Raw genomic sequence first — 114,652 nt, forward strand, 5'->3', positions numbered from 1 at the left:
TCACCGCCGGCATCTCCGGTGTCACCACGTTCATCACGAGCGGCGTGCTCTTCGTCGTCATCCTGTTCTTCTTCATGAAAGACGGCCCCCTCATCTGGGGCTTCCTGACGAAGCCGCTCAAGGGTGCGAACAAGCGCCGCGCGCGACTCATGGGGTCCCGCGCTGTGGAGGTCATGGGCGGGTACGTGCGAGGCACGGTCATCGTGGCCCTCGTGGATGCGGTGTTCATCGGCATCGGGCTCGCCATCGTCGGCGTCCCCCTCGCCTTCCCGCTGGCCGTGCTCGTGTTCATCCTCGCGTTCATCCCGATCGTGGGCGCGACGCTGGCCGGCATCCTCGCAGCGCTCGTGGCGCTCGTCACGAACGGGCTCGTTCCGGCCATCGTGGTCGTCGGCATCGTCGTGCTCGTCAATCAGCTCGAGGGCAACTTCCTCCAGCCGGTCGTGCTCGGCAAGTCGCTCAAGCTGCACGAGCTCGTCGTGCTCATCGCGCTGACGGTCGGCACGATCCTCGGTGGCATCGTCGGCACCCTGCTCGCGGTGCCCGTCGCGGCCGTCAGCTGGGCTCTCATCCGCGCCTGGTACGAGCCCCTCGAGAAGCTGCAGGAAGACGAAGCCCTGCCTGATGACATGCGAACCAGGCTGCCCTGGCGCAAGAACCTCGACGAAGACGACGCCCCGGCCGGCGCCTCCTCAGGCGCCAAGGGCTCGAGCATCGACGTCTGATGTTCGCAGGGCTGATCCGGGGGATCCGGGAGAAGGGCGTCCTCGCCGAGCTCAGTTCGGCAGGCATCGCCGTGGCCGTGCTCGTCGGCGTCTGGACTCTCTCCACGATCTCGGACGTCTCGCAGTTCCCGTACGACGCATCCACGTGGTCGTACGTGGGCATGGGGGCTCCCGCGCTCCTCGGCATCTGGCTGAGCGTCGAGCTCCTCGGTCTGCCTGACGCCGAGGACCGGCCGCTGCTCGGGCGCTTCATGGTGCGCACGATGGTGGTCGGGCCGTTGCTCTTCACGGCCGCCTGGCTGCTCGGCACCCTGCTCCTCCTGGTGCTGACGCTCACGGGCGGCATCGTGCCGGAGCTGAACGAGACGGACGGGCCCGTCACCGAGGTGCTGCTCAACGCCTTCCTGACGTGGCTGGTCGGCGTCGCAGCGGTGCTCCTCGGGGCCTTGCTCGGGCTGGTGTTCATCGTGCTTCCCGTCCTCTCCTGGCGTGACCCCGCGAGGGCGGCCGAGATCAACGCCGAGACCGTGCCGAAGGGCGACCTGGCCCGTGCGCGGCTCGAGCGGCTGACCTTCTCGGGCATGCTCGCCCTCATCTTCCTGGCGCCCGCCCTCTGGGTCTTCGGTGAGGACAACGCCAAGGCGAGGAGCGCCCCCGAGGCGTTCGTCAACGTGTGGCGTGCCGTCGTCGACTTCGAGCCGTCCTGGTGGGACCGGTACCTCTGGGACATCGTCTGGGTTCTCGGGATGCTCAGTGCGCTGCTGCTCGTCGCGCTGGTCGTCATCATCGTCCGACAGCGGTCGAAGCACGGCTCATCGTCCAAGGGCCGCGGTTCGAAGGCCGGCGGAGAGTAGCTCAGCACACATCGGGCACTGCCCGGGCCACCACGAATCGAACGCACGCGCGGAGGCACTCTCGGTGGGCGGCCATCCTCGCTGCGCCGACATCTGGCGACGGTAATACCTGTTGTGATAATGTCAGGACATATGCGGCAGGCGGGTAGCGGTCGGCACGGGCTCGAGGAAGAGCATCCGTCGTCGATGGCTCGCGAGGCTCAGCGCCCCGGACCTCGGGGAGCGTGGCTGCCGCGGCACCGGCGAACCCGGCCAACAGCCACCGATGAGGAGAACAGCATGACCCTGCTCGAAACAGCGCCTTCCAACGACAACGGCACCCCGGCGACGGAGCTCGCACCCCTCGCCTGGGCCGCGCAGAACACGCAGACCGCCCTCTGGAACGACTCGGCGGACCCGGAGGAGCTCACGAAGTCCATCGAGTTCGGGGCTGTCGGTGCGACCTGCAACCCGGTCATCGCGTTCGCGGCGATCAAGAAGCGTCCCGATGTCTGGGGTCCGCGCATCAAGGAGATCGCCGCGCAGAACCCCACCTGGGGCGAGTCGGAGATCGGCTGGCAGGCCGTGCGTGACCTCTCGATCAACGCGGCCCGACTCCTCGAATCCGAGTTCGAGCGCAGCGGGGGCCGCAACGGCCGCCTCTCCATCCAGACCGATCCGCGCCTGCACCGCGATGCTGCGGCCCTCGCCGACCAGGCCGAGGAGTTCTCGAAGCTCGCGAAGAACATCATCGTCAAGATCCCCGCGACGAAGACAGGCATCGAGGCGATGGAAGAGGCCGCATACCGTGGCGTCAGCATCAACGCGACCCTGAGCTTCACGGTGCCGCAGGCTGTTGCCGTCGGTGCCGCGCTCGAGCGCGCCCTCGAGCGTCGCGCGGCCGATGGTCTCCCCGAGCAGGAGTTCGGCCACGTGGTCACGATCATGGGCGGGCGTCTCGACGACTGGCTCAAGAAGTGGACGACCGCGAACCGCATCCTCGTCACGCCCGGCATCCTCGAGTGGGCAGGCGTCGCGGCGCTCAAGCGCGCGCACGCCGTGTTCCAGGAGCGCGGCTACCGCAGCCGCGTGCTGTCGGCGGCCTTCCGCAACCAGCTCCAGTGGTCCGAGCTCGTCGGTGGCGACATCGTCGTCTCGCCGCCGTTCGACTGGCAGGCCCGCATCAACGAGAACAACCTCCCCGTCTCCGAGCGCATCCACGTGCCCGTCGATGCCGCGATCCTCGAGGAGCTGGGCACGCTCAGCGAGTTCCGCCGCGCTTACGAGGTCGACGGCATGGCTCCCGAGGAGTTCGAGGACTTCGGGGCGGCACGCAACACGCTCCGCCAGTTCCTCGACGCGGACGCACAGCTCGACGCCCTCGTGCGCGAGATCCTGGTGCCCGCCGCCTAAGGCGCCCACGGCGGAGGCGCCCACGGCGGCTATCCGCCACCATCCGCTTCCTGAACTGAGCTCGGCCGCGCCGCGTCGCGACACCCGGAGCGCGCCGAGCTCATCCCGCCTGCTGCTCAATCAGCGTGGCGGCGCAGGGGAGGGTCCGTAGTTTTCTCGCGAGGAAAGCCGACGGGCCCTCCCCTTTTCGCATGCCCGCGCCCACGTCAGTGCGCGGGGGTCCCGCGGTTGGCGGCGGGCAGTACGACGTTGTCGATGATGCCGACGAGGAACTCCCGGTCCGGTGGCTGGCGCAGGATGAGGGTGCGGAATGCGGCCATCGCCGGTGCAATCATGCTGAGGGTGTCCAGTTCGACATCGGCGGCGATCTCGCCGCGCTCGATGGCGCGCTCGAAGAGCACGCGGTTGGCGGCGGCGCGGGGAGCGACGATCGCCGCGTGCGCTGCGGCGGCCATCTCTGGGTCGCGCGCGATCATCGAGACGACACCGGTCATGACGTTGAGCTTGCGCTCGGCGTCGCGGATGTTCGGGGGGCGCACCATGGCGATGAGGTCGCCGCGCAGGGTGCCCGTGTCGGGGAGTGCCTCGAGGTCGAGGTCCTTCGACTTCATGCAGGCCACTGCGTCGAGCACGAGGTCCGACTTCGAGGCCCAGCGCCGGTACAGCGTGGCCTTGCCGGCCTTCGCGCGGGTTGCGACCATGTCGATCGTCATGCCGTCGTATCCGGTCTCGGCGAGCACATCCAGTGCCGCCTCGAGGATGTCGGTGTCGCGCGTGTGGTCGCGCTTGCGTCCGAGCCGCGGCTTCCCGGCTGTCTCGTCTGGTGTCGCCGGTGCTGCGGGGGAGCTGTCGGCGAGGTGTGTATTCGTCATCGAAACCGCCTCTCGTCGCTGCACAGACTAGCCGTGCACATTACGGAACTCAGTGTATCCGAAACGGCTCAGTCTCGGATATGGTGATGCGCATGCCTGAAACCTCTGCACCCGCGACGGATCGTCGCCGCTGGTTGACGCTGGTCGTCGTCGGTCTCGCCCAGCTGATGGTCGTGCTCGACGCGACCGTCGTCAACATCGCCCTGCCGTCCGCGCAAGCGGACCTCGGGTTCTCCGATGGCCAGCGCCAGTGGATCATCACGGCCTACTCGCTCGCCTTCGGCAGCCTCCTGCTCCTCGGAGGCCGCCTCTCCGACCTCATGGGTCGCAAGCGCACGTTTGTCATCGGGCTCATCGGCTTCGCGGTCGCCTCCGCCCTCGGCGGCGCTGCCCCGTCCTTCGAGCTGCTCGTCGCAGCCCGCGCCCTGCAGGGCGTCTTCGGTGCGCTGCTCGCGCCGACGGCCCTTGCCGTCCTCACGACGACCTTCACGATCCCCAAGGAGCGCGCCAGGGCCTTCGGCGTCTTCGGCGCGATCGCTGGCGCGGGCGGAGCAGTCGGTCTGCTCCTCGGTGGCGTGCTCACGGAGGCGTTCGATTGGCGCTGGAACCTCTACATCAACGTCGCGATCGCTGCCGTCGCGCTGGTCGGCGCCTTCGTCTTCGTGCCGTCGATCGCCCGCACCGGTCCACGCCCGAAGCTCGACATCCCGGGAACGCTGCTGGTCTCCGCCGGCCTCTTCGCGCTTGTCTATGGCTTCTCGCACGCCGAGACCGACGGGTGGGATTCGCCGCTCACGTGGGGCATGCTCGCCGGCGCGGTCGTGTTCCTCGCCGGGTTCGTTGTCTGGCAGACTCGCGCCGGGCACCCGCTGCTTCCCCTGCACATCGTCCGCGACCGCAACCGCGGCGCCGCCTACCTGTCGGTCATGATCGCGGGCGCCGGCATGTTCGGCGTCTTCCTCTTCGTCACGTACTACCTGCAGCTCACGCTCGGCTACTCGCCCATTCAGACGGGGCTCGCGTTCCTGCCTATGATCGCGATGCTCGTGCTCGCCGCACAGCTCGGCACGAACATCTTCGTTCCACGGTTCGGCCCGAAGATGCTCGTCCCGATCGGCATGACGATCGCCGCGAGCGGCATGGTCTGGCTGACGTTCCTGGATGCGACGAGCTCGTACGCGGCGCACGTCATGCCGCCGCTCATGATGATCGGCTTCGCGATGGGGACGATCATGCCCGCGTCGATGCAGACGGCCACGCTCGGCGTCGACCGCGAGTTCGCCGGGGTCGCGTCGGCGATGGTCAACACGAGCCAGCAGGTTGGCGGTTCGGTGGGTACGGCACTGCTCAACACGCTCGCGGCGACGGCCGCCACCGACTACCTGCTCGAGCATGGCCGGGATGCGGTCGGCGACGCCATGATCGCCAGCTACGCCGCCGCCTACTGGTGGGGCGCGGGCTTCTTCGCGCTCGGTGCTGTCGTCTCCGCGTTGCTGTTCCGCCGCCGGAACCAGGGACTCTCGCTCAGTCGGGAGATCGAGGCGGAAGAGGCCGCAGAGCCGACCCTCGCCCACTAGACGTGCGGCCGCCGGTCTGGGCTTCCGTGTCCATGCCGCGCGTCCGGGTGCATGCTCAAGCGTCGCGGGTCACCGCTCCTGCAGGTCGACGAGACGCACTTTGCCGACCACCGGCGCATCCAGCTCGAGCCCCTCGGCCTCGCGCACGGCCTTCTTGATGGGCAGGATGTAGGCGTCGTCGCTCGGGAAGATCGATGTGCGCCACGTGGAACCGCCGACGGTCGCCTCGACCCGCACCGAGCCGAAGCCGTGCGTGAAGCGCTCTGTGGCGGCCGCGATCTTGTCGGACGCGTCCTCGCTGAGGCTCACGAACGTCCACAGCTCACGCCGCTTGTCCCAGCGCCACAAGGGATTCGAGAACGAGAACTCCATGTGACCATGATCGCGCACGAGAGCGGTCGCGGCGAGCTCCGCGATGTGGGGGGCTAGTGCCCGCCGCCCGGCAGCACGTCGCGCATCCGCTGCAGGCGGGTCTCGCTCTCGGCGTTCAAGCCGACGACCTCCACGGTGGCGCCGTGTCTCTCATGCTTCTCGATGACGGCATCAAGAGCTGCGACGGTCGACGCATCCCAGACGTGCGCCGCACTCAGGTCGATGACCACCCGTGCCGGGTCGGACGCGTAGTCGAACTGCGCGTACAGATCGTTCGACGACGCGAAGAACAGCTGGCCCGTCACCGCGTACGAGGCGAGCGCACCGTCGTCCGACAGGTTCCGCCGCACCTCGACGACGTGTGCGACACGACGCGCGAAGAGCAGCACGGCGCACAGCACGCCCGCCCCGACGCCGATCGCGAGGTTGTGCGTCGCGACCGTCGCGACAACCGTCACGAGCATGACCGCGGTCTCGCTGAGCGGCATCCCGCGCAGCGTCGACGGGCGAATCGAGTGCCAGTCGAACGTCGCCCAGCACACGAAGATCATGACGGCGACAAGCGCGGCCATGGGGATGAGCGCCACAACGTCGCCCAGCAGCACGACCAGGAGCAGCAGGAAGACCCCGGCGAGGAACGTCGAGATGCGCGTGCGCGCGCCGGACGCCTTCACATTGATCATCGTCTGCCCGATCATCGCGCAGCCGCCCATGCCGCCGAAGAACGCGGTGATGACGTTCGCGGCACCCTGCCCCCACGCCTCGCGGGTCTTGCTGGAACGCGTATCCGTGATGTCGTCGACGAGCTTCGCCGTCATGAGCGATTCGAGCAGCCCGACGAATGCCATGGCCAACGCAAACGGGAAGACGATCTGCAGCGTCTCCAACGTGAGCGGCACATCCGGCACGAAGAACCCCGGCAGGGTGCTCGGCAGCTCGCCCTTGTCGCCCACCGTGGGAACGCTGAGCGACGCGAGCACCGTGATGAGCGTGAGCACCACGATCGCGACCAGCGGAGCAGGCACGACGGTCGTCAGTCGGGGAAGCCCGAACACGATGATGAGGGCCAGCAGGGTGAGCGGATACACGAGCCACGGCACCCCGAGCAGCTCGGGCACCTGCGCTAGGAACACGAGAATCGCGAGCGCGTTCACGAACCCGACCATCACCTGGCGCGGGATGAACCGCATGAGCTTCGCAACCCCGATCACGGCGAGCAGCACCTGCAGCACACCGGCGAGGAGCACCGCGGCGATGAGGTAGTCGAGCCCGTGTGAGGCCATGAGCGGCGCGATCACGAGCGCGACGGCGCCCGTCGCCGCCGAGATCATGGCGGGCCGGCCGCCCAGGACGGCGATCGAGACGGCCATCGTGAACGAGGCGAAGAGACCCACCCGGGGGTCCACGCCCGCGATGACCGAGAACGCGATCGCCTCGGGAATCAGCGCGAGCGCCACGACCAGGCCGCCGAGCACCTCCACCTTGAGCAGGCGAGGTGATCGCAGCGTTCGAAGCACCGACTGCCGCTGCTCGGGAGTGATGGCCGTGACGGCGGACACCGGTGCGGATGGGGCAGAGGGAGGCACAGCGGATCCAGTCTCGAGGGTGAGGAAGCAGGAGGACCCGCGAGTCCATGAGCGGCAGCGGACTTCCAGGGCGGTGTCGAGGTCGTTCAGACCGCGGAATGACGACCATAGGTCCGCTACGCGCGCCGAGCAAGGGGCGCGCTCGTCCACACGGCACTGGCCTCGGCGTCCGAGACGTGGCTAGGCGCCGACTCCGAGGCGGTCGAAGAGCTCCGCGTAGCGAGCCTGGGTGCGCTCGATGACCTCGGCCGGAAGCGCGGGCGGTTCACCCTGCTTGTCCCAGTTCGAGGACAGCCAGTCGCGGACGATCTGCTTGTCGAACGACGACAGCCGCTGCTTCAGCGGCAGCGTGGTGTCGGCGTACAGCTTCGCGTCCCAATAGCGTGACGAGTCGCTCGTGAGCACCTCGTCACCGATCGTGATCTCGCCGTTGGCGGGGTTGCGTCCGAACTCGAACTTCGTGTCGGCCAAGATGACGCCGCGCGCCTCGGCGACCGCGGACGCCTCGCGGAACACCCGCAGCGACAGGTCACGCAGCGCGACTGCATCGTCGAGCCCCACGAGCTCGATCATCTTCTCGAAGCTGATGTTCTCGTCATGCTCACCCTGGGGCGCCTTGTAGGCGGGCGTGAAGATCGGGGCCGGAAGCCGGTCGCCGTCCTCGAGCCCCGTCGGCAGGGCGATCCCGCATACCGTGCCGTGTTCGCGGTACTCGATGAGCCCCGAACCGGTCAGGTAGCCGCGCACGACGCACTCGACGGGGAACATCTCCAACCGCACGACGCGCATCGATCGGGCAGCGGTGTCGGCGGGCAGCGATGCATCCCATCCCGACGGCTCGCGCAGGTGGTTCGGCACCGCGATGCGGTCGAACCACCAGCGGCTCAACGCCGTGAGTCGAGCGCCCTTCCCGGGAATGCCGGGGGAGAGGATGTGGTCAAATGCGCTCACGCGGTCGCTCGCCACCACGAGCAGCACGCGGTCGTCGGTCGGTGACTCGTACACTTCGCGCACCTTGCCGGACGAGACGTGCGACCACCCTTCGAGCGTGGGAGTCAGCGCGGCGTCGGTCACGACTGCTGCTCGCGGGCCGCGAGCTCGGCGATGTCTGTGCGGTACTGCGCGCCGTCGACGTGGATGCGCGAGAGCCCCTCGTACGCGAACGCGCGAGCCTCCGCGATGGTCGCGCCGGTTCCGACGACGTTGAGGATGCGGCCTCCGCTTGTCACGAGCGTGTCGTCGTCGCGTTGGGTCGTGGCCGCCTGCAGCACCTTCACGTTCGGCTCAGCCAGCGCATCCTGAACACCCGTGATGGTGCGGCCGGACTGCACGTCCTCCGGGTAGCCCTCGCTCGCGAGCACGATCGTGACCGCTGCGTTGTCGGCGATCGCGAGCTCCTCTGGCAGATGTCCGAGGGTGCCGGTCGCCGACGCGTACAGCAGCTCGGAGAGCGGCTGGGCGAGCCGCTCGAGCACGGCCTGCGTCTCGGGGTCACCGAAGCGCGCGTTGAACTCGATGACGCGGATGCCGGCGCTCGTCACGATGAGTCCGCAGTACAGGAGTCCCGCGAACGGCGTTCCGGAGGCCCGCATCTCGTCGACGACGGGCTTCGCGACCTGGTCGACGATGAGCTTCGAGAAGGCGCGCTCGCCGCCGAAGCGGTCGCCCAGGAACGGGACGGGCGTGTACGCGCCCATGCCGCCCGTGTTCGGGCCACCGTCGCCGGCAAGGAGGCGCTTGAAGTCCTGCGCGGGCGGGAGCGCCCGGACGTTGACCCCATCGGAGAAGACGAACTGCGAGACCTCCTGGCCGTCGAGGAACTCCTCGACCAGCACGGGGCCAGCGGCAAGCCAGTGCTCGGCGTGGATGAGCGCGTCCTCGCGGCTCTCCGTCACCATGACACCCTTACCGGACGCGAGACCGTCGGCCTTCACGACGTACGGAGCGCCGAACTCGTCGATCGCCGCGGCCGCCTCGTCGAGCGTCGTCGCGAGGCGCGCGCCGCCCGTCGGGACGCCGGCGCGGGACATGACGTCCTTCGCGAAGGTCTTCGAGCCCTCGATCTCGGCGGCGGCCTTCGACGGGCCGAACACGGGGATACCGGCGTCGCGCAGCGCGTCGGCGACACCCGCGACGAGTGGCGCCTCCGGGCCTATGACGACGAGGTCGAAGCCCTCGTCCTTGGCGAACTCCGTCACGAGCGACGGGTTGTTCACATCGAGCCTGATCACCTCAGACTCGTCGGCGATACCCGGATTGCCCGGGGCCGTGACGATCGAGTGTGCGCGCTCGCTGTGGAGGGCGGCAACAATTGCGTGCTCGCGGGCACCGGATCCGAGGACGAGAATTCTCACCGCACCAGCCTAACCGGGGACGACGTCTCCCGCTTCCGCGTGAACGCAGATGACCGGTCGGCGACACCGGCGGCGCGGCTGGAGCACAATAAGGACGTGCCGAAACCCCGAATCGCCGACGCCGCTGGCCTCGGAGCCATCACCGCCTGGTCTGAAGCCCGCGCGGAGGGGCGTCCGACGCCTCGTGCCGACGCCGCGACTGCCGTTCGCTACACGCTGCAGGCCCTCGAGGACCGGGCGCCCGGCGCGAGCGTCGAGGTTCGCGTGCCGCCGTTCGGGGCCGTGCAGTGCGTCGAGGGTCCCGGCCACACGAGAGGCACGCCGCCGAACGTCATCGAGCTCGACGCCGACACCTGGCTCGAGCTGGCAACGGGCCGGACCTCATGGCATGAGGCCTTCGAGGCGAACCGCGTGCGCGCCTCCGGCACCCGCGCCGACGTCTCGGCCTGGCTGCCGCTCGTACGTCGCTGAGGGCGTCGTGCCTCGGCGGGGCCGCCGCCCCGGCCACTGCGCATCCTGCGCGCGCTCACCGGGAACTGCGCGACAATGGATGCATGCTCCGCGAGAACGAACCCACTCCGCCGCGACCTGAAGGCGGCGCCGAACCGACGGCTGACCGCACGGTCCAAGCCGGCGGCGAGCTGGAGGGCTACGAGGCCGAGTTCGCCGAGCTGATCGACGAAGACGAGGATGACGGCGTCCGCGAGATGGACGCGAAGGTGCACCGGGTCCCTCGCATGAGCAGCTTCCTCGTGCTCGGCGCCATCGTCGGCGTGGTGCTCGTGACGATCCTCACGTTCGCGTTCCCGCCCAACGAGGCGTTCACGCGCATCCAGGTGTTCGCGTTCCTCCTCGCGTTCACGGTGCCCATCACGCTTGCACTCGGCGGGCTCGCCGGGTACATCGCGGGTCGGGTCTCTGCGAAGCAGTCGGTCGACGCGCGTCTCATCCGCGCCGACGAGCTCGAGAACCGCAGCTAATCCCCCCCGCACGGCCGCGGCAACCCTGGCCGTGCGCGCGCCTCCCTCCGGATCTGACTGGTGTTCACGGACCCAGTTCATCGCGTCGTGACGATTCGAGGCGGGGGGTGTTGCCACTCAAGGTGACGTAGGACTGAAAATGCGGGCGGTGCGGCGGCGACGCTCCCCACGTCACCCTGACTGTCAGCAAAGGCTGTCAGGTCCCGGTCCGAGCCAGGTGCGGAAGGGCGCGAGGACCTCTCGGTTCGCTCAGTCGTCGAGGCCGCGCGCGTGGAGTGCGTCTGACATGGCGTCGGCGCGACGCAGCGCTCGCACGACAAGCGGCACGGCGAAGGCGCGGGGGCTGCCGCGGCGTCCGCGCGCGTATTGCGCCTGTCTCGCGGTCTCGGCGAGCTCGGCGATGAGCGGCACCGCTCGCACGCCGAGTGCGAGCTGCAACGCGATTCGGTCGGGATCCACGCCGACGCGTCGGAGCGGCCGGAGCAGCCACACGATGGCGTCGATCATGTCGGTCGTGCGGGTCGTGAGGCTGACGAGGGTGGCCGCGAGGAGCAGCGCGACGATCGACCCGACGACGCCGAGAGCCCGGGCGAGGTCAGCGCTCCACCACTGGAAGGCGAAGATGCCGATCAGGAAGATCCACGTGGGTCGCACGCCGCGCCAGGCGTAGCGCAGGCTCAGTCGCGCGACCGCGAACCCGAGCAGGGCAGTCGCGACCGCGATGCCGGCGGCGAGCGGCGACGCGATCGCGAGCACCGATGCGCCGGCGGCGACGAGCGCGAGCAGCTTCGCCCCTGCCGGCAGCCGGTGGACGATGGATGCCCCGGGCACGTAGACCGCGAGCGGCGACGAGCGGTCAGCCACGGGCTGTGCCCGGCGAGAGCGGGTGTCCCGCAGCGCGCCCTTCGTCGTCGAGGCGGGCGTCCCAGACCCCTGTCTGCCGGGATGCGGGCTTCACGGCGCCCCTTCGGCCTCGATGGCGGCCCGGTACGCGGCGATGGCCTCCGACGGCGATCCGTCGAAGTGGATGCGCCCGTCGTGCACCACGAGCACGCGATCGAAGGTGCGGAGCAGGTCGAGGTCGTGGGTCACGAGGACAACCTGCTGCGGCAGGCGTGCGATACGGGCGGCCATGGCGCGTGCGTTGCGCAGGTCGAGGAGGGTCGTGGGCTCGTCGAGGACGAGGATGCTCGGCTCGGTCACGAGCACCGCCGCGAGGGCGAGCAGCTGCTTCTGTCCGCCGGAGAGGAGGTGCGCCGGGTGGTCGGCGCGGTCGGCGAGCCCGACCTGTTCGAGCGCGCTGGCCGTGCGGGCGGCGATCTCGGCCTTGCTGAGGCCCCGCCGCCCGAGCCCGAAGGCGACGTCCTCCCCGACGGTCGGCATGATGATCTGCGAGTCGGGGTCGGTGAAGCAGAACCCCACGCGCCGGCGGACCTCTCGCCCGTCCCGCTTCGTGTCGAAGCCGTCGACCGAGACGGTTCCGCTCGTCGGCAGCAGCAGGCCGTTGAGGAGCCTCGCGAGGCTCGACTTGCCCGAGCCGTTGGCGCCGATGATCCCGATGCGCTGCTCGTGCAGCGTGACCGAGATGTCGTCGAGCACCCGCCGCCGCTGGGCGCCGTCGCCGAACGCGACGCTCACGCCGTGCAGCTCGATCATGCGCAGGCCCCGTTCATCGGGCGGACGTGAGGGGACGCAGGAGCCGAGCGGTCACGCATCCACTGCCGGTGCCGCTGCTGGACTGGACGCGGCCTTCCGCCGGTGCCGACGACCGGAGATGAGCCCCGGGTAGGCCTTGTGGACGCCGCGGGCGATGAGCGCCGCGATGACCGCCTTCGCCAGGTCGCCCGGCAGGAAAGCGAGAGCCGAGACGGCAGCGGCACCGAACCCGATCTGGGCCACGAGCGCGACGCCGATGATGCCGGGGACGTAGAGCACGAGCACGCCGCCGACGACGGTTGCGAGGATGCCGGGCAGAAGGCGGAACGGGTTCCCGAAGCGCTCGACGAGCCAGCCGACGGCGAAGGCCGCGATCGGGAAGCCGATGAAGTAGCCGACCGTGGGGCTCGCCAGCACGGCCAGGCCGCCGCGGCCGCCAGCGAGGAGCGGGAGCCCCGCGAGCACGAGGACGTTGAAGAGCAGCAGCGCGGAGAACCCGCGCTTCGCGCCCAGCACGGCCCCCGCGAGCATGACGCCGAGGGTCTGCAGCGTGATCGGGACGCCCGGGCCGGGGATCGTGATGGCCGGCACCACGCCGAGGGCCGCCACGATGCCCGCGAACACGGCGATCTGCGTGAGGTCGCGGGTTCGGTTGCGGGGCGCGAGGGGAGCGTCGGTCATGCGAGGACTCTACCGGCGCCCCGCCCTGCCGCCCGCCTCGCGTCCGGCGTCTCGCATCCCGCGACACCTGTGGAAAACGCATGCTCGTTTCGCGACGAACATGCGTTTCCCAGATGTCTGGCCCCGTCGGGCGGCAAGGATGCGCCGGCTGGCTAGCTCTTCGTGTTGAGCTCGAGCCAGGCGAGGTACTCGGGGGTGACGGTGCCGGTGACGTAGTTGCCGTCGAAGCAGCTCATGTCGAGCTCCTTCACGTTCGAGCCCTCGGTGATGGCCGTGAACAGGTCGCCGACCTCCTGGTAGACGAGACGGTCGGCGCTGATGACCGACGCGATCTCCTCGATCGAGCGGCCCGATGCGACGAGCTCGCCGCGCGACGGCATGTTGATGCCGTACACGTGCGGGTAACGGACCGGGGGAGCGGCAGATGCGAAGGTCACCGAGTTGGCACCGGCCTGCCGGGCCATCTCGACGATCTCCTTCGACGTCGTGCCGCGCACGATCGAGTCGTCGACGAGGAGCACGTTCTTGCCGCGGAACTCCGTCGGGAGCGCGTTGAGCTTCTGGCGCACCGACTTCTTGCGCACCTTCTGCCCCGGCATGATGAACGTGCGGCCCACGTAGCGGTTCTTGTAGAAGCCTTCGCGGTAGTCGATGCCGAGGGTCTTCGCCATCTCCATCGCCGTGGGGCGGCCCGAGTCTGGGATGGGCATGACCACGTCGATGTCGCCGGCGCTGATGCTGCGCTCGACGTTCGCGGCGAGGGTCTTCCCCATGCGCAGGCGCGACTCGTAGATCGAGATGCCGTTCATGACGGAGTCGGGGCGAGCGAGGTACACGTACTCGAACGAGCAGGGCACGAGGCGCGGGTTGACGGCGCACTGGCGCGAGAAGAGCTCGCCGCCCATGGAGATGAAGATCGCCTCGCCCGGCTCGACGTCGCGGACGAAGTCGTAGCCGCCCGACTCGAGCACGAGCGACTCGGACGCGACAACCCACTCGTCGCGGCCGTGCTCGTCGTCGCGGCGACCGAGGACGAGGGGGCGGATGCCGAACGGGTCGCGGAAGGCGAGCAGCCCGTATCCGGAGATGAGGGCGACGGATGCGTACGAGCCCTCGACCCGGTCGTGCAAGCGGGAGATCGAGTCGAACAGGTCGTCCGGGGTGAGGTCGTCGCCGTTGATGCCGTGCTGCAGCTCGTTCGCGAGGACGTTGAGCAGCAGCTCGGTGTCGCTCGACGAGTTCAGGTGGCGGCGGTCGACGTTGAAGAGCTCCTTGCGCAGCTCTCGCGTGTTCGTGAGGTTGCCGTTGTGCACGAGGACGATGCCGTAGGGCGCGTTCACGTAGAACGGCTGCACCTCGTCGTCGCTCTTCGCGCTGCCAGCCGTCGCGTAGCGGACGTGGCCGAGGCCGACGTTGCCGAGCAGGTTGCGCATGTCGCGGGTGCGGTAGCCCTCGCGGACCTGCCCCTTGACCTTCGCGATGTGGAACGTGTCCCCGTCGGCTGTCGCGATGCCGGACGAATCCTGGCCGCGATGCTGCAGGAGCAGGAGGGAATCGTAGATCTGTTGGTTGACGGGACTGGTCGAGACGTGACCAACAATGCCGCACACGCTGGGGGAGCTCCAAGCACAGGTAAGCGCGCCCGCGAGGGCCCGATTTCAAGGAGGCCCACGAGGGGCCCTGAACGATGTTTCGATTTTGTCACAGCTGGCGAGTCCGCGCGCACCAGCGTGGGAAGGGTTCGCTTCCGGCGTCACCCTCGCGGCGGGCTAGGCTGTTGGGCGCATCCCCCGAGGAAAGGGCATCCCTGTGTCAGGCAACGACCTCTACGCCGCCGCTGGCGTCGACACCCGCGCGGGCGACACCGCCGTCGAGCTCATGAAGCGCGCCGTCCAGGCGACCCACGGACCAGAAGTGCTCGGCGGCGTCGGCGGCTTCGCCGGCCTCTTCGACGCGTCGCGTCTGACGTCGTTCACGAAGCCCATCCTCGCGACCTCGACCGACGGCGTCGGCACGAAGGTCGCGATCGCGCAGGCCATCGACAAGCACGACACCATCGGGCAGGACCTCGTGGCGATGGTCGTCGACGACATCGTCGTCGTGGGCGCCGAGCCCCTCTTCATGACCGACTACATCGCCTGCGGCCGCGTCGTCCCCGAGCGCATCGCCTCGATCGTCGAGGGCATCGCGAAGGCGTGCGCCGAGACCGGCACCGCGCTGACCGGCGGCGAGACGGCAGAGCACCCCGGCCTCCTCGGCCCGGACGACTACGACGTGGCTGGCGCCGCGGTCGGCGTCGTCGAGGCCGACCGGATGCTCGGACCAGAGCGTGTGCAGCACGGCGACGTCGTCATCTCGATCGCGTCGAGCGGACTCCACTCGAACGGCTACTCGCTGGTGCGCCGCATCGTCGCCGACCAGGGGCTCGCCTTCACGGACACCTCGGCGGAGCTGGGCGGGGTCGTCGGCGAAGTGCTCCTCGAGCCGACGCGCCTCTACACCGGCCCGCTCGTCCGTCTTCTCGCCGAGCCAGCGCTCGACGGCGCCGTGCACGCCTTCAGCCACGTCACCGGCGGCGGCATCGCAGCGAACCTCGCCCGCGTCCTCCCGCAGGGTGCCTGGATCGAGCTCGACCGCGGCGCCTGGTCCCCGAACGACATCTTCCGCGTCCTCGCGGGCTTCGCCGGCACCGACCTCGAGTCGACGGAAGGCACCTGGAACCTCGGCATCGGCATGTTCGCGGTCGTCGACGCGCAGCGCGCATCCGCGGTCGTCGGGTGGCTCGAGGCTGCTGGCCTCCCCTCCTGGGTCGCCGGCACCATCTCGACCGAGGCCCGCGACTTCGACGGCTTCGAGCAGGGCGCCAAGGGCGTCGACGGCGGCGCCGTGCGCCTCGTCGGCAGCTACGCCAGCTAGCAGGACGGGAGTCGCCGCTTCTCGCGGACGGACGAAGAAGCGCGGCCACGAGCACGCGGGTCTTCGCGCGGCCTGACCGACATCAGTGCAATAAACGTGCTTCGAGGGCGTTTCGACGCTTTCGGGCCCGATATCGCACTGATGTTGGACAGGCGTCCGCGCAACGTCGAAGCGGCGCCCGGAAAATCCGCTCCCACCTGGCCAAGTGGCGTGATGAAACGGCCGGGTTCGCGCGTTGCGGCGCATCCAGCGCTCACTGATCCCGGAAGTTGGACAAGCGTCCGTGATGGCTGGGCTCAGCCGCGGCGCAGGAGGGGCAGCCCACCTATTCGGCGGCGAACGCCGCCGCGATGTCCTCGCTCGTCGCCTCATTGGCAAGGAGGGCGGCGAGCAGGATGCGCGCCTGCCCGGCGCGCAGGACCGCCGCGTGGATGGCGCCGACGACCGCGAGGTCGTGCCCGCCCCCGCCTCCGCCGTAGCTGGCCTTGAGGACACCGAAGGGCACGCGGCTCGAGACGACGAGCGGGATGTCGGAGGCCTGGCATTCCCATGCGGCGGAGACGATGCTCTGGCTCGCGTTGCCGGACCCGAGGCCGACGAGCACGATGCCCTGCACGCCGGCTTCGAGGCTCGCGTGCAGGTGCGTGGCGTCGCCGCCAGGCATGACGGCGACGGTGTCGACGCGCATTCCGGTCACCGGGGCCGGCAGGTGCAGGCGGCGGGCGGGCCTGTCGGTGACGCTCCGGAACGCATCCGCGCGGTCTGCGGATGCCTTCGTGAGGCCCCATGCCTTGAGCAGTCGGCCGCCGAACGCGACGAGCACGCCTCGCCCGCGGTTGGCGGGATCGAGGGCGGCGGCGAGGGCCGCGGCGACGTTCGCGGGCCCGTCCGGTGCCTCAGACTCCGCAGTGAACTGCGAACCGGTGAATATGACGGGCTTCGAGCTCTTGAGCTGCAGGTCGGTGAGCAGCGACGACTCCTCCATGGAGTCGGTGCCGTGCAGCACGATGACGGCGCTGACCTCGTCGTCCTCCACCTGGCGGCGCACCTCGTCGCTGATCGACTGCATGTCGCCGAGGGTGAGGCTCGAGGAGTCGACGGCCATGAGGTTCACGGGCCGCAGGCGGGCACCTGGCGCGTCTGCGCCCTCGAGCAGCGCATCCGCGCCGAGGCTGGGCGTCGTCGCCCCTGAGGCGGTTGTCGTGCTGGCGATGGTGCCGCCCGTCGCGATGACGGCGATGAGGGGGAGAGGCGCAGTGGTCGTCACGGTCACATGTCTACCCGGTTTTGCCGGGGCGCGCGCTGAGGGTTGACTGCGCGGCGTTCGGGGACCGACGGCCAGGATGCTCGACCCGCGACGCGGGGAACACGGACGCTTTCCCGTGCGTTGGGCACGTAACACAGAGTTAATTCGCGCCTTCCGGGAAGCGCGTCCCGAATTCATGGGGCACATTCCTAAGATGGCCGCACATCACTGATGTTCTGGCTACCGCCGAAGATAGGGAAACCCCAATGCAGAAGACACGCCTGATCACTGGAGGCATCGCCGCGCTTGCAGCGATCGGCCTCCTCTCAGCCTGCTCGAACCCGACCGCCCCCGACGCCGGCGGAACCGACGAGGGCGCCGCGTCCGGCGACACCATCGTCGTCTCCTCGGCGAACTTCCCGGAGTCGGAGATCATCGGCAACCTGTACGCGGAAGCGCTCAAGGATGCCGGCTTCACGGTCGAGACGCAGTTCAACATCGGCTCGCGCGAGGCGTACATCCCGGCGCTGTCGGACGGATCGATCGACCTGATCCCCGACTACACCGGCAACCTCCTCATCTTCCTCGACCCCGAGGCGGACACGGCGGATGCGGAGACCATCAACACGGGGCTCACCGCGGCGCTCGAGGCGGAGGGCCTCACGGGGCTCACCCCGGCCGAGGCCGAGGACAAGGACGCGGTCGTCGTCACGAAGGAGACCGCTGAGAAGTGGAACCTGACGACCATCGCCGACCTCGCCGCGCACAACGCCGAGATCACCTACGGTGCCCCGGCCGAGTTCCAGGAGCGCCCGCAGGGCCTGCCCGGCCTGAAGGCGAACTACGGCGTCGAGCCCAGCGCCTTCACCCCCATCGCTGACGGCGGCGGACCGGCTACGGTCGACGCGCTCGTGAGCGGACAGGTGCAGGTGGCGAACATCTTCACCACGTCGCCCGCGATCGTCGAGAACGACCTGGTCGTGCTCGAGGACCCGAAGAACAACTTCCCGGCGCAGCAGGTCGTCCCGATCGGCAACACCGAGAAGCTCACCCCCGAGGTCGCTGAGGTCATCGACGCCATCTCGGCGCAGCTGACCACCGACGAGCTCATCGCGCTGAACACGCGCGTCTCGGGCGAGGAGAAGGTCGAGCCGACCAAGGCCGCGACCGACTGGCTCACCGAGAAGGGCCTGCTCGGCGCGTAGGCACCGGAGCACCCGCACGACCGCCCAGAGGGTGGATGCGGCCGGTCACGCGCCGTCCGCATCCACACTCTCGGCAGCACCACCAGGCACGACCGCCGAACCCACCTCCCCCGCTTTCTTCACCCCTCCAGTTTCAAGATCCACCAGAAGCGAGTTCCGGATGCAGCAGCACGCAGACGCCGAGCAGCGGCCGCAAGTGCGCCCGACGATGCGCCCCAACAGGCGTGCCGCGCAGGCGAAGCGTCCGGTCACGGACGGGTCGTCCGCTGGCGTCAACGCGCTCGCGGGGACCAGCGCGGAGGCGTCGCTGCCGCTCTCGAGCTTCGTCATCGGTCGCGACCGCATGACCCCGCGCATCCTGGAGCGACTGGCCGTCACCGTCGGCCACCTCGACATCGACCCGCACGTCAGGGTCCGCCTCGCGGAGGCCCGCGGCGTCATCGAGAGCGTCATGGCGCGCGGCGAACCGGCGTACGGCGTGAACCGTGGCCTCGGCCCGCTGCGCGACCAGGAGATCCCCGAGGAGCTGCAGCACGCCTTCCAGCTGTTCGTCCTCGCCTCCCACGACGCCGCTGTCGGCAAGAACCTCACCCCGATCGAGGCTCGTTCCGTCATGCTCGCGCGCCTCGCCGTCATGGCGCAAGGCAACTCTGGGGCGACGACGTCGCTCTTCGAGGGGCTGCGCTGCCTGCTCGAATGCGGCGTGACGCCCGCCATCCCGTCTGAGGGATCCGTCGGCGCGGCAGACCTGTCCATGCTCGCGGCGATCGGGAACGTGCTCGTCGGCCGTGGCCGGGTGCTCGACGAGACGGGCACGCAGACCGTCCCGGCTCGCGAGGCGCTTGCGACGGCAGGGCTCGTCCCGCTGGAGCTCGCCGCGAAGGACGGCCTCGCCCTCGTCGGCGCGAATGCCGCCTCGGTGGGCATCGCCGCCCTCACCTCGGTGCGACTCGACCGCTTCACCGCCTCAGCCGACCTCGTCGTCGCCCACACCTTCGACGCCCTCAACGGCAGCGTCAAGGGCTTCCAGGAGAAGGTCGTCGCGGCGCGCCCCCACCCCGGTCAGATCCGCGCCGCCGCCCGCTTCCGCTCGCTCCTCGGCTCGAGTCGCGCCTACGGCCCCGCCACGGCTGGCTCGCTGCAGGACCCGCTCTCCATGCGCACCGTCCCGCAGGTGCACGGCACGCTCATCGAGCAGGCGGATGTGCTGCGCGAGTCGGTCACGGTCGAGCTGAACGCGCGCAGCGAGAACCCCTACATCGACGTCGACAACGACGTCATCATCTCCAACGGCAACTTCTCGACGATCCAGATGGCGATCACCGCCGACTCGGTCCGCCTCCTCCTCGCGCACTTCGGCATCATGAGCGAGCGGCGCTGCTCCCTCATGATCAGGCGCCTCCGCTCCGAGCGCTCGCTCGTCGAGCAGGTGCTGTCGATCGATGACGCCGAGCATCCGTTCGTGCCCGTCATCCTCGCGAACACGGCCTCATCGCTCATGGCGCGACTCCAGCAGCTCGCGGCGCCCGTCTCGCACCTCGGCGGGGTCGTCGGCGACGGCGTCGAGGACCACAACGCGCAGGGCTACCTCGCCGTGCGCCTCCTCGAGGACAGCCTGGAGGCCGCCGAGCGGCTCCTCGCGATCGAGGCGCTCCTCGCAGTCGGCGTGGGCGTCGCAGCCCCCGCGCCCTCCATGAAGGACCGCGCCCCGCTCGTGGTGCAGCTTTCGAAGCGCATCCGTGAGACGCTCGCCCTCAACGACCCCGCCATCATGACCTCTCAGCGAATCGACCGAGTGCGCGCCGACATCGCCGAGCTGAGTGAGCACGTGCAGGACGCGTGAGCCGTCGGCTCTCGCACCAAGATCACCCCGTCCCCAGCCAAGGAGCAGCATGATCACCTTCGAGAGCGTCACCAAGACGTATCCGGACGGCACCACCGCGGTCAACGACCTCAGCCTCGACATCGAGGAGGGCTCCTTCACGGCCTTCGTCGGCCCCAGCGGATGCGGCAAGACGACGTCGATGCGCATGATCAACAAGATGATCGACGCGTCGAGCGGCCGCATCACGGTTGCAGGCAAGGACGTCGCGGATGTTCCCTCGACGCAGCTGCGCCTCGGCATCGGCTACGTGATCCAGAACGCGGGACTCTTCCCGCACCGGACCGTGCTCGACAACGTCGCCACCGTGCTCCGGCTCAAGGGCGTGCCCGCGAAGGAGGCCCGCGCGAAGGCGATGGATGCCATCGAGCGGGTTCGCCTCCGCCCCGAGCTCGTGCACCGCTATCCCGCCGACCTCTCCGGCGGCCAGCAGCAGCGTGTGGGCGTGGCGCGCGCACTCGCGGCCGACCCGCCCATCCTGCTCATGGACGAGCCGTTCAGCGCCGTCGACCCGGTGGTGCGCGACGAGCTGCAGCAGGAGATGATCCGCCTGCAGCGCGAGCTGAAGAAGACGATCGTGTTCGTGACGCACGACATCGACGAGGCGCTCATCCTCGGCGACAAGATCGCCGTCTTCGGCCCCGGCGGCGTACTGCACCAGTACGCGGCGGCCGAGGAGGTCATGACGAGGCCCGCGAACACGTTCGTCTCCAGCATGATCTCCAAGGACCGCGGCTACCGGGCCCTCACGTTCCGGGACGCATCCCTCACCGCGGAGCCCCTCGCCGAGCCGGTCGCCGGCATCATCAGCCTCGACCCCCACACATCGGAGTGGTCGCTCGCCGTCGACGACAACGGCCGCCCCGACGCCTGGCTGCACCGCGCGAGCTCGCTGCGCGTCCCCGTCGGCGCCGTCGTCACCCTCGACGACAACCTGCGCCGGTCGCTCGACGCGGTGCTCGCCTCCCCGGCGGGCCTCGCCGTCGTGGTCGACGAATCCGGCGTCGCCGCCGGTGTCGTGCGCGGCGAGACGGTGTTCGCGCGCGTCGCCGACTCGAGCGGCGACCGGTCATGAGCTGGCTCATCGCGAACTGGGACACCGTCTGGCCCATCATCATCCAGCACGCGATGCTCTCGGTCGTGCCCACGGTGCTCGGCCTCGTCATCGCGCTGCCGCTCGGGATGCTGCTTGTCGGGCGCCCCCGGGGTCGCGCGGTCGCGATCGTCGTCGCGAGCATCGTGTTCACGATCCCGTCGCTCGCGCTGTTCGTGGTCATCCCCTCGATCGTCGGCACGCCGATCATCAGCCCGCTCAACGTGGTCATCGCGCTGACGCTCTACTCGACGGCGCTCCTCATCCGCACCGTGCTCGAGTCGCTCGACGCCGTGCCCGCCGACGTGAAGGACGCGTCGAGCGCCATCGGCTACTCGTCGATCAAGCGGGTCATCGAGGTCGAGCTGCCCCTCGCCATCCCGGTGCTCGTCGCCGGCCTCCGGGTCGTCGCCGTCACCAACGTCTCGCTCGTGTCGGTCGGTGCCGTCATCGGCGTCGGCGGCCTCGGCCAGCTCTTCACGGCCGGCTTCCAGCGCGACTACCCGGACCAGATCTTCGCGGGCATCATCACGATCCTCATCCTCGCGTTCATCTTCGACCGCATCATCGCCCTCATCGGCGTCGCCACCACACCGTGGCTCCGCAGCGGGCGCGTCAAAGCGAAGCGCGCCGCGAGGCGCACACCCAACGAGCGCACGGAGACCGCCATGCTCGACACCGTCATCGGACTCGATTCTCCGGAAAAGAAGGCAAACGTCTGATGTTCAACGAGATGCTGTCCTACTTCCTCGACCCGGCCAACTGGGTCGGCTCCGCGAGCATCCCGGCGCGTGTCGGCGAGCACCTCTGGTACTCGCTGCTCGCCGTCGCACTTGCCTCCGTCATCGCGTTCCCGCTCGGCCTCGTCATCGGCCACACCGGCAAGGGCACGACTTTCATCGTCGCCACCGCCAACGTGCTCCGGGCACTCCCCAGCCTGGGCCTCATGACGCTGCTCGTGCTGCTCATGGGGCTCGGCCTGTTCCCGCCCGTGATCGCGCTGGTCATCCTCGCCGTGCCGCCGCTCCTCGCCGGCGTCTACTCGGGCGTCGCCAACGTCAGCCGAGCGACCGTGGACGCCGCGCGAGCCATGGGCATGACCGAGTGGCAGATCGTGTGGCAGGTCGAACTGCCCAATGCCATGCCCCTCATCGTCGCCGGCCTCCGCAGCGCGGTGCTGCAGGTCATCGCGACCGCGACCATCGCGGCCTACGTCAACCTCGGCGGCCTCGGGCGCTACATCTTCGACGGCCTGGCCGTCACCGACTACGGGCGCGTGCTCGTCGGCGCGATCCTCGTGACGCTCCTCGCGCTCGTCGTGGATGGCATCCTCGCGCTGCTCGGCCGCCTCGTCGTCCCCGGCCGCACGAAGCGGGGTCCGAAGGATGCTGAGGCTAGCTCGGGCTCGGGCTCGGGCGCAGGCTCGAGTGCTGGCGCTGTCTCCGGCGCGACGGTCGCATCCACGAGCGCCGCCACGACCAGCGCGTAGCTTCGCGGTCGGTGTCCGCGGGTTCCCTGGCCTGCGCAGGCACCCCGGTCGCCGGCCGGCCAGCCCGCGCACCCGCCCCACAGCGCGATCACTGCCAGCCAGGTGGCCCTTCTGGATGTTCCAGAAGGGCCATCTGGCTGGCGGCGTTCGCGGTGGCTCGGGGCTCAGGGGCCATTTGGCTGGCAGCGATTGAGGTTGGGTGCGCGGATGCGGTGCGCGGCGGCTACTCGGCGGCGAGGATCTCGTCGACGGGGCGGTAGTCGAGGCCGAGCGCCGTCGCGACGCCGCGGTTGGTGATGTGCCCGCCGTGCACGTTGAGCCCGAGCGAGAGCGCCGGGTTGTCCTGCATGGCACGCTTCCAGCCCTTGTCGGCGATGGCGGTCACGTACGGGAGCGTCGCGTTGGTGAGCGCGCGCGTCGAGGTCTCCGGCACGGCGCCAGGCATGTTCGCGACGCAGTAGTAGATCGAGTTGTGCACCGGGAACGTGGGGTCGTCGTGGGTCGTCGGGTGCGACCCCTCGAAGCATCCGCCCTGGTCGATGGCGATGTCGACGAGCACCGATCCGTGCTTCATGCCCGCAACCATCTCGTCGGTCACGAGCTTCGGTGCGGCGGCCCCCGGGATGAGGACGGAGCCGACGACGAGGTCGGCCTCGGCGAGCTGCGCCGCGATCTCGTATGCCGATGAGGCACGCGTCTGGATCTTGCCCTGGAACTGCACCTCGAGCTCCCGCAGCCGGGGGATGTTGAGGTCGATGATGGTGACGTCGGCGCCCATGCCGACGGCGTTCGCGGCCGCGTGCTCGCCGGCGACGCCGCCGCCGATGACGACGACCTTCGCCTTCGGCGTTCCGGGGACGCCGCCGAGCAGCATGCCGCGTCCGCCGGCGGCCTTCATGAGGTGGTACGCGCCGACCTGCGTCGCGAGGCGGCCAGCGACCTCGCTCATGGGGGTGAGCAGCGGCAGCGAGCGGTTCGGCAGCTGCACCGTCTCGTAGGCGATCGCGGTGGTGCCCGCGCCGGCGAGCGCCTCTGCCTGCGCCCGGTCGGCGGCGAGGTGCAGGTAGGTGAAGAGCACGAGGTCTGGCCGCATGTGCCGGTACTCGGAGGCGATGGGTTCCTTGACCTTGAGGAGCAGCTCTGCGCGCGCCCACACCTCGTCGGCGGTGGCGAGGATGCTCGCACCGGCGGCCTCGTAGGCCTCGTCGGTGATGGCGGAGCCGAGCCCTGCGCCTGCCTCGATGAGCACCTCGTGGCCGTGCCGCACGAGCTCGTGCACTCCGGCGGGCGTGATGGCGACGCGGTTCTCGTTGTTCTTGATCTCTGCAGGGATCCCGATGCGCATGATGACCTCGTTGTGTTCGTGCTGATTCGGTGCTGTTCTTCGGAAATCATGTGCAGAAAGTGTTTCGAACGGGTTGAGAGCCGCAGGAACCGCGGCCCTTGGGTCAGTATTGGTAGAAATCTGTGATCGAAGGGGATGCGCATGGCTGGAACGCCGAAGGAACTTCGGGGTGCGGATGCAGGGGCGCTCGACGACATCGACCGCAGGCTCGTCGAGCTGCTGCAGGCCGACTCCCGGCAGTCGAACACGCAGCTCGCGAACGCCGTCGGCATCGCGCAGTCGACGTGCATCGCGCGCGTGCGCTCGCTGGTCGCCCGCGGCGTGATCACGAGGTTCACGGCGGATGTGGGCCTGCCGCGGCTCGGCCTCGCGCTGCAGGCGCTCATCAGCGTCAACATCCGGTCGGGGAAGCGGCAGGAGCTCGCGCATTTCGCGGAGGAGATGCGGGCGCTGCCCGAGGTCGTGCAGATCTTCTTCCTCGGCGGCTCGGAGGACTTCATCGTGCACGTCGCAGTGCGTGATTCGAATGACGTGCGGGAGTTCGTGGTGGCGCACCTGTCGACGCACCCGGCCGTCGCATCCACTCGCACGAGCATCGTCTTCGACCACCACCGCATCCGCTGACCTGAGCTGCGTGCGCTGACTGCGCCGAGCTCAGGCACAGACGTTGGGGGGGTGTGCCTGCTCGGCGTTGCTCGTGCCTGCTGAAGCCCCAGGTTTGGGGATGCTGGAGTCGGCCCGGCGTGCAGACGTGGGGGTTGCGCTGGTTCCGTGCTGGGGTGGGCTGCTGAAGCCCCAGGTCTGCAGCAGGCTGGCCGGCATGCGGCAGCCTGCATCCGCACTTCGTCCCGTGATCTAAGAACGCAGTAGCCGAAACCACCGTTGCGTTCTTATTCTGTGTGCATGGAGCCAGGAGCGCAGCCGCAGGAAGACCTCGTCGCGACCCTCATCGTGCGCGGGAGGATCCGGGATGCCCGCGGCGTCTGGGGACCGGGCGAGGTGTGGGCTGCGGGGCCTCGGATCGTCGCGGTGCACACCGGTGCGTCCCGCGCCGCGGCTCCCGCAGGAGCCAGGCTGGTCGACGTCGGCGATTCCTACGTGCTGCCCGGAGTGGTGGATGCGCACGTGCACTCCCTCTCGCACGGCGGCGAGGGCATCGCCGCGTCGACGAGGGCGGCGGCCGCGGGTGGCGTGACGACGATCGTGGAGATGCCGTACGACGGCACCGGCCCCATCAACAGCATCGACAAGCTGCGCGCGAAGCAGGATCTCGCGAACGACGAGGCGCACATCGACGTCGCGCTGCTCGGCACCCTCGCACCCGGTGGCGGGTGGCGTGCGGCTGGAGATCTCGCCGAGGCTGGGGCCGTCGGCTTCAAGGTCTCTCTCTTCCACACGCACGAGACGCGCTTCCCGCGCATCGACGACCGCGAGCTGCTGAGCGTCATGGCCGCCGTGCGGGACGCGGGCCGCACCCTCTGCACGCACGCCGAGAACAACGAGATCATCCAGTCGCTGCTCCGGGAGGAGCGGGCGGCGGGCAGCACCGACCCGCAGTCGCACTCGCGGTCGCGGCCGCCCGTCTCGGAGACGCTCGGGGTGCTGACGGCGCTCGAGGTGGCGGCCAACACGGGCGCGCGCCTGCACGTCTGCCACCTGTCGCTGCCGCGCAGCGTCGACCTCGTCGAGTGGTACCGCTCGCAGGGCGCTGACGTCACGCTCGAGACGTGCCCGCACTACCTGACCTTCACCCAGGACGATCTCGAGACGCAGCGCGGGCACCTCAAGATCAACCCTCCGCTGCGCGATACGACTGCACGTGAGGGCCTGTGGGACCGCATCGGCCGTGGCGCCGTGAGCGTCGTCAGCTCCGACCACGCGCCGTGGTCCCGCGAGCTGAAGGAGCACGAGGTGATGCTCGACAACAGCTCGGGTGCTCCCGGCGTGCAGACGCTCGTCGCGGCGACGCTCGGCGGGGCGCTCCGCCGCGACGCGTCCGAGGCGCTGCTGTCGCAGGCGGTGGATGCGCTCACGATCGCCCCCGCACGACGCTACGGCCTCGACGCGCGCAAGGGCTCGCTCGAGGTGGGCAAGGACGCGGACATCGTCGTGTTCACGCCGGGCGACGCATCCATCGAGCTCGACCGGATGCTGTCGAACGCCGGCTGGACGCCGTACGAGGGCATGTCGCCAGGCGGCAGCGTGACGCACACGTTCTCCCGCGGTGAGCTGGTCTACTCCGACACGGCGGGGCTGCTCGCGGCCGCTGGCCGGGGAGAGGTCCTGGTCTGATCATGAGCGACCTGCGACCGAAGGCGGACCCGAACGGGCGGCCCATATCCGGGGGAGCGGCCGCATCCGGCGGTGGCAGCGGCACCGGTGGAGCGGCGTACAAGTCGCTGCACCGTGGCCTCGAGATCCTGCAGCTCATCCAGGGCCGCGGGCGCCTGAAGATCTCCGAGATCAGCAGCGAGCTCGGCATGCCCCTGTCGACCGTCTACCGCTACGTGACGGTGCTGCGGGATGCGGGCTTCGCGATCGAGATCGACGGCTACCTCATGCCGTCGAGCCGTCTCGCGGAGAGCGACGACGCCTCGCCGCACCTCGTGCGCTACGCGGCCCCCGTCCTCCGCCGCCTCCGCGAGCTCACCGGCATGACCGCGATTCTCGCCGTGCGGGTGCACATCACCGCCGTGTGCCTCGAGGTGTCCTACGCGCATCCGCAGCATCGCATCCCGTTCGGACGCGGCAAGGTGCGCAGCCTCTACGCGGGCGCCACGGCGCTGCCGCTGCTGGCGTACGCGCCGAAGAAGGTGGTGCGCGAGCTGCTCTCCGGCGGTCTGCGCGCGTACACGACCGCGACCATGAGCCCCGAGATGATCGAGCCGTATCTGCGCCAGGTGCGCGCCGAGGGGCACGCCGTCTCCTACGGGCAGATCACCCCGGGCATGGTCGGCATCGGCGTTCCTGTCTTCGCGGGCGGCCGCGTGCTGTGCTCACTGTCGCTTGTCGGTGACGAGCGGCAGACTGGGGCACTGGATGAGCGCATCGCGCTCCTCAAGCAGGGAGCTGCAGAGCTCGCCGCGAAACTGCCATCGAACGTCGACCTCGAAGTCTGGAGCGATCAGAGTGCCTGAATCAGCCGCGACCCCCGCGAACAGCCAGACCCGCGCGGGCGGCGAGACTCCCACGGACGGCGAGACGCCGCCGCCGGCATCCGCGCCCCTCGCCAGCCCCATCCTCGCCCGCGGCACCCAGCCCATCACGGCGCAGCGCGGCACGAAGCTGCGGGCCAGGAACTGGCGGGCCGAGGGCCTGCTCCGCATGTTCGAGAACGTGCTCGAGGTCGGCGAGAACGCGGCGGAGCTCATCGTCTACGCCTCGCTCGGGAAGGCCGCCCGCAACTGGGATGAGGCCTGCCGCATCGTCACCTCGCTGCTCGAGCTCGACGAGGCCGAGACGCTCATCCTGCAGACGGGCGCCGCAGTCGGCGTCATGTCGACGAAGCGCGACTCGCCCATGGTGCTGTCCGCCGTCAACAACACCGTCGGCAACTGGGCCACCAGCGACCGCTTCTACGAGCGGTACCGCGCCGGCCAGACCATCTGGGGCGGCCTGACCGCCGCCGCGTGGCAGTACATCGGCCGCCAGGGCGTGCTGCAGGGCACGTACGAGCTGCTGCGCGAGGTGCTCGTCCAGCACTACGACGCGCGGGCGGAGGGCAGGTGGATGCTCACCGCTGGCCTCGGCGGGATGGGGTCGGCCCAGCCGATCTCGGCGCGCATCCTCGGCCTCTCCTCGCTCACGGTCGAGATCGACCAGGTGAAGATCGACCGCGCGCTCGCGGTCGGCGGCATCGACGTGCAAGCGCCGACCCTCGACGACGCGCTCGCGCTGATCGAGGCGGCGCGCGCCGAGGGGATCCCGGCCGCGGTCGCGCTGCACGCCAACGCGGCGGCCGTGTTCACCGAGCTCGCATCCCGAGGCGTCACGCCGGACATCGTCACCGACCAGACCGCCGCGCACGACGCGCGCTACGGCTACGTGCCCCTGGAGTACACGCTCGACGCGTGGATCACTGCCCGCGAGACGGAGCCGGAGCGCGTCGAGGCGCTGGCCCGAGCATCCATGGCCCAGCAGGTCGAGGCCATGCTCACGCTGCAGGAACGCGGCTCGGTCGCCTTCGAGAACGGCAACAACCTGCGCGTCAAGGCGCTCGAGCACCTGGGGGAGGGGGAGGCCGACCGGGTCAACCGCATCCCCGGCTTCATGGAGGCCTACCTGCGTCCGCTCTTCGCGCGGGGTATAGGCCCGTTCCGCTGGGTGTGCCTGTCCGGCGACGTCGACGACCAGCTCACGATGGATGCGCTCGCCTCGTCGCTCTTCCCCGAGCGGCCCGAGATCGCCGAGTGGCTGGCGCTCGCGGGCGTGCACGTACCCCAGCAGGGGCTGCCGGCCCGATCATGCTGGCTCGGCCACGGCGAACGCTCGCGCCTCGCGCAGGCCGCGAACGAGCTCGTCGCCGACGGACGCCTCTCGGCTCCCGTGCTCTTCAGCCGCGACCACCTCGACTCGGCCGGCATGACGCATCCGCGCATCGGCACCGAGGGCATGCGGGACGGCTCCGACGGGGTCACCGACTGGCCGCTCCTCGACGCCATGCTGCTCTCGACGGCCGGCGCCGACCTCGTCGCCATCCACTCCGGCGGCGGCGGCTACACGGGGTGGATGCAGTCGGCCGGCGTCTCGATCGTCGCCGACGGCAAGCCGGAGACCCTCGAGCGCCTGCGCCTCGCGCTCGACCTCGACACGGGCCTCGGCGTCATCCGCCACGCGGCCGCCGGCTACGAGGAGGCGACCGTCGCCATCGCGCGCGGAGGCGAGACGGGGGATGCGCCCATCGCGGCCCTCGGGCTGGCCGCGCGCGGCGCATCCGCTGGGCCAGCTGCATCAGCCCCGGGACCACAAGCACTCCCAGCCAGCTCTGACACCGACCCCGAAGGGAACGCTCGTGCGTGAACTCACCCAGGAAGACGCCATCCACGGAGTGCTCGGGGGCGGTGTGCTCGCGTGCGGCGGCGGCGGGTGGAAGCACCACGGCGAGCTCATGGGCCGCATGGCGACCGAGCTGAACCGGCCGGTGCTCGCGAGCATCGACGAGCTGCCGGAGGACAGCTGGGTGGCGACGGTCACGGCCATCGGCGCCCCGGCGGCGAAGAACTGGGAGATCCGCCCGGTCGACTACGTGCACGCGCTGCAGGAGCTCATCAGGGCGACGGATGTGCCCATCGCGGCCGTCATGACCGCCCAGAACGGCTACTCGACGACCCTCAACGGGTGGATCCAGTCGTCGGTGCTCGGCGTGAAGGTGCTTGACGTGGCCGGCGACGTGCGCGCGCATCCGACGGGCAAGCTCGGCTCGCTCGGCCTCGCCGAACGTGAGGGGTACGTGGCGACGCAGGTCGTCTCGGGCGGCAACCGCGCCCTCCACGGGCACTTCCTCTCGGTGAACACAGGCACGATCAACACGTGCGACGACGTGCTGCGCGACATCTCGGTGCGCACGGGCGGCTTCATCGCGGCCGCGCGCAACCCCGTCGAGCTGAGCTATGTGAAGGAGCACGCGGCGCACGGGTCCATCTCGCTGGCCCTCGACCTCGGGCGCGACATGGCCGCTGCGCTCAGGAAGCGCGGCGCAGGGAAGCAGGAGGCGTTCGTGCAGGCGGTCGTCGAGCGCCTCGGCGGCACGGTCGTGTCGCGCGGCCCGCTCGGCTTCGAGGTGCCGACCGAGACGCACGGCGGCTGGGACCACGGCACGTTCCGCATCGGCGACTTCACGGTGCCGTACCTCAACGAGTACATGGCCATCGAGTCCGGCGGTGAGCGCATCGCGACCTACCCGGACACGATCATCATCCTCGACCCCAAGCTCGGCGAGGCCGTCGCAGTCAAGGACGCCTACGAGGGCGAAGAGGTTGTGCTCGTCTCGGTGCCCGCATCCGCCCTGCCCGTGTCGTCGTCGGCCATCGACGAGTCCGGGCTCGCCGAGATCGAGCAGATCATGGGCATCGACTTCCTGAAGTACCGCGACTCGGGCCTCGTCGGCGGGACGGTCGGCTATGTCAGCTGACACCGCGGATGCGCTGCTCGGCGCCGTTGACCCGTCCAGGCTCCGGCCCGACCAGCAGCGGGTCCTCGCCGATCTGACGGAGCTCGCCGGCCTCGTCGAGAGCGCCGAGCCTGGCTTCTCACGACGCGTATTCTCCGACGCGTACCGCGCGGGGCGCGAGTGGGTGCGAGACCGGATGCGCACGGCGGGCCTCGAGGCGCACATCGACCCGGCGGGCAACGTCGTCGGAGTGCTGCGCGGCGCGAACTCGGCGCTCAAGCCGCTCATGACGGGGTCGCACACCGACACCGTGCACGCGGGCGGACGCTACGACGGCATCGTCGGCGTGCTCGGCGGCATCGAGGTCGCGAGGCGGCTCCGCGAGGAGGGCATCACGCTCTCGCGCGACCTGTACGTCGTCGACTTCCTCGGCGAGGAGGCGAACTCCTTCGGCGTCTCCTGCATCGGGTCTCGGTCCATCGCCGGACTCCTGCTGCCCGAGCACCTCGAGCGCACCGACGGCGAATCCGCGCTTCGCCTCGGCGACGCCATGACGGGCTTCGGCCTCGACACGAGCGGCGCGCTCGGCCAGGCCTGGACGCCCGGCTCGCTGCACGCCTACCTCGAGCTGCACATCGAGCAGGGCCCGCAGCTCGAGCGCAGCGGCACGCAGATCGGCGTCGTCACGGCGATCGCCGGCATCGAGCGGCTCATGGCCGCCTTCTCGGGCCGCGCCGACCACGCGGGCACCATGCCCATGCAGGGCAGGCACGACGCGCTCATCGCGGCCGCCGAGGCGATCCTCACGATCGAGCGAGAGGCGTGCGGCGCCCCCATCCACGGAGTATCGACGACCGGCCGCATCGAGTCGTCGCCCGGTTCCTTCAACATCGTTCCAGACGAGGCGCGCATCTGGGCGGAGATGCGCAGCGTGGATGCGTCGTGGCTGCACGGCGCGAAGCGTCGCGTCGCCGAGGACATCGCGGCGGGCGCCGCGCTGCGCGGCGTCGAGACCGCCATCGAGTGGCTCAACGACCAGGACCCGGTCGCGGCAGACCCCGACCTGCAGCGCCTCCTCGGCGAGGCCGCCGACGCGCTCGGCTACACGTGGGAAGCCGTGCCGTCCGGCGCCGGCCACGACGCCGCGCACCTCGCGCGCCTCGGGCCGATGGGCATGATCTTCGTGCCATCCGTCGGCGGGCGCAGCCACGTGCCAGAGGAGTTCACGGAGGCCGACGACATCGCCGTGGGCATCCACGTGCTCGCGACGGCCCTCGTCGCCGCCGACCGCAGCGAGCGTCCGCTCGTCGCGAGCTGAGTCCCCTCGGCCGTCGCCGAAGTCTCGGGATGGAAACCTCGCTTCGCTACGGGAAGTTTCCCAGCACGAAGTGAGTTCGCCAGCCCGAGTCCCCGGGCGCCGAGATCGCCGGCCAGGCGCCGAGTCGGGCGAAAGTCCAGGCTCGGCCCCCAGGCTTGGCAGTCGGATGCATGTGCATCCGTTCACAGACAACCGATGCGGGAACGGGGAACACCATGGCGACGTTTGTGCTCATCCACGGTGGAGGATCGTCGAGCTGGGACTGGCACCTTGTCGTGCCGAAGCTCGAGGAGGCGGGGCACCGCGCCATCGCGGTCGACCTGCCGGTTGAGGAGCCGGGCCTGTCGCTCGTCGACTACGCCGATTCGGTGTCCGCGCAGCTCGACGAGGCGAGGGGTGACAGCTCCGACGGTGACGGGCAGGGCGAGCAGCTGGTCATCGTCGGCCATTCGCTTGGCGGCTTCACGGCGGCGCTCGTGGCGGAGCGCCTGGACGCCGACGGGCTCGTGTACGTAGCCGGCATGATCCCGAAGCCGGGGGAGACGATGCAGGAGTGGTGGGATGCCACGGGCCACAGCGCGCTCGGTGTCGATTCCGAGGACGAGCTCGTGTTCTACAACCTGGTCCCAGACGACCTGGTCGTCGACGCGAAGGCGCACGTGCGCGAGGAGACGGGGTCGTGGATGGACGCTCCGTGGCCCGGAGTGGGGCGGGAGACGTCGACGGGGTTCATCGCCGCCGAGGACGACCTGTTCTTCCCGATCGAGTTCGCGAAGCAGCATGCGCGCGACCGTGCCGGGGTCGAGGCGGTCGTCGTGCCCGGCGGCCACTATGTCGCCATCGGTGCCCCGGATCCCCTGGCGAAGGCGCTCGCGGAGTTTGCTGACGGCCTCTGACCGTTCGGCTCGGTACGCTCGTCGGATGCAGCAGCTCACCGAGGCCCAGATTCGGGATGCGTTCGTGAACGCCTCGCGCAAGGAGGTCAGCGACGTGACCCTGCCGCCCGGTTTCCACGATATCGACTGGGGGCGACGCGACTACCTTGGCTGGACGGACCCGAAGCTGGGGCGTCGCGCCTACGCGGTGGTCCCCGTCGACGGCGAGCTCGTGGGGATCGTGTTCGAGCGGGCGCGCAAGCTGCCGACGCGTCGGGCGATGTGCTCGTGGTGCGAGGACGTGACGCTGCCGAACGATGTCGTCTTCTACAGCGCGAAGCGCACGGGGGAAGCCGGCCGGCGCGGTGACACCGTCGGGACGCTCGTGTGCGCTGCGTTCGAGTGCTCGGCGAACGTGCGCCGCCTGCCTCCGTCCGCGTACATCGGCTATGACCGGGATGCGGCGCGCGAGCAGCGCACGGAGAACCTGCGGACGCGCGCGGCGAGCTTCGCGCGCAACCTCCGCGACGGGGTCTGACCGAGTCCGTCTGGCGTCCGGGTCTCGATCCGGTCACTCCCTCCTTCCGGAGGTGGCGAGTGTCGGTGGCATGGTCCATCGTGGACTCCACGACAGCCACTCGACGAGGAGCGACCTGTGAGCCACGACGCGAAGAACAGCGGAGCAGCACTCCGCGACCCTGAACTGCCACCTGTAGCGGTGGAGGATCTCGACCCAGACGCCGAGAAGCCGAGGTGGACGCCGGCGAAGGTCGCCCTGTGGGTCGGCATCGGCCTCTTGGGCGGTCTGGCCTGGACGATGCTCGCGATCGTCCGCGGCGAGACGGTCAACGCCATCTGGTTCGTGTTCGCCGCCGTCTGCACCTACCTCATCGCCTACCGCTTCTACTCGAAGCTCATCGAGCGCAAGCTCACACGCCCTGACGACCGCCGCGCGACACCTGCCGAGTACAAGGCGAACGGCAAGGACTTCGTGCCGACCGACCGTCGCGTGCTGTACGGCCACCACTTCGCGGCGATCGCCGGCGCAGGTCCTCTGGTCGGGCCGGTGCTGGCAGCCCAGATGGGGTACCTGCCCGGCACGGTGTGGATCATCGTCGGCGTCGTCCTCGCGGGTGCCGTGCAGGACTACCTCGTCCTGTTCTTCTCGACCCGACGCGGAGGTCGCTCGCTCGGGCAGATGGCCCGCGACGAGCTCGGCGTGATCGGCGGCATCGCGGCGCAGATCGCGACGCTCGTCATCATGATCATCATCGTCGCGATCCTCGCGCTCGTGGTCGTCAACGCGCTCGGCGAGAGCCCGTGGGGTGTCTTCAGCGTCTCCATGACCATCCCGATCGCCCTCTTCATGGGGCTCTACCTGCGCTACCTGCGCCCGGGCAAGATCACCGAGATCTCCATCATCGGCTTCGTGCTGCTCATGTTCGCGATCGTCGCCGGCGGCTGGATCGCCGACACCGAGTGGGGCACGCAGCTCTTCACGCTCGACCGCACCACCATCGCCTGGGGCATCATCATCTACGGCTTCGTCGCCGCCGTCCTCCCCGTCTGGCTCCTGCTCGCACCTCGCGACTACCTGTCGACGTTCATGAAGATCGGCGTCATCGTCATGCTCGCCGGCGCGATCGTCGTCGTGCGCCCCGAGATCGAGGTGCCGGCGTTCAGCGAGTTCGCGAGCCGCGTCGACGGTCCGGTCTTCTCGGGCTCGCTCTTCCCGTTCCTCTTCGTGACGATCGCGTGCGGCGCCCTCTCCGGGTTCCACGCGCTCATCGCATCCGGAACCACCCCGAAGCTCGTCGAGAAGGAGAAGCAGACCCGCTTCATCGGCTACGGCGGCATGCTCATGGAGTCGTTCGTCGCCATCATGGCGCTCGTCGCGGCGCTCTCCATCGACCGGGGCATCTACTTCGCCATGAACTCATCGGCGGCCGCCACGGGAGGCACCATCGAGGGTGCCGTCGCGTTCGTCAACTCTCTGGGTCTGACTGGCGTCAACCTGTCGCCGGATGCCCTCTCGACGATGGCGTCGAACGTCGGCGAGGAGAGCATCGTGTCCCGCACGGGCGGCGCGCCGACCCTCGCCGTGGGGCTCGCGCAGATCATGCAGCAGTTCATCGGGGGCGTCGGCATGATGAGCTTCTGGTACCACTTCGCGATCATGTTCGAGGCGCTCTTCATCCTCACCGCTGTCGACGCCGGCACCCGAGTCGCCCGATTCATGCTGCAGGATGCGATCGGCAACTTCGTGCCGAAGTTCCGCGACCCCGACTGGAGGTTGGGCGCCTGGATCGCCACCGCTGTCATGGTGGCGGGCTGGGGCGCGATCCTCATCATGGGCGTCACCGACCCCTTGGGTGGCATCAATACGCTCTTCCCGCTGTTCGGCATCGCGAATCAGCTGCTCGCCGCCATCGCGCTGGCGATCTGCCTCACGATCGTCGCCAAGAAGGGCCTCTTCAAGTGGATGTGGATCGTCGCGCTCCCGCTTGCGTTCGTCGCGGTCGTCACGATCACGGCGTCGGCGTTCAAGATCTTCTCGCCGGTCCCCGCCGTCGGGTACTGGGCGCAGAACGCGGCCTTCCGGGATGCGCTCGCGGCTGGCGAGACGAGCTTCGGCAACGCGAAGACCGTCGAGGCCATGGAAGCGGTCGTGCGCAACACCACCGTGCAGGGTTCCCTGTCGATCCTGTTCGTGACGCTGTCGATCATCGTCATCGTCGCCGCGCTCGTCCGCACCTTCCGCGCGATGCGGGGCGACCTCGGCCAGAGCACGGAGGACCCGGTGACGCCGTCGCGGCTGTACGCCCCAGCGGGGTTCCTGCCGACCAAGCCGGAGCGCGAGCTGCAGCGCGAATGGGACGCGGTCCCCGCCGACAAGCGCCCCGACATCGTGAGGCACTGACGTGACGAGCACTCCGACCTCTGGGATGCGCCTGGCTGTGGACACAGTCGGGCGCGTCCTGCGAGCCATCCGCTGGTACGTGACGTCGATGATGGGCGACAACGCCTACGAGGTGTACGTCGCGCACCAGCGCCGCGCGCATCCGGGCGTCGAGCCGATGGGCGAGCGCGCGTTCTGGAGGGAGCGCACCGACGAGCAGGACAGGAACCCGCAGGGACGCTGCTGCTGAACCCCGCCTACAGGCCCGCGACGCCCTTCGCCGCCCGGTGAGCGATCACCAGACTCGAGATGACGCCCGCCAGCGTCGCCACGACTGCGAGGGCGAGCGATGCCAGGTACGGCGCGACTGTTCCGGCGGAGAGCACGGATACGACCGCGAACACGATGCCGGCCCCAGCTCCCGTATTCGCGGGTCGAAGCGCCGCTTCGTGCCCGGCGCGCCAAGCCTCGTCTGAGGAACGGGTCGCCGCCGTCCGCAAGCCCGCATACCCCCAGCGGTCGAGTCGACCATCCGCACCCCAGCGAACCGTGAGCATGCTCACGAGGTTGCCGACGATGAGGATGACCGCCACAGCGATGGCAGCGGGAAAGCTCGGCGGCTGGAGTTCGATCACTGGGGATTTCGAGTTCGGCTCAGAGGCAGGCGGCAACTGCGCGGCTCGGGGGAGCCGTTCGCAGACGCCTACGCGCGCTTCTGCTCGTAGCCGCTCGTGTCGTCGTCTTCGTCGGCGTCATCATCGTCGAGGTACTCGGACCACTTCGAGAGGATGTCGTCGGCTGGTTCTTCAGTGACTGGCTGCGTCGCCGGATAGCTCGAGGAGCCACCGGACAGTTCACGTGCCAGCGCGTCATAGTTCGTCTCATGTACGGAGTACTTGAGCTCACGGGCGACCTTGGTGTGCTTCGCCTTTTGACGGCCACGCCCCATGCGTAACCCCCTTATAAATCGGGCCGGGCAGGAATGGCCACCCGGTCGCACGTCGTTAACGAAAATCTGACGCTCACATTACCACGGCGGCCGAGCTAATCTTCGGTGCGCCGACCCGGCCACGTCACCCCGCGTCTCTAGACTGACCCCTACCGGACGGAAGCTCGTCGACCGCCCGAGTGACCGCACAGGTGCGCCCCCAGCGCCTCGACAGGAAGCCGGACGTGCACAGCGTGAAGACCGACATCGACCTCGTCGTCATCGGCGCGGGCGTGCCAGGTGTGACCGTCGCCGCGACGCTCGCCGAGATGGGTCTGCGTCCGCTGCGGGATTTCGTGGTCTTCGATGCAGAGCCACAGCCCGGCGGGTCGTGGGGGCGCGGCTGGGATTTCCAGACGGTCGGTCACACGCCGCTCCTCACGGGGCCTCCCGGGTTGTCCGAGCTGGGTATCCGACTGAGCGACCAGGATCCGGAGGCCATCGTCCGCGACATCATGCCGCCGCTCATGCGCCGCTACGAGGATGCCTACGACCTGTTCGTGGCGCGGCCCGTGCGCGTGCTGAGGGTCGAGGCGATGCGTCGCTCCCCGCATCTGACGGTGCACATCCAGGTGCGTGATCGTCCGCCCCGGACCATCACGACGCGATACGTCATCAACGCCACGGGGGACTGGTCGTCGCCGTTCGTGCCCTGGTATCCGGGGGCATTGGAATTCGCGGGCGAGCAGCTGCCATCCGCCCACATCGAGTCGCTGGCCGGATTCGCGGGCAAGCGCGTCATGGTCGTCGGTGGCGGCCGTTCAGCTGTCACGATCCTGCGCGAGCTCGAGCCGATCGCGGCGGCGACCGCGTGGTCGACCCGACGCGAGCCCGACTTCCATGAGCTCCCGCGCCTCACGCTGCCGTCCCGCACCGACTCGCGGCAGCGCGACATGGATGCGCGCCACGAGGCGGAGTTCGTGCGCTTCGTCGAGCGCGGGGAGCGCCTCCCGAGCGAGGTGAGCGTCCGAGGTATCCCCCTCTCCAGGGGGACGCTCGCCGCGATCCGCCGCGGGCTGCTCGTGTCTCGGGGGCCGCTCGCGAGCATCCAGCCGGACGGCGTCACACTCGCGAGCGGCGACCGCTTCGAGGCGGACGCGATCATCTGGGCGACGGGCAGCCGCCCCACGATGCGGCACCTCGCGCCCCTGCAGCTGCGCGAGCAGGGAGGGATGGCCCGGCTACGCGACGGATGGAGCCGCCGCGACAACCGTGTGGCGCTCCTCGGCTACGGAACGAACCGCCGCAACCCCGTCGCAGCCCGGCTCGACGCTGAACGCCTCGCCGAGGGCGTGTTCGACCGCCTCGGCGAGACCCCAGCTGACGTCAAGTAGGGCCTGCACGGCGCCCCGCGTCCCAGCGCTAACCGCGGTGCGGCGAGGCGAGCACCGACGTGACGACGGGGCGGGTGCCGAGCAGGGCCAGCCAGACGGCGCCGAACCCGAGCGCGAAGCACAGCGCCATCGTGAGCATCGCGAGTGGCGCCACGAGCAGGGAGGCGCCGACGATCGGCAGCACCAGGGCGACCGCGGCGCCCGCCCCGCCGAGTGCGGCGAGCAGCAGGGGCGCCCAGACCTGCGCCCGTTGCGCCTTCTCGAAGACCGTGCGCGGCATGCCCGTGCGGTCCAGGGAGATGAGCAGCTTGCGCTCATCGAGGATCGCGGCGGCCTGCGAGACGCCCACGGTGCACGCCAGCATGAGGAAGGCGATGAACAGCGTCAGGAAGACCCCAGTCCGGAGGTCGGTCATGAGCGTGAGGTCCTCCGCCGAGACACCCTCGGTGCCGCCCACCATGTCCAGCAACGCGAGTCCGCTGCCGCTGATGACGGCGACGAACGCGATCATCGCGATACCGGACACGCTTCGCCAGGCCACGCCGGGCGCCTCCGCGAGGCGGCGCCCCGCGATGAGGCGAGCCGGCGTCTTCGCGCGCTTCGCCATCTGCCGACCGATCAGCCCGACGAGCGGTCCGCCTGCGAGGTTGATGGCGAGCATCCCGATCGCGAACGGCACGAACAGGGCGAGGACGATGCCGACGATGCCGAGCGCCGAGACGAATCCCTGGGCCAAGCTGACGAGGCCGAGCGCGACGAGCAGGGCGACGACGCCGCCAGCGAGTGCGAGCCACTTCACCCGCGGTGCCTTGTCGCGCTTGCGCACGCCCAGGGGCGTGACGCGCACGGCGGCGAGTCCGGCGAAGGAGCTCGCCGCGGCGAGCACGGCGATGCCCGCGGCGGTCGCGGCGAGGATCGGGAACCCGACCCACAGGGACGCGGCCCCGACAGCCCCGCCGTAGAAGTGCAGCAACCCGACGACGGGAAGCAGCGCCGCGTAGAGCGCCGTCCCGGCCAGGATGCCCACGACAGCGATGAGTGTCGCCTCGGCGACGGCGAGCATCGTCACGACGGTCGTGGACGCGCCGAGCAGTCTCAGCGTCGCGAGCCGGTCGTCGCGTCGCCTCGCGGAGAGGCGCGCGGCGGCGACGCCGAGCGTCAGCAGCGGCACGGCCAGCAGGGTCAGCGCGAAGACGGCGAAGAAGCCGTGCGACTGCATGCCGGCCGGTGGGTTGAAGAGCATGATGGTGCCGCCGACGACGATCAGCGTGAGGGCCGTCACGACGGCGAACGCCACGGCGGGGAGGGCGACCGCGGCGACGCCGACGGTGTCGGGCCGGGTGAGCATCCGCAGGAGCGTGAGCACCGGGATGCGTCCGGTTCCGCGAGGCGCGGGACCCGGGATGCGCGGGCCCTGAGCGACCGTCGAGCTGGCGGTCGGCGTGGCGCCCGCGGACGGGAGCGTGTCGCCGGTGGGCCCCGGGAAGCTCGCCCCTCGCGCGGCGCTCATGCGCGGGCCGCCGAGTCGTCGAGGACGCGGCCGTCGCGCATCCGCACGGTGCGGTCGCAGCGGGCCGCGACCTCGGGATCGTGCGTGACGACGACCAGGCTCCGACCGGCGCGGGAGGTCGCGGCCAGCAGCGCCGTCATGACGTCGGAGCTCGTTGCCGAATCGAGGGCACCCGTCGGTTCGTCGGCGAACACGATGCGGGCGCCCGTGACCTGGGCGCGGGCGATCGCGACGCGCTGCGCCTGGCCACCGGACAGCTCGCCGATGCGACGCGCCTCCATGCCGCGGAGGCCCATGGCCGCGAGCCACTCGCCGGCGGCGTGCTCGGCGCGCTTGCGCTCGACGCCGCACAGCATGGCCGCGAGGGCGACGTTCTCGAGCGCCGTGAGCTCCGGGAGGAGCATCCCCTCCTGGAACACGAAGCCGAACTCGGTGCGGCGCAGGTCGGTGCGCTGCGCCTCCGACATGTCCGTCATCTCACGGCTGCCACCCTCAGCGTGCAGCTGGATGCTGCCAGAGTCGGGGGTGATGATGCCCGCCAGGCTGTGCAGCAGCGTCGTCTTCCCGGAGCCGGAAGCGCCCATGATCGCGAGCGCCTCGCCCGCCCGGACTGCGAGGCTCACGCCGGCGAGCGCGACCGTCGCGCCGTAGGTCTTCGTGAGCGAGTGCGCCGCGAGGACGGCGCCGGGGTGATGGGCGCCGGCAGCGGTGGAGGTTTGAGCGCCAGGACGCGGCGCCGCTGGTGTCTGGAAGCCTGGGTGAGAAGTCATGGTTCCAAGGTGCCCGCACAGGCGGCCGCGTCTCGACCATCTGGGGGCTCATCCGTCCCCTCCTGGAGGAGGGCTTTCCGGGATGGGCGTCATCCGCGAGGATGACCCGCGGTGCCCTGGCGCCGACGGTGTCGCTACCAGGTGAGCAGGCCAAGTCCAAGGTTGGCGCCGAGCAGCTGACCGACCGTCACGCCGATCAGGGCCGCGAACACGCCCCAGAGCATCTGGACGACCACGATGATCGCGGTCTTGCCGAGCTTCCTCGCGCTGAGCGCGTTCGCCGCGTCGAGCATCACTGAGCTCCAGGAGCTCATCCCACCGCAGAAGCCCGAGATGACGACCATCGAGGCGACGGTCGGGAGCGGCAGCAGTCCCGCCGCCAACCCGGCGATCAACGATGCGATCACGTTCACGATCATGAGGCGCCACTCTGGTGCCACGCGGCGGGGGAGCCGAGCGTCAGCCGCCGTGGCAGAACCGGCCACCGCGGCACCCGTGTGGTGGGCCGGGACCCGCGGCCACCCCTCGACGGCGACGTAGCGGACGCAGGCGCCGACACCGCCGGCCATGGCAACCGCGAGGATGAAGAGGACGTCCATCAGCGCGCTCCCGCTCCCGCCGGCGGCGGAGAAATGCGGCGCCCGAGAGCGCGGCCGAGGACGATCGCGAGGACCCCGCCGAGTGTGCCGAGCACAAACGCGGCGATTGCCCACGCGGACGTGGAGAAGACGAGCGCCAGCGCAAGCGCGATGAGCGAGAACGTCGTGAAGCCTCCGCAGAAGCCAGGGCCGAGCGCCGCACGCCACCCGGCGCGCTGCGGAGGCCAATGGGCACCCGCCACGATGCCGAGAGCCAGCGACCCCGCGAGGTTGGCGATAAGGGCAGTCAGGATGTCCGAGTCGAGGACGTGCATGCTTCCGGCTGACAGCTCGACGAGGTCCGCCGTGCCCTGCGGCATCGTCGCGGTTGAGACGACCGAGCCGAGCAACACCCGGGCGAGCGTGCCGAGGGCTCCGCCGAGGAACACGGCGAGGAGGAGGCGGGCTGGCGTTCGCACGCGGCAACCGTACTCCCAGGCCGAGGGCGGCGCCAGCCCGCCTCCGCGGGTACCGTCCGCTGGCGAACTTCGGTGACAGACGGCGGCGTCCGGCGCCGAAACGAGCCAGAACCCGCGTTTCGTCACCGAAGTTGGACGGGGGAGGGCGCAATTCTCCGTGCGGTCGGGCGCGGGTCGCAACGGTCGCCGGGGTCGCCGCGGACACCGAAGGGCCGCCTCCCGTCATGGGAAGCGGCCCTCCGATACCGCGATTCAGGCGCCGGGCGCGTCCTTCTCGTCGCGAGCCCCGAGAGCGTGAGAGATGCGCTCGCGGACTCGTTCGAGCTCCTGGTCGAGGAACGTCACGATCCCGGGTGAGAGGTGCTGCGCGCTCTGCGCGGCGCGGAGCTCTTGCCGAAGCTCGTGCCTGAACTTGTTGAGCACGAGGTCCGCCTGGGACATGGCCTCGAGCTGCTCACGACCGGCGTCACGCCGCGGGTTGCTCGCGGAACTCGTGGTCCCGGTTTTCGGAGCCTCGCTCGTGCCGCTGTTGCTGTGGTCGTTCCAGACGTGCGAGCTGGTCGCCGATGCCCAGGTGTCGAACCTGCCGTGCGTGCGGTGCCCCGAGCTCGGTGCACCCGGGGCCTCGGGCGTCGGCGGAGCCTGTGGCGGGTCCTGCGGGCGAGGCTCGCCGGGCGCCGTCGTGCCGTCGGCGAATCCAGGCGCTGAGGATCCCGGAGCTGTCTTGCCCGGGGTGGAGAACGGGGCGTCGCGGGGCTCGTTCCAGCCTTTTGCCGCGCCGGCGAAGAACCCGCGAGCTGACGCAGCTCCAGCTGCTCCCGCGCTTGCCGCCTTCTCGAAACCCGAACGTGCGTCCGGCCCGAGTTCCTGGGCGAGGCGCGCGAACTCGGCGCGGAGCTCTTCGCGCGCGCTGGCGAGGCCATGCCGGACGTCCGCGGCGAGGCGGCGGACGGAGGAGTCGACGTCCTGCTCGATGGCGGCGAGCTCATCGCGTCTCGAGTCGAGCTCGCGTCGCCCCGCTTCCGTGATGCGATAGACGCTCTTGCGGCCGTCGTTGTGCTTCGTCACGAGGCCTTCCTCTTCGAGCTTCGCGAGGCGCGGGTAGATGGTGCCGGCGCTCGGCGAGTAGGTGCCGTCGAAGCGCTCGGAGAGTGCCTGGATGAGCTCGTAGCCGTGGCGTGGCTGGTCCTCGAGGAGGCTCAGCAGGTAGAGGCGGAGGTGTCCGTGGGCGAAGACTGGCGGGGTCATGCGGTGCCTCCTGGCTTCGTGGCGTCTGATGCGGTGTCAGCGTCGGCGCTGGCGTCGACCTCGATGTTGCCGCCCGGTTCGGCATCGGCGCCCGCGGTGTCGGGCTTCGCGGTGCCTGCTGCGGGCGTGCTGGCGTGGTCATCCTCGGTCGCGGGCGCGATGCGGGCGTCGATGCGCTCATCGAAGTCGGCCGGTGTGTCGCCTGCCCGCGGGGTGCGCGCGGAGAGCATGACGGAGACGCGGCCGGTGACGGTGCTGATGCGCACGTCGGTGACCTCGCCCTCGACGGGCTCCGAGCGGTAGGTGGTTCCCCTGAGCGGTTCGAGGTGCAGGCCGTCGAGCTGCACGGAGGAGCCGACGGTCGAGACCTGGTAGCTGGGGTGCGTTCCGCTCGGGAGTCGCACGGTCGTTGCCCCGCTGACCGACCTGTTGGCGACGAGGGTGGGGGAGCCGGATGTGACGTCGACGATCGTTGCTCCTGAGACTGTGCTGCCGTCGAAGCTCACGATGGGGCCTGTCGCGGTGACGTCGCCTGATGCCGTCTTCACCACGGCCTTGCCAGCGTGGCCGCGGACGCTGATCTCGCCGCCGATGGAGTTGAGGTGCAGCTCGCCTTGGGTGGCGTCGAGGAACTGCTCGCCGCCGACGGTGTTGACGTCGATGCGTCCGTCGATGCCTGCGACCAGCACCTCTGAGCTCACGCCGAGGATGTCGACGTCGACACCTGCTGGGACGAGCACGCTCACGACGACGGTCGGCTGGTTCCAGATCGTCTTGGCGGAGGTCTGCACGTCGGTCCACGATAGCTGGGGGTGGTCGATGAGGAGCTGGTCTCCATCGATGGCGATCTTGAGGTCACGGCCGGTGATGGCGGACACCTCGATGCGGGTGCTCGGCTCGTCGTGCGCGAGCACGCTGATGGCGCCGCCTGCGAGTCTCGCGCGAACGCTGCGGACGGTCTGCACGTCGATGACGCGGGGCCCGTCTACGATCCACTGTTCAATGGCCATGGCTGCTCCTCGGGAGGGTGTTCTGGATGCGTTCCGGCGGTGAGTCCGGCAACCGACAGTCACGTTATATCGCGATTCTGAGTATTCGCGTTATATCGCGACATGCGGGCGGGTGGTCGCGGCCCCGAGCGCGTAGGCCATACTGAGCCCGTTCCGCCGTCGCTCGGCGGTGGGGAACGGAAGGCGACGCGCATCATGGAGATTCTGGGCATCACGGGCATCGCGCTGCTATCCACGCTCATCCTCTTCGGGCTGGCCGCGCTCGTGGCCGTCATCGCCGTGCGGCGGACGCGCGAGGAGCCGCGCAGGTTGAGCAACGGCGTCTGGCTCGTTGCCGCCGTCATCGCAGTGACCTCAGCGCTCTCCGGCCTGAGCAGCGGTTTCGCCGGGCTCGTCGGCGCGGTCACGGGGCTGCCGCTCATCCTCTCCCCGCTCCTGCTGCTCGTGCTCATCGTCACCCTGCTGCTGAACGGGGCGCGCATGCTCCGGCGCGAGGGGCGCTCGCTCGGCAACCTGCTCTCGCTGGTGCTCGCCGTCGTCCTCGCGGCCCTGGCCGCGCTCCCCTTCGCCGCAGTGCTGATCGACGACCGGATCTTCTTCGCGGTGGCCCTCTTCGTCGCCCTCGGCGCCGCCTATCTCGGGGCGGCTTTCGTGCTGTTCCTCGGCTACTCGTGGCTCTACGCTCGGCTGGTGCGCGGCGCGGCCGGCACGTGGGTGATCGTGCTCGGCTCCGGGCTGTCCGGCGGACGCCGCGTGCCGCCACTGCTCGCGTCTCGCATCCGGACGGGCCTGGATGCGGCGCACCGTGTCGGGGCTGCGGTCGTCGTCATGTCCGGCGGGCAGGGCAGCGACGAGGCGCTGGCCGAGGGTCGTGCCATGCGCGAGTGGGCGCTCGACCCAGCGAACGCGGGCGGTGACCTCGGGAGCCGGGAGGTCGCAGTCGGCGTGGCCAGCCCTCGCATCCTGAGCGAGGAGGAGTCGGTCAATACCGAGGAGAATCTGCGGTTCACGAAGGCAATCCTCGAGCGCGAGGGCGTCACGGGCCCCGGCATCATCGCCACCAGCAACTATCACGCCATGCGAGCGGCGATGCTGGCGCGCGAGCTTGGTATCGATGCGCAGGCCGTGCAGGCGCCCGTCGCCCGCTACTACTGGCCGAGCGCGATCCTGCGCGAATTCGCCGCGATCCTCAGACGGTATCTGCTGCTCAACCTCACCGCTGGTCTGCTCTTCGCGCTGCCGCTGCCTGTTCTCAGCCTCGTGCTGGCGCTCGGGGTGAGCTGACTGGGCGCACGGCGGGCCTGCTCGATGGACGCGGTGCGCCGCCGTGCGCGTCCCGACGCGAAAACTCTCGTGAACTCTTTCCCGTGGAACGTGCAATACCTGTTGTGAGCACTGACATCCAGATCATCGAACGCTCGCGGGTGCAACCCGCGGCCTTCGCGGAACTGTACGACCGGCACAGCCGGCTCGTGCACCGGTACGCCGCGCGAAGAACGAACGAGCAGATCGCCGACGACGTCATGTCGGAGACGTTCCTCGTCGCCTTCGAGCAGCGCGTCCGCTTCGACACGACGAGAGGCGAGGTGCGGGCCTGGCTGCTCGGCATCGCGACGACGCTGCTCAAGAAGCACCGCCGCGTCGAGGCGCGCGAATGGCGCAGCTTCACCGCCTCTGACGCCGCCGCGCTGGCCGAGCACCGCGACTTCACTCCGGATGCTGAAGCCCGCCTCGACGCGGGAGCGCGGATGCGGAGCCTTGGTTCCGCGGTCGCCTCGCTCTCAAAGGGCGACCGAGACGCACTGCTTCTCTACGCGCTGGGGGACCTCGACTACGAGGGCGTCGCGGCGGCGCTCGGCATCCCGATCGGGACCGTCCGCTCACGCCTCAACCGCGCGCGGAGGAAGCTCCAGCGCGCCACTGAACTGCAGGAGAGCCGGCGCGCGAACGCGCAGGCCGCACACGGATTGGAGACACGCGATGGACGAGATCGAACTGCTGCGCCGAGTGCGCGCTGACCAGGCCGAGCCAAGTCGAGCGGCGGTCGAGCGCGGACGGGATGCGCTTCTCGAGCGTGCGAGCGGGGCAGCGGGCGGTCGAGCACGGGGGCGTGCCTCCCGTCTGAGGCTCGGCGCGCGGTCATCGTGGGGTCTCGGAGCGTTCATCGCGACGGGGGCCGCGGTTGTTGCTCTCGTTGTGACGATCGGCCTGAGTTCCGGTGGCCGGCCCGTGGTGAGTCCAGCGGGGCAGACGCCCGCGGTAGACGCAGGCGAGGCGGTGACAGCTTCCGAGTTCCTGGACGACGCGGCCCGCCAGGTGGAAGAGAGCGGCGACCCGGTCCTTGCGCCAGGCGAATTCCTGAAGGTTGAGAGTCGAACGTTGCACGGGCAGCAACTCGCCCCGGACGGGGCCGCAGATGGGCGACCGGATTGGTACTACTCGTCGATCCGCGAGTTCTACATTCCTGCTGACCGCAGCGCGGAGTGGGTGACAAGGCTCGTGGGCGTGAGTTACGAACACGCGGCAGACGCGGATGCTGCGCTCGTGGCTGCCGACATCGAGGCCTTTCAGGCGCGTGAGGCGGAAATGTACGAGGGGGCTGGTCTGGACCCCGCCTATGAGCGTGCTGCGGGAGGGCAATTTGTTTCGGCGCAGTTCAGTCCCCAAGAGGTTGCGCGCATCGAGTGGTCCCAGGAGCCGGCGGTTGCCCTGCAGCAGGTCTATGACCTGACGGGGGTCAACGTTGGTCGGGAGATGGGGGCGTTGAGCACGATCGGCGACTTGCTGCAGCCGGGGGTCGTGGATGCGGCGACGGGAGCTGTCCTGCTCGAGGCGGCGGCGCTCATCCCAGGTATCCGCCTGCTCGATGCTCCTGTCGACTTCTCAGGCAGACAGGGGGTGGCCATAGCCGTGGATGAGGGCACCGGCTATGAGCACCAGCTTGTCTTCGACTCGGAGACTGGCTTGCCCATGGGGAGCCGAGCCATCGGGATGCCCGTCGACGGGACTGGTGGGACCGTGCTCTGGGAGTCCAGCGGCTACAGCTCTGCCGTCGTGGGTTTCGCGCCCTGACATTCAGGCCCAGTTCCCGCTGAGCGCTTCCTGGACCACGGATTCGGGAGGCGCTCAGCGGGGTTCCGGAGACTGTCGGAGGTGCGTGCAAGACTGACCGGGTGCACAAACTCGCTGAGATGAGCTTGAGAAACCGCGCGCTGATCGCCCTTGTGACGCTCTCCGTGCTCCTCTTCGGTGGCCTGTCGATGACCTCGCTCAAGCAGGAACTGATTCCGTCGGTCTCCCTGCCCATCGTCTCGGTAGTCACGAGTTACCCGGGCGCCTCGCCCGAGATCGTCGACGAGGACGTATCCCGCCTCGTCGAGACGTCGCTCCAGGGGCTCCAGGGGCTCTCCTCGACCCAGGTCACCTCCAGCGCGAACCTCTCGTCGGTGACGGTCGAATTCGAGTACGGCACCGACACGGTCTACGCAGAGCAGCGCATCCAGCAGGCCCTCAACCGCATCGAGAGCCAACTCCCCGAGGGCACCGAGACGACCGTGCTCAGCGGATCGATCGATGACTTCCCGGTCATCCAGATCGCGGCCACCGGCGGCACAAATGCTGAAGAGCTGGCCGCGAGTCTCGAGAGCTCGACCGTGCCCGGTCTCACCGAACTCGACGGGGTGCGCGAAGCGGCGGTCAGCGGCGCACCGGTCTCTCGCATCGAGATCACCCCAGACCAGGCGGCGCTCGCGGGAGCTGGCGCCAGCATCCAGAGCATCCGCGACACGCTCGACGCCGCCGGCACGCTCATCCCCATCGGCCAGATCACCGAGGGCGACGACGCCCTCACCGTGCAGGCCGGGACGCTGCTGGACAACGTCGACGCCATCGCCGCCCTTCCGCTCAGCGGCGCGAACCCCGCCACGACCACCCTCAGCGACGTCGCCACGCTCGAGCTCGGACCGGAGCCCGCCAGCTCCATCTCCCGCGTCAACGGCGAAGACGCCCTCACGGTCTCCGTCACGAAGCTCGCGAACGCCAACACCGTCGAGGTCTCCCAGGCGGTTCGGGATGCGCTGCCCGCGCTCCAGGCGTCCATCGGCGGGGGCGCGACCCTGCAGATCGTGTTCGACCAGGCCCCGTTCATCCAGCAGTCCATCGACACGCTCGTCGTCGAAGGACTCCTGGGGCTCGTCTTCGCCGTCATCGTCATCTTCGTGTTCCTGCTGTCGTTCCGCGCGACGCTCGTGACCGCGATCTCCATCCCGACCTCGCTGCTCGTCACCTTCATCGGCCTGCAAGCCGCCGAGTACTCCCTCAACATCCTCACGCTCGGGGCGCTCACCATCGCGATCGGTCGAGTCGTCGACGACTCGATCGTGGTCATCGAGAACATCAAGCGGCACATGGCGATGCACCCCGGCGCCAGCCTGCGGGGCAGCGAACGCGTGCGAGTGATCTCCGAAGCGGTCCGCGAGGTGGCCACCGCCGTCACCAGCGCGACGATCGCCACCGTCGCCGTCTACCTCCCCATCGCGTTCGTCGGCGACATCTCCGGAGAGCTCTTCCGCCCGTTCGCGCTCACGAGCGTCATCGCCCTGCTGGCGTCGCTGCTCGTCTCCCTCACCATCGTGCCCGTGCTCGCCTACTGGATGCTCGGCGGGCGGCACCTCAAGCGTCGCGCCCGCGTCGGCACGGCGGAAACCTGGTCGGGCAACGGCAACGGCAACGGCGCCGAGACCGGTGACGCGTCGACGCCTTCGGAGCCGAGCAGAGAACGTGAGCACGTGCTCGCGAGCGAATCCGCACCCGCCACGGACGTCGTCGCCGTCCAAGGCTCGGAGACGAAGACGGAGACGGCGAGCAGCGACGGCCCCGTCGAGGCCGTTCGCGTGCGCCCGCGCCGCGAACGCGCGCAGCGCGACGCCGGGAGGTTCGCACCCCTCGGTCTGCGGAGCGACGACGAAGAGCTCCACCCGCGCCGAGCCCGCCGCCGCCAGGCAGAACAGGGAGCGGGCGTCGCAGGTCGTGCAGAGCACGGCCCCGACTCCGAGCTCGCGACCGCGCACGAAGAATCGAGCTGGCTGCAGCGCGGCTACGAGCCGGTGCTGGGATGGACCCTCCGCCGCCCCTTCATCACCCTCGGCGCGGCCGTCCTCATCCTCATCCTCACCGGCGCCCTCGCTCCGCTCATGAAGACCAACTTCCTCGGCAACACCGGCAGCAACAGCTTCACGGTGACGCAGGCCCTCGAACCCAACCTCACGCTCGCCGCCTCCGGAGAAGCCGCCTCGCAGGTGGAGGACATCCTGCGGGCAAAGCCAGGCGTCGAGACCGTGCAGCTCACGATCGGCGGAGGCGGCGCAGCCTCGCTCTTCACCGGCGGCGGCGCCTCACGCGCCAGCTTCTCCGTGACCACATCGACCGACGCAGACTCCGACGCGATCCAGGCCGAACTGCGCGAGGAACTCGACGCCCTCCCCGAAGAAGCTGGCGAGATCTCCGTCGGCGGAGGCGGAAGCGCCGGCTTCTCCAGCGCCATCAGCGTCGACCTCACCGCCCCAGACGCGGAGACGCTCCGCGAGGCGAGCGACCAGGTCGTCGCCACCCTCACCGGCGTCGAAGAACTCGGAGAAGTCACGAGCGACCTCGACGAGACCCGCCCCTTCGTGCAGATGGATATCGACCAGGCGACGGCCGCCCAGTACGGGCTCAGCCAGACCGCCATCGGCGGCATCGTCGCCCAGCAGCTCCAGCCCACCCCCGTCGGCTCCCTCACCGTCGACGGCGCCAGCGTGCAGGTCGTGCTGCTCGGGGCGGAACCGCCCGCCAACATCGATGCGCTTCGCGCCACGAGCATCCCAACCGCGCTCGGGCCCGTCCCGCTCACCACGCTCGCGACGGTCGAGATCGTCGACGGACCAGTCTCCATCTCGTCAGAGCGAGGCGTGCCCCTCGCCTCCGTCACCGTCGTCCCGACCGACGACAACCTGAGCTCCGCAAACGCACTCATCACCGAGCAGCTCGACTCGCTGACACTCCCAGAAGGCGCGACGGCTGTGCTCGGCGGCGTCAGCTCAGACCAGGCCGCCGCCTTCCAGCAGCTCGGGCTCGCACTGCTCGCCGCCATCCTCATCGTCTACATCGTCATGGTCGCGACGTTCAAGAGCCTCCTGCAGCCGCTGCTGCTCCTCGTCTCGGTACCCTTCGCCGCGACCGGAGCCATCCTGCTGCAGCTCGCGAGCGGGGTCCCCCTCGGCGTCGCCTCGCTCATCGGCGTGCTCATGCTCATCGGCGTGGTCGTCACGAACGCCATCGTGCTCATCGACCTCGTCAACCAGTTCAGGGAGCGAGGACTCGCCGTTCGCGACGCGATCCTCGCCGGCGGCGCCCGCCGAGTCCGTCCCATCGTCATGACCGCCCTCGCGACGATGCTCGCCCTCACGCCCATGGCGTTGGGCATCACCGGCCACGGCGGGTTCATCTCGCAGCCCCTCGCCCTCGTCGTCATCGGAGGACTCCTCTCCTCAACCGTCCTGACGCTCCTCGTGCTCCCCGCGCTCTACACCGTGGTCGAAGGCCCGCTTGAGCGGCGCCGCGCTCGACGTGACGCGCGCATCGAGGAAGAACTGGCCGCCAACGACGTCGACTGACCCGGTTGGGGGATCGGAGCGCGAGGACGTATCCGGACCCGCTCGGTCGCGGATTCCGGCGAGAGTTCGGGACGCCGCACGTTCCCGTCTGGTCAGAGCGAGCGACGTGAGCTAGCCTGGCAAGTTGGGCATGCGCCGAATTCTGTGTGAGCAGCGTGCCAGATCTGGAGAAGGCACACATGCCCAAGCGCAAAGCAAAGGGCGGGTTCAAGCCCGCGAGCAATTACATCCCCAAAGATTCTGCGGGCCGCGGCGAGCGACCCGCCCGCGCCGGCGGCGGTGCTGGCCCCGGCGGCAACCCCCGCTGGGCGAGCGAGAACCGCCGAGACGGGGCGGCTGGAGATGACCGTCGCGGAGGCTCCGCTGGACGCGACGACCGACGCGGCTCGGGTGCGGCGGGCAGCGGCGAGCGCGGCGCCTTCCGCGGAGACGACCGCCGGTCCGGCGGAACTCGCGCGGGCGGCGACGACCGCCGCGGTGGCTATGCCGGCCGCGGCGACGACCGCCGAGGCGGTTCTGCGGGCGGCGACGACCGACGCGGTGGCTATGCCGGACGCGGCGACGACCGCCGAGGCGGCTACGGCAGCAACACCCGGCCAGGTGACGACCGGCGGAGCGCCGGCCGAGGCTCGGACCACCGTCGTGGCGGCTACAGCGACCGCAGCGACGACCGTCGTGGCGGCTACGACGCGTCCGGCCGCAACGATTCCTTCGACCGCGGCGGCGACCGCGACCGCGGCGGCTCGCGCGGCTCCGACCAGAGCCGTCCCCGCGGCGACGACCGCTACAGCACCCGCCGAGGAGCACCCGCGCGCGGAGCAGCATCAGCGCGCGGCGGCGCTCGCGGACGCGACGGGCAGTTCTCCGATCGCAACGAGCGCATCGACCGTCACCACCACGACGCCCTCCGCCAGTCGCATGGGCGTCAGCCGGCGGCCGGCTCGCGCGGCGACCGCAGCGCCAAGCACTTCGACCCCACGGCTCGCGGCGCGAATCAGCCGCAGCGCGGGGCGATCCAGGACTACCGCAGCCACAGCCAGTCCGCCGCGGGCCGCGCTCCATCTCACGACGAGGACCGCGTGCTCGAGCGTCTCGCCCCGACCGCGGTCGGCGCGAAGAACGCCGACGGCCTGAGCTTCGGCGACCTCGGCCTCGGCGCCAACATCGTCGACGCGCTCGCCGAACTCGGCGCACCGAGCCCGTTCCCCATCCAGGCATCGACGATCCCGGATGCGATCCAGGGGCGTGACGTGCTCGGCCGTGGCCGGACCGGCAGCGGCAAGACGATCGCGTTCGGCGCGGCCCTCGTGCAGCGGCTCAGCGTCGCGCGCGGCCGCGATGCCGACGCCAGCAAGCGCAAGATCGGGCGCGCGCCCCGCGCCCTCATCGTCGCGCCGACACGCGAGCTCGCATTGCAGATCGACCGGACCATCCAGCCGATCGCCCGCAGCGTCGGCCTCTTCACGACCCAGGTGTACGGGGGCGTGCCGCAGCAGCGTCAGGTCACGGCCCTCGGGCGCGGCGTCGACATCGTCATCGGAACCCCCGGCCGCATCGAGGACCTCGAGCGTCAGGGCTTCCTGCGGCTCGACCAGGTCGAGATCACGGTGCTCGACGAAGCCGACCAGATGTGCGACCTCGGGTTCCTCGAGCCCGTGCAGCGCATCCTGCGCATGACCATGCCCGGCGGACAGCGCCTGCTGTTCTCGGCGACGCTCGACGCGGCCGTGCAGCGACTTGTGACGGAGTTCCTCAAGAAGCCGTCCGTGCACGAGGTGGCAGGCGAGGAAGAGCAGCACACCGACATCGACCACAGCGTCCTCGTGGTCGAGCGCGACGACAAGCGCGCCGTCATCGAGCAGCTCGCCGGCTCCGGCGGCCGCGTGCTGATCTTCACGAAGACGCGTATCGCCGCCGAGGGGCTCGCCACCGAGCTGTCGATGGCCGGCGTGCCCGCGGCTGCGCTCCACGGCGACCTCACGCAGGGGCGACGCACGCACAACCTGCGCCTGCTCACGAGTGGCAAGGTCAACGTGCTCGTCGCGACTGACGTCGCCGCGCGCGGTATCCACGTCGATGACATCCGTCTCGTGATCCAGTCGGACATGCCGGAGGAGTACAAGTCGTACCTCCACCGCTCCGGCCGAACGGGTCGCGCGGGACAGCGTGGCACGGTGGTCACGGTCATCCCGAAGCAGCGTCGTCGCCGAATGTCCGAGCTGCTCGAGCGGGCCGAGATCGACGCACCCATGATCCCGGCGCGCCCGGGCGGCGCCGAGCTCGACGCCTTCATGGCGTACGCAGACTAGGCGCCCCGCGCGAGCTGATCGACCGATGCCCCTCTGGACGAACACACCCTTCGTCCAGAGGGGCATCGTCGTTCGTGCCCGCACCCGAAACGTGGATGATCGCCGCGTAGCGTTGCGCGCATGAGCGAACAGCAGGCGAACGACCCGCAGGCGCGGGCAGACCAGGCAAGCGCGGGCGAGGACGTCGTGGCGAACGGCGAAGGGTCAGGTGGCGAGAGCGCCGGCCACGAGAGCGCGGCGCGCATCAGCACCGAGCAGCTCGCCAACGAGCGCGCGAACGGCGACGGCCACCTCTTCCCCGACGCGGGCTCGCTCTTCGAGCCGGAGCCCGTCGACACTCCGCAGGAGCTTGAGGCTGAGGTCGAGGAAGCGGAGAAGCACGACAAGCGCTTCGCGACCGGGCCAGATGAGTGGGGCGTGGCGGAGAGCAACTTCGGGCAGAACACGAGCGAGTAGTCGCTCGGCGCGCTGGTCGCCCCGTTTCCTGATCTCGGGATGGGTTTCGCGCCTCGGGATGGGGTGCAACCCATCCCGAGAGGAGGAACCCATCCCGAGATTTGGCGGGATCGTTCAGCCCAGGTGGCTCGACGCGAGCAATGCGGCCGCCGTCGCGGTCCACGCGACGGCCACGAGCGCCCAGTCGGCGGCGTCCGTGCGGAGGATGTGGCGCTCGGTGCGCGTCGGGGCGAAGCCGAACGCGCGCGCATCCATCGAGAGCGCGACCCGGTCAGCGTGCCGCAGCGCGCCCGCGAGCAGAGGGATCGTGACGTCGAGCTGCGAGCGAAGCCAGGCGAGCGGCCCCCGACCTCGATCGACGCCGCGCACGCGCCGGGCGGCCCGGATCACCTCGAGTTCAGACCGGAACCTCGGCACGAACCTGAAGGCGGCCATCGCGGCGTAGCCGAAGCGGTAGGGCACGTGCAGGTGCTGCACCAGGGAGCGCACGAAGTCGTCGCCCGCCGTGGCGATCCCGCCGACGAGCGACAGCAGCACGATCGCGACGAGGCGGAGCGCTGTGCCGAGTCCGGTGGCCCAGGCGGCCACCGTGAAGGGCCGGCCGGCGAGCTCGAAGATGGTCGCCGTGCCGTCGAGCGCGAGCGCGGCGAGCAGGGGAGCGGCGCTTGTCGTCTCGCCGGACACCGTCGGGTCGACCCAGACGCCGAGGGTCACCGACAGGACCGCCAGCACGACGGGCACGCCGGCGATCAGCAGCAGGGCGCTTCGGGCAGACAAGCGCGCCCCGCTCAGAATCGCGATACCGCAGAGAACGATCAGCAGCGCTGGGCTGAACGCGTCGCGCACCACGAACATCGCGATGATCGCGGGCAACGTCGCGGCGATCTTCACGAGCGGGGTGCGCCGGTGCAGCCAGGGCAGGCGCTCGGCGCGCGAGCGCGCGACACTGGGCCGCGAGGCGAGTGCGTCGCCTGCGCTCACGACGCACCGCGCAGGTTCACCGAGGACTGGCGAGCGAGCTCAGCCTCGAGCCGAGAGATCGACGTGATGCCGCGCAGCCTTGGGTGACTGCGCACGTCCGCGAGTGCCCGCGCAAGCGGCGGCAGGCCAAGGCCCGCGGCCTCGAGCGCACCGGAGGACACGACGTCGCCGACTTCGCCGTGCGCGGCGACCACGCCACCCTCGAGAACCAGGAGGTGCGTCGCGAGTTCCGTCACGAGCTGCAGGTCGTGCGTCGCGAGCACCAGCGTGGCCCCGTCTCGGTGGAGCTCACGCAGCAGCGAGACGAGCTCATCGGCGCGCGCCTTGTCCTGCCCGAAGGTCGGCTCGTCGAGCACCAGCACGTCGGCCCCGTCGAGGAGGGCGGCGGCCACCGTGAGCCTCCGCTTCTGACCGCCGGAGAGGAGGAACGGATGCCGGTCGGCGTGCTCGGCGAGCCCGAAGCGCTCGAGCATCTCGTCGACCCGGCTCCGTGCATCCGCCGCCCCTCGCCCGATCTCGAACGCGAGCTCGTCTCGCACGGTGTGCGTGAGGAACTGGTGCTCCGGGTTCTGGAACACGTAACCGATGCGGGCGCGGAGTTCACCCGCCCGCATCCGGGAGATGTCGTGCCCGTCGAGCAGCACGGTGCCTCGCGGCGCGCGACGCACACCCGCGAGGGCCTGCAGCAGGGTCGATTTGCCTGCCCCGTTGTGCCCGACGACGGCCGTGATCGTGCCGGGCTGGATGCTCAGGGCAACTGGCCCGAGCACTTGTGTGCGGCCGCGGGTGACGGTGAGCTCGCGGACGTCGAGGCGATGGGAGGCCGGTTGCGTTCCGGGCTTCTCGGGGGACGCGGCCGACTTCGGTGACAATTGCTGGGTCGCAGGGGTGTCCGTGGTCGATTCGGCGCGAGCAGTCACCGAAGTTGGCCGCAGACCGATGCGCAGGTCGGTCGCTGTCGGTGAGGCCGCGTGCTCGAGGCGCCGCGCGAGCTCGGTGCCGAGCAGGGGCAGCGGTGCCGCGCCCAGATCCCAGCCGGCCTCGGTGAAGACCGCCGCAGCCTCGTGTGCGACGGGGAACCAGACGCCGAGCTCGCGGAGCCTGTCCGAGTGCTGCCCGAAGATCTCGCGGGGCGGGCCGTCGAGCACGAGACGCCCGTCGGAGTCGAGCACGATGACGCGGGTCGCTATCGTCAGGGCCTCGTCGAGGTCGTGCTCGATGAGCAGCAGGCCGTGCGTGCCGGCGCGCACGAGCTCACCGAGCGCCAGGTAGATGGCGTGCTTCGCGGCCTGGTCGAGGTTCGCGGTGGGCTCGTCGAGCACCAGCAGCGGCGAGCCCATGGCGAGGGCGCTCGCGATCGCGAGTCGCTGTCGTCCCCCGCCGGAGAGCACGTCGGGGGAGTCGTCTCGTCGCGGCCACAGCCCGAGCTGAGCGAGCGCCGCCTCGACCCTCGTCTCGATCTCCGCGACCGGTAGGCCCAGGTTCTCTGGGCCGAAGGCGACCTCATCGAAGACCTGGCCGGTCACGATCTGCGCGTCCGCGTCCTGGAACACCATGGCGACGTACTGGCTTGCGGCGGCGACGCCGAGCTCGGCGACGTCCCGCCAGTCGGCGCCTGCCCGCGCCCCTTCCGCCCGCGCCCCGCCCGTTCCTTCTGCCTTCGACTCGTCTGCGCCGTCCGCGAGCAGCACCCTCCCGGTCACGTCTGCCCCGAGCGACTGCGGGATGAGCCCGTTCAGTGCGCGGGCGAGCGTCGATTTGCCGCACCCGGACGGGCCGAGGAGCAGCACCGCCTCGCCGCGGGAGATCGAGAACGAGACGCCGTCGGGGCGCGGAGCCGCAGCGTCGAAGTGGGTGACGGAGAGACGTTCGACCCGCAGGAGCGGGGACGTCACCTGGGTGCTCTGCGGTCTTCCGCGAGCCGCAGGTCACGGCCGATGCCTGCACGCTCGAGCTGCTTCGCGAGCCAGACCGCGAGCATCGTGCAGAGCGGAGGCGACACGAGGAAGCTGCCGATGAGGAGCGCCGTGCCGAGCGCGTCGTACCCGCCGCCGTCGAGGATGCGGAACGCGGCGGCGGTCATGACGAGGCCCGCGAACAGCGACCCGGCGAGGAACAGCCACGCCGACCAGCGTCGGTAGCGTGTGACCAGGAACGGCAGCTCCTGGAGCACCCCGATGCCGACGCCGATGAGGAACGCGCCGAACGCGATCGGCTGGAACGGGCTCGCGACGAGTCCGGCGAGGGCCGAGGTGATGAGGCCGACCCACGGGCGGCGGAACAGCGCCTGCGCGAGTGCCCCCGGAATGAAGTACAGGCCGATCGTGAGCCCGTACACGAGTGGGAGGAGATTCGAGACGGCGCCGCCGATGTAGGCGTTGACGGTGAACACGACTCCGCCCGCGACTCCGATCGCGGCACAGCTCATGAGCAGACGAGTGCTGACGTTTCTCATTGGGCTCCACGCCTTCCCTCAGCGGGACACGATCCCGCTGGGGTCACGGGCTGGTGCAAGTCTACAAACTGTAGAGCGACGCGCGCGACAGGCCGTGGAGCTTGATAGCCTGAAGGCTCGCGGAGATCTGGGTGACGTTCCCCACGGCAGATCCGCGTCAAGAATTGGAGCAGCACAATGCCAGGAACTCGCACTCGAGCACGGGGTGAGCTCGAACTCGTCGTGCTGCGGCTCCTGTGGACCGCCGACGAGCCGCTCACGGCCCGTGAGATCCAGGACCGGTTCCCGGGCCGGGTTCCCGCGTCCACGACCATCCTCACCGCCCTCGACCGCCTGCGGGCGAAGGGTGATGTGACGCGCGTCGGGCACGAGCAGCGCGGCATCCGCTTCGCTGCGACGCAGACCGAGGCCGAGCACGCCTCCAGGGCGATGCTGAATGCGCTCAAGACGATCGACGGCCGCGAGGCCGCGCTCCTGAAGTTCGCGGGCAACCTCGACGCCCGTGACGCAGACCTCCTTCGCGCGGCTCTGCAGCACTCGCCTGTCTCGGCTTCCGAGCCCGCATCGGCCAGCTAGCCGGAGCCGGACCGGGTTCCACCATGGCTCCAAGCGGGCGTCCGGGGTTCCTGCCCGGACGCGAGTGATCCGAAGTGTGGATCATCCCTGCGCTCGCGTGTCTCGCGTTCGCGGTCTTCACGATGCTCGCGGCACCGTCGCTCCTCACCCGGGGCACCTGGCAGGTGCAGCATCCGCAGCTGGCTCTCGGGCTGTGGCACGGCGCCGTCGTCGGCGGCTCGCTCGCGCTGCTGGCGGCCGTCGCGCTGTCGGTCGTCGCTGTGCTCACCTGGGAGCATGACGAGGGCAGCTGGCTCAGCGGCTTCGAGATCGCGCTCGCCTCGGTCGTCGCGAGCGTCGGCCTGATCGCCATGTTCGGCTGGGGGTTCATCGTCACGCGTCGTTCCGGGCGGGCTCTGGCTGACGGCAGGCGCGCGAACGACGAGCTGCGGGATGCTGCGCGCGTGCTGTCCTACAGGGATGAGCGCATCGGCGGGGCCCTCGTGCGCTTCGTCGAGTCCCCGGCGCCGCACGCGCTCGCGGCGGCCGGGCCCGCTCCGGTGGTCATCGTGTCGAGCGGACTCGAGCAGCTGCTGACGCGCGAGCAGCTGGAAGCGGTCGTCGCGCATGAGCGCTGTCACCTGGTCAGGTTCCACGCCCTCGCCCAGCGGCTCGCCGAGGTCAACGAGGCGTGCCTCCCGCGGTACACGGGCGCGAAGAACCTGTCGCGCGCGACGGCGCTGCTCATCGAGCTGATCGCGGATGACGCGGGTGCGAAGGCGGTGGGCGCGGATGCGCTTGCCGGCGCGCTCCAGGCGCTTGCGGGTGCGGGTGCCGGATCGGACGATGACGTGCTGCGCCAGCGGGCGAGAAGACTCCACGCTCGTCCGGGAGGCATCAGCTCGACGTGGCAGGCTTGAGGCATGCCTGATTCCCCTTCGTACGAAGAACCTCGCCCGGGCTACGACGTGCCACGTGCAGCAGAGCCTGAGCGGTCGCTCACCCCGGCGCGCGTGTCGAGGCTCCGGCGGCTCACGATCCTCCTCGCGGTCATGGTCGCGGCCGGTGCGCTCGCGAACTGGCAGCAGGAATCCGAGTTCCGGTCGGCGAGCATCCTGAGTGTCGTGGTCTCGATCGTGGTCATCGTCGTCGGCTACGGCGCGATCTGGAAGATCCTCGGCTCGCCCAAGCGGAAGCGGGCGGAGGGCGCTCGGACTGCGGGCAGCATCCTCTCCGTGCTCGCGGTCACGGGTCTTCTGCTGACGGGTGTGCTCGCGATCACGGGTGCGAGCGCGAACGGCGCGGTGCAGCTGGTCGTCGGGCTCGGCTCGGCGATCGTCGGAGCCATCTGGCTGCACGCCGCCTGGCGCCGTCTCCCCGCCGAGCCGACCGGCCTGCTCGACTGACGCGTTCGCGTGCCCCGCGACGCGCGCGCGTGGAATGTCGGGGGCTGCGCCTAGCCTTGAGCCCATGATCTCGTCACCGCGCGGCAGCGATCTCTGGCAGCGACTCCAGGGCCTCGATGCCGAGCATCCGTCCGACTGGCAGCGACCCGGCCCATCTCGGCGTGCGCTGCGCACCGACGTCATCGTGGCGCTCATCGCGGTCGGCCTCATGGTGTTCTCGAACTGGGCGGTGCTCGAGCTGCGCAAGGGGGCCGACCCGTCTGAAGTCGGCGCCCTGCTCCACGACGAAGATCCGGCTGCAGCGCTGGTCGGCATGGTCCTCGTGCCCGCGATGTACGGCGTCGCCATCGCGCTGCGCCGCCGATTCCCGTTGTGGATGCTCGTGCTCAGCACGGTCGCGTTCGTGTCGGCGTTCGCCTTCACGTACCTCGACACCGTCGTCACGCAGATCGGGTACTTCCTGCTCATCTTCACGGCGGGTGCCTGGAGCAACCAGCGGGTGATGGTGACGCTGCTGCGCATCGCCATCACGGTCGGCATGACCGTGTGGGCCGTCGTCGACGCCTTCACTCGTGCGACGCTCCTCTTCGCGTTCTCGGAGTCGAGCGACAGCGAGAACTGGATCTCGAGCGTATTCACGGCCTACACGCTGCTCATCAACGTGCTCTACTTCATCGGCGCCTTCTGGTTCGGCAACTCCGACTACCGGCGGGCGGGGCAGCGCGCCGCGCTCGAGGAGCGCACGCGTGAGCTGGAGGAGTACGCGGAGGCGCTGGCTGACGAGCGAAAGCGCGTGGGAGAGCAGGCGATCCGCCTCGATCGTGTCCGTATCGCGAGAGAACTCCACGACGTGGTCGCGCATCACGTCTCGCTCATGGGCCTGCAGGCGGCCGCGGCTCGGCGCACCGCAGAGACCTCGCCAGAGAAATCGCAGCAGGCTCTGCTCGGTGTCGAGCAGAGCGCACGCGTCGCGATCGAGGAGCTCCATTCGCTCCTCACGACGCTGCGCAGCGCGGATGCGGACGACGCCGACGGTGCGCCGGCGCCCGACGACGGCGCACCAGGAGTGCAAGCAGGAGCATCCGCGCCTTCGACGCACACCGTCGAGCAGGTGCCGGCGCTCATCGAGGAGCTGCGCGGGGCCGGCATGCGGGTTGAATTCAGCACATTCGGGGAGCCGCGGTCGGTGTCGCCGCTGACCGGCATCGCGGTGTACCGCGTGCTGCAGGAGGCGCTGACCAACACGCGGAAGCATGCAGGCCCCGAGGCTCCCGCCGACGTCCGGCTGCGCTATCTGGAACGCGGAATCGAACTCGATGTGACCGACGACGGGCCAGCATCCTTCGCCCACGCCGCTGCCGCGAAGCACACGAACGGCGCCGGCGGGCTCGGGCTCGTCGGCATGCGGGAACGAGCCCGCGCGGCGGGAGGCGAGGTCACCACCGGCAAGCGCGGTGGCGGAGGTTTCCGGGTTCTCCTCCGGGTGCCCTATGACCGGCAGGTGTGACGACGTGCCTCTGGACTCCAGCGCCACTCGGACAACTCCCGGTAACCTCGCCCGCATACGGTCACGAGAACGACACCGCTGCTGCGGGTGCCAAAGGAGGCCAAGTGTCTGAACAGATCCGCGTGGTGCTGGTCGACGATCACCAGCTCGTGCGCATGGGCTTCAAGCTGATCCTCGAGTCCGAGGCCGATATCGTCGTCGTCGGCGAGGCGACAGACGGGCGCGAAGCCGTCGCCGTCGTCGAGCGGCTCAAGCCAGACCTCGTGTGCATGGACGTGCAGATGCCCGTGCTCGACGGCATCGCAGCGACCCGCGAGATCATGCAGCTCGGCGACGCCGCCCCGCGTGTGCTCATGCTGACGACCTTCCGCGACGAGGCCGCCGTCCGCGACTCGCTGCGCGCTGGAGCGAGCGGATTCGTGCTGAAGAACTCGCCGCCGGAGACGCTCGTCGAGGCCGTGCGGGTCGTCCACTCAGGCGATGCCCTGCTCGATCCTCAGGTCACACGTGGCGTCATCGCCGGCATGCTCCACGACGCCCCGGAGTCGGCCCCGACGCAGGTCGCGGATGCGCTGCAGGCCGGCGTGCACGACGAGGGCACGTCGCTGGCGCCCACCCAGCATCCTGCGCTCGCGAGCCTCACCGAGCGCGAGAGCGAAGTGCTGGCCCTCATCGCGGAGGGTCTCAGCAACGCGGACATCGCGGCGCGTCTGTTCGTGTCCGAAGCCACCGTGAAGACGCATGTCTCGAACCTGCTCGCGAAGATCGGGGTGCGCGACCGCATCCACGCGGTCATCTTCGCCTACAACGTGGGCGTCGTCGCGCCCGTCGAATAGCGCCCCTCAGGCCGAGCGGCCACCACCTCACCCGAGCGGATGAAGCGGCGCAGCTCGAGTTCCGTCGCGCGGCCGATCCCTCGACCCGCCGTTGTCCGTAGCGTCTTCTGCATACCCAGAGACGGTGCGGCGTCGAACGTCGCGCGAGACAGGAGGGGTGATGCTCGAGATCCAGAACATCTCCAAGACCTACGGCGACCGCAAGGTGCTCGACGATGTGAGCTTCTCCGTGGAGCCGGGCAAGCTCACGGGCTTCGTCGGCGGCAACGGCGCGGGCAAGACCACGACGATGCGCACGATCCTCGGCGTCGTGAAGCCGGATGCCGGAGTCGTCACGATCGACGGCCGTCCCGTCGTCGTGACCGACCGGGCCCGCTTCGGGTACATGCCGGAAGAGCGTGGCCTCTACCCGAAGATGAAGGTCAAGGAGCAGGTCACCTACTTCGCCGAGCTGCACGGACTCAGCGCCAAGGAGGCGGCCAAGAACGCCGACCGCTTCCTCGATGACCTGGGGCTCACAGAGCGGGCAGAAGACAACGTGGAGGACCTCTCGCTCGGCAACCAGCAGCGGGCGCAGATCGCCGCGTCGCTGGCGCACGAGCCCGAAATGCTCATCCTGGACGAGCCGTTCTCCGGACTCGACCCGCTCGCCGTCGAGGTCGTCCTCGAGACGCTGCAGGGCTTCGCGGCCCGCGGCGTCCCCGTGCTCTTCTCCAGCCACCAGCTGGACGTCGTCGAGCGGCTCAGCGACAACCTCGTCATCATCTCCGGGGGAGCCATCAGAGCGAGCGGCGACCGACACGAGCTGCAGGAGCGCCACTCCGAGGGCATGCACCGCATCTCCGTCGCCGGAGACGCCGGCTGGCTCCGAGACGAGCCGGGCATCAAGGTCCTCGAATTCGACCGCGGGGATGCGATCTTCGTCGCCGACTCGGGGGAGACGGCGCAGCGCATCCTCCGCACGGCCCTCGACCGGGGTCCGGTCTTCGGCTTCGGTCGCCACATCGTGAAGCTCTCCGACATCTACCGGGAGGTCGTCGCATGACGAACACACAGGAAACCACGTCTCCCCAGCGGGCCGCAGCCGCGGCGCCGCGGCCTCGTCAATTCGGCCTCAGCTCGGCGAAGGGCATCCAGCTCATCGCCAAGCGAGAGATCCTCGTGCAGGCTCGCTCGCGCGCCCAGCAGATCTCATTCCTCATCACCCTGCTGCTCGTCGCGGGCGGCATCGTGGCGGTCGCGCTGTTCGGTGACGCCATCGGAGGCGGATCGACGAAGGTGGCGACGGTGTCCGACACGACGTCGACCGCTTCCACGGCTGGCCTCGAGGCGACCGAGGTCGCATCCGCTGAGGCCGCTGCCCAGCTCGTGCGAGACGGCGAGGTCGAGTACGCGGTGCTGACACCGGCCGATGCTCGAGGCCTTGAGCTCTTCACGGGCGACGGGCAGCCGGCGAGCGACCTCGGCGACGGTGCGTTTGTGCTCGTCGGGCTCGACGGGGTGCCGACCGAGGACTCCATGGCCCTCGCTCAGGTGCCCCCGTCGTTCTCGCTCGAGGCTCCCGAGGTGAACCCGGCCCTCGGGTACATCATGGCCGTCGCGTTCGGCGTGCTCTACTTCATGGCCGCGATGGGCTATGCGTACACGATCGCGCAGAGCGTCGTCGAGGAGAAGCAGTCGCGCATCGTCGAGATCCTGCTCTCCACGGTCACGCCCCGCGTCATCATGGCGGGCAAGGTCATCGGCAACAGCATCCTGGCGCTCATCCAGGTGGCGGCGATCCTCGCCGCCGCGGCCATAGCGCTCGCCGCGACGGGCCAAGGGGCGCTGTTCTCGCTCATCGGGCCGGGCTTCGTCTGGTTCCTGGTGCTGTTCGTGTTCGGCTTCGTGCTGATCGCCACGCTGTACGCGGGCGCATCCGCGATGGTGTCGAGGCAGGAGGAGGTGGGCAGCGTCACGACGCCCCTCATGATGCTCATGCTCATCCCGTACATGCTCGTGATCCTCTTCAACAGCAACGCGCTGCTCATGACGATCCTCAGCTACATCCCGTTCTCGGCGACCATCGCGATGCCGCTGCGCGTCGTGCTCGGGCAGGCCGAATGGTGGGAGCCGATCCTGGCGCTGGTGATCCTCATCGTGACGAGTGCGGTGTCGATCATGATCGGGGCCCGTATCTACGAGAACTCCATCCTCCGCATCGGCGGACGTGTGAAGCTTAGCGACGCCCTCAAGGGGTAGGCGCAGGCCACAACAGCCGGCATCACCGCACATCTCTAGCGGGTCAAGCTAACGCTTGGCCCGCTGAGTTGTATGAAGTGTGCAATTCGGGGGGTTCTGGTGCGCAGAATCCTCGTGCCCTCCCACCGGGAAATGGCGAGTGTCGGTGGCCCGTCCTAGCGTGGAGGCATCCCAACGTTGCAAAGGAGCATCCGTGTCTGACATCAGCATCAACGATCCGGAACTCGACGAGCCTGTTGCTCTCGAGCAGAGCCGCATCGATGTCGGCTGGCTGTCGCAGCAGCTGCTCGGCACCTGGCCGGAGGAGCGCCTGCGCGCACGAGCGAACTCGGCTCGGCCCGAACTGTGGCACGACCCGGCCCTTGCCATGCCGGAACATCGCGACCGTGTGATGGGCCAGTTGCACATCCTCGTCGAGGAAGGCGCCGTCAACCTGGCGTTCCCGAAGCGCCTCGGCGGTGAGGCGAACCACGGTGGGAACATCGCCGCCTTCGAGGAGCTCGTGGTCGCCGACCCAAGCCTCCAGATCAAGGCCGGCGTGCAGTGGGGACTCTTCGGCTCTGCCGTCATGCACCTCGGCACCGACTACCACCACGACACGTTCCTCCCAGGCATCATGAGCCTCGAGGTGCCCGGCGTCTACGCCATGACGGAGACGGGCCACGGCTCCGACGTGGCGTCGATCGGCACGACGGCGACGTACGACGAAGCCACGCAGGAGTGGGTCATCAACACCCCGTTCCGCGGGGCGTGGAAGGACTACCTCGGCAACGCGGCGCTGCACGGCAAGGCGGCGGTCGTGTTCGCGCAGCTCATCACGAAGAACGTGAAGCATGGCGTGCACGCGTTCTACGTCCCCATCCGCGACGACAGCGGCCACTTCCTGCCGGGCATCGGCGGTGAAGACGACGGCGTCAAGGGTGGCCTCAACGGCATCGACAACGGGCGCCTGCACTTCACCCAGGTGCGCGTGCCTCGACGCAACCTCCTCAATCGCTACGGCGACGTCTCGGAAGACGGCACGTATACCTCGCCCATCAAGAGCCCGGGGCGACGCTTCTTCACCATGCTCGGCACCCTGGTCCAGGGGCGAGTCTCGCTCGACGGCGCCTCGGTGGCCGCATCGAAGGTCGCGCTCAAGATCGCCATCACCTACGCCAACGAGCGGCGGCAGTTCGCGGGCGGTGACGGCGAAGAAACGGTGCTGCTCGACTACGGGATGCACCAGAAGCGGCTCATCCCGCGTCTCGCGACGACCTACGCGCTGAGCTTCGCGCACGAGAACCTGCTGAAGCAGTTCCACGGCGTCTTCTCCGGCGACCTCGACACCCCGGAGAACAGGGAAGACCTCGAGACGCTCGCGGCCGCCCTCAAGTCCCTCTCCACCTGGCACAGCCTCGACACGCTGCAGGAGGCACGAGAGGCGTGCGGCGGGGCCGGGTTCCTCGCCGAGAACCGCATCACGCAACTGCGTCACGACCTCGACATCTACACGACCTTCGAAGGCGACAACCACGTGCTGCTGCAGCTCGTCGGCAAGCGACTCCTCAGCGACTACGCCGAGCAGTTCAAGGGTGCCGACCGGGGCGAGGTCACGCGCATCGTCGCCGAGCAGACGGCCGAACGCATCTACTCGGGGTCCGGCCTTCGCGGCATCGGCCAGATCGTCCTCGACCGGGGCAGCCGAGCCCGGTCGGTGGGCTGGCTGCGACAGCCCGCCACGCAGCACGAACTCCTCACCGCGCGGGTCGAGACCCTCGTCTCCGAGATCGCCGCGAAGCTGCGCAACGCCAAGAAGCTGTCCAAGTCCGAAGCGGCCGCGCTCTTCAACCGTCACCAGCCGACCCTCATCGAGGCAGCGCGGGCGCACGGGCAGCTGCTGCAATGGGAGGCGTTCACCGACGCGATCGCGGCTATGCCTGAAGGCAAGACGCGCCAGGTGCTCACGTGGCTGCGCGACCTCTTCGGTCTCGGCCTCATCGAGGAGAACCTCGCCTGGTACCTCATGTCGGGTCGCCTCTCCGTGCCGCGCGCGCAGGCCGTCTCCGCATACCGAGAGCGGCTCATCGCACGACTGCGCCCGCACGCTGGCGACCTGGTCGACGCGTTCGGCTACGGGCCCGAGCACATTCGAGCGGCCATCGCCTCCGGTGCGGAACGCGAACGTCAGGACGAGGCACGCGCCTACGTGCGAGCGCAGCGTGAGTCGGGTACTGCTCCCGTTGAGGAGAAGGCCATGCAGGCAGAGGAGAAGCTGAAGCAGCAGAAAGCGGGCGCCAACGCCTGATGATCGCCACCTGACCGGCGGCCGGCCTCCAACCTGAAGCAGCGGCTCGGGCCGAGGTGCGATACTCGGCGGAGCGTTTCCCGCGCCCCCGCAAGTCGAGGAGAGCACCACTGCATGACCGTTGAACCCCGCCGTGCCGTCGCGATCATCGGCAGCGGCCCCTCGGCTTGCTATACGGCGCAGGCGCTGCTCAAGCTGAGGCGCGACGTCGATATCACCATGTTCGAGCGCCTGCCCGTGCCGTACGGCCTCATCCGGTACGGCGTCGCACCGGACCACGTCGGGACCAAGGCGGTCACCCGCCAGTTCGATCGACTCTTCACCCGGTCGGGTGTGCGCTTCCTCGGCAACGTCGAGGTGGGGCGCGACGTCGACCTCGAGTCGGTGCGAGGCGCGTTCGACGCAACCGTCGTCGCGACGGGGCTGCACGCCGACGCGCACCTGCCGCTCCCGGGGTTCGACGACGCGCGAGTCGTCGGCGCTGGACGATTCATGCGCATCCTGAACCAGCACCCCGGCGACGAGGTGTCCCTTCCCTCGCTCGGCGCTCGCGTCGCGGTCGTCGGGAACGGCAACGTGGCGATCGACATCGTGCGGCTGCTCGCGAAGCACGAGACGGACTTCGAGGGGTCCGACGTGCACTCGCCGCTGCTCGACCAGGCCTCGGGTGAGCTACGGACCATCGAGGTGCTCGGACGATCCCTCGTCGACCAGGCGAAGTTCACCCCCTCGCTGCTGGCCGAGCTCGGACGCATCGACGATGTCCGCTACGAGGTTGTTGGCGTCGAGGCCTCGTCGCTCGAAGATTCTGCGGAGAGATCGGGGCAGGCGGCTGCGCTCGCGGCGCTGCTCGCCCGCGACCAGCCGACCACGCCTCGCATCACGGTGCGCCTCCGGTTCGGCGTCGCGCCCGTCGCGCTGGCCGCTGAGTCCGAGGGAGGCTCGCCCCTCCGGCTCTCGGTCGCCGGCCCCGGCTCCTTCGAGCCCCAGGGTGCTTCGACGGTCGCCGAGCCCGCGTCTCTCGACGTCGACTCGGTCGTTACCGCCGTCGGCTTCCACCGCGGTGACGCGCACCTGCTGCATGCGCTGCTCGGTCACGAGCGGGATGTCTTCGCGGCAGGCTGGGCGAGGCGCGGCCCGCAGGGCACCATCGCCGAGAGCCGCGCCGAAGGGCAGACGGTCGCGCGCGAGGTCGAGGAGTGGCTTGCATCGGCGGATGTGAAGCCCGAGGGTGAGCGGGCGGCCCTGCTCGCACGCCTTGACGAGGTCTCGGTGAGCTTCGCCGAGTGGAACGTCATCGACGAGCACGAGCAGCGTCAGGCTGGCCCCGGCCGCGTGCGGGCGAAGGAGCAGGACACCGAGAGTCTCCTGCGCATTGCTCGAAGCTTATCCGGGTCCTCGGCCGCGGTTGCTCCGCTAAGCTCCCACCCGTCCGTGCCAGAAGCCCCAACCCCCGACAGTGACAACTAGGAGCAGTTCATGAGCATCGTCATCCTCTACGGAACGGAGTCCGGAAACGCGGAGATGGTCGCCGGCGACCTTGCGGACGCCATGCCCGACCGTGAGGTCACGGTCGAGGACATGTCCGTCTTCGAGCCGGAGGAGCTCGAGGAAGGCACGTTCTACCTCTTCGTGTGCTCGACCCACGGTGACGGTGAGCTGCCGAGCGGGGCTCTGCCCTTCTGGGAGGAGCTCGACGCCATCCGCCCGGCACTCGACGGCTACCGCTACGGCATGTTCGGAATGGGTGACACCACCTACTCGGACACGTACAGCCAGGGCAGCGAGCACATCGACCGGCTCATGACCGAGCTCGGGGCGCAGCGGGTCGGTGAGTACGGGCGGCACGACGCCAGCTCGCGGCAGACCGCGAGCGACGCGGCACTGGCCTGGCTCCCAGGCCTGCTCGCTGCGCTCGAGGCCTCTGGCATCGAGGCGTAGCGCAGCGCGTCACGAGCCCTGGGAAGGCGAACCGGGCGGCAGCTCGACCTGGGCGGCGCCTGATCGAGATTGCGATCACGGCAAGCCGCCGCCTGCGAACCCCGATTCGCGCGCCGGGCGAGTAGATTTCCCCCATGACTTTCAACGAGAACGCGAAGCTCGACACGAGCGGCGTGCAGAAGCGTGGCCGGGGGGCCAAGACGGCCGCGATCGGCGGCGGCTCGATCGGGCTGCTCATCGTGGCGTTCCTCGCCTCGCAGTTCCTCGGCGTCGACCTGACGGGACTCGTCAGCGGCGTCGACCAGGGGCAGCAGTCCCAGCAGGAGGTCGAAGGCGGGGGGCTCGCCGAGGAGTGCCAGACCGGTGCCGACGCGAACGCGCAGATCGACTGCCGCATGGTCGGCGTCCAGAACTCGCTCGCCGACTTCTGGGAGACGGAGAGCGCGGCCGTCGGCGTCACGTACGAGCAGCCCGGGTTCATCCTGTACGAGGGCCAGACGAGCTCGGCGTGCGGAACCGCGTCCAACGCGGTCGGCCCGTTCTACTGCCCAGGCGACTCCTCGATGTACGTCGACACGTCGTTCTTCCAGCTGCTCACCTCGCAACTCGGCGCGCAGGATGGCCCGCTTGCGGAGATGTACGTCGTCGCACACGAGTGGGGCCACCACATCCAGCATCAGATGGGCGTCTTCGACACCACGAACCGCACCGACACCGGGCCCACGTCTGACGGCGTCCGCATCGAGCTGCAGGCCGACTGCTTCGCCGGTGCCTGGCTCGGCGAGGCCGCGACGACCGAGACCGCCGAAGGTGTGACGCTCCTCGAACCGCCCACGCGCGATCAGGTGGACGTGGCGCTCTCGGCCGCGTCCGCCGTCGGCGACGACCACATCCAGGGCCAGCAGGGCCAGGTGAACCCGGAATCGTTCACGCACGGCACCAGCGAGCAGCGCGTGAACTGGTTCGTGACCGGCTACGAGCAGGGCACGGGCGCCTGCGACACGTTCGCCGTGAGCGGCAACGAGCTGTAGCGCTGAAGCGGTCCCCGCCGCCGCCGCGAGCACAAGATTGTGGCCCGGTGCTGTTCATCCGTCGATGAGCAGCACCGGGCCACAACTCTCTGCCGTCGCTGCGCTGAGGGCCGGAACGGGCAGGCCCGAGCGCGAGGCCTGGGGGCTAGAACTCCTCGTGGGTGTCCGGGTCCTGGTCCCAGATGCGTCCGCGCTCGAGGCCGGAGAGCGCATCCACCTCTGCCTGGTCGAGCTGGAAGCCGAAGATGTCGAGGTTCTTCGCCTGGCGCTCGGTGGAACGCGACTTCGGGATCGCCACCGAGCCGAGCTCGACGTGCCAGCGGAGGATGGCCTGCGCGGGCGAGACGCCGTGCGCGGCAGCAACCTCGACGACGACGGGATGCTCGAGCAGCTCGCCGCGACCAAGCGGGCTCCAGGCCTCGGTCACGATGCCGTGCTCCGCGTGGAACTCGCGCAGCGCGGCCTGCGGGAAGAACGGGTGCAGCTCGACCTGGTTGACGGCGGGTGTGACACCGGTCGCGTCAACGATCTTCGTCAGGTGCTCCGGGGTGAAGTTCGAGACGCCGATCGACCGCACCCGGCCGTCCTTCTGCAGCTGCACCAGTGCGCGCCAGGTGTCGACGTACTTCTCGAGGCGCGGCAGCGGCCAGTGGATGAGCAGCAGGTCGAGCTGCTCGAGGCCGAGGCGCGCGATCGACTCGTCGAAGCCGGTGAGCGTCTCGTCGTAGCCATGGAAGCGGCCGGGGATCTTGCTCGTGACGACGATCTCGGAGCGCGGTACGTCGGACGCACGGATGCCGCGGCCGACGGCTTCCTCGTTGTCGTAGCTGATGGCAGTGTCGAGGAGTCGGTAGCCGAGCGAGAGCGCCTCGCGTGTGGGTCCGGCGGAGTCCTCGCCGGCGTGCGGGAAGGTGCCGAAGCCGATCGCGGGGATCGTGGTGCCGTCGTTGAGTCCGAGTTCAGGAACGTTGCTGGTCACTGTTCGCCTTCCGTCATTTGTTAGAACAACACGACCCTAGGGCTTGTCACCGGGAGGTTTCCGACCGTGACGCAATCGGCTGGCAAGGCGGGAGGCGGCCGCCTCAGCGAGTCCTGAGTTCCGACAGTGCCCCCGCGATCGCGTCTCTCAGCGCGGCCGGAGGCTCCTCCCGTGTGGCGAGCACGACCTCGCGGGTGAGCGTCGCAGTATCGATGGGCAGGAACGCGACTGCGTCGTCGTGCCAGGTCGCGACTGAAGCGGGGACGACGGCGACGAGCTGCCCCGCCGCGATCATCCCGAGGATCGCGGGGTAGTCGTCGGAGTGCATGCCCGTGCTCGCTTCGAAACCGGCTCGCCGGCACAGCTCGCGCGTGGCCTCGTCGAGCGTGTCGCCGCCCGATGCGCCGAACGCCCACCGGTCCTGCCGCAGCTCGGTGAACTCTCGAATGGGCTCGCTCGGCTCCGTGGTAGCGAGGGGATGCGAGCGGTGCACCGCCAGAACGAGGGGCTCAGCGAAGAGCAGCTCGGTCGTGACCTCGGCTGAGAGGGGCGTCGGCAGCCCTGGGGCCTGGAAGAGGACGGCCGCGTCCAGCTGGCCCTGCTCCAGCTGTCTGGCGAGCCGTTCGCACTCGTCGAGTGTCAGCTCGAGGCTGAGACGCGCGAGTTCCGCTCGGCGCAGGATGCCGGGGACGACGAGCGCGCCGAGGGTGGGGAAGATGCCGAAGCGCACGAGTCGCCGCTCGTCGTCGAGCCAGGCGTCGAGTTCGGTGAACGCCCTGCGGCCGGCCTCGAGCAGCTGCCTCGCGCGGACTGCGAAGACGCGGCCCGCTGCGGTCGGGGTGCTGCCACGGGGGCCGCGCTCCAGCAGCTTGACGCCTGCCTGCTGCTCGAGTCGCCGGAGATGGTGATCGACGGTCGGATGGCTCCATCCGAGCCTGTTCGCCGCCGCGGCGACGGAGCCCTCCGCGAGTACGGCGTCGAACGCTGCCAGCCCCCTGAAGTCGGGAAGATTCGGCGCCTGGCGGTGTGACATGGCTTCAGTCTACGACTGAAGCCATACCGTCAAGTTGCCATTCTCTCTTGCAAGCGACCCTGGCACGATGGAGGCATGACGCACGCACCCGAGGTTCCGACGTTCGCCTACGACGACGCTGAAAACGACTTCAGTGGGGCGTCGGCGAACCCGACTCAGAGCGCGATGTCCCTCGAGAACTCGACCGGCGCGAGTCGAGACACCGCAGGGGCGCCATACGCCGCCGCGCTCGCCGTGCACGCCGCCCGCGACTCCACTGCCTTCCTCGTGCCGGGCCACGGCGCCGACGCCACCGGTCTCGGCCTGGGCCAGGCGGAGTACTTCGGCGAGCGGGTCCTCGAACTCGACGTGACGCCACTGCTCGACGGCATCGACCTCGGCGACGGGTCACCCCGCGAGCAGGCCGAACGTCTCGCCGCGGACGCGTGGGGTGCATCCCGAACCTGGTTCCTCACCGGCGGTTCCTCGATGGGAAACCGCATGGCTGCGCTCGCCGCGCGCGGGCTCGGCGAGGGCGTGCTCATGCAGCGCAGCGCCCACTCGAGCTTCGTCGACGGCATCATCCTGGGCGGGTCGTCGCCGAGCTTCGTGCTGCCCGAAGTCGACCTCGAGCACGGCATCGCCCACGGGGTCACCCCCGCCGCGGTCGCGGATGCGCTGGCCGAGCGACGCGCATCCGGCGGCGGCGACGTCGCGGCCGTCTACATCGTCTCGCCCAGCTACTTCGGCGCCGTCGCCGACGTCGCAGGCATCGCCGAGGTGGTGCATGAGGCCGGTGCCGCCCTCATCGTCGACGCCGCCTGGGGTGCTCACTTCGGGTTCCTACCCGAGCTTCCCGACTCTCCCGTGCGCCTCGGCGCTGATCTCGTCGTCACGAGCACCCACAAGCTCACCTCGTCGCTCTCGCAGAGTGCGCTGGTGCACCTCGGGCACGGTCCCAACGCTCGGGCGCTCGAACCGCACGTCGAGCGAGCCCACCGCATGACCGCGTCGACAAGCGAAAGCTCGCTGCTGCTCGCGTCGCTGGACCTCGACCGCCGCGACCTCGTCGAGCGCCGCGACCTGCTCGAGGCGTCCTACGACGCCGTGCTCGCCGCCCGCGACATGTTCCGCGCCGACGGTCGCTTCCCGGTCGTCTCAGACGAGTTCGACGCGTACCCGTCGACGGTCGCGATCGACCCGTTCCGCATCCCCGTCGACATCCGCGCGACGGGCCTCGACGGGCACACCGTGCGGCTGCGCCTCGCCCGCGAGTTCGGCGTCATGGTCGAGATGGCCACCGTGAGCTGCGTCGTCGCGGTCGTCGGCATCGGCAAGACGCCGGATGCGCGTGTCCTGCTGGACGCGCTCGCCGCAATCGCGGCCGATGCCACCGCGGCGCCGCCCGCCACCGAGGTGCCAGGCGACGCTGCTGTCACGATCCCGCCGATGCCTGGACCGGGGGAGATGCGCATCCGCCCCCGCGCCGCCTACCTCGCCGACGCCGAGACAGTTCCGTGGGCGGATGCGATCGGGCGCATCTCCGCCGACTCGCTCGCCGCGTACCCGCCGGGAATCCCGAACGTGCTGCCTGGCGAGGAGATCACGGTCGAAGTCGTCGAGTTCCTGCGGGCGTCGGCCGCCGCGGGCAGTCATGTGCGCGGTGCCGTCGACAGCCCGGTTTCGGCGTTCCGAGTCGTCGTCGAGTAGCAGCTCAGCTCGTTGGTGCTGTGGCGCATACTGCTTGGCGCCTTCGTGACCAACATCAGTGCAGAATCGCCGCCTGGAGTCTGCACCGAGCTCGACGGCCCGATTTTTGCACTGATGTTGGTCAGGAGTCTTGCTAGCTTCGCCCGGCGTCGCCCGGGCCGCCGGCGTCGAGGATGAGCTGCAGGAAGATCACGTCGAGCCAGCGGCCGAACTTCGTGCCGACCTGGTCGAGGCGACCCGCGTGCGTGAAGCCGAGGCGCTCGTGCAGGCTGATCGATGCCGAGTTGTCTGCGTCGATGGCGGCGACCATGACGTGTTTGCCTGCCCTCCGGGCGCGGTCGATGAGCGCGAGTGTCAGTGCCTTGCCGAGCCCTCGTCCGCGGGCTTCGCCTCGCACGTACACCGAGTGCTCGACGGTGTGCCGGTAGCCCGAGAAGGTGCGGAAGTCGGCGTATGTCGCGTAGCCGAGCACGGCGCCGAGTTCGTCGACAGCGACGAGGACCGGAAGTCCGGCGGTTGCTCGGCCGGCGAACCAGGCGCGGCGGTCGTCCTCGTCGACGGTGGCGGCGTTCCAGCTGACGGTTGTCGTCAGCACGTCCTCGTTGTAGATCTCGGTGATCGCGGGGATGTCGTCGACGGTGGCGTCGCGGATGTTCGGGGTCACCCGGTCAGTATCGCGCAGGGTTCAGGCCATCATGCCGCGGTGAGGCAGAAGCGCTGCGATCGAGCCGCCGCGAAAGTCAGGCCGGTGCGCTGCCGGTCGAGCCGCGCACGGCGAGACTCGTTGCAACGCGCTGCACGCGCTGGAGCTGCACGGGGTGCTGCATCCGCTCGAGGAGGAGCGTGCCGGCCTGCACTCCGATGGCGAAGTTGCCGGTGTCGACGGAGGTGAGCGACACCACCTGGAACTTCGCGAGCGGGGAGTTGTCGTAGCCCGCGACGGACAGGTCGGCGGGCACCCGCAGTCCGAGGGTGTTGGCGACCGAGAGCACGCCGATGGCGGACGCGTCGTTGAAGGCGAAGATCGCGGTGACCCGCTCGCCTTCCGGGGCCCCGAGGAGCCGTCCGGCGGCCGCATGCGCGCTCTCCTCGCTCATGCCGCCAGCCTCGACGACGGCGTGAGCGGCGAGTCCGGCTTCGGTCATGGCTCGCAGGAAGCCCTGCTCCCGCAGTTCGCTGATTCGACCGGGCCCACGGAGGTAGGCGATGCGAGTGTGGCCGAGCTCGAGCAGGTGGCGGGTGACCTGGCGGGCGCCGGCCTCGTCGTCGTTCGTGACGATGTCGACCGCGGGAAGGTCGGGGTCAAGGGTGCCGGCGAGCACGACGGGCACGTCGTCGGCGATGCGGGCGACGGCGTCACCCTCTGAGGTGGTGCCGATGACGACGATGCCGTCGACGCCCTGCTGGATGAGGGCATCCAGCGAGCTGCGCCCGATGCGCTGGTCGGTGCGGCTGTCGGTCAGGAGCGTCGCGTAGCCGGAGGCGTGGAGCGTCGCGGAGGCCCCTTCGAGGAGCTCCACGAACCAGGGGTTGCGAAGGTCGTTGACGACAAGCCCGACGGTTCGGGTCTTGGCGCGGGAGAGTCCGCGGGCGTGCGCGTTGGGGCGGTAGCCGAGTTCCGCGATCGCGGTGAGGACGGCCGCGCGGCGGGTGTCGCTCACGTGCGGGGCATCGCGCAGCACCAGCGAGACCAGCGACTTGGAGACACCGGCCCGCTCGGCCACGTCGCGGATGGTGACGGGGGTCGAGGCTGACTTCTGGGTCTCCTCCACGGTGTCACCTCCTGACTGCGCTTCGGTCGAGCCACCAGCGTATGGCCTTTTCCGTCGCAGTGTGGAACTATTTGCACCGATCTATATTTGTCCAAGACACGCGAGCAAGCAGCGGCAAGCACTGCCGGGCACGCATCCGATGAGCAACGAGGGTGGCATGAGCACACAGAACGCGCGCCGGCTGAGCGCAGGAATGGTCGGGGGCGGCATCGGCGCCGACATCGGCAAGACGCACCGCTTCGGGATGCGGATGGACGACCGGTACTCGCTCGACGCGGGGGTCTTCGGGCGCGACCGCGAGCAGTCGGCCGGAGTGGCCGCATCCCTCGGGGTCGCGCCTGAGCGCACCTACGACACGTACCAGCAGATGGCGGAAGCTGAGGCCGCACGCGAGGACGGCATCGACATCGCCGTCGTCGCGACGCCGAATGACAGCCACTTCGAGGTGGCCAAGGCGTTCCTCGACCTCGGTATCAACGTCGTGTGCGAGAAGCCGCTCACGCGGGACTCCGCGACAGCTCGCGAGCTCGTCGACCTCGCGGCGGCCAACGACGTGCTCCTCGCCGTGCCGCACTGCTACTCGGCGTATCCGATGGTCAGAGAGGCAGCACGCATGGTGAGCGACGGTCGCCTCGGCCGGCTCACGTTCGTGGACGTGGAACACGCCTCCGGCTGGGCCGCGACACCGCTCGAGCTGACCGGCCACAAGCAGGCGAGCTGGCGCACGGACCCCGACGTGGCGGGGTTCCCGAGCGTCGTCGGCGATCTCGGCACGCATGGCTACCACCTCGCTCGCTACATCACCGGCCTCGAGGCCGATCGCGTCTCGGCGCAGCTCCACACTCTCGTGCCTGGTCGGAAGGTCTTCGACAATGCGACGGTCGCACTCGAGTTCAGTGACGAGGTCCCGGGTCGGCTCTGGGCGAGCATGGCCGCGACGGGCCACAATCACGGGCTGCGCATCCGCGTCTTCGGCGACGAGGGAAGTCTCGAGTGGCAGCACGAGGACCCGCACCACCTGACCTTCCAGGACCTCGAGGGCACGACCACGGTCTTCACGCACGGCCTCGCCTCGCTCTCCGAGGACTCAGCCAGGCTCACGAGGGTCGGCCTCGGGCACCCGGAGGGCTTCCTCGAGGCGTTCGGCAACTTCTACCGCGACCTCGCCGACGAGCTCGAGGCGCGACGGGATGCGCGCCCGTCGACCATCCGCGAGCTGTCGTTCCCGACGGGCATCGACGGTCTCATCGGCGTGCAGTTCGTGGAGGCCGTCGCCGCCTCGCACGCCGCCGATGGGGCGTGGGTCGTGCCGGCGAGCGTTGTCGATCACGAAGCCGAGGTGGCGGCCGCCGACGCTGAACTCCGTGTGGCAGGGGGCAACTGAGATGCAGAGATTCGCGCTCATCGGCGCCGGGTTCATCGGCGCCGTCCATGCTCAGAGCCTCGCGGCCAACCCCGATGTCGACTTCCGCTACGTGTACGACGTCGACCTCGCGAGGGCAGAGAGGCTGGCCGTCTCGCACGGCGCAGCGGCCGTGCCCTCGCTCGCGCAGGTCTTCGATGCCGCGCAGGTCGACGCCGTGCTCATCGCGTCCTCCACCAACAAGCACTCCGAGCATCTTCGGCTCGCGGCCGACGCGGGCATCGCAGCGCTCTGCGAGAAGCCCATCGACCTCGATCTCGAGCGCGCCCGGGAGACGGTGGCGTACGTCGAGGCGTCCGGCATCACCGCGATGGTCGATTTCAATCGTCGTTTCGACCGCGACTACTCCGAGGTGAAGCGAATCGTGGATGCGGGCGAGGTCGGCGACGTCGAGCTGCTGCAGCTCTCGAGTCGCGGGCCATCCATGCCGCCGCTCGAGTACATCGCGGTCTCCGGCGGGCAGATGCGCGACCAGACGGTGCACTTCTTCGACCTCGCGACCTGGATCACCGGCCTCGATGCGGTCGCCGTGTCCGCGACGGGCAGTGCCTTGGCTGAACCCAGGGTCGCCGAGTACGGCGACGTCGACACGTCGATCGCCACCGTGCGCCTCGCGAACGGCGCCCTCGTGCAGATCGACAGCATCCGTCGCTCCGGCTACGGCTACGACGAGCGCATCGAGGTGTTCGGCTCGGAGGGGCTGGTCGAAGCCAAGCGGCACAGGTCGGGCCAGGTGGCCAGGTATGGGAGCGGAACGGTGACGGAGTCGGGGATGCACGCGGGCTGGTTCGAGCGTGTGCAGCCCACCTACGCCGCGGCTCTCGCGGAGTTCGTCGGTGCGCTCGAGGATGCGCGTTCGCCGTCGCCGTCACTGCGCGAGGCCCTTCGCGCGCAGGCTGTCGCCGAGGCCGCCACTCGTTCGCTCGCGAGCGGCCGGGAGGAGCCGGTGGTCTACTGAGTGCGCGCGAGACCTGCCGTCGGGCGGCGGGCGACCGGATCTCGGTCGCCCGCCGTTCTGCGTCGAGACGGATCCGTGATGCGGTCTTCACAAGAAAGTGTTTGCTTAATACACCTGTTGAGCTATTGTCATGACAAGTCAGTGACGTGCTCGTTGCTCTCGGACAAGGATGACCGAGCGAGCACACGTGAGCTTCTCAAGGCGCCGTCCCCCAGCGGCTGTCTCGTCGAGCGCACAACTGACGTCATCACGGCATTCAAAGGAGTTTTCGTGAAGAAGAAACGTCTCATGTTCGGCCTGGCCGCACTCGCCATGGTGCCGGTCTTCGCACTCACCGCCTGCTCCTCCGCAGGCGGACGCGACACCGGAACGGCGCAGGACCCCGCGGTCGCTGGCGTCGCAGACACGCCCTCGATCAAGATCGCGATGATCACTCACGCCGCCCCCGGCGACACCTTCTGGGACATCGTCCGCAAGGGCGCCGAGACGGCGGCGGCGAAGGACAACGTCGAACTGCTCTACTCGTCTGACCCGCAGGCTCCGAACCAGGCTCAGCTGATCCAGCAGGCCATCGACCAGGGCGTCGACGGCATCGCCGTCACCATCGCCAAGGGCGACGCACTCGAGGACTCCATCAAGGCCGCCGTCGACGCCGGCATCCCCGTCGTCGCCTTCAACGGCGGCAGCAAGGAAGCCTTCGAGTTCGGCGCCTTCACCTACATCGGCCAGGACGAGGTCGTCGCGGGCCAGGCCGCCGGTGACAAGATCACCGAGCTCGGCTACACCAAGCCCCTCTGCATCATCCAGGAGCAGGGCCACGTCGGCCTCGAAGCGCGGTGCGCGGGCATCAAGGAGAAGGTGCCAGCCACCGAGATCCTCTACGTGACCGGCACCGACATGACCCAGGTCAAGTCGACGATCTCCGCCAAGCTGCAGTCGACGCCCGACACCGACGTCGTCATCGGACTCGGCGCTCCCTTCACCCTCACGGCCATCGACTCGGTCTCCGAGACCGGCTCGAGCGCCAAGGTCGCGTCGTTCGACCTCAACGCGGACCTCGCGCAGGCCATCGTCGACGGTGACGTCGCCTTCACGGTCGACCAGCAGCCCTACCTCCAGGGGTACATGGCCGTCGACTCGCTCTGGCTGCAGAACAACGGCGAGTTCGCACTCGGCGGTGGCAAGCCCGTGCTCACCGGCCCGACGATCATCGACGAGAGCAACGCGGCCGTCGTCCTCGAAGAGGCCAAAAAGGGCATCCGCTAACCAGCGAACCACGGTCGGGGTGGCCGCCAGCGCGGCCATCCCGACCCCTCACAAGGAAGTGCAGTCATGGTTCAAACCTCAACACCAACCGCAGCATCCCCCCGGTCGCCCAACACCGGCTCGGCCCCCGTCACCACCGACGAGCGCGTCGGCAAGCGCTCGCCGCTCTCTGTCATCCTCGGCCGGCCCGAGATGGGCGCCGTCGTCGGCGCCATCGTCGTCTTCGTGTTCTTCGCGGTCGCCGCCCCAGTCTTCACGCAGGTCACGTCGCTCGCGACCGTGCTCTACGGCGCCTCCACGATCGGCATCATGGCCGTCGGCGTCTCGCTGCTCATGATCGGCGGCGAGTTCGACCTCTCCGCCGGCGTCGCCGTCATCTCGTCGGCACTCACCGCATCCCTCTTCAGCTGGTACTTCGCCACCAACGTGTGGGTCGGCGTGCTCATGGGGCTCGTCTTCGCCCTCGTCGTCGGCTTCATCAACGGCTGGCTGCTCATCAAGACGAAGCTGCCGTCGTTCATCGTCACGCTCGCGTCGTTCCTCATGCTCACGGGGCTGAACCTCGGCATCACCCGCCTCGTCGGCGGCGGCGTCTCCAGCCCCGCGATCGCTGACATGGACGGCTTCGCATCGGCGAAGGCCATCTTCGCGAGCGAGATCCCGGTCTTCGGCGTCAACGTCAACGTCACCGTCTTCATCTGGATCGCCCTGGTGCTCGTCGCCACGTTCATCCTCATGCGCACGAAGATCGGCAACTGGATCTTCGCGGTCGGCGGCGACGAGAACGCGGCCCGCGCCGTCGGCGTCCCCGTCACGGCGACGAAGATCGGCCTCTTCATGGGCGTCGGCTTCTGCGCCTGGATCCTCGGCATGCACAACCTGTTCGCCTTCAACGTCGTGCAGTCGGGCGAGGGAATCGGCAACGAGTTCCTCTACATCATCGCGGCCGTCATCGGCGGCTGCCTCCTCACCGGCGGCTACGGCTCGGCGATCGGCGGTGCCATCGGCGCCCTCATCTTCGGCATGGCCAACAAGGGCATCGTCTACGCCCAGTGGAACCCGGACTGGTTCAAGTTCTTCCTCGGCCTCATGCTGCTGATGGCCACGATCGTGAACCTCGTCGTCAAGAAGAGGGCGGAGCAGAAGTAATGGCAACGAATCAGGCAACAGTGACGGATGCGCAGCAGTCGGCGTCGGCAGACCAGGGCGCGCACCTGATCTCGCTCCGGGATGCGGGCAAACGGTACGGCAACATCCTCGCCCTGCAGGGCGTCGACATGGACGTCGACCCGGGGCGCGTCACGTGCGTGCTCGGCGACAACGGTGCCGGCAAATCGACGCTCATCAAGATCATCGCGGGACGCCACGAGCACACCGACGGCGAGTTCCTCATCGAGGGCGAGTCGGTGCACCTCAAGTCGCCTCGCGAGGCCCTCGAACGGGGCATCGCGGCGGTCTACCAGGACCTCGCGGTCGTGCCGCTCATGCCGATCTGGCGCAACTTCTTCCTCGGCTCCGAGCTCACGAAGGGCTTCGGCCCGTTCAAGAGCCTCGACGTCGAGCAGATGAAGGACATCACGAAGAAGGAGCTGCTCGACATGGGCATCGACCTTCGCGACGTCGACCAGCCCATCGGCCAGCTCTCCGGCGGCGAACGGCAGTGCGTCGCGATCGCCCGCGCCGTGTACTTCGGGGCGAAGGCGCTGATCCTGGACGAGCCGACCGCCGCCCTCGGCGTCAAGCAGTCGGGCGTCGTCCTGCGCTACATCCTCGCGGCCCGCGACCGCGGGCTCGGCGTGATCTTCATCACCCACAACCCGCACCACGCGTTCCCCGTCGGCGACAGCTTCCTGCTCCTCAAGCGCGGCAAGTCGATCGGCTACTACGACAAGGCCGACATCACCCTCGACGAGCTCACCGCGCAGATGGCCGGCGGCGCCGAACTCGAGGAGCTCGCCCACGAGCTCGAGCAGCTCGGCGGCTACACGCAGGACATCGCCGTCATCCGCGAAGTGGAGGACGACATCCCGGACGTGCCCGCCAAGTAGGGGCAGCGTCCGCTGCGTGGATCATGCGAGAACGGCCGGCACCCGCTGCGGGGTGCCGGCCGTTTCGCGCGCTCAGGAGGCTGGTCAGCGGCGGGCGGCCGCAAATGGACCGTTGTCGCGGTCGACGACCTCCTTGCCGAGCGGCGAGAGGGAGATCGGGATCATCTTGAAATCGGCGATGCCCATGGGGATGCCGATGATGGTGACGCACAGCGCGATACCGGAGACGATGTGCCCGATCGCAAGCCACCAGCCGGCGAGCACGAACCAGATGACGTTGCCGATGAACGAGAAGGCGCCGGCGTTCGGCCGTGAGACGACATCGCGGCCGAAGGGCCAGAGCGCGTACAGGCCGATGCGGAACGAGGCGATGGCCCACGGGATCGTGATGATCGGGATGCAGAGCAGCACGCCGGCCAGCATGTAGCCGCAGAAGAGCCAGAAGCCCGAGAGCAGGAGCCAGATGATGTTGAGGAGAGTGCGCATGCGTCAAGCCTGCCGCAACTCGCGATGTATCGCGTCATCCCGGAGGCTGAACTCAGCATGTGCATATGTCATGACAAATGAGTGCAGGAGGGCTATGCTCGCAGCAGGTACGTCGTCGTGCCGAAACCCCCCCCAGCCCATCCGCAGTCCGAGACTGCCGTGCACACCGAGGTCCACCCATGAGCTCCACCACCCCACCCCCGTACGCCGGCCTGCCCGCCGGCGAGATCCTGAGCATCCTGCACGCCGAGGAGCAGGAGCTCGACTTCCCGAGCTTCACGCTTGAGGATGCGTGGCAGGTGGGCACCTGGCTGCGCCACGAGTCGATCGTGCGCGGCCACAGCGTCGCCGTCTCGGTCGTGCTCGGCGGACAGCGTGCGTTCCACGCCGCGACGCCAGGCTCCTCCGCGTTGAATGACGCCTGGCTCGCCCGCAAGTTCCGGGTGGTCGAGCACTTCGGTCACTCGACCCTCGCGGTCCGATACACGTACGAGGCGGACGGCGAGGACTTCGCCGCAGACTCCCTCCTGGACCCGCGCGAGTACGCCGCCGCGGGCGGCGCCTTCCCGATCCGCATCGGCGGCACCCTCGCCGGCGCGGTCGGCGTCAGCGGCCTCGAGATGCACGAGGACCACGCGCTGGTCGTCGAAGCGCTGCGCGTCCACCGAGTCCTGTCGTAGCCGCGCGACGGCCAGGGCTGCGGCGCTACTGGTCGGCGACGGCGTCAAGAACGTCGTCGGCGTAGCGCTCGAGCTTCGCCGCACCGACGCCGGAGATGGCGGCGAGCTGCGCGTGCTGGCGCGGCTTGACCTCGGCGATGGCGGCGAGGGTCGCATCCGTGAACACGATGTAGGCGGGCACGCCCTGCTCCTTCGCGGTCTCGGCGCGCCAGGTGCGCAGCCGCTCGAAGACCTCGCGCTGCGACTCCGTGAGGGCTGCCGCTGCCGCGCTCCCGCCGCCGGAGCGACCCGAGTACTCCCCGCGCGAGCGGCGCCCGCTCGAGCCGGCCGGCTTCGGGGGCTCCTTGCGGAACATGAGCTGCCGCTCGCCGCGGAGCACCGGGGCGGCCTCGCTCGTCAGCGCCAGCACCCCGTACTCGCCGCGCACAGCGAGCACCCCCGCGGCCAGCAGCTGGCGGATGACGCCGCGCCACTCCGTGTCGCCGAGATCCTTGCCGATGCCGAACGTCGAGAGCTCGTCGTGCTTCCACTGCGTGATCTTGTCGGTCGTCTTGCCGGTGAGGATGTCGATGAGCTGGCCGGCGCCGAACGCCTGGCCGTTGCGCTCGCGGTCGAGTCGCAGCACGGTTGAGAGCAGCTTCTGCGCCGCGATCGTGCCATCCCACGAGTCGGGCGGCGAGATGCACGTGTCGCAGTTGCCGCACGGCTCGCTGAGCTGCCCGAAGTAGGCGAGCAGCTGCACGCGGCGGCACGTGACGGTCTCGCAGAGCGCGAGCATCGCGTCGAGGTGCTGGCTTTGCGCTCGCTTGCGCTGCGCGTCTCCTTCGCCTTCCGCGATCATGCGGCGCTGCTGCACCACGTCGTTCAGGCCGTAGGCCAGCCAGGCGGTGGACGGCAGGCCGTCTCGGCCCGCGCGACCAGTCTCCTGGTAGTAGCCTTCGATGCTCTTGGGGAGGTCGAGGTGCGCCACGAAGCGCACATCCGGCTTGTCGATGCCCATGCCGAACGCGATCGTGGCCACCATGACGACCCCGTCTTCGCGGAGGAACTTCGCCTGGTGTCGCGCACGCGTCTCGGCAGGCATCCCCGCGTGGTAGCCGAGCGCGTTCACGCCCTGTCCCCGCAGCCACTCGGAGACGTTCTCGACCGACTTGCGGCTCAGGCAGTACACGACGCCGGCGTCGCCCGAGTGCTCCTCTTGGATGAGGCGCAGCAGCTGCGCCTTCGGGGTGGCCTTCGGGGAGACGCGGTACTGGATGTTCGGGCGGTCGAAGCTGGCCACGAACACCTTCGCGTCGCCGAGCACGAGCCGGTCGACGATCTCCTGCCGGGTCTCGCTCGTCGCGGTGGCCGTCAGGGCGATGCGGGGGACGCCTGGCCAGCGCTCCGCGATCATCGACAGGTTCAGGTAGTCGGGGCGGAAGTCGTGCCCCCACTGCGCGACGCAGTGGGCCTCGTCGATCGCGAACAGCGAGATGTTGGTGCGACTCAGGAGATCGGCGGCGACAGGCAGGCGCTCGGGGGCCAGGTAGATGAGGTCGAGCTCGCCCGCGAGGAGTTGCCGCTCGACATCTCTCCGCTCGTCGATCGACTGCGTGGAGTTCAGGAACGCGGCGCGCACGCCAAGCTGCTCGAGCGCGCCGACCTGGTCGTGCATGAGCGCGATGAGGGGCGAGATGACCACTCCGGTGCCCTCTCGCACGAGCGCGGGCACCTGGTAGCAGAGGCTCTTGCCTCCACCGGTCGGCATGAGCACGACAGCGTCGTCGCCAGCGCAGAGGCGCTCGATGATCTGGGCCTGGTCGCCGCGGAAGTCGTCGTAGCCGAAGACCTCGCGCAGCACCCGCTGCGCTCGCTCGAGCAGGGTCCCTGACCTGGCGGGGGCTTCTGTCTCGTGCGTCGCGACCATGCAAGCAACCCTAGGCGCGACGACCGACATCCGCTTGGTCATCCACAGGCCCGGCCGCATGCATCCGCGCACCGACGCGACCGGAAAGCGGGGGCCTCAGCGTGCCGCTATCGGGCGGCGCCGAGGCGCGAGACCGGCGGGTAGTAGCGGAACCCGGGGATGAACAGAGGCGCAGACGCCGCCCGTATCGCGCGCCGCGGGAGGGTGCGGTCGAACGGGTCCAGCTGAGCTGCGCGGTGCTGCTGCTCGAGCTGCAGCCGCGGGTCCACGCTCGGCTGCGATGCCAGGCGGGTCGAGGCATCACGGGCGCGCGCAAGATGCCGTGGGCTGTTCACACTCAGCTCCCATCGCCGGTGACTCGTCGCGCCGCAGGGCTCGCGATCTTGGGGGCTTCAACGCTAGCGAGAATCGACGCACGGCACACCCGAGATCCAGGGGAGAACTCCCCACCCGACAGGATGGCTGGGGAGGTCTGCCTCGGGTCGATCGGCGAAGGGATGACGAGGATACGGCGGGCAGCCGACCGTAGGTCGTTCAGTCGCGTTCGACCGTGAACCCCGACCCCGCCCATTCGGACATGCCGCCGAGCACATTCACGACCGGCTTGCCCTGCTGCTCGAGGTACGCGGCGGCGCGTTCGCTGCGGACCCCTGCGGCGCAGATCAGGTACACGGGGCCGTCCTCCGGCACCTCGTCGACACGATCCGTTAGCTCGCTCAGCGGCACGTTGCTGGCCCACGGGATGCGCACCTCCGAGAACTCGTCGCGTTCGCGAACGTCGATGACGGTGGCCTGCTCGCCGAGCTCTGCGAGCTGTTTGGTGTCGATGGTCTGCACGGGTGATCCTCCTGGTTGAGTCTCTGCACCGCGGAAGCGCGGGCCGCGCACCACGGTACTTCAGCGCACTTCGAGAGCGCTGGCGCACTGGCCTCGGGAGGAGTTGGGACGCCGGACGGGCTCTGACCTGAACGGAACTTGGCAAATCCCCGAAGGCAGGTGTACCTTCACAAAAGGTAAGCCTTACCTGGCCTACCGCGTATGGACGCCTGGGCTCTGGCTGGCCCTCACGCCCGCCGGCCCGTTCTCTTCACGCCCAGGAATCCAGCATGCTCGGCTCTCTCCTCATCGGCCTCCGCGAAGGCCTCGAAGCGGCGCTCGTCGTCGGCATCCTCATCGCCTACGCTCGGCGAATCCGACGACCGGACATCGTGCGTCGCATCTGGCTCGGCGTCGCGTTCGCGGTCGTCGCCTCCCTCATCCTCGGCGCGGTGCTCACGTTCGGCGCCTACGGGCTCTCCTTCCAAGCCCAGGAGATCATCGGCGGCACGCTGTCGCTCGTCGCCGTCGCCATGGTGACGTGGATGGTGTTCTGGATGCTCCGCGTCTCGAAGACGCTCAAGCACGACCTCGAGGGGCAGGTCGATCGCCACCTCGGGGGCAGCGGCTGGGGCATCGTCGCGGTCGCCTTCGTCTCCGTCGCGCGAGAGGGCCTCGAGACCGCGCTCTTCGTCTGGTCGACGACGCGCTCCGGTGACGGCTGGGTGCTCGGCTTCCTCGGCGCCATCCTCGGCCTCCTCATCGCGGTCGGGCTCGCCTGGGGCCTCTTCCGTGGTGTCGTTCGCATCGACCTCTCCACGTTCTTCACCTGGACCGGCGCCCTCCTCATCGTCTTCGCCGCGGGCATCGTGGCCTACGCGATCCACGACCTCCAGGAGGCCGCGTTGCTGCCTGGACCCTTCATCGCCGCCCCCGAGACCGCACCGGCCGCACTGCAGGCCTGGTTCGGGGAGAACGCGTGGGCGTTCCGCATCCCCGAGGTCATCCCTCCGGACGGGCTCCTCGGCGCGCTCCTCAAGGGCACGCTCGGCTTCACTCCCGAGATGACGAAGCTCGAGATCCTTGCCTACTTCGCGTACCTCATCCCGACCGCCACGCTCTTCGCCATCCGCACCCGCTCCGGCAGGCGGCACGCGACCACAACCTCACCCCAGCCTGCGGCGACCGCCGCGCTCTAGATACGCGCCCTCGAAGAAGGACACCCATGCACCTCAAGCCACTTGCCGCCGGACTGCTGTCGGCCGCGGCCCTCGTCTCCCTCACCGGCTGCGTGCCGAACGCGCCAGCTGACTCAGCGTCGTCGCTCGCCGTCTCGAGTACGGACTCGGACTGCACGGTCTCCGGCGCAGCCGCCGCCAGCGGCCCCATCACCTTCGACGTCACCAACGAGGGCGAGCGCGTCACCGAGTTCTACCTGCTCGCCGACGACGGCCTCCGTATCGTTGGCGAGGTCGAGAACATCGCCCCTGGCACGAGCCGCCAGCTCTCCGTCGTCGCGCAACCGGGCAGCTACTTCACGGTCTGCAAGCCGGGCATGATCGGCGAGGGCATCGGGCAGACGGAGTTCGAGGTGTCCGGCGAGGCGGTGGAGGTCGCGGCAGACGACCAGGCCGCCTACGACGAGGCCGTCACGAGCTACACCGCCTACCTGCGCAACCAGGTCTCCGAGCTCGTGCCGCTCGTCGAGCAGTTCACCACCGCCTACAAGTCGGGCGACGACGCGAAGGCCCGCGAGCTGTTCGCCGCGGCGCGCGTGCCCTACGAGCGCATCGAGCCGACCGCCGAGGCGTTCGGCGACCTCGACCCGAAGATCGACTACCGCGAGGTCGACGCCGTCGCCGAGGGCCTCGACTGGACCGGCTTCCACCGCATCGAGAAGGACCTCTGGCAGCCGCAGCCGGGCGACAAGAACTCCGACGACACCGACGCGTTCCTCGACTGGGCGCCCTCCACGCCCGAGGAACGCACCGCCTACGCGGACCAGCTCGTCGCCGACATCCAGGAGCTCGCCGACCTCGTGAACGGCGAGGAATTCGTGATCTCGATCGAGGACATCACGAACGGCGCGATCGGCCTGCTCGACGAGGTCGCGACGGGCAAGATCTCCGGCGAGGAGGACTGGTGGTCCGGCACCGACCTCAGCGACTTCAAGGCGAACGTCGAGGGCGCAGAAGTCGCCTTCGGCATCGTCGAGGACGTAGCCCGGTCGAAGGGCGAGGACGGCACAGCGATCGCCGACTCCATCAGCACCGAGTTCACGGCGCTGAACGACCTCCTCGGCAGCTACGGCAGCTACGAGGAGGGCTTCACCAACTACCGCGACCTCACGCCAGACCAGGTCAAGGAGCTCTCCACGCAGGTGGATGCGCTCGCCGAGCCGCTCTCGCAGCTCACGACCACGGTGCTCGGCCTGCAGGCGTAGCTCCTTCGAAGCACACCTGGCCAACTTGCGTGGTCACCGGCCCGAAGTCACCCCGGATGCGGTGAACCGGCGCAGATCATCACGCAAGTTGGCCACTCTGATCAGGACCACCCAGGAAGGCTGCCCGTGAGAGCAGATGAGATGCCGAACGATCCCGACGTCGAAGAACCGGCCCGCGGCCTCTCTCGACGCGGGCTGCTCGGGCTGCTCGGTGCGGGCGCCGCGGGCATCGCCGCCGGCGGTGCCGGTGGCTTCGGTATCGCGGCCGCGACCGGGGACGGTGCCAGCACCCACGCGGGCAGCGGCACCCAGTATCCGTTCTCCGGCGACCACCAGGCCGGCATCGTCACGCCAGCCCAGGACCGGCTCCACTTCGCGGCCTTCGACGTGCGCGAGGGCACAACCCGTGAGGAGCTCATCGAGCTGCTGCAGGACTGGAGCTACGCGTCGTCGCGGCTCGTGCAGGGCCTCGACGTCTCAGCGTCCGGCGCCGTCGGCGGCTCCCCGCTCGCCCCGCCGGACGACACGGGCGAGGCCATGGGACTGCCTCCGTCGGCGCTCACCGTCACGTTCGGCTTCGGGCCGACGCTCTTCGTCGACGTCGACGGCGTCGACCGCTTCGGGCTCGCGAGCAGGCAGCCCGTGAAGCTCACGCAGCTCCCACGGTTCTCGGGCGACGCGCTCCAGAGCGAGCTGTCCGGCGGTGACCTGTGCATCCAGGCTTGCGCTGACGACCCCCAGGTCGCGGTGCACGCCATCCGCAACCTCACGCGCATCGGCTTCGGCCGCGTCATCCTGCGCTGGTCGCAGCTGGGCTTCGGGCGCACCTCGTCGACGTCGACGAGCCAGGCCACGCCGCGCAACCTCTTCGGCTTCAAGGACGGCACGGCGAACGTCAAGGCAGAAGAGACGAGCGCCACCGCCGAGCACGTCTGGGTCGCCCCGGGAGACGGCCCCGACTGGCTGGCCGGGGGCTCCTACCTGGTGGCGAGGCGCATCCGCATGATGATCGAGTCGTGGGACCGGGTGCGCCTCGAGGAGCAGGAGCAGATCATCGGCCGCGACAAGCGAGCCGGCGCCCCGCTCAGCGGCGGCGAGGAGTTCACCGAGCCCGACTTCGTGGTCGAGAGCGACACGACCTTCGGGCAGCCCGCCATCGACGCGAACTCGCACGTCGCCCTCGCCCACCCCGCGAAGAACGCCGGAGCCCGGCTCCTGCGCCGCGGCTACAACTTCGTCGACGGCAACGACGAGCTCGGCCGGCTCAACGCAGGGCTCTTCTTCCTGTCCTACCAGCGCGATCCGGAGCAGTTCATCCGCGTGCAGCAGTCGCTCAGCACCGACCTCCTGAACGAGTACCTCAAGCACACCGGCAGCGGCATCTGGGCGATCCCGCCCGGCGCGCGCGAAGGCGGCTACGTGGGGGAGACGCTCTTCTCCTGACCGCGCATACTCCACGCCCAGGCGGCTCATAGATGCTCCATAGATGAAAGAGGAGACTGGAGCCATGCCTGCAACCGATCAGTCGAGCTCGCGGCTCGGCCCGAAGCTCACGGCGGCCGACGGATCCGCCATCCGAGTGCTCGTCGTCGACGACGAGCCCTCGCTCACCGACCTGCTCCGGATGGCGCTGCGCTACGAGGGCTGGGAAGTCCGCACCGCCGCGGATGGCGCCTCCGCGATCAAAGTCGCTCGAGAGTTCAAACCCCACGCCGCAGTCCTCGACATCATGCTCCCCGACACCGACGGGCTCAGCCTGCTGCACCGCATCCGCGCCGACGACGAAACGCTGCCCGTGCTCTTCCTCACCGCGAAGGATGCACTCGCCGACCGTCTGGCCGGACTCACAGCGGGCGGGGACGACTACGTCACCAAGCCCTTCAGCCTCGAGGAGGTCATCGCGCGCGTCCGCGGCCTCGTGCGTCGGTCCATGCTCACGCAGGGCACCGCGAACGACCCAGTACTCCGCGTCGGCGACCTCAGCCTCGACGAGGAGAGCTACGAGGTTCGCCGAGGCGACGACCTCATCGAGCTCACGGCCACCGAGTTCGAGCTGCTCCGCTTCCTCATGCGCAACCCCCGCCGCGTGCTCTCGAAGGCACAGATCCTCGACCACGTCTGGAGCTACGACTTCGGCGGGCGAGAGACCGTCGTCGAGCTGTACATCTCCTACCTGCGCAAGAAGGTCGACGCCGGCCGGGAGCCCATGATCAGCACGGTGCGCGGTGTGGGGTACATGCTCAAGGCCACGGAATGACCTCGCCCCTCGCCGGGCAGGGAGGATATGCCGAAGCGGCCGCCCCGCAGGGCCGCGCACCGATGACGCTTCGCCGGAGGCTCGTGCTCGGCCTCGTCGCGACGCTCGTCACCGTCACCGCCGTCATCGGCGCCGTGAGCGTCTCGCTGCTGCACAACGTGCTCGTCGACCGGCTCGACCAGCAGCTGCTCTCTGCCAGCGACCGCGGACGCGAGGGCGCATCCGGTCCCGGCGACACGGGCGGGCCGCTGTCGCTCACGCCGAACGCGACCTTCGTGCTGAAGCTGCCCGGCCAGGCCGAGGGCACGGTCGGGGCGGTCATCGACGGCGGCGAGGTCATCTCCGCCGGCGCCCTCGACAGCCTCGGCGAGGTCGTCCTCATCTCGCCGAGCACGGCGGAGTCGCTCGCGAGCGTGCCCCTGGACGGGCGGGCGCACACGGTCACCGTCGACGGCATCGGCGAGGTCAGGGCGCAGGCGAGCGAAGGGCCCGCCGGGTACGGGGTCGTCATCGCCCTCCCGCTCGGCGACGTCAACGCGACGACCACCACGCTGAGTCTCATGATCGGCCTCATCGGGCTGCTCGGCATCGCGCTCGCCGCCCTGTTCACGTCTCGCTGGATCCGCGCATCCATGGCCCCGCTCGAACGGGTCGAGCACCTCGCGACCAGCATCTCGAAGCTGCCGCTCACCTCGGGCGACGCCGCGCTCGACGTGCGCGTCGACCCCCGTGACGCCGACCCTCGAACCGAGGTCGGGCGCATGGGGCAGGCGTTCAACACGATGCTCGGGCACATCTCCCGCGCCTTCACGGCGAGGGAGGCGAGCGAAGCGAAGATGCGGCAGTTCGTCGCGGACGCGAGTCACGAGCTGCGCACGCCCCTCGCGTCGATCCGCGGCTACTCCGAACTGACACGTCGCAGCCGCGCCGACCTGCCGGAGGACACGGCGCGCGCGCTCGAGCGCATCGACTCGGAGTCCGTCCGCATGACCGCTCTCGTCGAGGAGCTCCTCCTGCTCGCTCGACTCGACGAGGGCGTGGAGGCCACTCGCGGCAGGGTCGACCTGTCCCTCATCGCCCTCGAGACAGTCGGCGACGCGGATGCCGCCTGGCCCGATCACCGGTGGAACCTCGATATCCCCGGCGAGCCCATCGAGGTGGTGGGGGTCGAGGGTCAGCTGCGCCGCGTCGTCTCGAACCTGCTGGCCAACGCCGACGCGCACACGCCGGCCGGCACCAACGTCACGCTGACGCTCGGCGTCGATGGCCGGTTCGCGATGCTCAGCGTCCTCGACGACGGCCCGGGCATCGACCCCGCCGTGCTCGGCCACCTCTTCGAGCGTTTCGTGCGCGGCGACACGTCGCGCGCCCGCGGCGAGACCGAGGCCGGTGACATTCCGGTGACCAGGGGAACAGGTCTCGGCCTCTCCATCGTGAAGAGCGTCGTGGATGCGCACGGCGGCACGATCGCCGTCGACAGCCGACCCGGCGCCACGCGCTTCACGGTGCGCCTGCCGCTCGCTACCCCAGCCCAGGGCTGAGGGATGCGCGGGCGCTACACGGCGACGGGCGGCTGGCCGGCCCGCTCGGGCGCATCCTGGAAGGCCGTCCTCGGCACGAAGCAGAGCGCAGCTGCGGCGGCCACGGCCGTCAGCCCGCACACGGTCCACACCGTGAAGTAGCCCGTGAGGGAGCCTGCCGTGCCGTCGCCCGCGGCGGGGGCATTCGCCAGCGTGCCGAGCAGGGCGATGCCGAACACGCACGACGCCATGGCCCCGCCCAGCGTCTTCACCGAGTTGGTCAGCCCGGTCGCGACGCCCGTCTGGGTTGCGGGGGCTGCGGCCGCCGCGGCAGAAGGAAGCGCCGCGACGAGCGCGCCGGACCCGATGCCCGCGATGACCATGTTGGTGACCGCCTGCACATACCCGTCGTGGAAGGGCAGGAACAGCAGGTACCCGGTTGCGACGAGACCGCTCGCGCCGATCAGCGCGACGCGCGGTGCGAGCAGTTTCGTGACCTGCGCGTAGAGCAGCGCGCCGGCGACCATGGAGAGCACGTACGAGCCGATGAGGATCGACGTCTGGCCAGCGGATGCGCCCAGCCCGTACCCGTACACGCTGGGGTCGGTGCGCGCGAACGTCGAGAGGGGCGCCTGCGCGCCGAGCACGCTCACCCCGAAGAGGCCGGCCGTCAGGAACACGGGCCAGAGGGCTGGCGACCGGAAGAGGCGCACGTCGATGAGGGGATCCGGTCGGCCGAGCTCGACCCGAGCGAAGACCGCGAGCAGGGCGAGGCCGAGCAGCACGACGCTCCACGAGAACAGGTCGGCCGGGCCGTTGACGCGCAGCAGGCTGAGCCCGCCCGTGAAGGCGATCAGCGCGAAGCTCAGGAGCAGGAGGCCCGGGTAGTCGAGCCGGCCGCCGACCGGGTTCGGGGCTTCCTTCACGCCAAACAGGATCACGAAGAAGCAGAGCGCAACCGCGACGGCCGGGATCAGCAGGAGCACCGGCACGGGGAGGGTTTCGGCAAGCGCCCCAGCGCTGAGCGCGCCGGCGACGGCCCCGAGTTGCAGCGCCGCGACGAGCACACCGGCCGAGGTGCGGGTGAGGCGCGCGGAGTTCGGGCGCTCGCGCGTACGCGACCAGATGAGCGCGATCTCGATCGGCAGCCAGATGACGTAGAAGCCCTGAAGCGCCCAGGCGACGAGGAACATCCAGAACTCCTGCGCGAACACGAGGCCGAACGACGCCAGCGCGGTGACCGCTGTTGAGACGAGCAGCACCTTGCGCTGCCCCAGCATGTCGCCCAGCTTCGCGAGTACCGGCACGACCAGGGCCGACAGCATGAGCTGCGCCCCCTCCAGCCAGTTGACGTCGGCGTCGTGGATGCCGAGGTGGCGCGCGATGTCGGTGAGCAGCGGCGTGTAGTAGCCCTGCAGGATGCCGCTCGTGAACTCGACGAACGCGAGGAAGCCGACGATGCCGGCGATCGAGGCGAAGCCGGCGGGGCGGAGACGGTGCACGTTGGTGCCTTCCTCGAGGGGAGCTGGGCGGAGCATCGGGCGCCCGATGCTCCGGCCTCTGCGCTGGCGGGGGTGGAGCCCGGGGGTGGTGCGTCGTGCCGGACGGCTGCGGTGTCGTCCGTCGTTCTGGGTGGAATCACTGTACTGCCGCCGTCGCTCGCCACCTACCAGCCGGTCTGTGTCGCCTGGCCCCGCTTCGGGGAATCGCGGAGGCGGAGGCGCTCAGACGCGGTCGATGAGCGCGGGACTCAGAGCGAGCGCAGCAGGGACTCGTGGAAGAGCTTGCCCGCGCGGAGGCTGGCGATCGAGACGCGCTCGTCGACGCCGTGGATCGACGCGCGCTGCCCGGCATCCATGGCGAGCGGCGCGAAGCGGTAGGTCTCGGGCGCGAAGCGCTGGAAGTGCTTCGCGTCGGTGGCGGCGAGCGTGATGTAGGGCGCGGCGACGGCCTCCGGGTACGCGAGGCGTGCGGCATCGCGCAGCAGAGCGAACTGCGCATTGTCGGTCGGGGCGAGCGCCGTCGGCTCGTTCGGATCAGTGCAGCGGATGCGCACCTGCCGGTCGCGGACCGCCCGCCGCACGTGCCGAAGCGTGGAGGCGACACTCTCGCCCGGCGCGATGCGGCAGTTGAGGGTCGCGCTCGCGCTCGCGGGCAGCACGTTGTCGGCGGTGCCACCGCTGAGGCGCGTCGTCGCGAGAGTCGTCCGCACGAGTGCGGCCGCATCACCGCCGAGGCGGGCCAGCGTCTGCGCGGCGAGCAACGGGGCCCGCGTGAACGACTCGAGGATGACCCTGCCGCGGCCCTGGGCATGCGGGATGAACGTCGCGAACATCTCGCGGGCCGCCGGAGTCAGCCGAGCGGGGAACGGACTGCGTTCCACCCTCGTCACGGCCTTCGCGATGCGGGCCGTGGGCGTCAGTCCGGACGGCGCCGATGCGTGCCCCGCGTCGCCGCTCGCCTCGAGGATGATGTTCACCGACCCCTTCTCGCCGACCCCGATCATGGCCGCTGGCACATCGATGAACGGCAGGGGGGCATCCACGACGGCACCGCCTTCGTCGAGCACCAGCCACGGCGTGAGGCCGCGCTCGCGGAACAGGGTCGCTGCCGCCGTCGCCGCTTCCGAGCCCGTCTCCTCGTCGCCACCGAACCACAGGTACACGTCGCGCGCCGGCGCGAACCCCTCGCCGAGCAGCGCTTCGACGGCTTCCAGGATCACGCACAGCGGCCCCTTGTCGTCGAGCGTGCCGCGGCCCCACACGGAGCCGTCGGCGACGGTGCCCTCGAAGGGCGGATGCGTCCATCCCTCCGATTCGAACGCCGGGACGACGTCGAAGTGCGCCATGAGCACCACGGGTTCACTCGAGCTGCCGGGCCCGGGTCGACCGCCGGTCTCGGCCATCGGCCAGCGGTACAACACGCCCCGGTCGGTGACGGGTTCCCGTTCAAGTCGCTGGTGGGCCAGCGGGTACAGCTCCTCGATCAGGGAGAGGAAGTCCTGGAGCGGGGCAGCGTCGCGCTCCGTCATGTCCGCGGAGACGGTCTTCACCCGCACCATGCGCGACAGGCGCTCGGCGATGCCGGTCGCCTCGTCCGGGAGCTCGGAGCCGCGGCCCGACGCCTGGGGAGCAGTCATGACGTCAGTCTAGGGAAGCGCCCCTGCCGGTGCCCTCGACGGTGCCCTCGACGTCGGCGAGCCAGTGGCCGAGGATGCGGGCGAGCGCGGCCCGGTCGTCTGCGCTCACGCCGGAGAGGAGCCGCTCCTCGTTCTCGAGGTGTCGCGTGTAGGCCTTGTCGATGAGGTCGAGCCCGCGCGGCGTGAGCTGCACGACGCGGCCCCGCCCATCCGCTTCGCTGACCCGTCTGGAGACGAGGCCAGCGCCCTCGAGCCGGTCGACCCTCTTGGTCATGGCCCCGGTCGTGACCATGGTCGACGCGGCGAGCTCGCTTGGCGTGCGCTCGAACGGTGCGCCGGCCCGGCGCAGGGTGGCGAGCACATCGAAGTCGCCCTCGCCGAGGCCGAACTCGCGATAGACGCGGGTGAGCTCGTCGGTCAGGTGCAGGCCGATGCGGTGGATGCGCCCGATCACGCCCATCGGGGATGCGTCGAGGTCCGGACGCTCGCGCGCCCACTCGGCGAGGATCTGGCTGACGCGGTCATCGGGGGCGATCATGGTGCCATCATAGCTTCCGTGGAAGCTAGAATGGCTTCCATGGAAACTAAATGGCGCTGGATGCTCATCACGGCGATCGCACCGATCGCCTGGGGCAGCAACTACTACGTCATGGGGTCATTCCTCCCAGCGGATGCGCCGCTCTGGGGCGCCGTGCTTCGCGCGCTGCCGGCCGGGCTTGTCCTCCTCCTCTTCGCCCGGAAGCTGCCGAAGGGCGCGTGGTGGTGGCGCGCCCTCGTGCTCGGCACCATCAACATGAGCGCCTTCTTCGCCCTCGTCTACGTCGCGTCGCAGCTGCTCCCGTCAAGCATCGCGTCGATGATCATGGCCGCGTCGCCCATCGTCATGATGGTCTTCGCCGTCTCCATGCTCGGCGAACGGCTGCGCGTCCTGCCCGTCGTGGGAGCGGCCACCGGCCTCGCCGGGGTCGTGCTCATGCTCGCGACGGGAACGGGTGCCGTCGACTGGATGGGAGTCGCCGCATCCGTCGCAGCCATGGCGCTGGCGTCCTTCGGCTTCGTCCTGGTGAAGCGGTGGGGGAGCGGCGTCGAGCTGCTGCCGCTCACGGCCTGGCAGCTCGTGGGCGGCGGGGTCGTGCTGCTCCCCGTCGCGCTGCTCGTCGAGGGGCCGATGCCGAACTACGACGGGCCCGCGATCGCCGCGCTCGCCTACGTCGGCCTCATCTCGACGGCGCTCGCCTACCTCGCCTGGTTCGGGGGACTCAAGAACCTCACGGCGGGGACGACCGGCCTGATCGGGCTCCTCAATCCCGTCACGGGTGTCCTGCTCGGAACGCTTGTCGCCGGCGAGGTGCTCAGCTGGCAGCAGGGCGCGGGCATGGCACTGGTGCTGCTCGGCATCCTGCTTGGGCAGCCGATCATCCAGCCAGTCCTGCGGCGAATCCGCCGCAGGCGAACCCAGAGCGGTGCCGAATAGGGCCGCGGAGTCGGGGGCCCGGGGAGCCTCGGCGTCTGGGACCCGCGCGGCTCAGCGCGAGAGGCTCAGGAAGCGGTAGCGGATGCCCGTGCGCGACTCGAGCCAGCCGTCGGAGGGCTCGCGCGCATCAACGACCCAGTCGTCTCCCGACCAGTCGGGGGCGTGTGCGTCACCGTCGACGGCGAGGTCGATCTCGGTGACCTCGAGGCGGTCGGCGGTGGCGATCGCCGCCCGGTAGAGCTCGCCGCCGCCCATCACCCAGGCCTCGGCGGCGGCTCCGGCGCTCGCCAGGCTGAGCGCCTCCTCGAGCGACCCTGCGCGTTCGGCGCCCTCGGCGAACCAGTCGGGCTGTCGGGTCACGACGATGTTGAGTCGCCCTGGCAGGGGTCGGAAGCGCTCGGGCAGCGAGTCCCACGTCTTGCGGCCCATGATGACGGGGTGCTCGAGGGTGACGGCCTTGAAGTGCGCGAGGTCCTCCGGCACGTGCCACGGAATGCCACCCTCCGCGCCGATCACGCCACCGTGCGCCTGCGCCCACACGAGGCCGACCGTCAGGCCGTCGCCCGCGCTCTCTGCCGCCGCACGCACCGCATCCGCCGCCCAGGTCGCTCCCGCTGCGTCGCTCATACGGCGATCGCCGCGCGGATCGTGGGGTGGTGCTCGTAGTTCGCGACCTCGAAGTCCTCGAACTCGTAGTCGAAGATCGTGTCGGGCGTGCGGTGGATGCGCAGCTGCGGGTACGGGTACGGGTCGCGTGTGAGCTGCTCCCGCACCTGTTCCTCGTGGTTGTCGTAGATGTGCACGTCGCCGCCCGTCCACACGAACTCGCCCGGCTCGAGGCCCGTCTGCTGCGCGACCATGAGGGTCAGCATGGCGTAGGACGCGATGTTGAACGGGACGCCGAGGAAGAGGTCGGCGCTGCGCTGGTACAGCTGGCAGGAGAGCTTGCCGTCGGCCACGTAGAACTGGAAGAGGGCGTGGCACGGGGGCAGCGCCATGGTCGAGATCTCGGCGGGGTTCCACGCGGTGACGATGTGGCGGCGCGAGTCGGGGTTCGCGCGGATCTGGGCGACGACCTGCTCGATCTGGTCGATGTGTCCGCCTTCGGGTGTCGGCCAGGAGCGCCACTGCACGCCGTAGACGGGGCCGAGGTCGCCGTTCTCGTCGGCCCACTCGTCCCAGATCTTCACGCCGCGCTCCTGCAGCCAGCGCACGTTCGAGTCGCCGCGCAGGAACCACAGCAGCTCGTACGCGATGGATTTGAAGTGCACGCGCTTCGTGGTGATGAGGGGGAAGCTCTCCGACAGGTCGTACCGCAGCTGGCGGCCGAACACGCTGCGCGTCCCCGTGCCGGTGCGGTCGGACTTGCGGGCGCCGTTCTCGAGCACGTCGCGCAGCAGGTCTTCGTACGGGGTCAGGATCTCCGAAGTCACGTCCCGAGGATACGCCCGCGGAGTCGGACTGCCCAGCCGACCACGGGTCCGCGTCGCCCGGTGACGACCTCGCACGTCTGCCCACCGCGAATCACCGCGAATGGTCGCCGTCAGGGTCCGATTGCGACCCTTTGGGGTGACTCGCGGGAGTCGAGTTCTACGCTCGGAGGATGAGCACCCCCGCCTCGCCGACGTCCGCGCCCACCCGCCTCCTCATCGCTGGCTTCGGCAAGCTCGGCTCGAGGCTGGGGGAGCGGTACCTGGCCCGCGGTGCTGCGGTCGTCGGCGTGCGACGCAGCGCGGACGCCGCGGGCGGCGGGATCAGGCTCATCCGCGGGGACCTCGCGGACCCGACTTCCTTCCCGCCCTCCCTCCCGGACGCGGACGCGCTGGTCATCACGCTGCCTCCCCCCTCCGTCGACAGGGTGGTCGCCCCGGACGCCTACCGGCGATCCCTCGAGACGCTGGCCGCGCGCCTGCCGCGCATCCCCGACCGCGTCGTGTTCGTGTCGTCGACTCGCGTCTTCGAGGGGCGGGCCGACGGCGCCGAGATCACCGAGGCCGACGCGCCGTCACCGATGTCCGACCGGGCGCGCGCGCTCGTCGACGGCGAGCGTCGCGCGGTCGAGCTGCTGGGCGCATCCGTCATCAGGCCGTCCGGGATCTACGGGCCCGGCCGGGACAGCCTCCTCAGGCGCGTCCTCGAGGGCGACCCCGTCCAGTACGCGCGTCGCACCAAGCGAGTGCACGAGAGCGACCTGGTGCGGGCGATCGAGGCGATGCTGGAACGTGCCGACGCGCCCTCACTCCTTCACGCGACGGATGCGCACCCCGCGCCGCTGGGTGAGGTCGCCACGTTCGTGGCCGGCGAGCTCGGCGTGGCCCCGCCCCCGCGCATCCACCCGGAAGAGGCCAGCGGCACGCTGCTGAGCGGCGAGCGGATGCTGCAGCTGCTCGGCACACTCGACTACCCCGGCTATCGCGAGGGCTACGCCGAGATGGTCCGCCTCCGCTCGACCTGACACCGCTCGCACCTCGCGCCTCGCGCTCGCCCTCGCGCCCCCTCGCCCCACGGACCGCAGCGGAGTTGTGGTCGTTCTCAAGCGATTTTGACGACCACAAGACCGCCCTGGGCGTCCATACTGGAGACGCCCTGCTCCACCCGCGTCGCCCCGCCGCTTCCATGCGGCGCCCCGAAGGAGTCGCATGTCAGAGCCAGCCGCCACCCCCGCGCGCGCCGCCGCCCCCGACGTGCCTGCGGTGCCGGATGCGTTCATCCTCACTGCCGGCACAGTCGTGACGATGGATGCGCAGCTGCCGCGCGCGTCAGCCGTCGCGGTGTCTGACGGCAAGATCGTGGCGGTCGGCACGCTCGCCGAGTGCCTCGAGGTCGTGCCGGGCGCTCCCGTCCTCGACAGCGGCGCGCCCGTGCTGATGCCGGGCTTCATCGACCCGCACAGCCACCCGTTCCTGAGCGGCCTCGCGACGCAGCTGCCCGCCTTGTCGATCGCGCCGTGGAAGGCGCCGACCTGGAGCGAGGTGCTGAGCATCTTCTCGCAGGCGATGGCCGAGCACGACGCCGACGTCCCCCTCCTCTTCAACGGCTTCGATGCGCTCCTCCACGGCCGCCCCGCCCCGACGGCCGCCGACCTCGACGACATCTTCGGCGACCGGGTCGCGGTGGTCGTCGACAACTCCGGGCACGCCTGCTCCTTCACGTCGGCGCTCATCCGCAGCCGCGGGTGGGACTCGAACCCCCCGGCCGACCCCATCGGCGGCTCCTTCGCGCGCGACGCTGATGGCGCCCTCACCGGCATCTCGTTCGAGATTCCCGCGAACGCCGCCGTGCTCGGCCCCGTGATGCAGCAGCTCGGCGGCAACCCGCTTGGCAGCGCCGCCGAGTACTACGCCCTCATGGCGCGGGCCGGCATCACGTCGACCTCCGACATGACGTTCTCCACCGACCTCGCCCCCGCCTACGAGGCGCTCGCGGCCATGCCATCCTCGCCGCTGCGCGTGAGCCTGTGGGAGGTGTCGACGGCTGCCGCCCCGGGCGCCGCGGCAAACTTCGACGCTGGTGAGGAGCGCCTCGTGAAGCAGGGCGTGAAGCTGTGGACTGACGGCTCCCCGTGGATCGGCAACATCGCCACCTCCTTCCCCTACCTCGCGAGCGACGCGACGAAGCGGGCCGGTATCGACCCCGCGACGGCGGGAGGCGCATCCGCCATGAACTACTCGCGAGCGCAGGTGGACGCGACGCTCGACGCGTGCGCGCCGCTGGGCTGGCAGATGTCATTCCACGCGAACGGTGACCTCGCCATCGACTTCGCGCTCGACGCCTACGAGCGCGCCCTCGCCCAGCACGGACTGCTCGGCACGGACCACCGCTGGCGCATCGAGCACGCCGGGGCCGGGCGCCGCGACCAGTTCGAGCGGGCCGCGCGCCTCGGCGTGCACGTGTCGCTCGCACCGTTCCAGTACTACTACTGGGGAGACCTGCTCGACGGGCAGATGTTCGCTCCCGAGCAGGGTGCGCGCTGGCAGGCCTTCGCCGATGTGGTGGACGCCGGGGTCGTCGTCTCGCTGCACAACGACGGCTCGGTGTCTCCGCCGTCGCCCATCCTGAACGTGCAGACGGCCGTGACTCGGCGCACCAGCAGCGGGCGCATCCACGCGCCACAGCAGGCCATCTCAGTGGATGCGGCGCTCAGGGCGCACACGATCGATGCGGCGCGCACCCTGCATCGGGAGCATCTGGTCGGCTCGATCGCGGTCGGCAAGCTCGCCGACTTCGTGGAGCTGAGCGCCGACCCGTCCGAGGTGACGCCGCGCTACCTCGCTGAACGAGTGCGGGTGCTCGGGACGTGGGTGGGCGGCTCCCGGGTCGACCTGCCAGAGTTCCTGGCCGCGGCGCACGCCAGCGACCCGGCACCGCACGCGCACCACGCGGCTCGCGGTCACTCGGGTCACGGCTGCTGAGGGGAGCAGGTGTCTCGGACGCGTCGCCGTCCGTGAAGAACCCGCCGACAGGGACTTGCGGCCCGGTCGCCGCATCGCTACATTGGGTGCAATGGCAGCGCTACCAGTAGCGCTCACATGGTTCGGGCCTCCCCGGTTCGAAGCACACGCTCACGCAACGGCGCGAAGGAGTACCAGTGTCCACGAGTTCCCTTGAGACGCAGGCCGACGAGGCTCGGGCTGGCAGCAATGCCCTCCTCCCCGACAGCCCAGTGCGGGCCCGCTCCGCGAAGATCGGCGCAATCGGAGCCGGCGCCATCATGGCAGACCAGCACCTCGCCGCGTACAAGCAGGCAGGCTTCCCGGTCGTCGCCATCGCATCCCGCACGAAGGCCAACGCCCAGCGCGTCGCCGAGCAGTGGGGCATCCCAACCGTGCACGACACCCCAGAGCTGCTCATCGAGGACCCGGACGTCGAGATCGTCGACATCGCGTATCCACCCGACCTGCAGCCCGCCCTCATCCGCAAGGCGCTCGCGCAGCCGCACGTCAAAGCCGTGCTCGCCCAGAAGCCCCTCGCGCTCACCCTCGATGAGGCCATCGCCCTGCGCGACGAGGCTGCAGCGGCCGGCAAGATCCTCTCCGTCAACCAGAACATGCGCTACGACCAGTCCATCCGCGTGCTCAAGCAGCTGCTCGACGGCGGAGAGCTCGGAGACCCCGTCTTCGTCGAGATCGACATGAAAGCCGTGCCCCACTGGCAGGGCTTCCTCGAGGGCTACGACCGCCTCACCCTCGCCAACATGAGCGTCCACCACCTCGATGTCCTCCGCTTCCTCTTCGGAGACCCCGACGAGATCATGACCGTCACCCGCACCGACCCGCGCACCCAGTTCCCCCACACCGACGGCATCGTCGTCTCCACACTCCGCTTCCCCGGCGGGCTCCTCGCCCTCTCGACCGAAGACGTCTGGGGTGGCCCGCGCGAAGAGGGCTTCGACGACGACTTCTCCATCACCTGGCGGGTGGAGGGCACACGCGGCGTCGCGAAGGGCACGATCGGCTGGCCGAGCGGCACGCCCTCGACCATCACCTACGCATCGGCGGCTCGCGATGACGGCGGCCCATCGACCGACGGCAAGTGGGTGACGCCCACCTGGGACACCCACTGGTTCCCGCACGCCTTCATCGGCGTCATGGAGCAGCTCCAGTTCGCGGTCGAGACCGGCAGCGAGCCAGCCCTCACCGTCGCCGACAACGTCAAGACCGTCGCGCTCATCGAGGCCGGCTACCGCTCCATCGCCGAGCGCCGCCCAGTGCGCCTCGACGAGTTCCAGCTCTGACCGCACCACCCCGCATCCACTTCATCAACACCTCAATCGGCCAACGGCCCCTACAGAAGGAGCAAAGAAGCTCATGATCCAAGTCGGCATCTTCAGCGGATACTTCCCCTACGACCTCAAGACCACCGCCCAGAAGGCGCGCGAGCTCGGCTTCAACACCGTCCAGCTCGACCTGCACTTCAAGGACCTCGACCTCACCGCAGGGCAGATCACGAAGGAGAAGGCGAAGCTCGTCGCCGACACCTTCCGCGACAACAACCTGCCCATCTCGGCGATCTCCGGCTACACGAACATCGTGCACCCCGATCCCGAGCACCGCCGCGCCAACGTCGACTACCTGAAGGAGATCATCCGCAACGCACGCTCCTTCGGCACCCCATACGTCATCTCCGAGTCGGGGACGTTCAACCCCGACAGCGAATGGGACAGCGACCCGCACAACAAGACCGAGGACGCCTACGAGCAGGTGCGCGACGTGCTCGCCGAGCTCGCGCAGGAGGCCTACGACCACGGCTCGATCTTCCTGCTCGAGACGTACGTCAACAACGTCATCGGCTCCGTGCGCGAGACCGTTCGCGTCTTCAACGACATCCGCTCGCCCGGCATTGAGCTGCTCATGGACCCGACGAACTACTTCGACGCGTCCAACATCGACGACCAGGCCGGCGTGCTCAACGAGGTCTTCGACACGCTCGCCGACAAGGTGCGCGTCGCCCACGCTAAGGACGTCAAGCGGGCCGGCGACGACAAGAGCGAGAAGCACGCCGACATCGGTGACGACGACGCGCTCGCATCGCACACGTTCCGCGGTGTCGGCGAGATCGAGCTGCCGGCCGCTGGCCTCGGCTCGCTCGACTACGAGCTCTACCTGCAGCGCCTCGCCGAGCGCAACCCGAACGCGCCGCTCATCATCGAGCACCTCGACGAGTCGGACATCCCGCGTGCGAAGAAGTTCATCGACGACATCCTGCGCAAGTACTCGATCTAGTCGTCTCTGACAGTCAAGGTGACGTGGGCGGGCAGACGCGCCGCGAAGGGGTGACGAACGTGCGCACGTCACCTTGACTGTCTGAAGACCCTGAGGATCCCAGACCACAACAGGCTTCGGCCGGAGGAACCATGACGGAAACAGGTGAGAAGCCGGTCGCGATCGTGACCGGCGCCGGGGGATCGCTCGGGCGGGCGACCGCGCTGCGGCTCGGACGCGACGGCTTCGCGGTCGCGGTGCTCGGGCGAGGCGGCGCGACCCTCGCGGAGACGGCCGAGGAGTTGCGTGCGGCCGGCGTGCCCACGTATGTGCTCGAGGTCGACCTGCGCGACGCGGCGGCGATCAAGGCCGCGGTGCGCGAGGCCGAGGCCGAGTTCGGGCCGGTGCATGCGCTCATCAACAACGCCGCGATCTACCCGCCGACACCGTTCTTCGACATCACCGTCGAGGAGTTCGACGACGTCGTCGCGGTCAACCAGCGCGGCTACTTCGTTGCAGCGCAGGCTGCGGCCGAGCTGATGCGCGAGCGTGGCACAGGCGCGATCGTCAACATCGGCTCCATCACCTGGAGCGGCGGCTGGGACAAGCTCGCGAGCTACGTGACGACGAAGGGCGCCGCCGTCGCCATGACTCGCGCCCTGGCGCGCGAGCTCGGCGAGTTCGGCATCCGCGTGAACCTGCTCTCGCCCGGCGCGTTCCCGACGAAGGCTGAGGAGATCCACGAGAACCCCGAGGAGTACACGCAGTTCGTGCTCGACCACCAGTCGCTCAAGCGGCGCGGTGACCCCGACGAGGTGGCGAGCGTGATCTCGTTCCTCGTCGGCAAGGATTCGAGCTTCGTGACCGGGCAGACGATCAACGTCGACGGCGGATGGGTGATGATGTGAGCGAGCAGACAGCAGGACCAGGCGTCGATGTCTTCGGCTCGAACCTCTCGGTGGCCGAGCTCCGCAGGCGCACGGGCGACCTCTCGGCCGTCGCGGGCATCCGCCAGGTGGTGCTCGACAACGGCGTGGAGCGTGGCGTGCGGGCGATCGACCTGCGCACCTCCGCTGGCCTCGAGCTGGAAGTGCTGGTCGACAGGGCGTTCGATCTCGGTTCGATGCGCTTCCGCGGAGCCCCCATCGGGTGGCGCAGCGGCAATGGGTTCCGCCACCCGGGCTTGCACGAGCACAACGACGAGGGCGGGCTCTCGTGGCTGCGCGCGCTCGACGGCCTTCTCGTCTCGGGCGGCCTCGACCACACGCTCTTCGGCGGGGAGGTGGATGCGACGCGCTACAACTACCCGCCGAAGCAGACCGTCACGCACGGGCTGCACGGGCGGCTGACCGCGATTCCGGCGCGGCTACTCGAAGCCCGTGAGGTCGAACGCGACGGCCGCGTCGTGCTGCGGGTGGTCGGCGAGGTGATCCAGGCCACCGCGTTCGGCGAGCATCTGCGCCTGACGCGCACGATCGAGCTCGACTTCGACGGTCGCGAGGTGCGCTTCGATGATGTCGTCGACAACCTCGGATTCGACCCGACGCCGCACATGTTCCTGTACCACATCAACGTCGGCTGGCCGTTCCTGGATGAGGGGGCGAGGTTCGTGGCGCCGATCGCCAGGCACCTGTGGCAGTCGGACTCCGTGGCCGAGCAGGGCGCCAGCTACCGCGTCATGCCGGCCCCGATCGACGGCTTCGTCGAGCAGGTCAGCGAGCACGAGCTCGTCGTCGGCGACGACGGCAGGCACCGCGTCGCGCTCATCACGGCGGGTGGCGAGCGGGGTATCGAGCTGAGCTGGGAGGCGGCGGGCATGCCGCACTTCTTCGAGTGGCAGAACCTGCGCAGCGGCCAGTACGGCATCGGCCTCGAGCCGAGCACCCATCACGTGTCGGGGGATGCGGCTTCGCGTCAGGATGGCACGGCGCTGTTCCTCGAGCACGGGGAGTCGCGCAGCTACTCGACGACCATCCGCGTGCTCGACGGGGTCGCGGAGACGAGCGCGGTCGAGGCCGCGATTCGTGCCATCGGCGATCAGCCGGAATAGGACTCCACGCCCGGGGCTGACGACGATGTTGGCCCCGGGCGCTCTACACTTGACATGTTAGCGCTGCCAGCAGCGCATCCACCGAAACGAGGAACACCATGAGCGGCGCAGAAGACACCAGCGAGACGCACCAGCCAGAGGCCGGTGCCGGCGGCGGAATCCTCTCCGGCATCCGCGTGCTCGACTGCTCGATCGCCATGGCGGGCCCCTTCGCGGCACAGCGCCTCGGCGACCTCGGCGCCGACGTCATCAAGGTCGAGCCGCCGGCCGGCGAGTGGCAGCGCCACGCCCCCGCGGGCGGCGCCAACGGCAACGAGATCAACGTTTCGTTCCTCTCGCTCAACCGCAACAAGCGCTCCATCGCCCTCGACCTCAAGTCCGACGACGGCCGCCAGGTGCTGCGCGAGCTCGTCGCGACCAGCGACGTGTTCCTTCAGAACTACCGGCCAGGCGTCGCCGCTCGCCTCGGCGTCGACTACGAGACGCTGCGCGCCATCAACCCGAGCATCGTCTACGTGTCGGTCTCCGGCTACGGCGAGGACGGTCCGTACCGGATGCGACCGGGCCAGGACCTGCTCCTCCAGGCCATGAGCGGCGCCATGCTCTCCACTGGTCGCGACGGCGAGCCCCCGCAGGCCGCCGGACAGTACCTCGTCGACGCCGTCACCGCATCCACCGCCTTCGAAGGCGTGCTCGCGGCGCTCTTCCACCGTGAGCGCACGGGGGAGGGGCAGCTCGTGACCGTCAACATGCTCGACGCCATCACGACCCTGCAGATGCAGGAGCTTTCCGTCTTCACCGCGGGGGGAGTGCCGCAGCAGCGCAGCGCCGAGCCGCACGCGCACGTCTACATCCGCTCGCCGTACGGCTCGTTCGCGACCTCCGACGGCTTCATCGTGCTCGCCATGCCAGACCTCGAGGAGCTCGGCCGCACGATCGGCGAGGACAGCTTCATCGGCCTCGACACCCTCGACGACTCGTGGCGCCTGCGCGACGAGGTCTTCGCCAAGACCGCTGCCCGGCTCGCGACGAACACCAGCGCGCACTGGCTCGACGCGTTCTCGAAGACCTCGATCTGGGCCGGCCCCGTCTACGGCTACGCCGACCTCGTCGCCGATCCGCAGATCGCGCACAACGGCACGTTCGTCGAATACGAGCACCCCACCGAGGGGCTCGTGAAGACACCCGGCTTCCCCTACAAGTTCTCGAAGACGCCCGCTCGAATCGACCGCGGCGCCCCGCTCACGGGCGAGCACACGCGAGAGATCCTCAGTGAGCTCGGGCACGCGGCCGCCCACATCGAGGAGCTCGCCGAGCGCGGCGCGATCGCCGTGCACGCCACCCTCGACAACGTGCGGGAGCAGCTCGGCGGCGCGGTGTCGGCCGACGGCACGGCCCTGCCTGGCGGGTCGGATGCGGTGCTCCCAGGAGAAGGCGCGCCGGAGCCGGCCGCGGCATCCACCGCCCGGCTCGACGCGAGCCCGGGCGCTCACGCCGCGAACGTCGGCGCGAGCGCCGAACGATCATGAGCGAGACGCCGCCGGTCGCCTCGGACTCGCGGGGCCATCCGCCTCGCTACCGCGGGCTCACCTGGGACCATCCGCGAGGACGCACTGCGCTCGAAGCGGCCGGTTCGACGCTCGACGGTAGCCGCGGGGGAATCGAGATCGAGTGGGAGGCACATCCGCTCGAAGGCTTCGAGTCGGCGCCGATCGCCGACCTGGCCGACCGCTACGACCTCATCGTCCTCGACCATCCGCACCTCGGCGAAGCGCTCGCGAGCGGCTCGTTCCGGCCGCTCGACGAAATCTTCGACGCGGCCGTCCTCGAGCGGATCGCGGCTGACGCGATCGGCCCGAGCTTCACCTCCTACTCGCTGGACGGCGCGCAATGGGCGCTGCCACTCGACGCGGCCACGCAGGTCGCGGCGGCGCGCGTCGACCTGATCGCCGCGGCCGTGCCGAGCACCTGGGACGACGTCGTCGCCCTCTCCGAATACGCCCCCGTGGCGCTGTCGCTCGCCGGCCCGCACGCGTTCCTCACATTCGCGTCCGTGCTCGCAGGGGCCGGCGCGCCGATCTCCGACAGTCCTGCCGAAGGGTCGCTCTTCTCCTCCCGCCCTGCCGCTCAGGAGGCGTTCGCGCTGCTCCACACCATCGCCCGCCGGTCCCCGGCAGCGACGCAGGGCGAGAACCCCATCGCCCTCCTCGAGCGCATGGCGAGCAGCGACTCGCTCGCCTATGTTCCCCTCGTCTACGGGTACGTGAACTACTCGTCGCCCACCCTGCAGTTCCGGGATGCGCCGCGCTGGGCCGCATCGGCGCGCCTCGGTTCCACGATCGGCGGCACGGGCATCGCCATCTCGAGGCGCTGCCGCGTCACCCCCGAGCTCGTCGCCCACCTCGCCTGGCTGCTCGACCCCGAGACGCAGCGCACGTTCATCCCGCAGCACGACGGTCAGCCCGGACTGCGCTCCGCGTGGCACGACGTCCACGTCAACGAGGCCGCGCACGACTTCTACGCGAACACGGCGGCGACCATCGAGGAGTCGTGGGTGCGCCCGCGGTACGACGGCTACATCGCGTTCCAGACCAAAGCGTCTGAACTGTTGCGCGATGCGCTGCTCGGCGACGCGAGCCACGTCGCAGAGCTTCGCGACGCGTGCCTCGACGCCCTCGAGGCGGCCTTCGCCGCGTCGGCGGGGGCATCTGGTGCCTCGCCCGCATCTCCGCCTCCGGCTGCGGCTGCGCGTCCCGTCTCGTCTCCGCCGACTGCTGCATCGACGCGCATCGATGCACCCGCTTCGCGCTTCCACGCAACCCACCCCACGACCTCAGGAGCCAGCTCATGACCGAAAGCATCCCCCAGCTCGGTACCGACGAGATCCTGGTAGAACTCGACGGCTTCACCGCCACCGTCACCATCAATCGCCCCGCGAAGCTCAACTCGGTGACGCAGGAGATGTCCGACGCACTCGTCACCGTCGCAACCTGGGCCAACGAGAGCGACGACGTGCGCGTCGTCATCCTCACCGGCGCGGGCGAGCGGTCGTTCTGCGCGGGCAGCGACATCCGCTCGCTCGACAAGTACGCGACCCCGTGGGACTTCCGCAACCGCGAGGACTACTGCGACGCCCTCCGCGCCCTCCGCAAGCCCATCATCGCCGCCATCAACGGCTACGCGTTCGGCGGTGGGCTCGAGACGGCGATGACCTGCGACATCCGCCTCGCCTCCGAGACCGCGTCGCTCGCCGCCCCGGAGATCAAGCTCGGCTGGATCGGCGGCGGCGGGATGGCCTCGTTCCTCGCCCACTCCGCCGGCGCGAGCAACGCCGCCCTCATGCTCCTCACCGGCGACCCCATCTCGGCGCAGCAGGCGCTCGCCTGGGGCATCGTCTCGGAGGTGCTGCCAGGCGATCGACTGCTGGACCGGGCTCGCGAACTCGCCGCGATCATCGCATCCCGACCGCCCATCGCCGCCGAGACGGCGAAGGCCAACCTGCGGGCCTCCTACAACATGGGTCAGGACGCGGCCGTCGCCTACGAGCGAGACCTCCAGACCATCACCTTCGCCACCGCCGACGCCGACGAGGGCCGCGCCGCCTTCGCCGAGAAGCGCGAGGGCATCTTCCACCGCCGCTGACGCCGAGCCGACCTGAACCGAGCCCACCATGTCAGCCGCCAGCCTCAACTCGTGTGACCTCCCGCCTTCGTCTCGGGATGGGAATGTCGCTTCCTTCGGGGGAAGTTCCCGCACCGAAGCGAGTTCTCCATCCCGAACCCTCACGACCCACTCGCCACGACCGACCATCACGACCAGAATCCAGGAGCTCACATGACATCGCAGCAGATGGCCTCAGGCCAGCAGCCGGCAGCCGGATGGTCGGGCAGCGCCGCCCAGGCGCTCCCCGCCGACGGAACGACGGGCACGCTCATCGGCCGGGTCTGGGACCCGGCGGTCGGCGGCCCATCACCGGTGCTCATCACTGCTGACGGCGTTCTCGACCTGAGCGGAACCTTCGCGACGGTCAGCGACATCACCGAGTCGGCCGAGCCCGCGGCTGCGGTGCGGGAGGTCGCGGCGCATGCGCCGAACCTCGGCTCGCTCGACGACATCTTCGCGAACACCGAGCCCACCACCCGCGACGAGTCGAAGCCGTGGCTGCTCGCCCCGGTCGACCTGCACGTGCTGAAGGCGGCGGGTGTGACCTTCGCGGTCTCGATGATCGAGCGTGTCATCGAGGAGCGGGTGCGAGGCGACATCGAGGCGGCGGCGCGGATGCGCGAGCAGATTCTCGCGGAGATCGGCACCGACCTCGCGAGCCTCAAGCCTGGGTCCGAGGAAGCGACGGCGCTCAAGGCGTACCTCGTGGGGGAGGGACTCTGGAGCCAGTACCTCGAGGTCGGCATCGGCCCGGACGCGGAGATCTTCACGAAGGGCCCGACCCTCTCGGCGATGGGCACCGCCGAGCAGGTCGGCGTGCACTCCTCGTCGGAGTGGAACAACCCGGAACCGGAGGTGGCGCTGCTCATCGCATCCACTGGCACGATCGTCGGCGCGACGCTGGCGAACGACGTGAACCTGCGCGACGTCGAGGGCCGTTCGGCGCTGCTGCTGCCGAAGGCGAAGGACAACAACGCGTCGTGCGGGCTGGGCCCGTTCATCCGCCTCTTCGACACGGGCTTCGACCTCGACTCGGTGCGCGGCATGACGGTCGAGCTCGACATCGTGGGGCTCGACGGCTTCACCCTGCACGGCTCCTCCGACCTCGCGCAGATCTCCCGCGACCCCGCCGACCTCGCCGCGCAGCTGCTCGGCCCGCACCACCAGTACCCGGACGGGGCGGTGCTCATGCTCGGCACGATGTTCGCGCCCATCGTCGACCGCGACCAGCCCGACCACGGCTTCACGCACCACGCTGGGGACGTCGTGCGCATCTCGTCACCTGCCCTCGGTAGTCTGGTGGGCCAGGTACAGACCAGCGAGGAGTGTGCGCCGTGGACATTCGGGATCGCAGCGCTCATGCGCAACCTGGCGGCCAGAAGGCTGCTGTGACCAGGCGGTCGACGCAGAAGGTGACGCTCACCGACGTCGCGGCGTCTGCGGGGGTCTCTCCGCAGACCGTCTCGCGTGTGCTGCGGACGCCAGAGCTCGTGTCGGCCGACACCCTCGAGCGAGTGCAGTCGGCGATCGGGGCGCTCGGCTACGTGCCGAACCTGGCCGCGTCGAACCTCGCGTCGAACCGGTCGATGACGGTCGCGGCGATCGTCCCGTCGATCTCCGCATCGGTGTTCGCGGATGCGCTGCACGGCCTCGAGGCGATGCTCTCGCCGTTCGGGTACCAGCTTTTCATCGGCACGACCGGGTACAGCCCGGAGCACGAGGAGGAGCTCGTCCGGGCGTTCCTCGGGCGTCGACCGGATGGCATGTTCATCGTCGGCGCGCAGCACACGGAGGCGGCGTCGACGCTGCTGCGAGCCTCCGGAATCCCCGTCGTCGAGGCGTGGGACTCGAGCGAGAACCCCGTCGACAGCCTCATCGGCTTCTCCAACGAAGATGCCGTCCGCGCGCTCGTCGAGTACGTGCGGGACAAGGGATACGCGCATCCCACGTTCGCGGGCTCGTTCCAGTCCGGCGACTTCCGTGCGGCGGCGAGGCGAGCGAGCTTCGAGGTGTCCGTCGCCGAGCTGTTCCCGGGCGAGCCCGTGCGGGTCGTCGACTCCGGAGTTGCGGCGGTCGACCTCGAGACTGGACGCGACCTGCTCGACGCGACGCTGCGCGAGCATCCCGAGACCGATGCGCTCATGTTCGCGAGCGATGTCTTCGCGGCGGGCGCCGTGCTCGAGTGCGCTCGCCGCGGCGTGTCCGTGCCTGGGGAGCTGGCTGTGACGGGCTTCGGCGACTTCGAGCTGTCGTCGCACCTCACGCCCACCCTCACGACCGTGGCGGTGCCCAACCGCGAGATCGGCACGAAGGCGGGCGAGCTGCTGCTCGCTCGCATGAGCCGTGGCGGTGCGGATGCGCCCGAGGGCGAGACTGTCGACCTCGGCTTCGAGGTCGTCGCCCGCGAGAGCGCGTAGGCCGAGCTCCAGGGCGGAGTTGTGGTCGCCTCACGTCGATGTTGACGACCACAACAACAACACCGCCCTGGGCGGCGACGGCGAGGCCCGCCCGTGCCTCAGCGGCCGCGGAGGTCCTTCCGCAGGATCTTGCCTGAGGTCGACTTCGGGATGACGTCGATGAACGCGACGGCCCGCACCTTCTTGTGCGGCGCGACGTGCTCGGCGACAAACGCCTCGACGCCGGCCTCGTCGAGCGAGGCACCCTCGCGGCGCACGACGAACGCCTTCGGGATCTCCTGCCCGTCCGCATCCAGCGCCCCCACCACGGCCGAGTCGGTGATGTCGGGATGCGTGAGCAGCAGCGCTTCGAGCTCGGCGGGCGCGACCTGGTAGCCCTTGTACTTGATGAGCTCCTTGAGCCGGTCGACGATGGTGAACTCCCCGAGCGGGCCGACCGTCGCGATGTCGCCGGTGTGCAGGAAGCCGTCGCTGTCGACGGCCTCGTGCGTCGCATCGTCGCGGCCGAGGTAGCCGAGCATGATCTGGGGGCCGCGCACCCAGACCTCGCCAGGTTCGCTCTGCCCGCCCTTGACGGCGTCGATCTCGGCACCGGTCTCGGTCGAGACGAGCTTCACCTCGGTGTTGGCGATGGGCACGCCGACCGAGCCGAGCGGCATGCCGTTCCGCTTGAGGGGGAGGACGTGCGTGACGGGGCTTGCCTCGCTCATCCCGTAGCCCTGCCTGGTGCGGGTGCCGAGGCGGTCGGCGACGGCCTTCATGAGCGCCGAGTCGATGGGGGCGGCGCCGGAGAAGACCGTGCGCACGCTGGACAGGTCGAAGTCGTCGATGAGCGGATGCTTCGCGAGCGCGACGGCGATCGGCGGCGCGATGAACAGGTAGGTGCATCGATGCGTCTCGATGATGCGCAGGAACTCGCCGAGGTCGAACTTCGGCATCGTGACGAGGCGGGCGCGCTTCTTGATGGCGATGTTGAGGAGCACGGTCATGCCGTAGATGTGGAAGAAGGGGAGGAGCGCCAGCACGACGTCGTCCGCTTCGACGTCGAGCACCGGGTAGGTCTGGACGACGTTCGCGACGAGGTTCGTGTGGCTGAGCTTGACGCCTTTGGGCTTGCCGGTGGTGCCGGAGGAGTAGGGGAGGACGGCGACGTGGGTTGCCGGGTCGAAGCTCACGTCGGGCGCGGGGAGGCCGGCACTGAGGAGCTCGCGGAGGTCGTGGTAGCCCTCGGCGCCGTCGAGGACGATGATGGCGTCCTGCTCGAGGCCCGCAGCGATGGCGCCGGCGTGGGCCTGCGCGAGCAGCGGGCTCACGGTGAACAGCAGCTTCGCGCCGGAGTCGCGGAGCTGCGTCTCGATCTCCTCAGCGTTGTAGAGGGCGTTGATGGTCGTCGCGGTGGCACCGGAGCGGAGGATGCCGTGGAAGACCGACGCGAACGCGGGCACGTTCGGGCAGTGCAGGGCGACCACGTCGCCAACCCCGAGCCCGCCGCCGGCGAGGGCCCCGGCGATGAGCTCGATCTGCTGCCTGAGGGCCCCGAAGGTCGTCTCGGCGCCGCTTGTGCCGTCGACGATGACGGTGCGCGCCGCATCCGCGTCGCTCAGCTCGGCGAACAGGAAGTCGAAGACCGAGACGTTCGGGATCTGCTCGTCTGGGTATGGGCTCTTGAACACGGCGATCTCCTTTGATCGAAATGCAGGCGGCGCGGCGGTCGGGTTGTGCCCGGCCGGGCCGTGTCTGGCGGATGCACGTGTCGCATCCGCTGCTCATCTTGCGCACCCCAGATGGGAACGACCCCAGCGCGAGGTTCGCCGGCGCAGGCTCGAGCTACGCGCGAGGCGTGGCGGGCGCCACCGCTGCGACCGCCTCGATCTCGACGAGCTGGTCGTCGTAGCCGAGCACGGTGGCGCCGAGGAGGGTGCTCGGCACGTCGTGGTCGCCGAAGGCATCCCGGACGACCTCCCACGCGGTGACGAGGTCGGCCTGCGAGCCGGATGCGACGAGCACGCGCGTGCTGGCGACGTCCTCGAGGCGCGCGCCGGCCTCGGCGAGGGCGATGCGCAGGTTCTCGACGCACTTCGCGGCCTGGCCCGCGTAGTCGCCGACGGCGGCCGTCGTGCCGTCGTCGTTGAGGGGGCAGGCGCCTGCCGGGAAGACGAGGCGCGCGCCCGCGTCGACGGTGGAGGCGTAGGCGTATTCGGCGGCGTCGCTGAGCGTGTTCGCGCGGATGAGGGAGACGTAGCTGGACACGGGGTCCTCCTGGTGGTCGTCTGGCGGGTGGATGCGCGAGCTACGCGGGGCGGACTGGCGGCGCGAGCTGCGTGCTGCGGCGCGCGAACTTGGGGAGCACGAACAGCGCATCCACTACTCGGAATCGGCGCAGCCAGCACGCGAGATACGCGACGGCGAGGGCGCCGAAGAAGCAGGCGGGCAGGGAGATGTTGGGGTTGGTGACGCCGAGCTCGCTGAGGGTGTTCGTGATCCACACCTGCGTTGGGAAGTGCACGAGGTAGAACACGACCGAGTTGCGGCCGATGTACTGGAGCCACCTGGCGCGGTCGTAGCTGTGGCCCTCGTGGGAGCCCGTGAGTCGGCGCACGGCCATGACCGTGCCGGCGATGCCGGCGATCACGACCGGGAGGAGCTCGAGGCGGTGCGCGTCGAAGCCCGCGGTCATGGCGTTCGTGTAGCCGCGGTTGCCGGCGATGATGAACGCCCCGAAGCCGGATGCGACGGCGAGGCACACCCACATCAGGGTGCGCGTCTCGAAGCGGGAGAGCCGCGAGCCGAGGCGCACGCACAGGTGGCCGGCGAAGAAGAAGCCGCCGTAGTAGCAGAGGTTGGAGAGGTCGCCGTCGGGCAGCGGCCAGCTGGCGATCCACAGCACGGCGGGCACCAGAGCGAACCAGGTGCCGGGGATGCGCGCGAGCAGCGGCGCGACCGCGTAGTAGACGGCGAGGAAGAAGATGAACCACAGCCAGTTGTTCGGGATCCAGAAGAACGGGTCCCGCAGGTCGGTGTAGCCCTCGGTGAGCATGCCGATGATCATCCACACGAGGTACGGCCAGATGAGGGTGCGCACCTTGTTCCAGTAGTACGTGCCTGGCGGTTTCGCGAGCGACCGGGTGAGGAGCACGCCGGAGAGGAGGAAGAGGAGGCTCATCCGGTAGGGCGCGAAGAACGAGTTGATGTCGTTGACGACGCGGCCCGAGCTGATGCCGCCGAACATCCAGGGGATGGCCGTGGCGTGCAGGAGGACGACGAGGAGGATCGCACTTCCGCGGATGAGGTCCATCCAGCGGGCCCGGGATGCGCCGCTCGGGGCGCGGGAGCTGGCCGGTGGCTGGGACTGCGGAGATGGTGAGGTCATTGCGGATGCGCGTCTGGTTGGGAGCTGGCGGGGCGCGACGGCGGCGCCTCGGCAGTGTCCGACCATACGCGACTCGGGGCGGCGTGGCTCTTGCCTCGCCCCGGAAGCGGGAATCCAGCCGCGCGCATCCGCGTGCGTGCCGGGCGCATCCACCTCCATCCAGCGCGCAGAGTCGTGGCGTGGTGCTGTTCCCGAGTCGGGGGAGCAGCACCGCGCCACACTGCGAACGCCTGTCCGCGTCGTTACCCGCGCTTGCGCCCGTACAGCGAGATGACGACGAGGATGATGGCGCCGTAGATGAGCTGCTGCACGTTGGAGCCGAGGTTGAGGACGGTGACGAGCGTCGCGACCTGGCCGAGGACCAGCGCGCCGCCGACGGTTCCGACGACCGAGCCTCGGCCGCCGAAGATGGATGCGCCACCCACGACGACCGCGGCGACGGAGGAGAGCAGGTAGCTGTCGCCCATGGTCGCGGAGGCCTGCTGGAAGTAGCCGACGATGACCATGCCGGCGAACGCGGCGAGCATGCCGGAGATGACGTAGCCGGTGATGCGGATGCGGTCGACGGGCAGGCCGGCGAGCCTGGCCGTCTCGGGGGCCGCGCCGACGAGGAACAGCGAGCGTCCCCATCCGGTGTAGCTGAGGACCAGCTGCAGCACGACCATGAGGACGAGCCCGAGGGGGAGGACGGCGGCCATGGAGAGCCCGAGGACGCTGATCTGCGCTGACGTGATGGCGGTGATGAAGTCGGGGATCTGCGTGAGCTCGGAGAAGTTGAACTGCAGCAGGATCACGCCGAACAGGAGGCCGTTCATGGCGATGGTCGTGACGATGGGGGTGAGCCCGAGCTTCGCGATGACGAGCCCGTTGAGGAGGCCGATGACGGCTCCGGCGAGCAGCGCCCCGATGAACGCGCCGAAGGGCCCGAGGGGTCCGACCATTGCCAGGAACGACAGTGCCGAGAACGCGATCGTGTTGGGTACCGACAGGTCGATGCCCGCCTGGATGACGGCGAAGGTCTGCCCGAAGGACGCGATCGAGAGGATGATCGCGAAGGTCGCGGTGCCGATGAGCGATTCGATGGTGATGAGGTTCGGTCGGATGATGCCGCCGATGAGGAACAGCACGAGGAACGCGACCAGCGGCCACACGCTGCGGGGAACGCGGGCGAGCAGCGACTTGGACGGTGAGTACTCGACCTCGTGGTCGGCGCCGCCAGTCGTTCCCGGGCCCGTCCCCGAATCTCCGGCGCCGGATGCCCCGGTGCCGCCGACTGCGGCCGGAACTGTTGTGGTCATGACCGTGCTCCCTTCCGAGCGAACGACACCTTGCGCCACACGACGGGGATGCCCACGACGGAGACGATGATGAGCGCCGAGATGACGTACTGCCAGTACGAGTTGATGCCTGCGAAGAAGAGCAGGTTGCCGATGAGGCCGAGGGTGATGCCGGCGAGGATCGTGCCGATGATGCTGCCGCGTCCGCCCGTGAAGCTGGCGCCGGCGAGGGCGACGGCGGCGATCGAGGACAGCAGGTAGGGGTCGCCGCTGCGCGGGTCGCCGGTCATGGTGGAGCCGGCGAGCATGATGGCGCCGGTGGCGGTGAGGACCCCGGCGATGCCGAACGCGGCGAGCTTCGTGAGGCGGGCGTTGAGGCCTGCCGCGCGGATGCTGTCCATGTTCGAGCCGACGCCGTAGATGTGCCTGCCGAGGGCGGTGCGCTGCAGGATGAACCAGAGCAGCACGGCGATGAGGGTGAGCCAGACGAGCGCGACGGGGACGAACGGGATCGCCTCACCGCTGGTGGCGAGGTGGAACTCGGTGGTGATGTCTCCTCCTGGCCGGTCCATGACCTCGCGGGCCAGGGAGCCGAAGATGAAGGCGCTCGCCAGGGTGACGGCGATCGCGGGGAGGCCGCCGTAGGAGACGAGGAAGCCGTTGAAGAGACCGCAGGCGAGGCCGGTCGCGAGTCCCATCAGGACTGCGATGGGGACGGGGACCAGCTCGGTCTGCGCCGCGAAGACCACGTTCGAGAGGCTCATGATGGCGCCGATGGAGATGTCGATGCCGCCGACGAGCACGATGAGCAGCTGACCCAGGGCGACGAACGCGAGCGGCACCACGAGGTTCGCCGCCGTCTGCAGCTGGAACCTCGTCAGCAGCTCCGGGTTGATGATGATGTAGACGATCAGGAACACGACGAACGCGGCGGCTGGCGCGAACGCGCCCTCGCGTCGCAGCCTGACGAGTCCCTGCCGCTTCGCGACGGCCCGGGTGACGGGGGATGCCGGGGGCGGGGTGACGGTGGCGGTCATCTGCTGCTCCTCGTGGTGGTGTGTCGTGCCGCCTCTTCCAGCTCGGCGGCCGAGACGGTCTGGATGCTGCCCGTCGCGCCGACAGCGGCGCCGACGATCGCATCCGCCGTCAGCCGCTCGCCGGCGAGCTCGTCGGTCACCTGGCCGTTGTAGAGCACGAGCACGCGGTGGCAGACGTGCACGAGCTCCTCGACCTCGGTGGAGAACCAGAGCACGCCGACGCCCTGCTTGGCGAGGTCGACGA

105 protein-coding genes (2 of these 105 running past the window's edge) are annotated in these 114,652 nt (G+C 69.7%); 64 read left to right on the forward strand and 41 right to left on the reverse strand.

Annotated elements, in window-relative coordinates; genetic code table 11:
* The 3 genes from HDC34_RS04105 to HDC34_RS04115 form a co-directional block, all read left to right on the forward strand.
* Positions 1-725: the 3' portion of an AI-2E family transporter gene (locus HDC34_RS04105; protein WP_257023070.1), read on the forward strand. It extends 727 nt beyond the left edge of the window; 725 of the gene's 1,452 nt are visible here — the last part of the coding sequence; its start codon lies beyond the left edge, outside the window; it ends in the stop codon at positions 723-725.
* Entirely contained in the window at positions 725-1,579 is an 855-nt protein-coding gene (locus tag HDC34_RS04110; RefSeq protein ID WP_179555967.1) for a hypothetical protein, read from the forward strand. The genes HDC34_RS04105 and HDC34_RS04110 overlap by 1 nt, the downstream gene beginning before the upstream one ends.
* Before the next feature lie 279 nt (positions 1,580-1,858).
* Positions 1,859-2,971 (forward strand): transaldolase family protein, encoded by a 1,113-nt coding sequence (locus HDC34_RS04115; RefSeq protein ID WP_104310381.1) that lies wholly within the window; start codon positions 1,859-1,861, stop codon positions 2,969-2,971.
* Positions 2,972-3,177: 206 nt separating this feature from the next.
* Here the strand turns inward: HDC34_RS04115 and HDC34_RS04120 are convergent, their stop codons facing one another.
* Positions 3,178-3,843 (reverse strand): TetR/AcrR family transcriptional regulator, encoded by a 666-nt coding sequence (locus HDC34_RS04120; protein WP_179555968.1) that lies wholly within the window; start codon positions 3,841-3,843, stop codon positions 3,178-3,180.
* A 92-nt stretch (positions 3,844-3,935) separates the two neighbouring features.
* Between HDC34_RS04120 and HDC34_RS04125 the strand changes: the two genes are divergently transcribed.
* Positions 3,936-5,420, forward strand: a complete 1,485-nt coding sequence (locus tag HDC34_RS04125; protein ID WP_257023071.1) for an MFS transporter — start codon at positions 3,936-3,938, stop codon at positions 5,418-5,420.
* A gap of 69 nt (positions 5,421-5,489) precedes the next feature.
* Here HDC34_RS04125 and HDC34_RS04130 read toward each other — a convergent pair whose 3' ends face one another.
* The 4 genes from HDC34_RS04130 to purD form a co-directional block, all read right to left on the reverse strand.
* Positions 5,490-5,792: a DUF1905 domain-containing protein gene (locus HDC34_RS04130; RefSeq protein ID WP_179555970.1), complete on the reverse strand. Its 303-nt coding sequence runs from the start codon at positions 5,790-5,792 to the stop codon at positions 5,490-5,492.
* A gap of 53 nt (positions 5,793-5,845) precedes the next feature.
* Complete coding sequence (locus HDC34_RS04135) at positions 5,846-7,378, reverse strand: SulP family inorganic anion transporter (protein WP_374757219.1); 1,533 nt, start codon at positions 7,376-7,378, stop codon at positions 5,846-5,848.
* 180 nt (positions 7,379-7,558) lie between these two features.
* Positions 7,559-8,452, reverse strand: a complete 894-nt coding sequence (locus tag HDC34_RS04140; protein ID WP_179555971.1) for a phosphoribosylaminoimidazolesuccinocarboxamide synthase — start codon at positions 8,450-8,452, stop codon at positions 7,559-7,561.
* A complete protein-coding gene (gene purD / locus HDC34_RS04145) occupies positions 8,449-9,732 on the reverse strand; it encodes a phosphoribosylamine--glycine ligase (RefSeq protein WP_179555972.1) in 1,284 nt (427 codons plus the stop codon). Before purD ends, HDC34_RS04140 begins: the two co-directional genes overlap by 4 nt.
* Positions 9,733-9,828: 96 nt before the next feature.
* Here purD and HDC34_RS04150 point away from each other — a divergent pair, with 96 nt between their 5' ends.
* Together HDC34_RS04150 and HDC34_RS04155 are read left to right on the forward strand one after the other, a co-directional pair.
* Positions 9,829-10,203: a sterol carrier family protein gene (locus HDC34_RS04150; RefSeq protein WP_179555973.1), complete on the forward strand. Its 375-nt coding sequence runs from the start codon at positions 9,829-9,831 to the stop codon at positions 10,201-10,203.
* A gap of 83 nt (positions 10,204-10,286) precedes the next feature.
* A complete protein-coding gene (locus tag HDC34_RS04155; protein ID WP_179555974.1) occupies positions 10,287-10,712 on the forward strand; it encodes a hypothetical protein in 426 nt (141 codons plus the stop codon).
* A gap of 249 nt (positions 10,713-10,961) precedes the next feature.
* Here the strand turns inward: HDC34_RS04155 and HDC34_RS04160 are convergent, their stop codons facing one another.
* The 4 genes from HDC34_RS04160 to purF all read right to left on the reverse strand — a co-directional run bounded on the left by HDC34_RS04160 (position 10,962) and on the right by purF (position 14,659).
* Positions 10,962-11,576: an energy-coupling factor transporter transmembrane protein EcfT gene (locus tag HDC34_RS04160; RefSeq protein WP_179555975.1), complete on the reverse strand. Its 615-nt coding sequence runs from the start codon at positions 11,574-11,576 to the stop codon at positions 10,962-10,964.
* A 90-nt stretch (positions 11,577-11,666) separates the two neighbouring features.
* Positions 11,667-12,368, reverse strand: coding sequence for an energy-coupling factor ABC transporter ATP-binding protein (locus HDC34_RS04165; RefSeq protein WP_179555976.1), 702 nt, complete (start codon positions 12,366-12,368; stop codon positions 11,667-11,669).
* A gap of 51 nt (positions 12,369-12,419) precedes the next feature.
* Positions 12,420-13,049: a biotin transporter BioY gene (locus HDC34_RS04170; RefSeq protein WP_104310390.1), complete on the reverse strand. Its 630-nt coding sequence runs from the start codon at positions 13,047-13,049 to the stop codon at positions 12,420-12,422.
* Positions 13,050-13,201: 152 nt separating this feature from the next.
* Entirely contained in the window at positions 13,202-14,659 is a 1,458-nt protein-coding gene (gene purF, locus HDC34_RS04175; RefSeq protein ID WP_104310391.1) for an amidophosphoribosyltransferase, read from the reverse strand.
* 193 nt (positions 14,660-14,852) lie between these two features.
* On the opposite strand from purF, the gene purM reads away from it, so the two are divergent.
* Positions 14,853-15,965, forward strand: a complete 1,113-nt coding sequence (purM, locus tag HDC34_RS04180) for a phosphoribosylformylglycinamidine cyclo-ligase (RefSeq protein WP_374757238.1) — start codon at positions 14,853-14,855, stop codon at positions 15,963-15,965.
* Between the two features lie 325 nt (positions 15,966-16,290).
* Here the strand turns inward: purM and HDC34_RS04185 are convergent, their stop codons facing one another.
* Positions 16,291-17,232 carry an asparaginase domain-containing protein gene (locus HDC34_RS04185; RefSeq protein WP_258067830.1) on the reverse strand — a complete coding sequence of 314 codons (942 nt, stop codon included), beginning with the start codon at positions 17,230-17,232 and terminating at the stop codon, positions 16,291-16,293.
* 245 nt (positions 17,233-17,477) lie between these two features.
* On the opposite strand from HDC34_RS04185, the gene HDC34_RS04190 reads away from it, so the two are divergent.
* The 5 genes from HDC34_RS04190 to HDC34_RS04210 all read left to right on the forward strand — a co-directional run bounded on the left by HDC34_RS04190 (position 17,478) and on the right by HDC34_RS04210 (position 22,880).
* On the forward strand, positions 17,478-18,416 hold the full coding sequence (locus HDC34_RS04190; protein WP_104310394.1) for an ABC transporter substrate-binding protein: 939 nt from the start codon (positions 17,478-17,480) through the stop codon (positions 18,414-18,416).
* Positions 18,417-18,576: 160 nt separating this feature from the next.
* On the forward strand, positions 18,577-20,259 hold the full coding sequence (locus HDC34_RS04195) for an aromatic amino acid ammonia-lyase (RefSeq protein ID WP_179555979.1): 1,683 nt from the start codon (positions 18,577-18,579) through the stop codon (positions 20,257-20,259).
* 49 nt (positions 20,260-20,308) lie between these two features.
* On the forward strand, positions 20,309-21,373 hold the full coding sequence (locus HDC34_RS04200; RefSeq protein ID WP_179555980.1) for an ABC transporter ATP-binding protein: 1,065 nt from the start codon (positions 20,309-20,311) through the stop codon (positions 21,371-21,373).
* Positions 21,370-22,113, forward strand: a complete 744-nt coding sequence (locus HDC34_RS04205; RefSeq protein WP_179555981.1) for an ABC transporter permease — start codon at positions 21,370-21,372, stop codon at positions 22,111-22,113. Before HDC34_RS04200 ends, HDC34_RS04205 begins: the two co-directional genes overlap by 4 nt.
* Complete coding sequence (locus HDC34_RS04210; RefSeq protein WP_179555982.1) at positions 22,113-22,880, forward strand: ABC transporter permease; 768 nt, start codon at positions 22,113-22,115, stop codon at positions 22,878-22,880. Before HDC34_RS04205 ends, HDC34_RS04210 begins: the two co-directional genes overlap by 1 nt.
* A gap of 223 nt (positions 22,881-23,103) precedes the next feature.
* Here HDC34_RS04210 and ald read toward each other — a convergent pair whose 3' ends face one another.
* Positions 23,104-24,225: an alanine dehydrogenase gene (gene ald / locus HDC34_RS04215; protein ID WP_179555983.1), complete on the reverse strand. Its 1,122-nt coding sequence runs from the start codon at positions 24,223-24,225 to the stop codon at positions 23,104-23,106.
* A gap of 141 nt (positions 24,226-24,366) precedes the next feature.
* On the opposite strand from ald, the gene HDC34_RS04220 reads away from it, so the two are divergent.
* The 10 genes from HDC34_RS04220 to HDC34_RS04265 all read left to right on the forward strand — a co-directional run bounded on the left by HDC34_RS04220 (position 24,367) and on the right by HDC34_RS04265 (position 35,676).
* Positions 24,367-24,849, forward strand: a complete 483-nt coding sequence (locus HDC34_RS04220; protein WP_179555984.1) for an Lrp/AsnC family transcriptional regulator — start codon at positions 24,367-24,369, stop codon at positions 24,847-24,849.
* 279 nt (positions 24,850-25,128) lie between these two features.
* Complete coding sequence (locus tag HDC34_RS04225; protein WP_179555985.1) at positions 25,129-26,517, forward strand: dihydroorotase family protein; 1,389 nt, start codon at positions 25,129-25,131, stop codon at positions 26,515-26,517.
* A gap of 2 nt (positions 26,518-26,519) precedes the next feature.
* Entirely contained in the window at positions 26,520-27,362 is an 843-nt protein-coding gene (locus HDC34_RS04230) for an IclR family transcriptional regulator (RefSeq protein WP_104310401.1), read from the forward strand.
* Complete coding sequence (locus tag HDC34_RS04235; RefSeq protein WP_211892242.1) at positions 27,355-29,244, forward strand: urocanate hydratase; 1,890 nt, start codon at positions 27,355-27,357, stop codon at positions 29,242-29,244. The genes HDC34_RS04230 and HDC34_RS04235 overlap by 8 nt, the downstream gene beginning before the upstream one ends.
* The gene (locus HDC34_RS04240) at positions 29,237-30,355 is read left to right on the forward strand and encodes a DUF917 family protein (protein ID WP_179555986.1); all 1,119 of its coding nucleotides are present in this window, start codon (positions 29,237-29,239) and stop codon (positions 30,353-30,355) included. The genes HDC34_RS04235 and HDC34_RS04240 overlap by 8 nt, the downstream gene beginning before the upstream one ends.
* A complete protein-coding gene (locus tag HDC34_RS04245; RefSeq protein ID WP_179555987.1) occupies positions 30,345-31,652 on the forward strand; it encodes a M20 family metallo-hydrolase in 1,308 nt (435 codons plus the stop codon). Before HDC34_RS04240 ends, HDC34_RS04245 begins: the two co-directional genes overlap by 11 nt.
* Before the next feature lie 215 nt (positions 31,653-31,867).
* The gene (locus tag HDC34_RS04250; protein WP_104310405.1) at positions 31,868-32,548 is read left to right on the forward strand and encodes an alpha/beta fold hydrolase; all 681 of its coding nucleotides are present in this window, start codon (positions 31,868-31,870) and stop codon (positions 32,546-32,548) included.
* Positions 32,549-32,573: 25 nt separating this feature from the next.
* Complete coding sequence (locus HDC34_RS04255) at positions 32,574-33,065, forward strand: FBP domain-containing protein (RefSeq protein WP_179555988.1); 492 nt, start codon at positions 32,574-32,576, stop codon at positions 33,063-33,065.
* A gap of 117 nt (positions 33,066-33,182) precedes the next feature.
* Complete coding sequence (locus HDC34_RS04260; protein WP_179555989.1) at positions 33,183-35,447, forward strand: carbon starvation CstA family protein; 2,265 nt, start codon at positions 33,183-33,185, stop codon at positions 35,445-35,447.
* Position 35,448: 1 nt separating this feature from the next.
* Complete coding sequence (locus HDC34_RS04265) at positions 35,449-35,676, forward strand: YbdD/YjiX family protein (RefSeq protein ID WP_371029087.1); 228 nt, start codon at positions 35,449-35,451, stop codon at positions 35,674-35,676.
* Positions 35,677-35,683: 7 nt separating this feature from the next.
* On the opposite strand, the gene HDC34_RS04270 is transcribed toward HDC34_RS04265, so the two are convergent.
* On the reverse strand, positions 35,684-36,061 hold the full coding sequence (locus tag HDC34_RS04270; RefSeq protein ID WP_179555990.1) for an SdpI family protein: 378 nt from the start codon (positions 36,059-36,061) through the stop codon (positions 35,684-35,686).
* Between the two features lie 68 nt (positions 36,062-36,129).
* Positions 36,130-36,375 carry a DUF3073 domain-containing protein gene (locus HDC34_RS04275; RefSeq protein ID WP_179555991.1) on the reverse strand — a complete coding sequence of 82 codons (246 nt, stop codon included), beginning with the start codon at positions 36,373-36,375 and terminating at the stop codon, positions 36,130-36,132.
* A 179-nt stretch (positions 36,376-36,554) separates the two neighbouring features.
* Here HDC34_RS04275 and HDC34_RS04280 point away from each other — a divergent pair, with 179 nt between their 5' ends.
* Entirely contained in the window at positions 36,555-37,748 is a 1,194-nt protein-coding gene (locus HDC34_RS04280) for an NAD(P)/FAD-dependent oxidoreductase (protein WP_104310411.1), read from the forward strand.
* A gap of 28 nt (positions 37,749-37,776) precedes the next feature.
* Here the strand turns inward: HDC34_RS04280 and HDC34_RS04285 are convergent, their stop codons facing one another.
* The 6 genes from HDC34_RS04285 to HDC34_RS04310 all read right to left on the reverse strand — a co-directional run bounded on the left by HDC34_RS04285 (position 37,777) and on the right by HDC34_RS04310 (position 43,343).
* Positions 37,777-39,258, reverse strand: coding sequence for a permease (locus HDC34_RS04285; RefSeq protein ID WP_179555992.1), 1,482 nt, complete (start codon positions 39,256-39,258; stop codon positions 37,777-37,779).
* Complete coding sequence (locus HDC34_RS04290) at positions 39,255-40,028, reverse strand: ABC transporter ATP-binding protein (protein WP_179555993.1); 774 nt, start codon at positions 40,026-40,028, stop codon at positions 39,255-39,257. Before HDC34_RS04290 ends, HDC34_RS04285 begins: the two co-directional genes overlap by 4 nt.
* A gap of 134 nt (positions 40,029-40,162) precedes the next feature.
* Complete coding sequence (locus tag HDC34_RS04295; protein WP_179555994.1) at positions 40,163-40,627, reverse strand: CrcB family protein; 465 nt, start codon at positions 40,625-40,627, stop codon at positions 40,163-40,165.
* A complete protein-coding gene (locus HDC34_RS04300; protein WP_179555995.1) occupies positions 40,627-41,085 on the reverse strand; it encodes a CrcB family protein in 459 nt (152 codons plus the stop codon). The genes HDC34_RS04295 and HDC34_RS04300 overlap by 1 nt, the downstream gene beginning before the upstream one ends.
* 252 nt (positions 41,086-41,337) lie before the next feature.
* Complete coding sequence (locus tag HDC34_RS18265) at positions 41,338-42,333, reverse strand: PadR family transcriptional regulator (RefSeq protein ID WP_179555996.1); 996 nt, start codon at positions 42,331-42,333, stop codon at positions 41,338-41,340.
* Positions 42,330-43,343, reverse strand: coding sequence for a hypothetical protein (locus HDC34_RS04310; protein WP_179555997.1), 1,014 nt, complete (start codon positions 43,341-43,343; stop codon positions 42,330-42,332). Before HDC34_RS04310 ends, HDC34_RS18265 begins: the two co-directional genes overlap by 4 nt.
* 195 nt (positions 43,344-43,538) lie before the next feature.
* Here HDC34_RS04310 and HDC34_RS04315 point away from each other — a divergent pair, with 195 nt between their 5' ends.
* The 6 genes from HDC34_RS04315 to HDC34_RS04345 all read left to right on the forward strand — a co-directional run bounded on the left by HDC34_RS04315 (position 43,539) and on the right by HDC34_RS04345 (position 52,761).
* Positions 43,539-44,627 (forward strand): YdcF family protein, encoded by a 1,089-nt coding sequence (locus tag HDC34_RS04315; protein ID WP_179555998.1) that lies wholly within the window; start codon positions 43,539-43,541, stop codon positions 44,625-44,627.
* A 104-nt stretch (positions 44,628-44,731) separates the two neighbouring features.
* Complete coding sequence (locus HDC34_RS04320; protein ID WP_218854885.1) at positions 44,732-45,361, forward strand: RNA polymerase sigma factor; 630 nt, start codon at positions 44,732-44,734, stop codon at positions 45,359-45,361.
* A gap of 259 nt (positions 45,362-45,620) precedes the next feature.
* Positions 45,621-46,415, forward strand: coding sequence for a hypothetical protein (locus tag HDC34_RS04325; RefSeq protein ID WP_179555999.1), 795 nt, complete (start codon positions 45,621-45,623; stop codon positions 46,413-46,415).
* A gap of 119 nt (positions 46,416-46,534) precedes the next feature.
* Positions 46,535-49,996 (forward strand): efflux RND transporter permease subunit, encoded by a 3,462-nt coding sequence (locus tag HDC34_RS17620; RefSeq protein WP_257023073.1) that lies wholly within the window; start codon positions 46,535-46,537, stop codon positions 49,994-49,996.
* Positions 49,997-50,175: 179 nt separating this feature from the next.
* Complete coding sequence (locus tag HDC34_RS04340; protein ID WP_179556000.1) at positions 50,176-52,305, forward strand: DEAD/DEAH box helicase; 2,130 nt, start codon at positions 50,176-50,178, stop codon at positions 52,303-52,305.
* A 120-nt stretch (positions 52,306-52,425) separates the two neighbouring features.
* Positions 52,426-52,761, forward strand: a complete 336-nt coding sequence (locus HDC34_RS04345; protein WP_179556001.1) for a hypothetical protein — start codon at positions 52,426-52,428, stop codon at positions 52,759-52,761.
* Positions 52,762-52,875: 114 nt separating this feature from the next.
* Here the strand turns inward: HDC34_RS04345 and HDC34_RS04350 are convergent, their stop codons facing one another.
* Genes HDC34_RS04350 through HDC34_RS04360 form a run of 3 tightly spaced genes read right to left on the reverse strand, consistent with a single transcriptional unit; the run spans position 52,876 to position 56,197 of the window.
* Positions 52,876-53,742: an energy-coupling factor transporter transmembrane protein EcfT gene (locus HDC34_RS04350; protein WP_104310423.1), complete on the reverse strand. Its 867-nt coding sequence runs from the start codon at positions 53,740-53,742 to the stop codon at positions 52,876-52,878.
* The gene (locus HDC34_RS04355) at positions 53,739-55,637 is read right to left on the reverse strand and encodes an ABC transporter ATP-binding protein (protein ID WP_179556002.1); all 1,899 of its coding nucleotides are present in this window, start codon (positions 55,635-55,637) and stop codon (positions 53,739-53,741) included. The genes HDC34_RS04350 and HDC34_RS04355 overlap by 4 nt, the downstream gene beginning before the upstream one ends.
* Positions 55,634-56,197, reverse strand: coding sequence for an ECF transporter S component (locus HDC34_RS04360; RefSeq protein WP_104310425.1), 564 nt, complete (start codon positions 56,195-56,197; stop codon positions 55,634-55,636). Before HDC34_RS04360 ends, HDC34_RS04355 begins: the two co-directional genes overlap by 4 nt.
* A gap of 177 nt (positions 56,198-56,374) precedes the next feature.
* On the opposite strand from HDC34_RS04360, the gene HDC34_RS04365 reads away from it, so the two are divergent.
* The 11 genes from HDC34_RS04365 (at position 56,375) to HDC34_RS04415 (ending at position 68,001) form a co-directional block, all read left to right on the forward strand.
* Positions 56,375-56,773 (forward strand): BlaI/MecI/CopY family transcriptional regulator, encoded by a 399-nt coding sequence (locus tag HDC34_RS04365; RefSeq protein WP_104310426.1) that lies wholly within the window; start codon positions 56,375-56,377, stop codon positions 56,771-56,773.
* A gap of 74 nt (positions 56,774-56,847) precedes the next feature.
* Complete coding sequence (locus tag HDC34_RS04370; protein WP_104310427.1) at positions 56,848-57,672, forward strand: M48 family metalloprotease; 825 nt, start codon at positions 56,848-56,850, stop codon at positions 57,670-57,672.
* Positions 57,673-57,675: 3 nt separating this feature from the next.
* Entirely contained in the window at positions 57,676-58,158 is a 483-nt protein-coding gene (locus HDC34_RS04375; RefSeq protein ID WP_146080691.1) for a hypothetical protein, read from the forward strand.
* A 64-nt stretch (positions 58,159-58,222) separates the two neighbouring features.
* Entirely contained in the window at positions 58,223-59,665 is a 1,443-nt protein-coding gene (locus tag HDC34_RS04380) for a sensor histidine kinase (protein ID WP_179556003.1), read from the forward strand.
* Positions 59,666-59,769: 104 nt separating this feature from the next.
* Entirely contained in the window at positions 59,770-60,501 is a 732-nt protein-coding gene (locus HDC34_RS04385; protein ID WP_179556004.1) for a response regulator transcription factor, read from the forward strand.
* Between the two features lie 160 nt (positions 60,502-60,661).
* The gene (locus HDC34_RS04390) at positions 60,662-61,546 is read left to right on the forward strand and encodes an ABC transporter ATP-binding protein (RefSeq protein WP_179556005.1); all 885 of its coding nucleotides are present in this window, start codon (positions 60,662-60,664) and stop codon (positions 61,544-61,546) included.
* Complete coding sequence (locus HDC34_RS04395) at positions 61,543-62,742, forward strand: ABC transporter permease (protein ID WP_179556006.1); 1,200 nt, start codon at positions 61,543-61,545, stop codon at positions 62,740-62,742. The genes HDC34_RS04390 and HDC34_RS04395 overlap by 4 nt, the downstream gene beginning before the upstream one ends.
* A 193-nt stretch (positions 62,743-62,935) precedes the next feature.
* Positions 62,936-65,029 carry an acyl-CoA dehydrogenase gene (locus HDC34_RS04400; RefSeq protein ID WP_179556007.1) on the forward strand — a complete coding sequence of 698 codons (2,094 nt, stop codon included), beginning with the start codon at positions 62,936-62,938 and terminating at the stop codon, positions 65,027-65,029.
* 114 nt (positions 65,030-65,143) lie between these two features.
* Positions 65,144-66,499 carry an FAD-dependent oxidoreductase gene (locus HDC34_RS04405; RefSeq protein WP_179556008.1) on the forward strand — a complete coding sequence of 452 codons (1,356 nt, stop codon included), beginning with the start codon at positions 65,144-65,146 and terminating at the stop codon, positions 66,497-66,499.
* 9 nt (positions 66,500-66,508) lie between these two features.
* Positions 66,509-66,970 (forward strand): flavodoxin domain-containing protein, encoded by a 462-nt coding sequence (locus tag HDC34_RS04410; protein ID WP_179556009.1) that lies wholly within the window; start codon positions 66,509-66,511, stop codon positions 66,968-66,970.
* A gap of 134 nt (positions 66,971-67,104) precedes the next feature.
* Positions 67,105-68,001, forward strand: coding sequence for a neutral zinc metallopeptidase (locus HDC34_RS04415; RefSeq protein WP_179556010.1), 897 nt, complete (start codon positions 67,105-67,107; stop codon positions 67,999-68,001).
* A gap of 145 nt (positions 68,002-68,146) precedes the next feature.
* Here the strand turns inward: HDC34_RS04415 and HDC34_RS04420 are convergent, their stop codons facing one another.
* Complete coding sequence (locus tag HDC34_RS04420) at positions 68,147-68,980, reverse strand: aldo/keto reductase (RefSeq protein WP_179556011.1); 834 nt, start codon at positions 68,978-68,980, stop codon at positions 68,147-68,149.
* A gap of 103 nt (positions 68,981-69,083) precedes the next feature.
* Positions 69,084-70,013: a LysR family transcriptional regulator gene (locus tag HDC34_RS04425; RefSeq protein ID WP_179556012.1), complete on the reverse strand. Its 930-nt coding sequence runs from the start codon at positions 70,011-70,013 to the stop codon at positions 69,084-69,086.
* Positions 70,014-70,088: 75 nt separating this feature from the next.
* Here HDC34_RS04425 and HDC34_RS04430 point away from each other — a divergent pair, with 75 nt between their 5' ends.
* Complete coding sequence (locus HDC34_RS04430; protein ID WP_257023074.1) at positions 70,089-71,702, forward strand: aminotransferase class I/II-fold pyridoxal phosphate-dependent enzyme; 1,614 nt, start codon at positions 70,089-70,091, stop codon at positions 71,700-71,702.
* Between the two features lie 133 nt (positions 71,703-71,835).
* Here the strand turns inward: HDC34_RS04430 and HDC34_RS04435 are convergent, their stop codons facing one another.
* Positions 71,836-72,366, reverse strand: a complete 531-nt coding sequence (locus tag HDC34_RS04435; protein WP_179556013.1) for a GNAT family N-acetyltransferase — start codon at positions 72,364-72,366, stop codon at positions 71,836-71,838.
* Between the two features lie 76 nt (positions 72,367-72,442).
* Positions 72,443-73,474 (reverse strand): LacI family DNA-binding transcriptional regulator, encoded by a 1,032-nt coding sequence (locus tag HDC34_RS04440; RefSeq protein ID WP_104310444.1) that lies wholly within the window; start codon positions 73,472-73,474, stop codon positions 72,443-72,445.
* Between the two features lie 157 nt (positions 73,475-73,631).
* Here HDC34_RS04440 and HDC34_RS04445 point away from each other — a divergent pair, with 157 nt between their 5' ends.
* The 5 genes from HDC34_RS04445 (at position 73,632) to HDC34_RS04465 (ending at position 79,169) form a co-directional block, all read left to right on the forward strand.
* Positions 73,632-74,858, forward strand: coding sequence for a Gfo/Idh/MocA family protein (locus HDC34_RS04445; protein WP_179556014.1), 1,227 nt, complete (start codon positions 73,632-73,634; stop codon positions 74,856-74,858).
* A 1-nt stretch (position 74,859) separates the two neighbouring features.
* The gene (locus HDC34_RS04450; protein WP_179556015.1) at positions 74,860-75,855 is read left to right on the forward strand and encodes a Gfo/Idh/MocA family oxidoreductase; all 996 of its coding nucleotides are present in this window, start codon (positions 74,860-74,862) and stop codon (positions 75,853-75,855) included.
* Between the two features lie 288 nt (positions 75,856-76,143).
* The gene (locus HDC34_RS04455; RefSeq protein ID WP_179557089.1) at positions 76,144-77,121 is read left to right on the forward strand and encodes a substrate-binding domain-containing protein; all 978 of its coding nucleotides are present in this window, start codon (positions 76,144-76,146) and stop codon (positions 77,119-77,121) included.
* Positions 77,122-77,187: 66 nt separating this feature from the next.
* Positions 77,188-78,270: an ABC transporter permease gene (locus tag HDC34_RS04460; protein WP_151422077.1), complete on the forward strand. Its 1,083-nt coding sequence runs from the start codon at positions 77,188-77,190 to the stop codon at positions 78,268-78,270.
* A complete protein-coding gene (locus tag HDC34_RS04465; RefSeq protein WP_179556016.1) occupies positions 78,270-79,169 on the forward strand; it encodes an ATP-binding cassette domain-containing protein in 900 nt (299 codons plus the stop codon). Before HDC34_RS04460 ends, HDC34_RS04465 begins: the two co-directional genes overlap by 1 nt.
* An 84-nt stretch (positions 79,170-79,253) precedes the next feature.
* Here the strand turns inward: HDC34_RS04465 and HDC34_RS04470 are convergent, their stop codons facing one another.
* Positions 79,254-79,655, reverse strand: a complete 402-nt coding sequence (locus HDC34_RS04470) for a YccF domain-containing protein (RefSeq protein WP_104310448.1) — start codon at positions 79,653-79,655, stop codon at positions 79,254-79,256.
* Between the two features lie 179 nt (positions 79,656-79,834).
* Between HDC34_RS04470 and HDC34_RS04475 the strand changes: the two genes are divergently transcribed.
* Positions 79,835-80,335: a heme-degrading domain-containing protein gene (locus HDC34_RS04475; protein WP_179556017.1), complete on the forward strand. Its 501-nt coding sequence runs from the start codon at positions 79,835-79,837 to the stop codon at positions 80,333-80,335.
* A gap of 25 nt (positions 80,336-80,360) precedes the next feature.
* On the opposite strand, the gene recQ is transcribed toward HDC34_RS04475, so the two are convergent.
* From recQ to HDC34_RS04490, 3 genes are all read right to left on the reverse strand, one after another.
* The gene (gene recQ, locus HDC34_RS04480; protein ID WP_257023075.1) at positions 80,361-82,244 is read right to left on the reverse strand and encodes a DNA helicase RecQ; all 1,884 of its coding nucleotides are present in this window, start codon (positions 82,242-82,244) and stop codon (positions 80,361-80,363) included.
* Positions 82,245-82,351: 107 nt separating this feature from the next.
* On the reverse strand, positions 82,352-82,579 hold the full coding sequence (locus HDC34_RS04485) for a hypothetical protein (RefSeq protein ID WP_104310451.1): 228 nt from the start codon (positions 82,577-82,579) through the stop codon (positions 82,352-82,354).
* A gap of 199 nt (positions 82,580-82,778) precedes the next feature.
* A complete protein-coding gene (locus tag HDC34_RS04490) occupies positions 82,779-83,081 on the reverse strand; it encodes a rhodanese-like domain-containing protein (RefSeq protein WP_179556018.1) in 303 nt (100 codons plus the stop codon).
* A gap of 269 nt (positions 83,082-83,350) precedes the next feature.
* Between HDC34_RS04490 and efeU the strand changes: the two genes are divergently transcribed.
* The 5 genes from efeU (at position 83,351) to HDC34_RS04515 (ending at position 89,301) form a co-directional block, all read left to right on the forward strand.
* Positions 83,351-84,259 carry an iron uptake transporter permease EfeU gene (gene efeU, locus HDC34_RS04495; protein ID WP_179556019.1) on the forward strand — a complete coding sequence of 303 codons (909 nt, stop codon included), beginning with the start codon at positions 83,351-83,353 and terminating at the stop codon, positions 84,257-84,259.
* 26 nt (positions 84,260-84,285) lie between these two features.
* Positions 84,286-85,503 (forward strand): iron uptake system protein EfeO, encoded by a 1,218-nt coding sequence (gene efeO, locus HDC34_RS04500; protein ID WP_179556020.1) that lies wholly within the window; start codon positions 84,286-84,288, stop codon positions 85,501-85,503.
* Positions 85,504-85,644: 141 nt separating this feature from the next.
* Entirely contained in the window at positions 85,645-86,946 is a 1,302-nt protein-coding gene (gene efeB, locus HDC34_RS04505) for an iron uptake transporter deferrochelatase/peroxidase subunit (RefSeq protein WP_179556021.1), read from the forward strand.
* A gap of 64 nt (positions 86,947-87,010) precedes the next feature.
* Positions 87,011-87,760, forward strand: a complete 750-nt coding sequence (locus tag HDC34_RS04510; protein ID WP_104310456.1) for a response regulator transcription factor — start codon at positions 87,011-87,013, stop codon at positions 87,758-87,760.
* The gene (locus HDC34_RS04515) at positions 87,757-89,301 is read left to right on the forward strand and encodes a cell wall metabolism sensor histidine kinase WalK (RefSeq protein ID WP_179556022.1); all 1,545 of its coding nucleotides are present in this window, start codon (positions 87,757-87,759) and stop codon (positions 89,299-89,301) included. Before HDC34_RS04510 ends, HDC34_RS04515 begins: the two co-directional genes overlap by 4 nt.
* A 14-nt stretch (positions 89,302-89,315) precedes the next feature.
* Here HDC34_RS04515 and HDC34_RS04520 read toward each other — a convergent pair whose 3' ends face one another.
* From HDC34_RS04520 to HDC34_RS04530, 3 genes are all read right to left on the reverse strand, one after another.
* The gene (locus tag HDC34_RS04520; protein ID WP_179556023.1) at positions 89,316-90,818 is read right to left on the reverse strand and encodes an MFS transporter; all 1,503 of its coding nucleotides are present in this window, start codon (positions 90,816-90,818) and stop codon (positions 89,316-89,318) included.
* 212 nt (positions 90,819-91,030) lie between these two features.
* Positions 91,031-92,419, reverse strand: coding sequence for a M20/M25/M40 family metallo-hydrolase (locus HDC34_RS04525; RefSeq protein WP_179556024.1), 1,389 nt, complete (start codon positions 92,417-92,419; stop codon positions 91,031-91,033).
* A gap of 4 nt (positions 92,420-92,423) precedes the next feature.
* Positions 92,424-92,957 carry a MarR family winged helix-turn-helix transcriptional regulator gene (locus HDC34_RS04530; protein WP_179556025.1) on the reverse strand — a complete coding sequence of 178 codons (534 nt, stop codon included), beginning with the start codon at positions 92,955-92,957 and terminating at the stop codon, positions 92,424-92,426.
* A 39-nt stretch (positions 92,958-92,996) separates the two neighbouring features.
* On the opposite strand from HDC34_RS04530, the gene HDC34_RS04535 reads away from it, so the two are divergent.
* A complete protein-coding gene (locus HDC34_RS04535) occupies positions 92,997-93,893 on the forward strand; it encodes a DMT family transporter (RefSeq protein WP_179556026.1) in 897 nt (298 codons plus the stop codon).
* 51 nt (positions 93,894-93,944) lie between these two features.
* Here the strand turns inward: HDC34_RS04535 and HDC34_RS04540 are convergent, their stop codons facing one another.
* Together HDC34_RS04540 and HDC34_RS04545 are read right to left on the reverse strand one after the other, a co-directional pair.
* Positions 93,945-94,520, reverse strand: coding sequence for a dihydrofolate reductase (locus HDC34_RS04540; protein ID WP_374757220.1), 576 nt, complete (start codon positions 94,518-94,520; stop codon positions 93,945-93,947).
* A complete protein-coding gene (locus HDC34_RS04545) occupies positions 94,517-95,326 on the reverse strand; it encodes a thymidylate synthase (RefSeq protein ID WP_104310462.1) in 810 nt (269 codons plus the stop codon). The genes HDC34_RS04540 and HDC34_RS04545 overlap by 4 nt, the downstream gene beginning before the upstream one ends.
* 170 nt (positions 95,327-95,496) lie before the next feature.
* On the opposite strand from HDC34_RS04545, the gene HDC34_RS04550 reads away from it, so the two are divergent.
* From HDC34_RS04550 to HDC34_RS04600, 11 genes are all read left to right on the forward strand, one after another.
* The gene (locus HDC34_RS04550) at positions 95,497-96,348 is read left to right on the forward strand and encodes a sugar nucleotide-binding protein (RefSeq protein ID WP_179556027.1); all 852 of its coding nucleotides are present in this window, start codon (positions 95,497-95,499) and stop codon (positions 96,346-96,348) included.
* Positions 96,349-96,532: 184 nt separating this feature from the next.
* Complete coding sequence (locus HDC34_RS04555) at positions 96,533-98,305, forward strand: amidohydrolase (RefSeq protein WP_179556028.1); 1,773 nt, start codon at positions 96,533-96,535, stop codon at positions 98,303-98,305.
* A 176-nt stretch (positions 98,306-98,481) separates the two neighbouring features.
* On the forward strand, positions 98,482-99,627 hold the full coding sequence (locus tag HDC34_RS18140; RefSeq protein WP_218854887.1) for a Gfo/Idh/MocA family protein: 1,146 nt from the start codon (positions 98,482-98,484) through the stop codon (positions 99,625-99,627).
* Positions 99,628-99,700: 73 nt separating this feature from the next.
* Complete coding sequence (locus tag HDC34_RS04565) at positions 99,701-100,615, forward strand: sugar phosphate isomerase/epimerase (protein ID WP_104310466.1); 915 nt, start codon at positions 99,701-99,703, stop codon at positions 100,613-100,615.
* A gap of 131 nt (positions 100,616-100,746) precedes the next feature.
* Positions 100,747-101,502 (forward strand): SDR family NAD(P)-dependent oxidoreductase, encoded by a 756-nt coding sequence (locus HDC34_RS04570; RefSeq protein ID WP_179556029.1) that lies wholly within the window; start codon positions 100,747-100,749, stop codon positions 101,500-101,502.
* Positions 101,499-102,644: an aldose 1-epimerase family protein gene (locus tag HDC34_RS04575; RefSeq protein ID WP_218854888.1), complete on the forward strand. Its 1,146-nt coding sequence runs from the start codon at positions 101,499-101,501 to the stop codon at positions 102,642-102,644. The genes HDC34_RS04570 and HDC34_RS04575 overlap by 4 nt, the downstream gene beginning before the upstream one ends.
* A gap of 98 nt (positions 102,645-102,742) precedes the next feature.
* Positions 102,743-104,173: a CaiB/BaiF CoA-transferase family protein gene (locus HDC34_RS04580; protein ID WP_179556031.1), complete on the forward strand. Its 1,431-nt coding sequence runs from the start codon at positions 102,743-102,745 to the stop codon at positions 104,171-104,173.
* Positions 104,170-105,495 (forward strand): ABC transporter substrate-binding protein, encoded by a 1,326-nt coding sequence (locus tag HDC34_RS04585; RefSeq protein WP_179556032.1) that lies wholly within the window; start codon positions 104,170-104,172, stop codon positions 105,493-105,495. The genes HDC34_RS04580 and HDC34_RS04585 overlap by 4 nt, the downstream gene beginning before the upstream one ends.
* Positions 105,492-106,286, forward strand: coding sequence for an enoyl-CoA hydratase/isomerase family protein (locus HDC34_RS04590; RefSeq protein ID WP_179556033.1), 795 nt, complete (start codon positions 105,492-105,494; stop codon positions 106,284-106,286). The genes HDC34_RS04585 and HDC34_RS04590 overlap by 4 nt, the downstream gene beginning before the upstream one ends.
* Before the next feature lie 192 nt (positions 106,287-106,478).
* Complete coding sequence (locus tag HDC34_RS04595) at positions 106,479-107,699, forward strand: fumarylacetoacetate hydrolase family protein (protein ID WP_257023076.1); 1,221 nt, start codon at positions 106,479-106,481, stop codon at positions 107,697-107,699.
* Positions 107,696-108,724: a LacI family DNA-binding transcriptional regulator gene (locus HDC34_RS04600; RefSeq protein ID WP_218854889.1), complete on the forward strand. Its 1,029-nt coding sequence runs from the start codon at positions 107,696-107,698 to the stop codon at positions 108,722-108,724. Before HDC34_RS04595 ends, HDC34_RS04600 begins: the two co-directional genes overlap by 4 nt.
* A gap of 98 nt (positions 108,725-108,822) precedes the next feature.
* On the opposite strand, the gene HDC34_RS04605 is transcribed toward HDC34_RS04600, so the two are convergent.
* The 6 genes from HDC34_RS04605 to HDC34_RS04630 all read right to left on the reverse strand — a co-directional run.
* A complete protein-coding gene (locus tag HDC34_RS04605; RefSeq protein WP_179556034.1) occupies positions 108,823-110,397 on the reverse strand; it encodes an AMP-binding protein in 1,575 nt (524 codons plus the stop codon).
* 154 nt (positions 110,398-110,551) lie between these two features.
* A complete protein-coding gene (locus HDC34_RS04610; protein ID WP_179556035.1) occupies positions 110,552-110,974 on the reverse strand; it encodes a Rid family hydrolase in 423 nt (140 codons plus the stop codon).
* Between the two features lie 40 nt (positions 110,975-111,014).
* The gene (locus tag HDC34_RS04615) at positions 111,015-112,094 is read right to left on the reverse strand and encodes an acyltransferase (RefSeq protein ID WP_179556036.1); all 1,080 of its coding nucleotides are present in this window, start codon (positions 112,092-112,094) and stop codon (positions 111,015-111,017) included.
* Between the two features lie 242 nt (positions 112,095-112,336).
* Positions 112,337-113,392 carry an ABC transporter permease gene (locus tag HDC34_RS04620; RefSeq protein WP_104310475.1) on the reverse strand — a complete coding sequence of 352 codons (1,056 nt, stop codon included), beginning with the start codon at positions 113,390-113,392 and terminating at the stop codon, positions 112,337-112,339.
* On the reverse strand, positions 113,389-114,408 hold the full coding sequence (locus tag HDC34_RS04625) for an ABC transporter permease (RefSeq protein WP_179556037.1): 1,020 nt from the start codon (positions 114,406-114,408) through the stop codon (positions 113,389-113,391). The genes HDC34_RS04620 and HDC34_RS04625 overlap by 4 nt, the downstream gene beginning before the upstream one ends.
* On the reverse strand, positions 114,405-114,652 hold the 3' portion of the coding sequence (locus HDC34_RS04630) for a sugar ABC transporter ATP-binding protein (RefSeq protein WP_179556038.1). Its footprint extends 1,399 nt past the window's final position; 248 of the gene's 1,647 nt are visible here — the last part of the coding sequence; its start codon lies beyond the right edge, outside the window; it ends in the stop codon at positions 114,405-114,407. The genes HDC34_RS04625 and HDC34_RS04630 overlap by 4 nt, the downstream gene beginning before the upstream one ends.

The sequence above is a fragment of the Pseudoclavibacter sp. JAI123 genome (assembly GCF_013409665.1).
Taxonomy (GTDB): Bacteria; Actinomycetota; Actinomycetes; order Actinomycetales; family Microbacteriaceae; genus Pseudoclavibacter.

What these genes read in the sequence shown, in the direction of transcription:
- HDC34_RS04425 (WP_179556012.1), bottom strand. Translation starts at nt 70,013, where the DNA reads ATGTCACACCGCCAGGCGCCGAATCTTCCCGACTTCAGGGGGCTGGCA.
- efeO (WP_179556020.1), top strand. Translation starts at nt 84,286, where the DNA reads ATGCACCTCAAGCCACTTGCCGCCGGACTGCTGTCGGCCGCGGCCCTC.
- HDC34_RS04430 (WP_257023074.1), top strand. Translation starts at nt 70,089, where the DNA reads ATGACGCACGCACCCGAGGTTCCGACGTTCGCCTACGACGACGCTGAA.
- HDC34_RS04395 (WP_179556006.1), top strand. Translation starts at nt 61,543, where the DNA reads ATGACGAACACACAGGAAACCACGTCTCCCCAGCGGGCCGCAGCCGCG.
- HDC34_RS04620 (WP_104310475.1), bottom strand. Translation starts at nt 113,392, where the DNA reads ATGACCACAACAGTTCCGGCCGCAGTCGGCGGCACCGGGGCATCCGGC.
- recQ (WP_257023075.1), bottom strand. Translation starts at nt 82,244, where the DNA reads ATGGTCGCGACGCACGAGACAGAAGCCCCCGCCAGGTCAGGGACCCTG.
- HDC34_RS04455 (WP_179557089.1), top strand. Translation starts at nt 76,144, where the DNA reads ATGTTCGGCCTGGCCGCACTCGCCATGGTGCCGGTCTTCGCACTCACC.
- HDC34_RS04450 (WP_179556015.1), top strand. Translation starts at nt 74,860, where the DNA reads ATGCAGAGATTCGCGCTCATCGGCGCCGGGTTCATCGGCGCCGTCCAT.
- HDC34_RS04570 (WP_179556029.1), top strand. Translation starts at nt 100,747, where the DNA reads ATGACGGAAACAGGTGAGAAGCCGGTCGCGATCGTGACCGGCGCCGGG.
- HDC34_RS04555 (WP_179556028.1), top strand. Translation starts at nt 96,533, where the DNA reads ATGTCAGAGCCAGCCGCCACCCCCGCGCGCGCCGCCGCCCCCGACGTG.
- HDC34_RS04310 (WP_179555997.1), bottom strand. Translation starts at nt 43,343, where the DNA reads ATGGCCATTGAACAGTGGATCGTAGACGGGCCCCGCGTCATCGACGTG.
- HDC34_RS04165 (WP_179555976.1), bottom strand. Translation starts at nt 12,368, where the DNA reads ATGATCGAGCTGCACGGCGTGAGCGTCGCGTTCGGCGACGGCGCCCAG.
- ald (WP_179555983.1), bottom strand. Translation starts at nt 24,225, where the DNA reads ATGCGCATCGGGATCCCTGCAGAGATCAAGAACAACGAGAACCGCGTC.
- HDC34_RS04360 (WP_104310425.1), bottom strand. Translation starts at nt 56,197, where the DNA reads ATGAGAAACGTCAGCACTCGTCTGCTCATGAGCTGTGCCGCGATCGGA.
- HDC34_RS04415 (WP_179556010.1), top strand. Translation starts at nt 67,105, where the DNA reads ATGACTTTCAACGAGAACGCGAAGCTCGACACGAGCGGCGTGCAGAAG.
- HDC34_RS04230 (WP_104310401.1), top strand. Translation starts at nt 26,520, where the DNA reads ATGAGCGACCTGCGACCGAAGGCGGACCCGAACGGGCGGCCCATATCC.
- HDC34_RS04465 (WP_179556016.1), top strand. Translation starts at nt 78,270, where the DNA reads ATGGCAACGAATCAGGCAACAGTGACGGATGCGCAGCAGTCGGCGTCG.
- HDC34_RS04470 (WP_104310448.1), bottom strand. Translation starts at nt 79,655, where the DNA reads ATGCGCACTCTCCTCAACATCATCTGGCTCCTGCTCTCGGGCTTCTGG.
- HDC34_RS04585 (WP_179556032.1), top strand. Translation starts at nt 104,170, where the DNA reads ATGAGCGAGACGCCGCCGGTCGCCTCGGACTCGCGGGGCCATCCGCCT.
- HDC34_RS04565 (WP_104310466.1), top strand. Translation starts at nt 99,701, where the DNA reads ATGATCCAAGTCGGCATCTTCAGCGGATACTTCCCCTACGACCTCAAG.
- HDC34_RS04115 (WP_104310381.1), top strand. Translation starts at nt 1,859, where the DNA reads ATGACCCTGCTCGAAACAGCGCCTTCCAACGACAACGGCACCCCGGCG.
- HDC34_RS04295 (WP_179555994.1), bottom strand. Translation starts at nt 40,627, where the DNA reads ATGGACGTCCTCTTCATCCTCGCGGTTGCCATGGCCGGCGGTGTCGGC.
- HDC34_RS04525 (WP_179556024.1), bottom strand. Translation starts at nt 92,419, where the DNA reads ATGACTGCTCCCCAGGCGTCGGGCCGCGGCTCCGAGCTCCCGGACGAG.
- HDC34_RS04155 (WP_179555974.1), top strand. Translation starts at nt 10,287, where the DNA reads ATGCTCCGCGAGAACGAACCCACTCCGCCGCGACCTGAAGGCGGCGCC.
- HDC34_RS04190 (WP_104310394.1), top strand. Translation starts at nt 17,478, where the DNA reads ATGCAGAAGACACGCCTGATCACTGGAGGCATCGCCGCGCTTGCAGCG.
- HDC34_RS04220 (WP_179555984.1), top strand. Translation starts at nt 24,367, where the DNA reads ATGGCTGGAACGCCGAAGGAACTTCGGGGTGCGGATGCAGGGGCGCTC.
- HDC34_RS18265 (WP_179555996.1), bottom strand. Translation starts at nt 42,333, where the DNA reads ATGACCCCGCCAGTCTTCGCCCACGGACACCTCCGCCTCTACCTGCTG.
- HDC34_RS04510 (WP_104310456.1), top strand. Translation starts at nt 87,011, where the DNA reads ATGCCTGCAACCGATCAGTCGAGCTCGCGGCTCGGCCCGAAGCTCACG.
- HDC34_RS04340 (WP_179556000.1), top strand. Translation starts at nt 50,176, where the DNA reads ATGCCCAAGCGCAAAGCAAAGGGCGGGTTCAAGCCCGCGAGCAATTAC.
- HDC34_RS04110 (WP_179555967.1), top strand. Translation starts at nt 725, where the DNA reads ATGTTCGCAGGGCTGATCCGGGGGATCCGGGAGAAGGGCGTCCTCGCC.
- HDC34_RS04410 (WP_179556009.1), top strand. Translation starts at nt 66,509, where the DNA reads ATGAGCATCGTCATCCTCTACGGAACGGAGTCCGGAAACGCGGAGATG.
- HDC34_RS04225 (WP_179555985.1), top strand. Translation starts at nt 25,129, where the DNA reads ATGGAGCCAGGAGCGCAGCCGCAGGAAGACCTCGTCGCGACCCTCATC.
- HDC34_RS04195 (WP_179555979.1), top strand. Translation starts at nt 18,577, where the DNA reads ATGCAGCAGCACGCAGACGCCGAGCAGCGGCCGCAAGTGCGCCCGACG.
- HDC34_RS04520 (WP_179556023.1), bottom strand. Translation starts at nt 90,818, where the DNA reads ATGCTCCGCCCAGCTCCCCTCGAGGAAGGCACCAACGTGCACCGTCTC.
- HDC34_RS04285 (WP_179555992.1), bottom strand. Translation starts at nt 39,258, where the DNA reads ATGAGCGCCGCGCGAGGGGCGAGCTTCCCGGGGCCCACCGGCGACACG.
- HDC34_RS04130 (WP_179555970.1), bottom strand. Translation starts at nt 5,792, where the DNA reads ATGGAGTTCTCGTTCTCGAATCCCTTGTGGCGCTGGGACAAGCGGCGT.
- HDC34_RS04250 (WP_104310405.1), top strand. Translation starts at nt 31,868, where the DNA reads ATGGCGACGTTTGTGCTCATCCACGGTGGAGGATCGTCGAGCTGGGAC.
- HDC34_RS04255 (WP_179555988.1), top strand. Translation starts at nt 32,574, where the DNA reads ATGCAGCAGCTCACCGAGGCCCAGATTCGGGATGCGTTCGTGAACGCC.
- HDC34_RS04290 (WP_179555993.1), bottom strand. Translation starts at nt 40,028, where the DNA reads ATGACTTCTCACCCAGGCTTCCAGACACCAGCGGCGCCGCGTCCTGGC.
- HDC34_RS04375 (WP_146080691.1), top strand. Translation starts at nt 57,676, where the DNA reads ATGCCTGATTCCCCTTCGTACGAAGAACCTCGCCCGGGCTACGACGTG.
- HDC34_RS04580 (WP_179556031.1), top strand. Translation starts at nt 102,743, where the DNA reads ATGAGCGGCGCAGAAGACACCAGCGAGACGCACCAGCCAGAGGCCGGT.
- HDC34_RS04405 (WP_179556008.1), top strand. Translation starts at nt 65,144, where the DNA reads ATGACCGTTGAACCCCGCCGTGCCGTCGCGATCATCGGCAGCGGCCCC.
- HDC34_RS04625 (WP_179556037.1), bottom strand. Translation starts at nt 114,408, where the DNA reads ATGACCGCCACCGTCACCCCGCCCCCGGCATCCCCCGTCACCCGGGCC.
- HDC34_RS04205 (WP_179555981.1), top strand. Translation starts at nt 21,370, where the DNA reads ATGAGCTGGCTCATCGCGAACTGGGACACCGTCTGGCCCATCATCATC.
- HDC34_RS04170 (WP_104310390.1), bottom strand. Translation starts at nt 13,049, where the DNA reads ATGACCGACGCTCCCCTCGCGCCCCGCAACCGAACCCGCGACCTCACG.
- HDC34_RS04475 (WP_179556017.1), top strand. Translation starts at nt 79,835, where the DNA reads ATGAGCTCCACCACCCCACCCCCGTACGCCGGCCTGCCCGCCGGCGAG.
- HDC34_RS04120 (WP_179555968.1), bottom strand. Translation starts at nt 3,843, where the DNA reads ATGACGAATACACACCTCGCCGACAGCTCCCCCGCAGCACCGGCGACA.
- HDC34_RS04595 (WP_257023076.1), top strand. Translation starts at nt 106,479, where the DNA reads ATGACATCGCAGCAGATGGCCTCAGGCCAGCAGCCGGCAGCCGGATGG.
- HDC34_RS04615 (WP_179556036.1), bottom strand. Translation starts at nt 112,094, where the DNA reads ATGACCTCACCATCTCCGCAGTCCCAGCCACCGGCCAGCTCCCGCGCC.
- HDC34_RS04460 (WP_151422077.1), top strand. Translation starts at nt 77,188, where the DNA reads ATGGTTCAAACCTCAACACCAACCGCAGCATCCCCCCGGTCGCCCAAC.
- HDC34_RS04540 (WP_374757220.1), bottom strand. Translation starts at nt 94,520, where the DNA reads ATGAGCGACGCAGCGGGAGCGACCTGGGCGGCGGATGCGGTGCGTGCG.
- HDC34_RS04200 (WP_179555980.1), top strand. Translation starts at nt 20,309, where the DNA reads ATGATCACCTTCGAGAGCGTCACCAAGACGTATCCGGACGGCACCACC.
- HDC34_RS04125 (WP_257023071.1), top strand. Translation starts at nt 3,936, where the DNA reads ATGCCTGAAACCTCTGCACCCGCGACGGATCGTCGCCGCTGGTTGACG.
- HDC34_RS04380 (WP_179556003.1), top strand. Translation starts at nt 58,223, where the DNA reads ATGATCTCGTCACCGCGCGGCAGCGATCTCTGGCAGCGACTCCAGGGC.
- HDC34_RS04345 (WP_179556001.1), top strand. Translation starts at nt 52,426, where the DNA reads ATGAGCGAACAGCAGGCGAACGACCCGCAGGCGCGGGCAGACCAGGCA.
- HDC34_RS04550 (WP_179556027.1), top strand. Translation starts at nt 95,497, where the DNA reads ATGAGCACCCCCGCCTCGCCGACGTCCGCGCCCACCCGCCTCCTCATC.
- HDC34_RS04390 (WP_179556005.1), top strand. Translation starts at nt 60,662, where the DNA reads ATGCTCGAGATCCAGAACATCTCCAAGACCTACGGCGACCGCAAGGTG.
- HDC34_RS17620 (WP_257023073.1), top strand. Translation starts at nt 46,535, where the DNA reads ATGAGCTTGAGAAACCGCGCGCTGATCGCCCTTGTGACGCTCTCCGTG.
- HDC34_RS04275 (WP_179555991.1), bottom strand. Translation starts at nt 36,375, where the DNA reads ATGGGGCGTGGCCGTCAAAAGGCGAAGCACACCAAGGTCGCCCGTGAG.
- HDC34_RS04530 (WP_179556025.1), bottom strand. Translation starts at nt 92,957, where the DNA reads ATGATCGCCCCCGATGACCGCGTCAGCCAGATCCTCGCCGAGTGGGCG.
- HDC34_RS04445 (WP_179556014.1), top strand. Translation starts at nt 73,632, where the DNA reads ATGAGCACACAGAACGCGCGCCGGCTGAGCGCAGGAATGGTCGGGGGC.
- HDC34_RS04590 (WP_179556033.1), top strand. Translation starts at nt 105,492, where the DNA reads ATGACCGAAAGCATCCCCCAGCTCGGTACCGACGAGATCCTGGTAGAA.
- efeB (WP_179556021.1), top strand. Translation starts at nt 85,645, where the DNA reads ATGCCGAACGATCCCGACGTCGAAGAACCGGCCCGCGGCCTCTCTCGA.
- HDC34_RS04245 (WP_179555987.1), top strand. Translation starts at nt 30,345, where the DNA reads ATGTCAGCTGACACCGCGGATGCGCTGCTCGGCGCCGTTGACCCGTCC.
- HDC34_RS04365 (WP_104310426.1), top strand. Translation starts at nt 56,375, where the DNA reads ATGCCAGGAACTCGCACTCGAGCACGGGGTGAGCTCGAACTCGTCGTG.
- efeU (WP_179556019.1), top strand. Translation starts at nt 83,351, where the DNA reads ATGCTCGGCTCTCTCCTCATCGGCCTCCGCGAAGGCCTCGAAGCGGCG.
- HDC34_RS04515 (WP_179556022.1), top strand. Translation starts at nt 87,757, where the DNA reads ATGACCTCGCCCCTCGCCGGGCAGGGAGGATATGCCGAAGCGGCCGCC.
- HDC34_RS04315 (WP_179555998.1), top strand. Translation starts at nt 43,539, where the DNA reads ATGGAGATTCTGGGCATCACGGGCATCGCGCTGCTATCCACGCTCATC.
- HDC34_RS04210 (WP_179555982.1), top strand. Translation starts at nt 22,113, where the DNA reads ATGTTCAACGAGATGCTGTCCTACTTCCTCGACCCGGCCAACTGGGTC.
- HDC34_RS04535 (WP_179556026.1), top strand. Translation starts at nt 92,997, where the DNA reads ATGGAAACTAAATGGCGCTGGATGCTCATCACGGCGATCGCACCGATC.